The sequence below is a fragment of the Clostridium sp. LS genome (assembly GCF_002760435.1).
Classification (GTDB): domain Bacteria; phylum Bacillota; class Clostridia; order Clostridiales; family Clostridiaceae; genus Clostridium.
The window spans coordinates 1-115,343 of record NZ_AUUU01000020.1 but is presented as its reverse complement, the minus strand read 5'-3'; the positions used below and the strand labels follow the sequence as shown (position 1 = coordinate 115,343).

The 115,343-nt window shown below is 29.2% G+C and carries 83 protein-coding genes and 1 riboswitch (1 of these 84 running past the window's edge); of the genes, 12 read left to right on the top strand and 71 right to left on the bottom strand.

Going from position 1 to position 115,343, the window contains the following annotated elements; translation table 11 throughout:
- The 37 genes from COL3_RS05515 to COL3_RS05340 form a co-directional block, all read right to left on the bottom strand.
- Positions 1–530 carry the start of an Ig-like domain-containing protein gene (locus COL3_RS05515; protein ID WP_008429107.1) on the bottom strand. The gene continues 2,371 nt to the left of window position 1, outside the view, so the window shows 530 of its 2,901 coding nt (coding positions 1–530); the start codon lies at positions 528–530; its stop codon lies beyond the left edge, outside the window.
- A 255-nt stretch (positions 531–785) separates the two neighbouring features.
- Positions 786–2,882 (bottom strand): N-acetylmuramoyl-L-alanine amidase family protein, encoded by a 2,097-nt coding sequence (locus COL3_RS05510; protein ID WP_008429109.1) that lies wholly within the window; start codon positions 2,880–2,882, stop codon positions 786–788.
- Positions 2,883–2,998: 116 nt separating this feature from the next.
- Positions 2,999–5,044 carry an HD domain-containing phosphohydrolase gene (locus tag COL3_RS05505; protein ID WP_008429111.1) on the bottom strand — a complete coding sequence of 682 codons (2,046 nt, stop codon included), beginning with the start codon at positions 5,042–5,044 and terminating at the stop codon, positions 2,999–3,001.
- A 220-nt stretch (positions 5,045–5,264) separates the two neighbouring features.
- On the bottom strand, positions 5,265–6,572 hold the full coding sequence (locus COL3_RS05500) for a methyl-accepting chemotaxis protein (RefSeq protein WP_008429113.1): 1,308 nt from the start codon (positions 6,570–6,572) through the stop codon (positions 5,265–5,267).
- A gap of 180 nt (positions 6,573–6,752) precedes the next feature.
- A complete protein-coding gene (locus COL3_RS05495; RefSeq protein WP_008429115.1) occupies positions 6,753–8,981 on the bottom strand; it encodes a cadherin-like beta sandwich domain-containing protein in 2,229 nt (742 codons plus the stop codon).
- A gap of 400 nt (positions 8,982–9,381) precedes the next feature.
- Positions 9,382–10,806 carry a cadherin-like beta sandwich domain-containing protein gene (locus tag COL3_RS05490; protein WP_008429117.1) on the bottom strand — a complete coding sequence of 475 codons (1,425 nt, stop codon included), beginning with the start codon at positions 10,804–10,806 and terminating at the stop codon, positions 9,382–9,384.
- Between the two features lie 492 nt (positions 10,807–11,298).
- Complete coding sequence (locus COL3_RS05485; protein ID WP_008429119.1) at positions 11,299–12,981, bottom strand: cell wall-binding protein; 1,683 nt, start codon at positions 12,979–12,981, stop codon at positions 11,299–11,301.
- 703 nt (positions 12,982–13,684) lie between these two features.
- Positions 13,685–13,987, bottom strand: a complete 303-nt coding sequence (locus COL3_RS05480; protein WP_278286627.1) for an HI0074 family nucleotidyltransferase substrate-binding subunit — start codon at positions 13,985–13,987, stop codon at positions 13,685–13,687.
- Positions 13,988–14,123: 136 nt separating this feature from the next.
- Entirely contained in the window at positions 14,124–15,863 is a 1,740-nt protein-coding gene (locus tag COL3_RS29510; protein WP_008429123.1) for a cell wall-binding protein, read from the bottom strand.
- Between the two features lie 351 nt (positions 15,864–16,214).
- Complete coding sequence (locus COL3_RS05470) at positions 16,215–16,790, bottom strand: Uma2 family endonuclease (protein WP_008429125.1); 576 nt, start codon at positions 16,788–16,790, stop codon at positions 16,215–16,217.
- A gap of 176 nt (positions 16,791–16,966) precedes the next feature.
- Entirely contained in the window at positions 16,967–17,560 is a 594-nt protein-coding gene (gene cysC / locus COL3_RS05465; protein WP_008429127.1) for an adenylyl-sulfate kinase, read from the bottom strand.
- A 70-nt stretch (positions 17,561–17,630) separates the two neighbouring features.
- The gene (locus COL3_RS05460) at positions 17,631–18,740 is read right to left on the bottom strand and encodes a glycosyltransferase family 1 protein (protein WP_008429129.1); all 1,110 of its coding nucleotides are present in this window, start codon (positions 18,738–18,740) and stop codon (positions 17,631–17,633) included.
- Positions 18,737–19,915: a glycosyltransferase gene (locus COL3_RS05455; protein ID WP_008429131.1), complete on the bottom strand. Its 1,179-nt coding sequence runs from the start codon at positions 19,913–19,915 to the stop codon at positions 18,737–18,739. Before COL3_RS05455 ends, COL3_RS05460 begins: the two co-directional genes overlap by 4 nt.
- Before the next feature lie 123 nt (positions 19,916–20,038).
- The gene (locus COL3_RS05450) at positions 20,039–20,575 is read right to left on the bottom strand and encodes a Uma2 family endonuclease (RefSeq protein WP_008429134.1); all 537 of its coding nucleotides are present in this window, start codon (positions 20,573–20,575) and stop codon (positions 20,039–20,041) included.
- A gap of 139 nt (positions 20,576–20,714) precedes the next feature.
- Positions 20,715–21,878 (bottom strand): hypothetical protein, encoded by a 1,164-nt coding sequence (locus COL3_RS05445; protein ID WP_008429136.1) that lies wholly within the window; start codon positions 21,876–21,878, stop codon positions 20,715–20,717.
- Between the two features lie 10 nt (positions 21,879–21,888).
- A complete protein-coding gene (locus COL3_RS05440) occupies positions 21,889–22,470 on the bottom strand; it encodes a hypothetical protein (protein WP_008429137.1) in 582 nt (193 codons plus the stop codon).
- A gap of 29 nt (positions 22,471–22,499) precedes the next feature.
- Positions 22,500–23,642: a glycosyltransferase family 1 protein gene (locus tag COL3_RS05435; RefSeq protein ID WP_008429138.1), complete on the bottom strand. Its 1,143-nt coding sequence runs from the start codon at positions 23,640–23,642 to the stop codon at positions 22,500–22,502.
- A 226-nt stretch (positions 23,643–23,868) separates the two neighbouring features.
- Complete coding sequence (locus tag COL3_RS29505; protein WP_278286626.1) at positions 23,869–23,994, bottom strand: hypothetical protein; 126 nt, start codon at positions 23,992–23,994, stop codon at positions 23,869–23,871.
- A 398-nt stretch (positions 23,995–24,392) separates the two neighbouring features.
- Positions 24,393–26,126: a Wzt carbohydrate-binding domain-containing protein gene (locus COL3_RS05430; protein ID WP_008429139.1), complete on the bottom strand. Its 1,734-nt coding sequence runs from the start codon at positions 26,124–26,126 to the stop codon at positions 24,393–24,395.
- Positions 26,127–26,848: 722 nt separating this feature from the next.
- Positions 26,849–27,451: a hypothetical protein gene (locus tag COL3_RS05425; RefSeq protein WP_008429140.1), complete on the bottom strand. Its 603-nt coding sequence runs from the start codon at positions 27,449–27,451 to the stop codon at positions 26,849–26,851.
- The gene (locus COL3_RS05420) at positions 27,451–28,155 is read right to left on the bottom strand and encodes a glycosyltransferase family 2 protein (protein WP_008429141.1); all 705 of its coding nucleotides are present in this window, start codon (positions 28,153–28,155) and stop codon (positions 27,451–27,453) included. The genes COL3_RS05425 and COL3_RS05420 overlap by 1 nt, the downstream gene beginning before the upstream one ends.
- Before the next feature lie 12 nt (positions 28,156–28,167).
- Entirely contained in the window at positions 28,168–28,548 is a 381-nt protein-coding gene (locus tag COL3_RS05415) for a GtrA family protein (RefSeq protein ID WP_008429142.1), read from the bottom strand.
- On the bottom strand, positions 28,532–29,257 hold the full coding sequence (locus COL3_RS05410; RefSeq protein WP_008429143.1) for an HAD-IA family hydrolase: 726 nt from the start codon (positions 29,255–29,257) through the stop codon (positions 28,532–28,534). Before COL3_RS05410 ends, COL3_RS05415 begins: the two co-directional genes overlap by 17 nt.
- The gene (locus tag COL3_RS05405) at positions 29,257–31,356 is read right to left on the bottom strand and encodes a uridine kinase (RefSeq protein WP_008429144.1); all 2,100 of its coding nucleotides are present in this window, start codon (positions 31,354–31,356) and stop codon (positions 29,257–29,259) included. Before COL3_RS05405 ends, COL3_RS05410 begins: the two co-directional genes overlap by 1 nt.
- 2 nt (positions 31,357–31,358) lie before the next feature.
- Positions 31,359–32,165, bottom strand: a complete 807-nt coding sequence (locus tag COL3_RS05400; RefSeq protein WP_008429146.1) for a dTDP-glucose pyrophosphorylase — start codon at positions 32,163–32,165, stop codon at positions 31,359–31,361.
- Positions 32,165–32,944, bottom strand: a complete 780-nt coding sequence (locus tag COL3_RS05395; protein ID WP_008429149.1) for a hypothetical protein — start codon at positions 32,942–32,944, stop codon at positions 32,165–32,167. The genes COL3_RS05400 and COL3_RS05395 overlap by 1 nt, the downstream gene beginning before the upstream one ends.
- Positions 32,945–32,956: 12 nt before the next feature.
- Positions 32,957–34,018, bottom strand: coding sequence for a class II aldolase/adducin family protein (locus COL3_RS05390; protein WP_008429151.1), 1,062 nt, complete (start codon positions 34,016–34,018; stop codon positions 32,957–32,959).
- A gap of 22 nt (positions 34,019–34,040) precedes the next feature.
- Complete coding sequence (locus COL3_RS05385) at positions 34,041–35,696, bottom strand: hypothetical protein (protein ID WP_008429154.1); 1,656 nt, start codon at positions 35,694–35,696, stop codon at positions 34,041–34,043.
- Between the two features lie 347 nt (positions 35,697–36,043).
- Positions 36,044–37,219 carry a glycosyltransferase family 4 protein gene (locus COL3_RS05380; RefSeq protein WP_008429156.1) on the bottom strand — a complete coding sequence of 392 codons (1,176 nt, stop codon included), beginning with the start codon at positions 37,217–37,219 and terminating at the stop codon, positions 36,044–36,046.
- A gap of 20 nt (positions 37,220–37,239) precedes the next feature.
- Positions 37,240–38,283: a glycosyltransferase family 4 protein gene (locus tag COL3_RS05375; protein WP_035284485.1), complete on the bottom strand. Its 1,044-nt coding sequence runs from the start codon at positions 38,281–38,283 to the stop codon at positions 37,240–37,242.
- Between the two features lie 2 nt (positions 38,284–38,285).
- Entirely contained in the window at positions 38,286–39,365 is a 1,080-nt protein-coding gene (locus COL3_RS05370) for a glycosyltransferase family 4 protein (RefSeq protein ID WP_008429159.1), read from the bottom strand.
- Position 39,366: 1 nt separating this feature from the next.
- Complete coding sequence (locus COL3_RS05365) at positions 39,367–40,920, bottom strand: methyltransferase domain-containing protein (protein ID WP_008429160.1); 1,554 nt, start codon at positions 40,918–40,920, stop codon at positions 39,367–39,369.
- Between the two features lie 16 nt (positions 40,921–40,936).
- The gene (locus COL3_RS05360) at positions 40,937–42,190 is read right to left on the bottom strand and encodes an ABC transporter ATP-binding protein (RefSeq protein ID WP_008429161.1); all 1,254 of its coding nucleotides are present in this window, start codon (positions 42,188–42,190) and stop codon (positions 40,937–40,939) included.
- Between the two features lies 1 nt (position 42,191).
- Positions 42,192–42,965: an ABC transporter permease gene (locus COL3_RS05355; protein ID WP_008429162.1), complete on the bottom strand. Its 774-nt coding sequence runs from the start codon at positions 42,963–42,965 to the stop codon at positions 42,192–42,194.
- A gap of 40 nt (positions 42,966–43,005) precedes the next feature.
- A complete protein-coding gene (locus tag COL3_RS05350; protein ID WP_008429163.1) occupies positions 43,006–43,932 on the bottom strand; it encodes a GDP-mannose 4,6-dehydratase in 927 nt (308 codons plus the stop codon).
- 22 nt (positions 43,933–43,954) lie between these two features.
- Positions 43,955–44,995: a GDP-mannose 4,6-dehydratase gene (gene gmd, locus COL3_RS05345; protein WP_008429164.1), complete on the bottom strand. Its 1,041-nt coding sequence runs from the start codon at positions 44,993–44,995 to the stop codon at positions 43,955–43,957.
- A 104-nt stretch (positions 44,996–45,099) separates the two neighbouring features.
- Positions 45,100–46,179: a mannose-1-phosphate guanylyltransferase gene (locus tag COL3_RS05340; RefSeq protein ID WP_008429165.1), complete on the bottom strand. Its 1,080-nt coding sequence runs from the start codon at positions 46,177–46,179 to the stop codon at positions 45,100–45,102.
- A 440-nt stretch (positions 46,180–46,619) separates the two neighbouring features.
- On the opposite strand from COL3_RS05340, the gene COL3_RS05335 reads away from it, so the two are divergent.
- Positions 46,620–48,038, top strand: coding sequence for an undecaprenyl-phosphate glucose phosphotransferase (locus tag COL3_RS05335; RefSeq protein WP_008429166.1), 1,419 nt, complete (start codon positions 46,620–46,622; stop codon positions 48,036–48,038).
- A 129-nt stretch (positions 48,039–48,167) separates the two neighbouring features.
- Positions 48,168–50,027: an O-antigen ligase family protein gene (locus COL3_RS05330; protein WP_099716576.1), complete on the top strand. Its 1,860-nt coding sequence runs from the start codon at positions 48,168–48,170 to the stop codon at positions 50,025–50,027.
- A 258-nt stretch (positions 50,028–50,285) separates the two neighbouring features.
- Here COL3_RS05330 and COL3_RS05325 read toward each other — a convergent pair whose 3' ends face one another.
- The 6 genes from COL3_RS05325 to COL3_RS05300 form a co-directional block, all read right to left on the bottom strand.
- Positions 50,286–51,830, bottom strand: coding sequence for a cadherin-like beta sandwich domain-containing protein (locus tag COL3_RS05325; RefSeq protein ID WP_008429169.1), 1,545 nt, complete (start codon positions 51,828–51,830; stop codon positions 50,286–50,288).
- A 41-nt stretch (positions 51,831–51,871) separates the two neighbouring features.
- Positions 51,872–53,179 (bottom strand): cadherin-like beta sandwich domain-containing protein, encoded by a 1,308-nt coding sequence (locus COL3_RS05320; RefSeq protein ID WP_008429171.1) that lies wholly within the window; start codon positions 53,177–53,179, stop codon positions 51,872–51,874.
- A gap of 274 nt (positions 53,180–53,453) precedes the next feature.
- On the bottom strand, positions 53,454–55,277 hold the full coding sequence (locus tag COL3_RS05315; RefSeq protein ID WP_008429173.1) for an N-acetylmuramoyl-L-alanine amidase family protein: 1,824 nt from the start codon (positions 55,275–55,277) through the stop codon (positions 53,454–53,456).
- 711 nt (positions 55,278–55,988) lie between these two features.
- Positions 55,989–57,410 (bottom strand): cadherin-like beta sandwich domain-containing protein, encoded by a 1,422-nt coding sequence (locus COL3_RS05310; RefSeq protein ID WP_008429174.1) that lies wholly within the window; start codon positions 57,408–57,410, stop codon positions 55,989–55,991.
- Positions 57,411–57,564: 154 nt separating this feature from the next.
- A complete protein-coding gene (locus tag COL3_RS05305; RefSeq protein WP_008429177.1) occupies positions 57,565–58,830 on the bottom strand; it encodes a cadherin-like beta sandwich domain-containing protein in 1,266 nt (421 codons plus the stop codon).
- Positions 58,831–58,977: 147 nt separating this feature from the next.
- Entirely contained in the window at positions 58,978–60,309 is a 1,332-nt protein-coding gene (locus COL3_RS05300) for a cadherin-like beta sandwich domain-containing protein (RefSeq protein ID WP_008429179.1), read from the bottom strand.
- A 759-nt stretch (positions 60,310–61,068) separates the two neighbouring features.
- Between COL3_RS05300 and COL3_RS05295 the strand changes: the two genes are divergently transcribed.
- From COL3_RS05295 to COL3_RS05280, 4 genes are read left to right on the top strand one after another with little or no spacing between them, the layout of a single operon-like run.
- On the top strand, positions 61,069–61,335 hold the full coding sequence (locus COL3_RS05295; RefSeq protein WP_008429181.1) for a hypothetical protein: 267 nt from the start codon (positions 61,069–61,071) through the stop codon (positions 61,333–61,335).
- A gap of 24 nt (positions 61,336–61,359) precedes the next feature.
- Positions 61,360–61,572: a hypothetical protein gene (locus tag COL3_RS05290; protein WP_008429183.1), complete on the top strand. Its 213-nt coding sequence runs from the start codon at positions 61,360–61,362 to the stop codon at positions 61,570–61,572.
- Positions 61,573–61,628: 56 nt separating this feature from the next.
- The gene (locus COL3_RS05285; RefSeq protein WP_008429185.1) at positions 61,629–61,859 is read left to right on the top strand and encodes a hypothetical protein; all 231 of its coding nucleotides are present in this window, start codon (positions 61,629–61,631) and stop codon (positions 61,857–61,859) included.
- Positions 61,860–61,882: 23 nt separating this feature from the next.
- On the top strand, positions 61,883–62,143 hold the full coding sequence (locus COL3_RS05280; protein ID WP_008429187.1) for a hypothetical protein: 261 nt from the start codon (positions 61,883–61,885) through the stop codon (positions 62,141–62,143).
- 459 nt (positions 62,144–62,602) lie between these two features.
- Here COL3_RS05280 and COL3_RS05275 read toward each other — a convergent pair whose 3' ends face one another.
- Together COL3_RS05275 and COL3_RS05270 are read right to left on the bottom strand one after the other, a co-directional pair.
- Positions 62,603–64,336, bottom strand: coding sequence for an MBL fold metallo-hydrolase (locus COL3_RS05275; RefSeq protein WP_008429189.1), 1,734 nt, complete (start codon positions 64,334–64,336; stop codon positions 62,603–62,605).
- Positions 64,337–64,527: 191 nt separating this feature from the next.
- The gene (locus tag COL3_RS05270) at positions 64,528–65,391 is read right to left on the bottom strand and encodes a YitT family protein (protein ID WP_008429191.1); all 864 of its coding nucleotides are present in this window, start codon (positions 65,389–65,391) and stop codon (positions 64,528–64,530) included.
- A gap of 507 nt (positions 65,392–65,898) precedes the next feature.
- Between COL3_RS05270 and COL3_RS05265 the strand changes: the two genes are divergently transcribed.
- Positions 65,899–67,890: a carbohydrate-binding protein gene (locus COL3_RS05265; RefSeq protein WP_008429193.1), complete on the top strand. Its 1,992-nt coding sequence runs from the start codon at positions 65,899–65,901 to the stop codon at positions 67,888–67,890.
- A gap of 101 nt (positions 67,891–67,991) precedes the next feature.
- On the opposite strand, the gene COL3_RS05260 is transcribed toward COL3_RS05265, so the two are convergent.
- The 12 genes from COL3_RS05260 to COL3_RS05205 all read right to left on the bottom strand — a co-directional run bounded on the left by COL3_RS05260 (position 67,992) and on the right by COL3_RS05205 (position 91,654).
- The gene (locus COL3_RS05260) at positions 67,992–69,398 is read right to left on the bottom strand and encodes a HAMP domain-containing sensor histidine kinase (RefSeq protein ID WP_008429195.1); all 1,407 of its coding nucleotides are present in this window, start codon (positions 69,396–69,398) and stop codon (positions 67,992–67,994) included.
- A complete protein-coding gene (locus tag COL3_RS05255; RefSeq protein ID WP_008429196.1) occupies positions 69,388–70,086 on the bottom strand; it encodes a response regulator transcription factor in 699 nt (232 codons plus the stop codon). Before COL3_RS05255 ends, COL3_RS05260 begins: the two co-directional genes overlap by 11 nt.
- A gap of 47 nt (positions 70,087–70,133) precedes the next feature.
- The gene (locus COL3_RS05250) at positions 70,134–71,450 is read right to left on the bottom strand and encodes a lanthionine synthetase C family protein (RefSeq protein ID WP_008429197.1); all 1,317 of its coding nucleotides are present in this window, start codon (positions 71,448–71,450) and stop codon (positions 70,134–70,136) included.
- A gap of 30 nt (positions 71,451–71,480) precedes the next feature.
- Positions 71,481–73,313, bottom strand: a complete 1,833-nt coding sequence (locus tag COL3_RS05245) for an ABC transporter ATP-binding protein (protein ID WP_008429198.1) — start codon at positions 73,311–73,313, stop codon at positions 71,481–71,483.
- 28 nt (positions 73,314–73,341) lie between these two features.
- Complete coding sequence (locus COL3_RS05240; RefSeq protein ID WP_008429199.1) at positions 73,342–76,458, bottom strand: lantibiotic dehydratase; 3,117 nt, start codon at positions 76,456–76,458, stop codon at positions 73,342–73,344.
- A 227-nt stretch (positions 76,459–76,685) separates the two neighbouring features.
- Positions 76,686–76,856: a gallidermin/nisin family lantibiotic gene (locus tag COL3_RS05235; RefSeq protein WP_008429200.1), complete on the bottom strand. Its 171-nt coding sequence runs from the start codon at positions 76,854–76,856 to the stop codon at positions 76,686–76,688.
- Positions 76,857–77,178: 322 nt separating this feature from the next.
- Positions 77,179–77,955, bottom strand: coding sequence for a lantibiotic immunity ABC transporter MutG family permease subunit (locus COL3_RS05230; protein ID WP_008429201.1), 777 nt, complete (start codon positions 77,953–77,955; stop codon positions 77,179–77,181).
- A 2-nt stretch (positions 77,956–77,957) separates the two neighbouring features.
- Positions 77,958–78,704, bottom strand: coding sequence for a lantibiotic immunity ABC transporter MutE/EpiE family permease subunit (locus COL3_RS05225; RefSeq protein WP_008429202.1), 747 nt, complete (start codon positions 78,702–78,704; stop codon positions 77,958–77,960).
- A 3-nt stretch (positions 78,705–78,707) separates the two neighbouring features.
- Positions 78,708–79,418: a lantibiotic protection ABC transporter ATP-binding protein gene (locus tag COL3_RS05220; RefSeq protein ID WP_008429204.1), complete on the bottom strand. Its 711-nt coding sequence runs from the start codon at positions 79,416–79,418 to the stop codon at positions 78,708–78,710.
- 82 nt (positions 79,419–79,500) lie between these two features.
- Positions 79,501–80,967 (bottom strand): S8 family serine peptidase, encoded by a 1,467-nt coding sequence (locus tag COL3_RS05215; RefSeq protein ID WP_008429206.1) that lies wholly within the window; start codon positions 80,965–80,967, stop codon positions 79,501–79,503.
- A gap of 197 nt (positions 80,968–81,164) precedes the next feature.
- Positions 81,165–90,281, bottom strand: a complete 9,117-nt coding sequence (locus tag COL3_RS05210) for a glucoamylase family protein (protein ID WP_008429208.1) — start codon at positions 90,279–90,281, stop codon at positions 81,165–81,167.
- An 86-nt stretch (positions 90,282–90,367) separates the two neighbouring features.
- Positions 90,368–91,654 carry a M18 family aminopeptidase gene (locus tag COL3_RS05205; RefSeq protein ID WP_008429209.1) on the bottom strand — a complete coding sequence of 429 codons (1,287 nt, stop codon included), beginning with the start codon at positions 91,652–91,654 and terminating at the stop codon, positions 90,368–90,370.
- Positions 91,655–91,961: 307 nt separating this feature from the next.
- On the opposite strand from COL3_RS05205, the gene COL3_RS05200 reads away from it, so the two are divergent.
- Entirely contained in the window at positions 91,962–92,630 is a 669-nt protein-coding gene (locus tag COL3_RS05200; RefSeq protein WP_008429211.1) for a transposase, read from the top strand.
- A gap of 667 nt (positions 92,631–93,297) precedes the next feature.
- On the opposite strand, the gene dapA is transcribed toward COL3_RS05200, so the two are convergent.
- From dapA to COL3_RS05145, 11 genes are all read right to left on the bottom strand, one after another.
- Positions 93,298–94,170, bottom strand: coding sequence for a 4-hydroxy-tetrahydrodipicolinate synthase (dapA, locus tag COL3_RS05195; protein ID WP_207655437.1), 873 nt, complete (start codon positions 94,168–94,170; stop codon positions 93,298–93,300).
- A 423-nt stretch (positions 94,171–94,593) separates the two neighbouring features.
- The gene (locus tag COL3_RS05190) at positions 94,594–95,316 is read right to left on the bottom strand and encodes an amino acid ABC transporter ATP-binding protein (protein WP_008429215.1); all 723 of its coding nucleotides are present in this window, start codon (positions 95,314–95,316) and stop codon (positions 94,594–94,596) included.
- The gene (locus COL3_RS05185; protein WP_035284513.1) at positions 95,303–95,947 is read right to left on the bottom strand and encodes an amino acid ABC transporter permease; all 645 of its coding nucleotides are present in this window, start codon (positions 95,945–95,947) and stop codon (positions 95,303–95,305) included. The genes COL3_RS05190 and COL3_RS05185 overlap by 14 nt, the downstream gene beginning before the upstream one ends.
- 350 nt (positions 95,948–96,297) lie before the next feature.
- Positions 96,298–97,116, bottom strand: coding sequence for an ABC transporter substrate-binding protein (locus COL3_RS05180; protein ID WP_008429219.1), 819 nt, complete (start codon positions 97,114–97,116; stop codon positions 96,298–96,300).
- A gap of 378 nt (positions 97,117–97,494) precedes the next feature.
- Positions 97,495–99,669, bottom strand: a complete 2,175-nt coding sequence (gene helD / locus COL3_RS05175; RefSeq protein WP_008429221.1) for an RNA polymerase recycling motor HelD — start codon at positions 99,667–99,669, stop codon at positions 97,495–97,497.
- Positions 99,670–99,865: 196 nt separating this feature from the next.
- Complete coding sequence (ftsH, locus tag COL3_RS05170) at positions 99,866–101,956, bottom strand: ATP-dependent zinc metalloprotease FtsH (RefSeq protein ID WP_008429224.1); 2,091 nt, start codon at positions 101,954–101,956, stop codon at positions 99,866–99,868.
- A gap of 59 nt (positions 101,957–102,015) precedes the next feature.
- Positions 102,016–102,237 carry a DUF3006 domain-containing protein gene (locus COL3_RS05165; protein WP_008429226.1) on the bottom strand — a complete coding sequence of 74 codons (222 nt, stop codon included), beginning with the start codon at positions 102,235–102,237 and terminating at the stop codon, positions 102,016–102,018.
- A gap of 48 nt (positions 102,238–102,285) precedes the next feature.
- A complete protein-coding gene (gene lepB, locus COL3_RS05160) occupies positions 102,286–102,942 on the bottom strand; it encodes a signal peptidase I (protein ID WP_008429227.1) in 657 nt (218 codons plus the stop codon).
- A 145-nt stretch (positions 102,943–103,087) separates the two neighbouring features.
- Positions 103,088–103,642, bottom strand: coding sequence for a signal peptidase I (gene lepB / locus COL3_RS05155; protein ID WP_008429230.1), 555 nt, complete (start codon positions 103,640–103,642; stop codon positions 103,088–103,090).
- Positions 103,643–103,998: 356 nt separating this feature from the next.
- On the bottom strand, positions 103,999–105,294 hold the full coding sequence (gene lysA, locus COL3_RS05150) for a diaminopimelate decarboxylase (protein WP_008429232.1): 1,296 nt from the start codon (positions 105,292–105,294) through the stop codon (positions 103,999–104,001).
- A 257-nt stretch (positions 105,295–105,551) separates the two neighbouring features.
- A riboswitch (Lysine riboswitch) is annotated at positions 105,552–105,720 on the bottom strand.
- Positions 105,721–105,893: 173 nt separating this feature from the next.
- A complete protein-coding gene (locus tag COL3_RS05145; RefSeq protein WP_008429234.1) occupies positions 105,894–106,568 on the bottom strand; it encodes a hypothetical protein in 675 nt (224 codons plus the stop codon).
- A gap of 875 nt (positions 106,569–107,443) precedes the next feature.
- Between COL3_RS05145 and COL3_RS05140 the strand changes: the two genes are divergently transcribed.
- Complete coding sequence (locus COL3_RS05140) at positions 107,444–108,421, top strand: DUF1700 domain-containing protein (RefSeq protein WP_008429235.1); 978 nt, start codon at positions 107,444–107,446, stop codon at positions 108,419–108,421.
- Positions 108,421–109,347, top strand: a complete 927-nt coding sequence (locus tag COL3_RS05135) for a DUF4097 family beta strand repeat-containing protein (RefSeq protein WP_008429238.1) — start codon at positions 108,421–108,423, stop codon at positions 109,345–109,347. The genes COL3_RS05140 and COL3_RS05135 overlap by 1 nt, the downstream gene beginning before the upstream one ends.
- A gap of 111 nt (positions 109,348–109,458) precedes the next feature.
- Here COL3_RS05135 and COL3_RS05130 read toward each other — a convergent pair whose 3' ends face one another.
- Entirely contained in the window at positions 109,459–110,721 is a 1,263-nt protein-coding gene (locus COL3_RS05130) for a methyl-accepting chemotaxis protein (RefSeq protein WP_008429239.1), read from the bottom strand.
- Between the two features lie 606 nt (positions 110,722–111,327).
- Here COL3_RS05130 and COL3_RS05125 point away from each other — a divergent pair.
- Positions 111,328–112,518 carry a pyridoxal phosphate-dependent aminotransferase gene (locus tag COL3_RS05125; protein ID WP_008429242.1) on the top strand — a complete coding sequence of 397 codons (1,191 nt, stop codon included), beginning with the start codon at positions 111,328–111,330 and terminating at the stop codon, positions 112,516–112,518.
- 138 nt (positions 112,519–112,656) lie between these two features.
- Here COL3_RS05125 and COL3_RS05120 read toward each other — a convergent pair whose 3' ends face one another.
- Complete coding sequence (locus COL3_RS05120) at positions 112,657–113,181, bottom strand: putative ABC transporter permease (RefSeq protein WP_008429244.1); 525 nt, start codon at positions 113,179–113,181, stop codon at positions 112,657–112,659.
- 179 nt (positions 113,182–113,360) lie between these two features.
- Here COL3_RS05120 and COL3_RS05115 point away from each other — a divergent pair, with 179 nt between their 5' ends.
- The gene (locus tag COL3_RS05115; protein WP_008429246.1) at positions 113,361–114,563 is read left to right on the top strand and encodes a serine-tRNA(Ala) deacylase AlaX; all 1,203 of its coding nucleotides are present in this window, start codon (positions 113,361–113,363) and stop codon (positions 114,561–114,563) included.
- A 108-nt stretch (positions 114,564–114,671) separates the two neighbouring features.
- Here the strand turns inward: COL3_RS05115 and COL3_RS05110 are convergent, their stop codons facing one another.
- Entirely contained in the window at positions 114,672–115,118 is a 447-nt protein-coding gene (locus COL3_RS05110) for a DUF5071 domain-containing protein (RefSeq protein ID WP_008429248.1), read from the bottom strand.
- Positions 115,119–115,343 lie beyond the last annotated feature (225 nt).

Here is a 115,343-nt window from a genome sequence, read left to right as displayed (position 1 = left end):
GTTACTTTATTATCCGTATTCTTTAAAACCTGAACACAATTTCCCGAGTTATCAAATTCTCTGTCTGGAGTTGGTACTTTAACACCTGCAACTTCTCCATCAGAAGCAATAGTATAAAATTCCCCATTGATAACTGTATTAGTAGTTTTCATAATTCCATTATCATCAAAAATATATACTTTTCCTGCTACATTTATTATCCCAGTTTGAATTGCACCGGTCGAATCTGAATAATACCAATTCTTATTATAATTAATCCAACCCGTTTTTAATGTCCCATTGCTTTGAATGAAATACCAAGAGTCTCCTGCCTTTATCCAGCCTTTCAACATCTTCCCGTTATCATCAAAATAATATAGTTGTCCATCAATTTTCTTCCAACCTGTAACCTTTTCATCATTTTGTGTGTAGTACCAATTACCTTGATAATCATTTACCCATTCAGCTGAAGCCCTAACAGGCGCAAGAGAGCATATTGTTGATAAAATAACTGCTCCTGCAATTATCTTACATATAAATTCCCGTTTCATTAAAACCTTCCCCCCTATTTTCATATTCCTTCTAAAATTTATCTTTTCATGAAAAGTAACTTATATTTCATTATGTCTATGTTCGTCTTATATCATAAAAACATGCATAATATCTCATATCTTATTATCGATATATTCTTACATAACTATATAGTTATAATACCATATTATGATTAACATAGCATATTAGGTAATAAATATAAAAATAAAGGTTATGTATCTATTTTTTCTACAATAACCTTTATTTATATTTAATTATTCACTTAAAGTTCCGTCGGAATTAAAAATGTATTTAGTTCCATCTATATATCTTGATCCAGTTACCATTACTCCATTAATATTAAAATAATATTTTTTCCCATCAATTGTAACCCATTCATTCTTTTTCATCTTACCTGTAGTTTCATCTAAGTAGCACCATCCATCCTGTGAATATGCCCATCCTGTTTTCATTGATCCATCATCATTTGTACAATACCAGCTTCCATCGGCTCTAAACCAGCCTGTTTGCATTTCCCCTGATGGATCTTTAAAATAATACCATTTATCACCTATTTGAAGCCAAGTATTAGCCGCCTGTCCACTATCTTTTAGATAGTACCACTTTCCATTAGACCACTTCCAACTTGAGGTTTCCATTGCACCGCTTTTACCAAAATAGTACCAATATTCATCGATTTTAAGCCAATCTCTAGTCATTTTACCATCAGCTTTTAAATAATATGATTTACCTCCATCATTGACCCATTCCATTTTCTTAACTGCTCCATCTTCACCAACAAAGTACCAGTCGTCTCCATCTTGAATCCATTGATTAAATAATTCATATCCTTTTTTCTTATCAAAGTAACACTTTTTGCCATCAACTATTTGCCAGCCAGTTTCCATTGCACCGTCAATTCTATTAAAATAATAAGTTTTTCCATTGATTGTTTGAACACCTTTTAAACTTACACCATCTTTATCATAATAATATCTATATCCGTCCTTCTTTCCCCAGCCCGGGTCATTGTTAAATCTATCAAAAACCTTATCCCAAGCATCGTTAACATCATCATTCTTATCCTTAAGTGAATCTGTTAAATCATTTAATGAATCGCTTAGATTATTCATTGAATCAGTTATTCCGGTCACTAGTCCTTTTATCCCGCTTTTATCTATGGCATCATCAACTATTCCGCCAACTTCAGCTTTTACATCCGGTACCATAAGATAAGTATCAACCTTTATCATACTATTAATTGCATCAGTAGTAGCACTTGGTAAATTAAGTCCAGAGATCTGTTCTGCTAATAAAGCCTTTTCAAATGGTCCCACTACAAGACTATATTGATAAACTTTATTAGTTGCAATTGAAGCATCACTTTTAGTTAAAGATAGCGATAAAATCGAAAATTTTGTTCCATCTACATCTAATGATTTACTTAAACTACCCTTTAAATTACTAACACTACTAAAATCAATAATGTTTAAATCTTTATTTATATAACTCGATGCACCTTTTTGAACCTTTAACATATTGTAGATCGGGTTATTAATTACATATGCTTTCCCATTTGATGAATCGATTATATTAATACTCATTCCATCACCAATTACTTCAGTGCCACTGCCCAAATCAAGTGTTTTTCCATAAGCATCAGTACCAGTAGTTGGACTAAAAGCTAAAGCTGGAACTGGAGCAAGTCCATTATAAGCTGCATTTCTTACCTTTGCATTATAGGTATCTACACAATAAGATCCGTTTCCAACAACAGAATTAACTATGGATCCAACTAATCCTTTAATTACAAAAGCTTGCGCCTTCACTTCCCCTGAAGAATTTTTTCCGGTGTATTGATATAAAGGAATATTTTCAAATCTGCTTTTAATAGCTCCCGGCAATGCATCCGTTAAATTTTTTTCTACTACAGGTCCAATTAAACTTTTTAGGGTTGCTTCTGGAATACTTCCACCTGTAGCAGCTGACACTTTTGCAACAACAGCACTCGTAATTGGCTCCTTAAGCTGTTCAAGAACTTGGGCTGAAATTTCATTAACTAATGTATCAGAAAGAGTGTACGATAAATTACCACATTCCAAATTAGAAATTGAATTTGCACCTTGAACTTTAAACATTGCTGCAACTCCATTTTCCAACTGTGGATTAATTACAGTACTCTCAGCCATAGCAATAAGCGTGTTTCCATCTGGAACCATGGATGATAAATCTACTCCTGCTAAAGCTATATTACTAGTTTGTGTATCATTCACTGCTGCTTCAACATATATATTATTTTTTCCAGGAATCAATGTACAAATACTCATCGTAACTATTATTAATGCCATTATTCTATTAATTTTCCTTATCATACTATCGCCTCCAAAATATCTATCTATATTATAACATTTTTGTACTCATCAGTTCAAATATATAAATTATCATTAGTGCATTAATAATAAAATATATGTTGTTATATTATAATTATTTAATAGATATTCTCTTCTTCTAGCAGATTAATAAATTCTTTCACAAGAAATGGATCAAATTGAGTTCCTGAGCATCTTTTAAGTTCTTCAATAATATATTCCTTATGGAAAGATTCCTTATAAATTCTTTTATGAGACATTACATCAAAGGAATCTACTATATTTATAATTCTTGATAATAACGGTATTTCTTCTCCCTTAAGCTTATTTGGGTAACCTGTTCCATCATATCGTTCATGATGAGCCAATATATTATTTGCAATGTGAGCTAATTCTGGTGTCGAAGTTGCAATTCTATACCCAATGTCAGAATGTGTTTTCATTATAGCCCATTCCTCATCTGTAAGCTTGGATGGTTTCATAAGAATATGCTCAGGTATCCCTATCTTTCCAATATCATGAAGTGAAGATAATAATTCTAACTCATCTAATTTTTCTTTTGGAAGTCCTATTCTCTTTCCTAATTTAACACTTAAATTTTTAATTCTTATAGTATGTTCTTCCGTCTCACTATCTTTTTCATGTAAAGTTCTCAAAAGTGAATTTATCGCAGCACTTCTGGCGCTTTTTTCCTGCATAAGTTTATTCCTATACATTCTCTTTTCCGCCAAACTCATAACAGATTCTGTCCCTAAATTATCCTCATAAGATCCTGCATACCCCCAAGCAATACTTATTTTAAAATGAAATTCTGCTTCGCTTTCACATTTTTCCTTTATCCTATCTATTAAATCATTCACATAAGCTCTTGTCTTATTTTTAGCCAATATTACAAATTCATCTCCACCCCATCTGGAAATCACATCATCAATATCGCAATTTTCATTAAGAATTTTGGCTACTAGGCAGAGCAATTTATCACCTTCTGCGTGTCCCAAGGCATCATTTGTAAGTTTTAATCCATTAAGATCTCCCATTAAAATGAAATAGCTGCTATCACTACTTTCATCTAGCTCCTTAAACATCTTTTCCATATATGCTCTATTTCTTAAACTTGTTAATTTATCTGAATAACTTAAAAATAATATTTCCTTATGAGCATGATTAAGCTCCGAAAGCATTTTATTAACTTCATTTCCTAACTTATGAATTTCATCTTTTCCAGATATATCAACAGATAATGAAGTATCTTTTGTAGCTCCAACTTTTTCAATAAACTTCGTTAATCTTAAAAGCCTTTTCAATATATATTTATTAACGATTATTATATCAAAAATAATAATTATAACTATCAAAGATACAAATTGAGTTATAAAATTACTTAAAAAATGACTAATATGTTCATTGCCATAGTCCATGTCAGTAATCTTAATTCCAATCGAATCATCACCATTAATATCCTTCACTAATTTATGTGCCTCAGAATCCTCCTTATTATATATTATATCCCCATCATCCATATAAATATAGGAAGCATCAAACTTTTCTTCACTAGGCTCCTCAAACTTTAAAGTTACCTTAGTAACCTGATCTATATAATTTAACAATTTATCATCAACTTCTCGAATCATTACTAAAAATCCATCACTTTCCATACTTTCACTGGATGGAGTTACAGATAATATTCCAGTAATATATACTTTTCCATTCCATGATAATAGACCAATATTTCCATTACTAGTTCTTTCAAAATTCTTACTATTTTTTAAAAGCTGATCTACTAGAGTTCCACTTATGCTTTTATGCTCATCATCACTTTCTTTTGAATAAATTATTTTTTTATTGTTATCTAAGAATGCAATCCCTACTAAGCCTAAGTTTTTTACTGAATTCCCTTCTAGATTTGAATCAATATATTCTTTGTTTTGATTCTTTATAAAATTATAAGTATCGTTCCATTGTCCCCAATCAACAAGCCTGCTTTTCATATCGTCTTTTTCATTATTAATTATATAATTTACTACTTCAAAACTTCTTTTTATTTCTTCCTCTCGATCTTTACTTATATACCCAAAGTATGAAAAATAAAAAATCAAAATAGTAGTCCCTATCATTAATAAAACACTTAAAATGACTATTAAAAATGTTTTATATTTTATACTCATAAACCCTCCCCCTTTTAAATGCTAAAACAATTTTATATTAAATTATCACAGCATTTTAAGCACATAATCATTGAATTGTATTTCTACTGGGTATTTTCTTTAGTTTAAATAGCCATCATACTATCTGTAAATTTACATACAAATTAGTTTGATGGCTATTAAAATATAATTTTTATGTAAAATTAATATTCCAAAAATCCTCTGCTTATTCTCAGCTATGTTATTGCAATTTAAATCTTTGTACTAATTCAGTTAACTTCATTGCTATTTGCGCCTGTTCAGCTGCTGCCTGCGATACTTGTACTATAGCCGTCGAACTTCCCTCTATTTCACTTTGTATTTTTTCACTACTTAATGATGACTTTTGAACATCCGCAGCCGTACTTTGAAGCGCTTGGTTTATTTGCTCAACTGTAGCTTCAACCTCTTGCGCCATAGAAACTAATTCTTCTGACATCGAACTTACAAAATCTCCATCATTGCTATATTTTTCTCCTATTTTAGCGTAAGCCTGTAGTTGGTTATCAACTTCAGTTGACATAAAATTAAGTATATCATTACTGTTTTGAGAAAGGTTTCTAACTGCATCTTGTATCTTAGTTATTGTACTTTGAATAGTTACAACTGTTTGAGAAGACTCCTCTGCTAGTTTTCTAACCTCTTCAGCTACAACAGCAAAACCTTTTCCAGATTCCCCAGCTCTTGCAGCTTCAATTGCTGCATTTAATGCTAACAGATTAGTTTGTTCTGCAATATCTGCTATAGCATCAGCCATAACCTTTACTTCTTCTACAACCTTTGCATCTTCAATTGCTTTTAATATATTCTTTTCTTTTTGTTCACGAACTTGTGTTGTACTTGCTATTGCAATTTGGCTGTCTTCTTTAACTTTTTCAGCTCTTCTCTTAATTTTTTCTGCATTTGTACTTCCATCTGCCGCCTTATTCGCTAAATTTTCCATACTTGAGTTAACTTCTTCAATCGAAGCTGCAATTTCCTCAGCTGTAGCACTTGTTTCAGTCATTGTAGAATTTATATCCTTTGATGAGTTATCAACTTCATCAAGTTTTGCAGAAACTTGTTCTATGTTTGCAGACAACTCTTGACTTAAAGCACTTATGTTGCAAGCTTCATTAAGAATGGTAGAGATTAATTCCTTGACATTTCTTTGAGCTGTATTTAGCTCCATTCCAATATTTCCAATTTCATCATTCTTAGTTACTTTTACATCTTCAGCAAAATCATATTTAGCTAATTTCTTAGCAAAATTCTTAAGTGTATTCAACCTTGATATTATATTTTTATGCATATATATTGCTGCAACTATAGCAATTATCAAACTTACAACGCATATAAATGATGTTGTAGCAATATCCCTGCCTATTTTATCAGCAGCAGCTAATCCATTTTTAATGTCATATAGCTGCTTAAAATTGATAACTCCTGATACAAGTGTTAGTACACACATAATAGCATATGAAAATATAAGTTTAGATTTTAGTGACACATTTTTCTTGCCATTATTCATTTCTCTTCCCCCTTAACAATTCTCCATGTAATACTAAATTATATATTATCACTATTTTTTTCTATATTCAACTAATAATAACAATATATTTCTAAGCTTAAATATTAGGTTAAAAATAGAAGTGATGATTTACACTAACCACCACTTCTATTTGTTTAAGGAAACTCGACTCACATTCGTTTAGGCATTATTTAAGTTTATCCATTGACCATCAAGGAACATCATTCCTGTTTTCATAGCTCCACTAGCGTCAAAATAGTAGTTCTTACCATTTATGTTTTGCCATCCTCTTACCATTTTTCCGGCATCATCTAAGTAGTACCAGACTTTTCCGCTATATAACCATCCATTTCTCATAGTACCATCATCATTTATATAATATTTATTCTTATCATAAGTAATCCAGCCCTTTTGCATTACACCATGGTCGTCCATGAAATACCATCTACCATTGTATAATGTCCAGCCAGTTATCATTTGTCCATATTGGTTGAAGAAATACCATTTTCCATCGTATGTTGCCCATACATTCGTTCTCATGGAACCATCACCTTGAAGATAATACCAGTAACCTTTATCATATATCCAACCTGTTTGCATAATTCCATTTTGGTTTAAGTAATACCAGTTACCACTTTCATTTATCCAACCAGTTTGCATGTATCCATTTATGTCTAAGAAATACCACTGATTATCATATTTAACCCATTGATTTTTCACTTGAATTCCTGTTGCATCATAGAATGTCCAGTTTCCTGCAACAAGTACCCATTGGTTAGTACCTTCTATATCTCCTCTAATTACACTTAACTTATATGTAGTAGTTGTTTTGCCATCTTCGGCTGTTACTTCTACTGTTATAAGATTAGCTCCTATATCAAGCTTAATATAATCAGATTGTCCATTTGTATATTCTTTTCCATTTATCTTGATTTTTGCTTTGTCATTTTGCGAAGTATATAATACCTTAACCTTCTCTACATTTCTTGCTTCTTTAACACTATAAACGTAAGTCTCTGGATCAAATTTTGGAGACATAGTTCCATCAGTTACAGAAAGACTAGCCAAATTAACGTTATCCTTTGAATATTTTCTAGTAATAGTTAACACATAGGTATTACTATTCCCTTTAGTATCTGTGACTACTACATTAATTACATTTACGCCTTCATCTAAACTAATATATGGTGATGTTGCGCCACTTGGTATTTTTTTGCTATTCACTGTAATTGTTGAATTTGCATCTTCAGCTATTGGAGTAACACCTATTGAGGTAACACTGTTTTCTACAGTTGCTGTATATTCATAGATACCTTTGTTAAATGTAGGAGAAAGTGTTCCTGAAGTTAAAGTTAGCCCTGTAAGATTAGCACTTCTAAATTGTGCAGTACGTGTTACCGCAACAGTATATGTACTCGTATCCCCATCTGTAGTCTTAACCTCAATATCTATATCATTTTCGCCTTCATCCAATTGTATATTAGGGCTCTTATTTCCACTTCTTACAGTAGCACCGTTAACTTTAACTGTAGATGCATTATCTACAGTTGTTGGAGTAAACGCGATTGTTGATTGAGTCGTTGGTACCGTAATTGCATAGTCATATGTATCTGAATTAAATGCAGGCGACAAGGTACCTGTAGATGGTACTAATGATTGTAATTTTGCCTGGCCTTTTTTAGTTATTATTAATTTATATTGCTTTGAGGTATTCAAATAGGTTCTAGTAATAATAATGTCATTTTCTCCACCTACTAAATTTACAGTATTGCTGCTTCCGCCGTTTACAGTAAAAGTCATAGGAGTATTATTTTTATCAATCATTTGAATTGTAGCAGTTTTTATAGATGAATCAATGTTTGGAAGTAAGTAATTTCCATTAGCATCTGTTTGGTTATAATCAAAATTAAATGAAGTCTGGTTATCAAAGGTAACCTTTAATGTTCCGAACTCAAGAGAAGAATCTGATTCAAAACTCATTATTATTGGATATACCGTGGTAATGCCAGTGCTATTATCTTTCATTGTAACTGTAAGAGTAAAGTTACTGTAATCACTTATTGATGTTATTTTCCAATCACTTCCACCAGTCGAGTTACCTACTTGAAGTATAGCCATATTTGATGAGCTACTTGTAACACCTGTAATAATATATCCCGTTTGTGCTTCTAGATAAAAAGATGTTCCTATTGGCAGATACTCACAAGTGTATTGTCCGCCAGAATTCTTATCTATAATTCTAGTTTTATTATCAGTTTTATCTCCTACGTATAGAGTTAATCCTGGTACTTGGTTGGTTGCATCTGCGCTGGCCTTTTTTATATTTCCGATCTGCGCAGTTGTGAAAAAAAGGCTAAAAATTAATAGATAAGAAACAATCCTTTTCAAATCAATCTTTTTTACTCTCATTAATATGTCCCCCCGTTTGTGCTTCTTAGATGCATAATAATTTGATTTATTTGATAATATCTTTCGACATTCTAACTAATATATATGATACCATTATTTTCGCATGCTTTCCAATATTCTTTAGTGAATACCTAATACTTACATGGATATTTCTCGAAGCAATTTTTACCACAAATGTGCATAATTGCTTAGAAAATGATATAAAGCTTATTTATATAATTTAAGGTGTGATTTGAAACTACATTCATATACACACCTTAATCTTTCTATTATAATATACAAATATTTTTGGAAATGTTGGTTCCTTTTTAACTATTATTCTAAATTTTTAACGAATATTCGACACATACCTCGACCAAGTTTAATTTATAAAAAATCATAGATTTAACTCTAGATTACCTTAACCAAAATCGACCGAACCATCGTTATTGAAATAATAAGTATATCCATCTATTGTTTTAGGACTTGTCTGCATTGTTCCATCTTCATTAAAATAATAAAAATACTTATCATCTACATTTAACCATCCTCGTCTCATATTGCCATAATAATTTATATAGTACCACTTACCATCATCGTACACCCATTCTCCAGATTTCATACTTCCATCTGGATTTAAATAATACCATTCACCATCATATTCAGCCCAGCCTGTTTGCATAGCCCCTGAAGAACCTAACAAATACCATTCCTTTCCATAGTATATCCAACCAGTCTCCATTGCTCCACTAGAATTTAGATAATACCATTGGTCTAAATTAACAATCCATCCAGTTGCCATACTTCCATCTCTTCTTAAGTAATACCAATTACCATTATCTTCAACCCAGCCTGTTTGCATTACTCCATTTGAATCTAAATAGTACCATTCATTTTCATAGAATACCCATCCTGTCTGCATTTCACCTTTAGTGCCTAAATAGTACCAATTATCATCATCTTCTATCCAACCAGTTTGCATATTTCCTCTATTGTTAAAGTGGAAGTAGGCTTTATACTTATCATCGTAAAACCACCTATTTTTCAAGCAATTTCCAAGAGCATCATTATATCTCCATCTTCCATTGACTATAATCCATTGATTAGGTTTTAATACCTGGTTAATGGAATCTGAAACATTAGGGGATACAGGAATACCTAGATATATATTTAAAGAATATTTTCCTGTTCTCCCAGTATCTTTATCTCCAACATCTATATTTAGAGTATATTTGCCTATTCCATCAAATTTTAATTTAATGGAATTTGTTGTACTTAGTTGCTGTCCATTAACAATAATTGAGTGGTTCTCATCAACCGGAATCGTGCCTAGTTCTACTATATTAGTTCCTTGATCGAGTTCTATGTTATAAGAATTAATGCTTGGCTCAAATCCGATAGTACTATCATTTATAAGAATGTCCTCTAGATAAACCGCATCTTTACCACCTCTATATACGTAAACAAAATATGTTGATTTACTGTTAGTTTTATCATCTTGGACTTCAATTTTTATTGTATTTTTCCCATTTTCTAACACTATGTCTTGTTTATAAGAATTATCTTTTGTTACTGTTTTTCCATTGACTGTCACTATATCTAAAGGATCATCAGGCTTGGCCTTAATAAACGCTTTATCAACGTCTTTATCAACGTCCACTATGTAAGAATACACATCTGCATAAAAGTCGATATCATCTCCTTCACTAAAATAGACGTTTTTTAATTGAGGCTTTTGATCAGCATAAGCTTTTATTGCAGTTGAATTTAAACAGTTAAGTTTTATAAATGCGAATATGCAAGTAATAAACACAACTACAATTCTTCTTTTAATAGTCTTATTCATATTTCGTCCCCTTTATTCCCACTTATCTTAATATAATAATGTTATCATTATAATACTTTACTGTAAACTTAGGTTTATTCCTAAAAATCTTAATTTTATATTAATTTTTTGTGAAAATGGTAACTACACACATGATTGACTGTACTCCGAACAAAAAAAAACTGTTACTGCAATTATTTAAAATCACAAGTAACAGTTCTTTCTTTTGTTTTAAGACTTAAAGTCTTAAACCTTTTGTCTTTAGTTATCTATATTTACTTCGTATATTAATAGTAATAGACAAGAAGTAAATTTTTATCTTTAGTGTGGTAGAGGGGTGAGTTCAAGAAAGAGCAAACAAACTCGACTCACAATTCACCACTCTAAACTACCCGAATCAAAGATGCCCACAGGGAAAGTTCATGTTTCCAAATATAAAATTTGGGCATTCACTTTTGGAGTCTTACTTGCTCACAGAGTAAGTTCGACTGACCAAATCATAGATTTGGAGTCTTACTTAATCCAAGCTCCTGAAGCTCCTAATTTATATCCATTAACAGTTGTATTAGCAAGCATTGCTCCTGATCCGTTTAAGAAGTACCAGTTACTTCCATCTTGAATCCAACCTGTAGCCATAGCTCCTGAAGATTTTAAGAAGTACCAAGTTCCATTGTCGTTAACCCAACCAGTTTTCATAGCTCCTGATCCATTTAAGTAGTACCAGTTACCACCATCTTGAATCCAGCCTGTAGCCATGATTCCATCAGCTTTGATGTAGTACCAAACTCCACCATCGTTAACCCATTGTCCTTTAGTTTGAGTTCCATCAGCAGCATAGAATGTCCAACCTGCATCAGTTTTAACCCACCCTTTGTTTACTACTGGAGTTGTAACTGGAGGAGTAGTAGTAGCTTGACTGTTATCTACTACTGCATAAGCATCTTGTCCTGCTTCCCAAGCGACTAAACTATCTGCATTATATACATCTAAAGAGTTGAATGATCTATCAACAGTATAAACAGCATTGAAATTGCTTCCATCGAATTTATAAATTGTTCCTTTGTTTAATGCCCATACGTTGCCGTCTACATCAATTGATACTGCATCACTTCCAGCTATATCTTGATCTTGTTTAACATCTTTTTCTGCTAAATAAACATCTAATTTAGTGTTTGTAGTATCTCCTGTTGCAACAACTTTATCTTTCTTTAATTTAATAGTATTTATAGTAACCTTGCTTCCATCATTTTTAATAGCATAAATAGTTCCATTTATAACTCTAAATGATGTATCAGTATCATGAATAGCTGTATTTGCTGCAGCTGCATCATCTGAATTATAAGAAGATGCCACTTCATATGAAGTTACGCTGTTTGGAAGATAAGCTTTATCTTTTGTTGTTCCTTGAGCTTTAGAAATCTTTTGAATATAAGTAGCTGTTGATTTTGCTCCACCAGTAATATTAACATCTACTAATCTATATAAGTAATCTTTATCTTGAGCAAGTTCAGTAACATGGCTAATAGTTACAACAACGTTGCTTCCTGTATTTGCTTTGTTAAATTCTTCAACTTTTATTGTCTTTGCTGCAGTTCCAGTTCCTGTAGTTACATACATATTTGCAGTATCATCAGTATCGATATATTTTCCTGCATCATTAACATATCCATTGAATGATGCTCCGCCACTTGTAGTTGTTGAGTATGAATACCAAACATCTCCAAATTGACTTCCATCAACTTGAGTCAATGATACACCTGTTACTCCACTATATCTATCAGTCTTAGCTAAAGTTGATTTTAATTTAGTTGAAACGATTGAATTATTGTCTGATGCATTATTATCTAAAACTTTTCCATTTGCTAAATCAACTAAGTATTCATCGCTTCCATCTTGAACTTTAGCATATTCGCTACCATATTTTTCTACAGTATCACCTGTGATGCTATCACCATTAGTGTTATTTACTTGCTTGTCTGCATCTCCAGCATTAAAGTATAGACCACTTTGATCATTATCAGTTTTATATCCTTCGAAGATATATTTTCCACCGTCAAACGCTATAGCATTTTCGATAGTTCCTTGTTTTGTTTCTAATGTTTTTGTTGCTGCACTAACACCAGTTGCAGGTATTAATGAAACTACTGCAGCCGCAGCTACTAATATTGATGTTGCTTTACTCATTCTTTTTATCATTTGTATATTCCTCCTAAAGTTTTATCTTTTGGTTTATTAGTAATTATTTAGTTTAGAAATAATATTTTGGTTTTTGAATATTAATTTGGTTTACGAATATTATTATAGCAACTTTATATAATATTGTCTACACTTTTTGTTGAATTTTTGTATTTAAATGGAGTTTTTTTTAATATTTTTTGAATCAAATATTTTTATTTATCTAAAAATATCCTTATCATGTCAATTTACATACTATATTGCTAAAAATAGGTTACATTTTTTACAAATATCGGAACAATAAAAGACACTTTCTTATAGTTATTACTCGAAAATAACAAGAACATTTTTACACAACCATTTAATATATTTTATTCAAAGTTATCTATTCCCCTTATTATATACAACACTTTCTTCAATTTTAGGTGCTATAATTTCTTTCCGTCAGATATTATTTTATTATCTTTACCTTAACAACAGCTTAATGATTCGACTAAATATTTAAAATATCGACATTTATTTTAAAATTATAAATCTCTTGTGATTTAATTCTTGCTGTCCTAATATATATACATACTTACTTTTCATTTTTGGTATCATATTTAAAATTAACACGAACTTTAATTTTATTACCTACATAAATATATAAAAAAAGAAGCGCTCTTTTAACTTATTACAAACATAAGAACGTTTCTAATTTATCTCAAAATATTTCTAAATTAAATTATAACAATTTTTCTAAATTTAATATCAATACACCTATTGCATCAATATATTCTTCTACTATTCTTTTTGCAACTTCATCAGTTAAACTCTCATTATACATATGTGACGTGGAATTTCTATCCTCTAGTAAACTAATCCAAACTTTGTCAGCACTTATTAAATTATTTACGTACGCTTTTTTAAAGATAGTTCTTAGAAAGGAATTTTCAAGAGTTACTCCTAGGTACTTCATAAATTCTTTCAGTGTCTTGTGCGTAAGTTCGTAGGTAAATTCAAATCTCTGAATAAGGCTGTCTCTAATTATATCCCATACTATATTTTAATAAAACAAAAAACCAGGATAAAACTGTTAATTTCATCCCAGTTAAAGTACTTCCTTTTAGAGTCTTATTTGCTCACAGAGTAAGTAAGACTATCCAAATCAAATATTTGGAGTCTTACTTAATCCAAGCTCCATTTGCTCCTAGTTTATAGCTGCCTACTGTTGTATTTGTAAGCATTTCACCTGATGCATTTAGATAATACCAAGTTCCGTTATCATTTAACCAGCCTGTATGCATAGCTCCCGAAACCTTATCCAAATAATACCACTTGTTATTAACTAATTTCCAACCTGTAGACATTATTGCATTATCATCTATATAGTACCAATTGCTGCCGGAAGATAACCAGCCTTTATATTTAGTTCCATCTGCATTATTGTAGCTCCAAGCACCATTTAAGTCTTGAACCCAACCTGCTTTTACTGTATTAGATGTTGGTGTTTGATTAGCATTATTATTTGTAGTAGTATTACCTGCATTAGTATTAGCATCCGTATCAGTTGAGTCAGCATCATCTGATGTTGCTGCCTTTTCTACTATTGAATATATTTCATCATTTGAACTCCAAACAACTAGATTATCCTTATCGTACACTGAAATATTAGTGTACTCCTTATCTACATTGTAAGCTTTTTCAAAATCTTTGTTATTATCGAATTTATAAATTGTATCATCCGATAATGCCCACAAATTCCCCTCACTATCAATATCAACTGAATTTTCTCCATCTTGAAGTTTTACCTTGTCATCACCTTTTACTTCAATATAATAATCTGAGCTTTTATATTTTAATCCAATAGTTTCAGCTTCAACTTCATCACTATTAATTTTATAATTAACTAATTTTCCATCTGCAATTGTAAATGAAGTATCCTCTTCATTCAATAAATCTATCTTTTTACCATCTGCATCTGCAAGTGCATAAGTAGCTACAGTTCTTGCATATTTTATTCCATCCACCTTTTTAGAAGCTTGATCTTTTGATATAACCTGAATAGCCTCAAAACTTACACTTGTTTTATCTGAAGATAAGGTATAAGCATCCGTAGCATCAGTTAAAGTTATTCCATTGACTTCTCTAATAGTTGCATCTGAAGCTGTAGATTTTAAAGTAATAGTTGCCAATCTATATATATTACTCGAATCTTGTCCAATAACTTTAGCATCTTTAACACTTCCTCTTACATCATCATCCGAGTCGCTTGTATTTTCAATTGTAGCTGTTTTACTGTTGCTTAATTTAACCTTTATTTTTCCCAAATTATAATCTGCATCAATGTATTTTCCACTTTTATCAGTATAAACGCTAAAGTTAGTCGCTCCACCGTTTGTGCTTTCATCAACTGACTTTATTTCGTACTCTGCTGAATACCAGCCTTCTGAAAACTTAGCTTTTGGAAGTTCAGTTATATCGTGAACATTCTTTGCATCACTATCATCATATCTTCCATCGTTGTCAGATTTAATCTTGCTTCGTAGTGCCACTGCAACATCATCTAAGTTTTTATTTCTTATTTCCTCGTCACTTACCTTACCGCTTGTTAGGTCAACATAATTATCTCCGCCATTTACCTCAACATACTTAGTTCCATAAGCTTCAGCCTTATCTTCAGAATTTACATCCTTTAACTCTGAATACTTTCCATTACTTAAATAATAAGCAGCATCATTCTTTTTACTTGGTTTTCCGCTTATGTAAAAATTTCCATCTTTATATGCTACAGCATTATATATTTCTCCATTTTCTGATTTTATTTTCTCAGTGCTTGCGGCACTTACCCCTACCGGCATTACTGAGACTGCTGCCGCAACAGCTACTAACAAAGATGTTATCTTATTTACTCTTTTGAACATATTTTTCCCTCCTGAATTCCCCTATTTTTCATCATTTATGAAATATGCTACATATTTAGTATTATAACATATCCTTACATAATTAAAGTATTAAACTACTCTTAAATCGTAATTTTCTACTGTAATTGCAATATGCATTATTAAATCTATATCCTCTCACATAATCCTTGCAAAAAAACAAATAAAAAAATGTATTCACTACAAAGTCTGAGCCCTTTGTTAAAAAGGCTCTGCTAAATTAACTGAAAGAAAAGTTACTCAATATGAAATAGCTTAAATAAAAAATATCTCTCCTTTGATTAAGAAAGCAGGTGAGCTAATCGGCTCATCTGCTTTCCTGCATTTTATTTATTACTCTTCATCTATTAATTCAACTTCTGATAAATCTATTTCTAAATCTTCAAATCTTACAGATTTGAATTTATCATTTAATGTGCAACTATGCTTTAACTCATATTTATTCTCTACTAATGAATAAATCCATATTTTTCTACTCATTGGTGATACAATCCAATATTCCGGCACTCCATATTCTTCATATAAATCTTTTTTTACAATAAGATCATCGTCTGAGTTTGATGGACTCAATACCTCTATAATTAACTGAGGAATACCTATATAACCTCTGTAAAAAACTTGGCTCTTGTCACAATAAACCGCAACATCAGGGGCTAATTCAGCTTTTTTTAATTTTATTAAATTATCAATTGAATTTTTATCAGCTTTAATAATTGATGGGTCCTCTTTAGTTAAAAATAAAGAAGCTTCTATTGAAACATTACACGATTTTTTAAAATAATTTCTTAGTTGTAAATATAATTCTCCTTGTATTTCTATATGATTATATCTAGGCCCTGTGGACATATATTTTATATTATCAATCCATTCCTCTTTCAGTAGAGATTGTTTAATTTCATCGAATTCCACAATTACGTCTCCTCGTTCATATCATTAAAAATATCTTTTAAATCGATTTTCAACTCTGGAAATACAGAGCTAACATAAATATCTCCATGATGATAAGTGCTTATTGAATAATATTCATCTTTTAAAGTACATTGAATTATCTGATGTGTCTGAATTCATTATTATTTAATCCAATTCTATTCAATATATCTCTCTATGTAACTTAAAATGGCATCAATACTCTTATCCACAGATAAAGTCTCTGTATCAACAACAATATCTGGATTCACTGGCTCTTCATAAGTAGCTGAAATTCCAGTGAAATTATCTATCTGTCCAGCTAAAGCTTTTTTATACATACCTTTTGGGTCTCTTTTAATGCAAGTCTCAACACTTGCTTTTACATATACTTCAACAAAAGAATCTGCTCCTATTTTATCTCTTGCTAATTTACGCATTGATTCTAATGGAGAAATAAATGATACAAGGGTAATAACTCCAGCATCCTTAAATAAATGAGCTACTTCTGTTATTCTTCTAATATTTTCAGTTCTATCTTCTTCAGAAAACCCCAAATCTGAGCATAGCCCATGTCTTATGTTATCTCCATCTAATCTATATACTAATTTACCTTTCTGCATCAATTCTTTTTCAAGTTCTACTGCAATAGTTGATTTACCCGAACCCGACATTCCCGTAAACCATATAACTAATCCGTTTTGATTAATAAGTTTGCACCTTTCTTCATATGTTACCTTTCCATCTTGCCACACTAGGTTCTCTTTTGTCATAATGTTTATCTCCTTACTTATATTATGCTACTAATAAAAATTTAAGTTTAATTCTTTAGTGATTTTTTTATCAATTATCTTTGATTATAGTTTCTAAAAACCTTATTAAATTCTCTGACAAATACTTAGAACTATATTTTTGTATAAGTTTTTCTCTGCTTTCATTATCTATTATTTTATAATCAAACATTTTATCGCACAGCATATTTACACTATGCTTATAATTGCCCGTAATATCAAAGTAATTTCCATTGTCACCTAATATTTCTCTAAATATTTCAATATTGCTTACTATAACAGGTTTTCCACACATTAGAGCTTCAACAGGTGGAATGCCAAACCCTTCAACATATGACGGAAATATTAATGCTGAACTGTTTTGAATTAAAGTATTTTTTGTATTAGCATCCACATACCCCAAATATTCTATTTTACCATTATGTTTATTGATTTTATCATCAATTAAACTTTCGATACTTTTGTCCCTAATGCTTCCAACAATTTTAAGAGTTTTATTTCCACTACTTTCAATATACTTTTCATAGGCATCTAGTAAAATTCTTATTCCTTTTCTTTCTTCTATATTGCCTATAAATAAAAAATAGTTATAATCCTTTGGATTAATTGCATTAAATTCTTCTTTGTCTATAATTACATAATTTAATAATGACTTTTTATTTTCTATAACTTTATATCTACCCTCACATTGTTTTTTTACAGTATCTGAAATATATATTATATTATCCACTTGCTTAATTGTTTTATATAAAAAATATCTAAAGTATAGTCTGTATTGCATAGAACAAAATTCAGGATTTAATATAGGTATTAAATCAAATATAGTTATTATAAATTTTACATTTTTAAACTTTCTCTTAAGATTAATTGGTATTATAAAATTAGGCTCCCAAAAAATATTTGGATTTTCCTTTTCTATAACATTTTCACTAAACTTAAAATATTTAAATACTTCAAAATTATTATTTACTTCTTTTCCATATTCAATAATCTTTAAACCTAAAGCTTTCAACTCTAAAATTTCGTTGCTTACCAACACATCTGTTATTCCGACTATCTCCATGTCACTGTAATTCATTAAACCTTTTATAAAGTTATAAATGTACATGCCTATACCGCTAGGCTTATTTGAAAGTTTTCTTATATCTATTACTATCTTCACTGTTCCTTCACCACTTTATCTATCCATGTATTCTCAAGAACTGATACATGCCTCTTCCAAGAGTATTTTTCCTTAATCAAATTATATCCCTCATTTACTATTGAATTAATACTAGCTTTATTATTTAATATAAATTCAAAATAGCTTATATATTTCTCTAAATTATCAGCAATTAATATATTTTTTTTATCTATTAAACCTGGCACACCTAAGGCCGCTTCTTTAGATATTATACATGGTACTTTACTTGCCATAGCTTCTAATACCTTGTTTTGAATTCCTGTTGCTGAAAAAATAGGATATATAGCCATGTCAGCCGCATTAAGATAAGGTTTCATAGAATCAACATAGCCTGTAAATTCAATTTGTTCGCTTTTATATTTTAATATATCCTTACTTGGATTACTACCAACTACAGAAAGTTTTATCTTAGGGTATATTAGTTTTATCTTAGGTAATAATTCTTCTATTAGAAATTTTACTGCCTGCACATTAGGATAATAAGACATATTTCCCTGGAAAACTATATTTATATTATCTTTCCCAATAGTTTCTTGTTTATTTTCATTATCCAAACTTGTTCCATTATAATTAATTACTATGCTTTCATCTTCTAAATAATCTTTATCTCTTTTAGCTACTATAAGTTTATATTTATAATTCTTCAAAATATCTTTTTCAAACTTTTTTAAAAGATGATATTCAATATACCATAATGGCTTAAGTATATTCTTAGCCTTTTTAGCTCTATTTAGCATATTTAAAGAATACGCATCAATTAAATCAATACTCTTTTTCTTAATATTATCATCAAAGAAGTATTTAGCCATTCTAAAGCTTTGAACATGTACTATATCTGGCCTAATTTCATTATAAATTTCTTTTACTTTTTTATTTACATTATATCTATAATAACAATTAGCTTGTATTGAACTAAAGTTAACAAAAGTTTTTAGCATCGCTATTAATTGCTTTATTTTGCTATCCTTAAAGAGGTAAATTTTCTTACAATATTTATTCATTTCATTTAATAATACATCACAATCTTCATTGTAAAATGAAACTAAAAATATGTCGTGTCTATCACTAAGCTCTTTTATTTGTTCATAAGCAATTATTTGATCACCTTTAGTTACAGGATAAGGCTGCCTTGCGGTTAAATATAAAATCTTCACTATTTTATTACCTCATATAAATAATCTATTTCATAATAAAATCATAATAACATAAGATAAAACAAAACCCAACAGAAAACTTATATTCTCTGTTGGGTACAACTTTATATAGAAATAATTATTTCAAAAAATATCTTCTAAACGAATTTTCAAATCTGGAAATACTGAACTAACATAAATATCTCCATGATGATAAGTGTTAATTGAATAATATTCATCTTTTAAGGTGCATTGAATTATATTACCGTTTTGTTCAACCATATTATATTCCAATACTCCATATTTTTGATATAACTCTAATTTAGTAATTCTATCATGACTTGCTGTACTTTTAGAAATTACTTCAAAAATTATTTTAGGTATAGAAGTATAACTTTCACCCTTCATAGAAGCTTCTTCGCATACAACAAATACATCTGGTTTATATTTATGATATTCATCAAAAATAACTTCTATTTGCTCTATTCTGACTTTACATTTACTTCCTTTTAGATAAAGTTTTAAATACGCAGCAACATTCCCCACTATTTCATTATGATAATCTGATGTGTCTGAATGCATTATTATATTACCGTTATCATATTCAATCTTACATTCATAAGAAGCTTGAATAATTTCAAATTCTTCTGGTGAAACATATTTACCTTTTTCAGTATTCATCAATCAACACATCCTCTCAATTACTATAATATTATTATATAATATTATCAATTCAATTAAAATAAAAACAGAAATGTATTTTTAGTAATATCTATATGATATATATACTAATTGCGAAACAGCCATTATATATTTGAAATTAACATACAAGGTTTGAAGCTCTAAACCATAAAATTAATAAAATTATTTCACTCATGCTAAGCCCAATAATTATTAACCTTGTTAAAAATTTTTTATTTAATGTAATAATTATATCTGAGAATGCCAGTAAATAAACAAATGATCCTATTATATAGCGAGGAAGTGATGCTAAACCTGTTGAAAGTGGAATAAGAATAAATATTGCCCCTAAAACAGCTTCGACATATCTTTTATGAATTATCAGACATATTACACAAACAACCACAAATATGACCCACATTAATAAATAGATAAATGCAGCCTTTCCCTTATTAGATAATACGTTAACTAAATTATTTATTGGATTGGATATTGTTTTCGCCCAAGCAATTTGAACATTTGAAAAAGCCATTGGATCTCCTACCAATTTCCACAAATACGCCATGTATGAGAACAATCCTAGTGGAATTAATGATATTCCTAAAATTAAATCTGAATTCTTAAATGTGTCAAAAAGAAACATTTTAATATTTTTATTATTTTTAAAATAATCATACACATACTGAACAGCAACTGCAAAAACTAACATTACCCCCATATTTCTAGTTGCACTTAAGAGTGCACCAAATATACCTACTAAAAGATAATCTCTCTTATGCAAAAAATATAAAGAAGTTATTAATAAAAATATATACAAGGATTCAGTATATAGAACTGAAAAATAAAAACTGTATACACCAAAGGACATTATAATAGCAAATAATACCCCCTCTTTCCTATTGCCTCTAGTTTCAAGTATATATAAATAACTCATTATTAATGCACCAGCAAAGAATATTGTTGATACAACAGTTCCTAAAATATTAATATTTATGGGAAGTATTAAATGAATTAATTTTATTATAATAGGATACAATGGGAAAAACGCCCAATTAGCCTGTCCATTTTGATTTATATTAAAATAAGTATTATACCCATTCTCTATAATACTTCTATACCATCCAGCATCCCAAATATTAAATGCATCTATGAATGATCCTCTTCCTTCAAAAAATATTCCACCACCAAATTTATACAACAAGTACATTGATAATCTAGATAATATAACTAGTGCTAAAATTATTATAATAATATTATATTTTTTTCCTTTATAATTATATGAGAATCTATTATTCGAATCCAAAGTGCACCCCCTACAATAAATTAATGCTTTCTATAAAAATTCCAGCTAATATCTTCTTATGATAATTGTTTGTATCATTAATATAATTACAATTATCTACTTTAAAATTCAGGCATAAAAATTTATCTTTAAGAAATTCCTTTGGTATTTTAAATTCATATTCTTGTTTATCCTGCAATGGCTTAAATGATAATAATTCTTTATCATTAATAAGTATATGCACCGTAGTATCTGGCATAGCCTTTCCTAAAACTAATTTTAACGTTTTATCACCACTTACTTCATCGTTTAAATTTAAGTATAACTTTGCATCGTCTTGCGTCCATGTTCCATCATCTTCAATTTTATTCCATCCATTACCCCTACATTTAACTAAATTATCCTTATGTTCTAAACTAAACATTAAATTAGTATTTAAAGAATAATCTAGCCCATTAATTCCTGGCCAATCCATAAGCTGTTTCTTTATATAATACATTTTATATTCTAATGGCACATTAATATTTATAGAATTAAACAATATAAAAAAATATGAAACAATAAGGCATATGGCTATTATGTATTTCAATAGGTTCATAATACATTTCTTCATAAATCTAAATTCCTCTTGTCAGTTTTATCTTATATTATCTCTTTATAAATATTATACACTTTTTGCGCTGAAGCTTCCCACGTAAATTTCTTTGCTTGTTCATGCCCTTTTTTCACTAAATCCTTTTTCAATTCTTCATTAATTAAAATTTCATTCATATACTTGGCAATAGACTTGATATCCTTTGGAGCAACTAAAATAGCTGCATCTCCTGCTACTTCCGGAAGCGAAGATACATTAGATGTTATAACTGGAACTGATGAAGCCATAGCTTCAAGCACTGGTATTCCAAACCCCTCATATAAAGATGGGAAAAGAAATAAACTTGCCATATTATAAATTAGTGGCTTATCATTTTCATCTACATAATCAGTAAAAATAACCTCATCCTTTAAATTTAACTTATCAACTAAATTAAATATACTTTCAAAAAGCCAGCCTTTTTTACCTGCTATTACTAATTTTACTTTTTCATTTGCTAAACCATCTTCTCTTTTAAATATTTCAAAAGCTTCAATTATTGACTCTATATTCTTCCTAGGCTCTAAAGTTCCCATATATAAAATATAATCCTTAGGTAAATTATACTTTTCTCTTATCTTAAGTTTTTCTTCTTCTGAATAAGATTTATTAAATCTATCATAGTCTACACCGCAATATACGACTTCTATTTTAGATTCATCTATATTTAAAAATTTCATGATATCTTTTTTACTACTCTCAGATATAGTAATAATCTTATCAGACCGCTCTACACTATACTGCATATCAGTTTTAAGTCTTTTTAGATTCCTCTTATCCATTGTTTCTGGATAAAGCTCATATGTCATATCATAAACTGTAGTAATAACCTTACCATCTATACTAGGTGGTACTATAAAATTGAAAAAATGATATATATCAGCTTTATCATTAAATAACCAATTATGTTTTATAGGTATATAATGCCACACTCTTCTATAAACTCCATAAGGAAATAAGGCGAATATATTAATCTCAAAATCTAATTCTTCTAAATCTATATCTATATTATTTCTATTAATAAAATTAAATATGTCTCCACATAAAGTTATATCCTTAAACTTTTGCAAATTTTTTGATATTTCATATGTATAAATTCCTATTCCTGATCTATTTTTTAGACATGGATGTAATTCTAGTGATACTTTCATTTTTTATCCCTTCGCATCATATAAATAATCTTCTTTAATAATGTAAATATAAAATTATCTACATTGCATAAATAACTAATATATTTATTTTAACAAATTTATATATTCTCTTCCATCTCTATCTAAAAAGATTTCCTGCAAAATTAAATGCATGTATATAAACTTGCATTAACATAAACTTCAATAAAATTGTTGTCATATTTTTTTCTATCAAACTCTCTCATTTCTATATTGGGTGGATAAAATGTTCCTCATTCTTACCAACTTCATAATTACCTGTTTCATGATTTGATCCATATCTTACGCCTTCACTACTTAAAGTATTTTTTAAGTTTCTGTTCTTAATTATCAACAGTATTGACTCCTTCTAACTTTCCCATCTGAAAGAGTCTTTTGGCTTTCTAGTGCTGCTTTATTTTGACCATATATCATATCAAGCTTTCATCATCCTTACATATTCCCACTATATATAATCATTTGGGGAATTTTGTAATTGGATACATATGTATTATATGTATTAGGACATGACCCCAAAATCCTTTCTTTTCAGCCACAGCAAAACTGCACTGTCCTTCCCTATAGACCAAAGCATAGCCAAATTTCTGAATTCACTATATAAGTTTCTCTTAAAATATATACACTGCTATTTTCTAGTTTACAAAGATAGTTCATTACTTTCTAAAAGTATTATAACCAAACTCTATAGTTAAGATATATTTTCTCCATAACTTATTTCAAAGCATAGTTTAATTATTTAACTTCAATAATTACATCTTCTGATAAACAAGGATTCAGCTCATCTAACCAAGCTATCCCTTCTTGAACTAGTGTAACCCTTAATCTATACTTACCTTCCCTTTCAGGACTTATAACTTTTAATTTATATTCTTTATGATTAAATGGCAATAATGATGGAGTTATAAGTGACCGTTCCCCATCAAAAACAGTAACGGTATCTCCATTTTCATTAAGCCAGTGATAAGATATATGTATCGGATTCTCTCCAGTACTATTAATAATTTTAGGCGTACAATTCATTAGATCAACGATACAAAAAAATACTGATTTTTCTTCCACTTCATTGGATATTTCTTTAATCTTAAGAGAAATTTTTTCAGCAATTTCCTTATCTGTCTTATCCATAATTTGTACCTTGCTTGATAATAAACTTGGTTCTAACTTAGCTATTCCTTCAAATACTGTTCCCTTAATTCCTTCTATTATAAATTCAGTTATATTATTATGACAATGATAGCATTCATCTATATGTAAATCTAATAATCTATGGAAATTATTTTCAAGTTCTGAACATAAAGAATAACATTTGTCTGAATGCAGTGTTGCATTTAATTTATATTTTCCTTCTGCTACATTCATATTCAAACTATATATAACACAATAGTTTTCATCTTTTTCAACAGATATTCTTTGATTTAACAATAAACTGTTTGTTCCATAAATTTTTTGCCCATATTCATCCTCAATTACAAATCCAACCATTATATTTTCTGCTTTAATAGATGATTTAAAAATAATTTCAATAAAGGCATCTCCACCAGACTCTATTACTAAACTTCCATTAATACTATTGTACACACGTGCACTTATAATCTTTATTTCACCAGATCCACAATTCATATTAGTTTGTGTTTTATTTTCACTACTAATAGCTTCATAACCTTTTTTTAAATTTTCTTTATCATTTATAATTGTATCTAAATTCAAAACATTCTTAGAATATGAGTTAAAACTTTCGTAATTTCTTTTTACAGCATCTTGTAATATTTGTCTTTTCTTATCATTAAAAAGCTTAAGTGCATATTCATACAACTGAGAGTCTAAATCATTAAGTTCTTTAATCAGTTCTAATGTATCTCCATCTATTTCAGCATAAGCTGGTTTTTTATTAGTTACATTAACTATAGGTATATTATTAACTAGTGGCAATTTACAATCATAGCATAGCAAATCAATTGAGTCGTTAAATTCTTCAAATATTCCTACAAAGTTTATTTTAGATAAATTTTCTTTAGCCATTTCTAATAATTCATTGTCTGTTAAAGAAGACTTTTGAAATCCTGTAAAACACAAAAGTTGCCTATTAAATACATCACCATATCTTTGTATATGTCGATAATGCTCAATATAGGATTTTAGATCAAGTTTCTTTGCATTTACAACAGATGTTTCTCTACTTTCACCCACATTATTTTTATAGTAAAAGTATTGTGAAAGAAATCTGTTAATTGGATTTCTAAGAAAAGTGATACTATATCTATCTTCGCTAAAATACTTTAAATACTCTAAATAATTGGTATGTCCTCCCAGAAATGGATACCTGTTCAATACTTCCATTTGTCTTGATCCCTTATTAATGCTTACAAATTGTTTAACATTTTCCTCTCCTAAAATATCATTATATATTTTAAAAAGTGATGTCCCTGCTGCTTTTGGTATATGAAGAAAAAAATATTTATCGTACATAAAAAACTCCTCTGCTCTATAATCTTATTTCACCTATAGAAAAATTGATTTATTCATTAATTTAAATAATAATAAATATACAAAGTCTCGCCGTTTAAGTTATATTATAAAATAAATTATAGCAAGATAGACTTATATACACTTGTTTCCAATCAAATTACAATTTAGCTTATATTATAAAATAATTATGTGAAATTTATGTGAAATTTAGTTTATACATCGAGAAATATACCACTTTTAATTACAATTTTGCTGATAACAATTTTAGATAAAAAAACAACCTCCCATATTACAATTGAAGGTTGTTATATTTTATGCAATAATTATCCACTTAAAAGTTTCTGATTTACTCAGCACAAAAAATTCAAAGCTATTTTTTATTGATTTACCTAATACTATCTATAAATACGGAAAAATCTATAATATACCATAATATAATTGTACATAATGCTCATAATCCCATAAAACTTCTTATTTAAACAACTTCCATATTCTTCAAACTCAGTGTTATAATCTTCATAACTTGTAATTTAAAATAAACTTTGTAATATCTCCAATTATTTATATATTGAATTTCTGAAAGGTATATAGTTCTGCCTATATATTTATTCTCGAATCTATATAATCCGATAATATTATTGTAGTATAACCGCATTATCTTATTAATTTAAACTGCCTGTTACAAAAATAATAATTATTATCATAATATAAATTGTTTATTATTAAAATAATAGTTTTTTCCACAATTCTATGTTATATGCCTTCGTGCAAATAGCATCAAATTCTATATTACTCTCTTTTATCTGCTCAGCATAATCATTTATTTTTTCTGGTTGCCCTTGCAATTCAGGTGAAACCAAGCAAAGTTTATATCCTAACTGTTTCATTTCATTATAAATTGTATTATTAATAGGCAATTTAGTAAAACAATCTACCCAAATCCAATCTACTTTGCCAGCCATAACTCTTACAGTATCCATGCCTTCAAATTCTGAATAACGAATTGCAATATTTCTTTCTCCATTTTCAGATAAAAGTTTTATCATTGGAAAAGTAGAATCTAAGAAAAAATAATCTTTTATATTATATTTTCTTAATAATTCTAAAATCTCATGTTCAATTCTCTCACTTTTTACATTTAAAATCATTTTTCCGTGTTTATATGATTTTAAATACTCTTCAAAGTTTTCTCCGTCCTTAAAAGGATCATGTTCCATATATATTCTTCCAGTTAAATCATCTCTTAAATCAATTTCTACACCATATTTAGTGGGTAAATTGATTAATTCTTCTTTTTTGTTTACTCTATGACTAATAAACTCCATTATTTAATTCCTCCTTTTTTTAATTTTATACTAAAGTCAATAGTTCTCTTTATAAATTTCCATTTTGAACTTAATCCAGTATTCCAACTAGATGCTCCATGTATTCTTTCTGGAAAAAGTACATCAAAACGAATTAATTTCAACTTTTGTGCTTGTGCTAAATACAAAGCATACAGATCCAAAGAAAAATCACTCGGAGGATTGTCCCAAGTTTCGAAAAATGTTTTAGAAAATATGTTAGGTTGTGCATTGATATCATAAAGCTTCTTTCCTAAATACACAGTCTCAAATAAACTCATCCCGCTAGTAAAAAACTGATCAAATAAAGGTCTATTTTTTCTATTTCCTTTAATAAAAACATTTTTATTTTCTTTTGATTCTTCAATTATATTTAATGCTTTAATAACATCTTTAGGATCTGTTTGCATATCTGCATGTGTCCATCCAATATACTCTCCATTGCAAGCCTTTAACCCTTGCAAAATTCCGTATCCATAACCTTTATTAACAGGTACTAAAATAGTTCTGGCAAAATTATATTGTGGTAATAATTCATCTAAAACCTGTTGTGATTGGTCTTTAGAACCATTGTTAACTAAAATCACTTCAATATCATCTCTTGCTATAATTTCATCAAATCTATTAAGGATAAGAGGAATATTCTTTTCCTCATTATAGCAAGGAATTACAATTGAAAGTTTCATTTTTACCCCCCCTTATTTTTTAAACACAAAAAATTTTTGACCTAAAAAGTTTAAGACTGTGCTAACTCCAGTCGCACATAAGAATGCAAATACTTGAATAGAAAACAAATATAATACTATATTATTTATCCATGCATTAATACCAGCAGTAATTGTATATAAAATTATATATCTAAAAATCTCAGATTTTGAAAAATTCTTACTTTCAAATGTCCACAATTTATTAATTATAAATCCTACTATGGATCCACATATAAATGATACGGCCTTAGATACTGCTGTATCTATTCCAAAAGAAAGTAAAACTCTATATACGATATAATCTACTAAAACTGCACTTCCACCACCAACTAAAAAACGAAGTAATTCCTTTACTTTAAATTGGTTCTTCATATATCCCCCTTAATTGTTTTTCAACTATATTAATTACTTCAGTTATGCTCTTAATATGTTCAAACTCAATATCTTTATTAATAATATAATTTTCCTTTTCAGCAAACCAAATAGGCGCACTTCCCATATTATATGCACCGATTATATCCTTTTTAAAACTATCACCTACATAAAAAGTTTCCTGAGGCTGTAACCCTAACTTATCAAGACATAATTTGAACATTATAGGATTAGGTTTTTCAAATCCTGCTTCTTCACTAGTTACTATGCAATCAATATATTTATCAATTCCAAGCTTTCTCAGCTTTCTATGTTGAATATGTGTAGTTAAATCTGTACATACGGCTATCTTTATTTTGTTTCTTTTTAAATATTCAAATAGCTCTATAACTCCACAATTAAGTTCCATTGTTTCGAGCATAGTATTCCAATATATATCATACATCTCAAGCGCATAAGCTATTGGATTTACACCTAAAGATTCGAGTGTTTTTTGAAAATATATTATTCTATTATGTTTAGCTGCACAGTCGTATGTCATAAATTTTTTTGTATTTTCCCTACCAAGTTCAAAGGCTGTATAAAAAGTATTTTTATCAATATTCAGCTGCTTGCATATATATTCACATACTTTATTTATAGCAATCTCATTTATATCTTTGTAATTATAAAGTGTATCATCTAAATCAAAAATAGCACCCTTAATCATTATAATTCTCCTTGCATCTTATGGCTAATTATAACTAATAGAACTAATTGTATAATTCCACTAATATTATTTTTGCAATTCAAGTTTTGAGTTGTAATTTCATCAATTTGAGTAATAATTCTATCAGCAATCTCATTAAATTCAATAATTTTTCCTTCCAACGAAGCTCCATCAAATATAACAGTTTGCTTTTTTAAATCTTCGCTATAATCATATTTTATATCTACTCCATATTGTGAAAGTTCTCCTATTATTGGTTCCAAATTAACAGCAGCACTCAATGTTAATTTTATACTCATAACTATATTGTAATTATCAATGCAACAATCTACTAACCCTTTATCAAAATATTCAATAATTAAATCTGCATATTCTTTTTGAGGATAAATATACTTGTATGCATCTGGCATTCTACTCTCTATTTGCTCTAGAATCTTTTCTTTAGTATATCCTCTATGTTTAGTATCTCGTTGAATCTTCCAATATCGCCTTAACGATTCATCCGCATCCATATAAATTTTTAAGTCCAATATCTTTCGCATTTGCGGTAAATATAGAGAATGTAAACCACATAATAAAATAAATTTTTTAGGACGTATTTTATTTGCACTTGAGAATTTTCCGGTATCATGATCATAATCTACACGTTTTACATAGTCACCTTTTCTCAATGTTTGAACATCTAAAGCCTGCCTATATAAATAATTAGCTTTTGGGTTTAGATGAGTATAATGTTTCCACATTTCTTCTCCTCTTTCCCATTTATGATCACCATCCCCCTCAATAAATAATAAGTTTTGATTTCCTAGACAATTCTTTACTAACTCAATTAAAGTACTTTTACCACTTCCACTATCACCTGCAATTCCAATTGTAAATGGGATATTTCTACGTTTATAGAATGAATTACTTGATACTCCAAGCTTATACATAATGTATATAGTAAAAATGAGAGTTCCTGTTAATAATGTAAACATAATATTTCCTAAAATTTCATTGTTTAACTTTAAAAAAGTTAAATTATTGTTTTGAAAATAAAGATCCACATTTTCTGTTTCATGGAAAAATATAAAATATACTAAATAAAATCCATTTAGCAGCATATAAATAATTAAGCTTTTGTATTTATTTTCATGAACACTTATAAAGAAAATGGTTATAAATGGTACAATCCATACATACCACGCTGGCATAGGAGGCACAAATGCTAAAAATACAGCAAACAATACTCCACAGAACGTAATCATTAATTCCCTATTAATATTGGTCATGTTGAATTCTTTTAAATAAATAAACATAACTGCAATAATAGGTATATATAATTTTATGTTTACAAATGTAATAAATACCTTAGTAAGTACTGTTTGATCATTATTAAACAATACACTTTGAATGAATCCATTACTCAAAAATGGTATTATAACTATCGATACAAATACTATAGTAAACATCAATAGTTTTAGAGCTTTCTTTAATCCATCTTTTTTATAAATATAAATGAATATTACAGGTAAAACAGCAATAATATGAAATTTTGTTAATAATGCACATCCCAAAAACAACACAAACAATTTATCATTAGTATTTCCTTTCTGAACTAAATAATAAATTGCCATAGTAAGCAATGTTGTAGGTATGATATCCAATTGTCCATGCATATAAATAGAATATATAATAATCGGTGATGCAAAATATAAAATTCCTATATATTTTCTTCTATGTGGATAAAGTTTCATGAGATAATAAAGCCCTAAAAAATCAAAAAATAGATTAGGTAGTTTAAATATAATATTCTTTAAAACTAATGGAGCAGATGATATCATATGTACTCCAAATCCTCCAATAGATTCAATCAGAAGCATAAATGGCGGATATGGAAAAGATGGTACTAATCTATTTACATAATAATATTCATAAGTATTTACATAGTTTCCATCTAAAATACTACTAATAAAATTATCTACAAATGGCATGAACATTTTATTTTGATAATCAGATGAAAATAGCCCCATTAGTATAATTTTAAGAATAGTAACTGAAATAATAAATATATGAAAATTATGTAATTCTATTTTTAATCTATTACTTTTTATAGTCATAATTATTCTCCTAAAAAGCTATTTCCGTTTAAAAAATCCATCCAATACTTTATAGTTGAAGTATACTCTTCATAATCCTTTGGGGTACCCCAACCAATATACCTATCAATCTCAAATACTCTTGCATCATATCCTAAATCTAAAATATGCTTGATAGTTTGATCAACATAAAACTCATTATTAACTCTATCATTGTCATCAATCATCTTTTTCGTTGCTTCTACAAACATACTTCCCTTCTTAAACCAAAATGTAGCAACAATAGCATGGTCATTCATAGGCGTATCTGAAATTGCCTTTTTAATAGACAATCCTGTTATTTTATTATTTTCATCAACCTTAACCCAGCCATAAGCATTAGGTTTTTCTAAAACTGCTTCATTATTTCTATATGTAAATACAATAACATCACATTCTTTTGATAACTGATTAAATTTATCATTATCCATAACCATTCCATTATCACAGCCAGCAATGAGCAACGATTCATCATTATTTATAATATCCCTAGCAAGCATACATGTACATGCTTGACCTTCTGTTAAATTTTCTACTGTAATAAAACTTGCCTTTGGATAATGCTTTAATATTTCCTTCTCAACACCATCTGTCTTATGAAAAGTTCTATCTATGTATGTTACATTAAGACCTTCCTCCAACACATTAGGTAAATCCATTGTTGCACATACAACCATAGGTAATTCTTTGCCTGTTCTTCTATCAATTGTTGGAATAGCTGGCTTATGTATTTTATATCCTTCATCAGCAAATCTTTGTCCTGCACCAGCCATTGGTATAATAATATTCATTATTTTTTCATCTCCCTTGCTACTTCAGTCCAAAATAAATATTCTTTCATATCTTCTGGTGTTCCCCATTGGCAGAACTTGTCCACAATAGTAGGAATCCATACTTTAAGCCCATCCTTAACCATAAAGTTATATGGTAAACTTGCATAGTACTCACCATTAATATCTTGATCACTTTCTACTAATTCCTTGCAATATTTTTTAAGTATTTTCCCAGTTTTAAAGAAATATGTGCCTGGTGAATGTTTTGCTTTTGTCTTATCTTTCTCAAAAGAATATTTTTCTTTAATTTCAATTAAATCATCATTTCCATCAGTTAAACAAGATGCATAATAATTTTTTTCTGGTAATAAATTAGGATGAAATCCTGTATAACAAGGCACACAACCATCACAGTTTCTATTTATAACATCCTCTTTAAATTTATTCCAATCCCATACCATGTAGAAATCACAATAATTAATGATACATGGTTCACTATCATCTATTTTTTCACTAGCACGTAAAACATCAAACACTGGACCTTTCTTAACCCAATCAGAAATCTCAAAGATTTCAGCAGTTGGTGCTATATTTAAAAGTCTATCTTTCATTGTTTTATCATTATCTAAATGTTCCTTACGACATACAAATAAAATATCTTTCTCACCTGGATACATACCTTCTATAATCCATTGTATTATAGGTTTACCTTGCACCTTAATAAATGGTTTTAAATCCTTGTATCCTGCAGCGACAAATCTTGAACCGTAACCTGTCATAGGTATTATAATTTTCATAGCTATCCCCTTCTATTTTAAATTTTGTCTATATTTTTCTGATTCCCAATTAAGCAAAAAGTTCTGTTCCTCTTCACATAATAAATCCATTTCAAACTCCTTATTTAAATATGCAACTTGCGCACTAAAGCTAAGAACACTCTCTATTTCTTTTGCTTTCTTAACACTTGCCGCATAAATATAAATATTACTTTCATAATAAATTACTACAGGCTTACCATAGCTACCAATATGATTTTTAATATCTTCTATATCAAAATCTTTCTTCAGTACAAGCGGCCTTTTTCCACAATACACCAGACAATCTGGACAAAACCAATGTTCCCACATTCTATCCTTAAAAATATTTAAACAATTTTGTATATTGCAATCATTACTTAAATACATTATATTATTATTGTCATTTAGATTTTCTTTTAATGCGTTATAAATTAATGTAGCATTACGATACTTATTCATATCAACAGATAAATATTCCCCGATTTTCAAGAGAACATTTTCGGTTTTGTTTATTACCTCTTCTGCATTTTTACCACTTACAATTAATCCATGATTTTTAAGAAAAATAACATCAAATATATTTTGTGATTCAATACAATTTTCTTTATATGTTTTGAAATATTCCTTAGCCAGCTTGATTCCTGGTGTAGCATAATCTACAATTAAAGCCTTTGGAAATAACTCTTTTAAAACCTTCATTCCATCCCTTCTTGATGTAAGAACATTAACTAACATAGGATGAGTGTGCAATGTAAATATATCTGTTATTGAATGCAAAAATGTTTCAATTGATGGTCTTGAACCTTCTATTAAAGAATCATTAAGTAACTGCTTTTCATACTTTTGGGTTACTTCATTTAAAGGAGTATTATTAAAAAAATTCACAATTACAGTATGATCTATTGTTGAATATCCAGTTTCTTCCGTAATATCTGCTAATTGAAACCCTGATGCTTTTATAAGCATCTTGTTCTTGTCTATTTTTACAGATGAATTTCCTCCACCTGCTTGAACTAAGTCTTCTCTCATCCCTGCATATTTTGACATTTGTATGAATTCATTTATATTATCCATTTTAATCACTCCTAGAACATTCTTATTCCACTTTTATATTAATATCTTTATATGCTCCTCCGGCATTGTAAAACCAAGCAACTCCTTCTTGAACCAATGAAATTCTTAAAATATAATCACCTTTTTTATTAGGATATTCTATATACATTTGACTCTCAAACTCTTCTCCTGGTTGAATATTCTTGGGTATCGCCGTTCTCAAACCATCTTGTAGAATTTTACTTTTATCATTTGCATCAAGCCAATGATATGATAAGTATACTGCATATCTTCCATCCTTTTGTGAATCCCTAGGCCATTGTTCATTGGAATTATTTTTTACTTTAACTGTATATACTTCATAGTCTTTTGTAAAAAATCCCTTCATAGGTATATTGGCATAAGGTCTTTCTTTATGGTTTATAATATCAATAGAGCTTGAAAAATCTTTTAACGGAGTCCCATTTTCTAAATTAGTTCCATTATTCATAAATTTTGAAGTAGGATATGAATGTATATTAAACTTAGTACCTAAATATATACTACTTATCGTTGTAATAAGTAAAAAAGCAATTATTATATTTTTATTCCATACTTTCATATTTTCATATTCAATCATCATAATTGGCAATAATGCAAATAATATAGATATTCCTTTTAGATATCCTGAGTAATGAGACATTACTGTAGGCCCAAATGAACCAATTAATATAACATAAGGACAAATACTCCAATATATCCTCTTTTCATACCCTTTTTTATATGTAATTATAGTCATTAGAATGATACTAACTGCATATATACACAAAGAAAACATTTCTATTACATTTCCATCTTGCGCAGCCTTAACAATATATTGAATAAATCCTGTCATATATACTTGAGTAATTCCATATGCCTGTTGTGCTGGTAAAATATGAAATCTCAACGTTACGTATCCATACCAAGCTAAAAAAAACACGCCAGGTATAGCAAATAAAGCTGAAAAAGATATCTTGTATTTTTTCTCCTTATCAATTTGTCCAAAGAAGCTTAATAAAAATATCATAAATGCAATTAATGTGTATCCTTCTCTTGTCAAACAAGCCAAAGTCATAAATATACAATATTTTAAGTACTTATTTTTTAGCACTGAAATAAATGCTACAATAAATAATGCATCCGCTGCTGCATCAACCAGTCCATGTCTAATAGTAATCTGAACACCAAGGCACAACGCCCACGGCAAAACATATAATATACTCTTTTGTTTTTCTTTAAAATATCTTGCTAATACATAAATAGCAATTCCATATAAAATTAAATTTGCAAATATATATGTAGGAATGTTTACGTTCTTTTGAAATGTTATAATTGATAATATTTTCGCTATTAATGGTAAACCAATTCGTTGCCATCGATATGAAGGACTATCTACATTCGCATCATATCCTTTTGTAGCTAAAATATCATTTGATATATAATAATGAAATTGTCCATCCCAACCTGCTCCTGACTTTTCACTAAAGTATGGCTCTATTCCCTGTTCTTTAGCAATATCCTCTGGAACTCCAAATACTTGAGACTCCATGAATAACCAATTTATATTCCCCTCCAAATTTTTTCCAGTATAATTTAGAATATTTATTATCGTAATTGCAATTAATATTAATGTGAAAATAAATATTTTAATATCTATTTTTTTTATAAGTTGCTTCATTATATTTCCCCCTTATATAACTCTAATATTAATTAATAAAATACATGCATATTTACTAAATTTATTTAAATATTATAATTATAATTCCATATTTATAATTATTATTGTAAATCAATTTTTAAATCATTTATTTTATTTAATTCATATTTTATAATTAATATTTTTCATAATCATTCCAATTTATATACAATATCAAATTGCACTTATAATAGATTCCTATTAAATTTTTCTATTACAAGAATAACTATGCCTTTGTAACATCCCTATTTAAAGTTATTTCTAATAAAATTCATGTAAAAAGCTTAACATTTTAAGTAAAATTTTATTTTAACAGTTTAGATATCTAACTACTTATCTCTCAAAATAAACTCATTTATAGTTTTACATGTTTTTAATAATTCATATTCTTTACCAATGTATTCATAAGCTTTTTCTTTAATCTCTTCAATATATTTGTTATCACTAACTAATTTAGCTAATAATTTTGCGAGTTCTTTATAATCTTCATCCGCCTCTATTTTTAGAGCGCATGAGTCAGGAATTTCCTTAAACCAAGCATCATTAGTAATAACACATGCTTTCTTCATTCCCATTGCATGAATTAAACTTATCGAAGTTTCTCCCATACTAGGATATCTCAAATTAAATACAACATTAACCCTTTTTAATATACTATTATATTTAGCTATATCAATAAACCCTGTTTTTATTATGAATTTATCTAAGTAACTATCAACATAATCTCCATCTCCAGACATTATGTAATATATTTTTTTATCATTTACTTCATTATAATGTTTTACAGCTTCACATATAATATGATTTTGCTTTGTTGGTGCTATATTCCCAAATGAACCTATAACAAAATCTTCATCGCTAATATTATATTTCTTCTTTAAGTAATCATTTGATTGATCTAATATGTTATCATTACTCATATTAACCATATTGATTTTTAAAACATTATTATACCCTCTATTTTCTAACATTTCTTTTGTATAATTTGAATGTACTATAATACCTTTTGCTCTATCAAGTATTTCCTTATTTAAAAATATCTTATCTGCTATAGTTTTACATTCTAAAATATTCTTAAATCCACCTTGTTTTAGTTGCTTCTTAACTATATGAATCCCTTTAGAACCTTCTAATTCATAAATCTTTGAGAATAATTGATCATTTTGTTGATAATATCCTGATGTTAAATAAAATAAACTATAATCGTGAAGTATTACATATCCTGAGTACTTAAGTATTAAATCGTACATATACATATGAAAATCAGGATTATTTCCTATATTATAAATAATGTGCTGATATTCATTATAATCTATCTTATCTTTCTCATATATCTTTATATCAAAATCTTTATATAGTTCTTTATTTTTTAATGTATAGTTATCAATTAATATAGTTATACTAAAATATTTCTTTAGGCCATAAATAAGTATTTCCGAGTAATCAGATATTCCACTCTTTTTAGGTAATAACGGACTAGCATATAAAAGTCTCGGTTTCTCCATTTAAAATCTCCTTTTCCTACTTATTCTAATAAATTTTTAATAACATAATCCCAATCTATATTTTTTTCTATTAATGTATCGTATCCTTTTTGACCCATTTCTTCTGATAAGTCTCTGTTTTCCATCCACTCATCTATTTTTTCAGCTAACTTCTCTGGATCTTCCTCAATAACATATCCATTGTGCCCATCTTTTACAAATTCTAATGGACCACCTGCATCTTTGTGTACAATAACAGGCTTTCTAGAAAAAAACGCTTCTAATGTAATATATCCATAATCCTCGTCATATGCTCCAAAATATACTCCAAGACACTCTGCGTAATAATTTATTTTTTCTTCTTCCGAAATAAATCCTAATAATTTAACTTTCTCTTGTAGCTTATATTTATTAATCAATTCTTTTAGATAACTTATTTCTTTTTCACTTCCTCCACCTGCTATATACATTTTAACATCTGTTTTAGTATATCTTGCAGCTTCTACTAAAACACGTTGTCTCTTTATCTCATCAATTCTACTAGGGTAGAAAATATAATCTCCTAAATTTCCGTAATATAATTTTTCGTAATTTTTTGGAGGATGATAAAGTGCAGGTCCGTTAATGTTATTATATTTTTTTAGCCTATTCGTAGTATTTTCGGAAATTGTAAAAACTCTCCTTGATTCACTTATATATTTATTATCATTTTCTATAATCATTTTCCTTAGTAATTCACCATTTTCAAATTCATGTAAATCACCAAATCTTGTATTCCATAAATCATATGCTTGCCTATGTTGATGCAATAACCATATAACTTTATGGTCATGTTTTATATAAAATGCTGGGAATTTAAGAGCAATGACTTTATCAATCTTCTCTCCATTTATTTCAGTTAAGTCTACCATTCTTCCCATAAGCATACAATTAAGCAGTGTTTCTGAATTATACCACTTAAATGGAATTGTTACTATATCTACCTCATATCCTCTTTTAATTAGCTCTTCTTTTAATAATTGAGCAAGTATTTCTGCACCACCTTTTATAAAAGGCACCTGTACTGTCGCTATCGCTATCTTCATACTCATTCACCTATATATTCTTTTAAATATTTTTTAAAAGCCTTTTCATTAATTTCAAAGTTAAATCGTTCTCTATAATTTACATACCCATTCGTAGTTACATAATCTTTATATTCTGTATTATCTTTTAGAATTTTAATTGCAGCTGCATACTCGCAAATATTATCACCTAAAAGAATTTGAGTATCTCCTAAAGTTTCCCCCAACGCTCCCATATTTTTAGCTACCACTGGTAAATTTAAGCTTTGTGCTTCTAAAACCGGAACACAAAAGCCTTCATGATTGCTTAAACATAAAAATGTATCACACCCCAAATAATAGGATACTAAAATATTGTCATTTACTTCGCCAATAAATTGTATATTATCTTCTAATCCATATAATCTTATTGCACTATTTATTTCTAATGTATATTTTTCTAATGCCTGATCAAACTTACCCAGTATATATAATTTAATATTTTTATCGTAGTTTTCCACATAATTTCTTACTACTTCTATCATCTCTAGATGTGCTTTATTAGGTACAACTCTACCAATGAAAAGAAGGTTAACATCCTCACTATAAATTAAGCTCTTCATTATATCCTCGTTAGGTTTAATATTCTTCCAATTTTCTATTTCATGAAATGGTGGAACAATACAAATATTCTTAGCTTCTTTCAAATCCTCTGCATTATATTTTGAATCACTCATCCACAAGTTATTAGGATAATCCCTTATAAACCTATCGGTTTGTTCTCTTCCCAATTTGCATTTTTCATAATATTCTTGATTATATAGTTCAAAAAAGCTTTCTGGAGTTATATTATGATACCTAAAAATAATCTTGCAATTAGCTCTTTTTAGAATTTCCTCTCCTTTTTTCCAATGACTACTGTGATGATAAATTATTAGGTTATCAGGTATATTAATTATTTTGTCTATCTTATCTTCTTCAACTTTATTCAAATTTTCATTAAATAAATAATCACAATATACGTATGACTCTCCATAATCTTTTAATATATAATACATCTTATTTATATCATTCCCAATCGCATCATGTTTGGTTATCGTTTGATGCATAAGAATTACATCCATCCTATTTGACCCCCCACACTGAATAATCTTGCTCCATACTAAACCTAAAAGCTATATGCCTCATTTCTCCAGTTACTTGTGATGCATCAATATAATTTAATGGATTAACTCTTATAATTTCCGTTTTTCCAAATCCCATTTCTTCCATTGAGAATTTTAACGTTTCAGGATGTACTGGATTTTTATGCGTTAAATCAATATAAAAGCTACAGCTTCCTACAAGCACATTTTCTGGATTAGGTGTTTCTAGTAATAAAATTCCTTCTTTTTTTAATACTCTATAACTTTGTTTTATTAATTGCATTTTTTCTTGGAAATCTAAGTGTTCTATAATCTGGAAACCACTAATGAAATCTATGCTATCATCTGGTTGAAGTTTTAAGTAATCAATTGCATTCCCATAAACTACATTCAAGCCCTTTTCCTTGCACTCCTCTATCATTGTGCTGTTTAAATCTACTCCTATTACATTGCTAAATCCATTAGCTATTAATTTATTTATCCATTCACCCCTGCCACAACCTAAATCCAATAATTTCACATTACCTTCTGAATTAAAATTTTGCTTTATTTTATCAATATAAATATTTAATCTTTTTGAAATCAGCTCCTCGCTTCCTCTAAATTTATCCTCAAATTTAACATAAAATTCATCTAAATCTATTATATCATTTGATTCTTCCTTTTGAGAAATATCCATTTTCTCAATTCGAGCGGCTGATTCAATTATATTTTTTTGTATTTTATCTATTTGTAAATCATTTTCTTTTTTGAATTCATACAAAATTTGTTTAAATTTTGCTTTAATTTTTTCATTTTCTTCAGTATATTTACTGTCTACCTCTTCTACTTTCAGAATCATATCATTTACTATATATTCTTGTTTCTTTAATAATTTCATTGCATCTACTATATTTGATTTATTTTCGTTAAGCAGAATAGAATTCACTCTTCTGAAATCTTCAACTTCTCTATTTTTCCTAGGTAACATTCCAATTGCTATAATAATATTTATTAAGTAACCTATATAAGGAATTTTAGCACACTTATATTGTATTTTTTCTAACACATAAGAACTTCTAAATTTTTTTATTCTAATATTTCTATTAATCTTAGTATACTCTTCACTTTCAATAAATCTTTTTATAATATCAATTTTTGTTAATTCATTCAACCTAAGCATATCTAGATTGTTTACTAATCCAGTTTCATCAGGTTCTCTATTTAATAATCTTCTATACAAAATCTCAATGAATTGAACATCATCATATTTAAGTAAATCACCTAGATCAATTGTTATATATCCTTTTTTCACTATGTGTTTAAATTTTACTAACCTTGGTCTAATTTTTTGATAAGTTAAATTTTCATATAGTTTTTTATCTATTTTCTTTCCTAATTTGAATATGTTACCATGCTGTACTACTGTATTTATTTCTTCATGATTACTTAAAAACTTTAAATTTCTTTTATATTCTTCTATGTCTATACTCTTATGTAATAACGCTTGATTTTTAATCTGTCCTATTATCTGATCTATATCAATATTACTCATTTAAACTCCTCCAAAACTAGTATACTCTAAATGAATGCTCTAATCTAAAAATTCCTGTGTCTTTAATGCTACTGTATATATTAAATTTCTTTGCTTTACGAATATAATCATATGGTGTACCATATTCATCGTGAAAAGCTATATCTAATATATATTCTCCTTCTAATAGTTGTATCTTTTCTATTATTATCTCTATTGTTCCCGAATCTTTCACTTCAATTTTTTGTGAATTATCAATGTATGTATTCGTTCCATAGCAGTTTACTCCATCCATTCTAAAGATTCCAATACCTACAACTGAATTTTTAATATTATTATTATTTCTTTTATATTTGATTCTTATCTCTACCTTATCTTCTGGCTTAAACTTATATTTTTCTGTATCTGTATTAGCGCAAACCATTTTTATATCTTTAATTTCAATATATCTGTTTCCAGTTCTATTATTGCTTTCTTGATCACTTATTTGCTCATTATCATTTATCTTCTCTTCTTCGTCCTTTTTATCACTATTCTCAACATTACCTAAATTGATAATTTCTTTATTCATTATCTTATCAAGATATAATGCAATTACATCATGTGGAGCAGCATCCATTCTTTTATCCCCTTCATGAATCCACACTGCTCTATCACAAAGCCTCTCTACTGAGCCCGTATCATGAGATACAATTACAATGGTTTTTCCTTCATTTTTTATTTCTTGCATTTTATTAAAACACTTTGCCTGAAAAGCTGCATCTCCAACCGCTAAAATTTCATCTATAAGAAGTATGTCTGCATCAACATTTATAGCTACAGAAAATGCCAATCTCATATACATACCAGAGGAGTATGTTCTTACGGGATTGTCTATAAAATCTCCCAGTTCAGAGAAATCTATTATTTTATCCAATCTTGCATCTATTTCTTTCCTTGTAAGTCCAAATATTGAAGCATTAGTATATATGTTTTCTCTACCCGTCATATCAGGATGAAATCCCGCTCCAAGTTCCAACAAACTGGAAACTTTACCTTTTATTTTTATACTTCCTCTATCTGGATATATTATCTTTGTCATCAGTTTTAAAAGAGTACTTTTTCCAGAACCGTTTTCTCCTAACAGCCCTACGACCTCTCCTTTTTTTATACTGAGGCTTACCCCTTTTAAAACTTCATGAACCTCATGCCTATTTCTATTTTTAAAAATCACTTTTTCTTTAAAAGTTGAACCTTTATCATAATAAATTTTAAAACCTTTATATACATTATCCACCTTTATTACTTCCATATTACAATTCCTCCGCAAAATTCCTTTGAAGTTTTTGGAATATTAAATACCCAGCTACTATAAATCCTACACTCCACGCTAATATCATTCCCATATGAGATAAATCTGGCATAGTCTGATAATATAATATACTTCTAAATGCTGCTATTATTGGTGTCATAGGATTTAGATTAAATAGTGTAAGAAATTGCTTCGGCACCATATCTATACTATAAAATATTGGTGTAACATACATCCATCCCATTGTAACTATCCCTAATATATGTTCCAAATCCCTAAAATATACATTTAAAGCTGATACTATAAATGCTAAACCAAGCGCAAATAAATATTCTAATATCATGATTACGGGTAAAAACAAAATATACTTACTTATGCCTATTCCACTAAATATTAATGCTATAAATACTACAATCATTGTAAAAATCATATTCAGAAACGCTCCATTTACAGCAGATATGGGAATTATTATCCTTGGGAAGTATATCTTTTTAATTAAATCCTTACTTCCAATTATCGACATAGAACTACTTATAATTGATGTTGAAAAAAATAACCATGGCACTAGAGCTACAAAAAGATACATATAATACTTTGGTATATCTGATTTTAAAATCATTGAAAATGCTATAGTATACACTATTAATTGAAATAATGGATTTGCAAATGTCCATAAAAAACCAAGCACAGATCCTTTATATCTAGTCCTCAAATCTTTCTTTACTAAATTTGATAGCATTTCTCTATAATTGTATAGTTCTTTTAATCCGTTCAAAATTTTCCTTCCTTTCATAAAGAAAAATGTAGCATAATTGCTACATATTTCTCCAATAGTCTAATGTATCTTTAAGGGTATTTTTTATGTCATATTGTGGAAACCAGTTTATATGTGATTTTATTTTTGAATTATCACATTGTATTATTGGTACATCTGATGGTCTTAGCTTATCTGGATCGATTTCCACTTTTATATCAGCAGTAGATAATGATAATAAAATATCTAATATATCTTGTATCTTATAAGCATTTCCTGAACCAATATTATATAATTCTCCAATTTCCCCGTTATTCATAAGCATAAAGTAACCTCTTACTATGTCTCGTACATCTGTAAAATCTCTATATGCTTCAAGATTTCCAACTCTTATTACAGACTCTGCCCCTTTTTCTATTTCTGCTACCTTACTAGCAAAGTCAGAAACCACAAAATTCTTACTTTGTTTAGGTCCTATATGGTTGAAAGCTCTTACCATAATTAAATTCATTTTATATGAGTTAATATAAAGCTTTGCTATTTGTTCTTGCGCCATTTTACTTATAGCATATGGACTTGTTGGATTTAATGGATGCTTTTCACTTATTGGGCATTCTTCTGGCTTTATTATCCCATATTCATCACTAGAACCAATTATAAGTACCTTAGTATTTATGTTGTTTTCTCTTACAGCATCTAATAAATTTATTGTTCCATTTATATTTACATCCATTGTAAGAGTTGGTTCCTTCCATGAAAAACCTACAGCACTCTGCCCTGCTAAGTGATATATTTGATCTGGATTTATACTTTTTATGGTTTCAATTACTTCTTCTTTATTAAGTAAATTCATTTTCGAAATAATTACATTTTCCATTGTAATATTATCATCTATTACAGTTCCATAAACAGTATATCCTTGTTCCATTAAATATTTTGATAAATAATTTCCTACAAATCCATTTACTCCGGTTATAAGAGCTTTCATCTTACCTTGCCCCTTATCTACATTATTTTAATTTAATTTCTTCTATTTTGATTTCTTCTTCTACTAGTTTCATATCATTTGCTACCATTCTTTCAACTAATTGACTGAATGATATTTCTCTTTCCCATCCTAGCTTGCTTTCTGCCTTTGCTGGATCTCCTATTAAAATATCTACTTCTGCTGGTCTAAAGAACTTAGGATTAATTTTTACCACCGTCTTTCCTGTAGCTTCATCAATTCCTATTTCCTCTACACCTTCACCTTGCCATTTTACTTTAATGTCAACATGAGCAAAAGCAGTTTCAACAAATTCTCTTACTGTTCTTGTTTCATTTGTAGCTATTACAAAATCATCTGCTTTATCTTGTTGAAGCATTAGCCACATTGCCTTTACGTAATCTTTTGAATGTCCCCAGTCACGCTTTGAATCCATATTTCCAAGTTCTAAGTGATCTTGAACTCCTTGTTTTATTCTTGCTACTGCATCTGTTATTTTTCTTGTAACAAATTCTTTTCCTCTTCTTTCTGATTCATGGTTAAAAAGAATTCCTGAACAAGCATACATATCATAACTTTCTCTATAATTCTTTGTTATCCAATGACCATAAAGCTTTGCTACTCCATATGGACTTCTTGGATAAAAAGGAGTTGTTTCCTTTTGAGGAATTTCTTGAACAAGTCCAAACATTTCACTTGTTGAAGCTTGATAAAATCTTGCTGATGGCTTTACTATTCTTATAGCCTCTAACATGTTTGTTACTCCTAATGCGTCTATATCAGCAGTAGCTATTGGTTGTTCCCATGAAGTCCCTACAAAAGATTGTGCAGCTAAATTATATACTTCGTCAGCCTTTGATACCTTCATTGCATTTATTAAAGATACTAAGTCAGTCATATCGCCATGTATAAAGTTAATTTTATCTTTAATATGTTCTACATTTCCATAATCTACAACACTTTTTCTTCTCATAAGTCCATATACTTCATATCCCTTTTCAAGTAAAAGTTCTGCTAAATAAGATCCATCTTGCCCATTTATTCCTGTTATTAAAGCTTTTTTCATTTTAATTTCTCCTTTTAATATCATAATTATTCGCTCTTTAAACTTACGTTTATTCTAAGTTCTTCTGTTATCAAACTATAAACTTTTTAAGCTTAGCCAATTTATTATAAATATTCATTTCTATTACATATTTTTAAATTTTCTATTACTTTTTTTACTTCTTGGGTATTATCTTTATTTGCAATAAGTAATGCATCTTCTGTATCTACAATTATTAAATCCTCTATACCAATTGTGGCAATAAGCTTGTCCTGTCCTTGGATTATAGATTTTTTAGAATTTATGGTTATAACATTACCTTTTATAACATTACCATCATCGTTTGTCCTATTAATTCTTTCAAGTGCGAGCCAGCTTCCTACATCATCCCATCCAAAGCTTCCTGGAATAGTATATATATTACCTGCTCTCTCCATAATTCCATAATCTATTGATTCAGATTGAAATTTTGAAAATTCTTCATTAAGTATATCTTCTTCCTGCTCTGTTCCTATAGTTTCATATATCTTTGCAAGCCCTTCATAAGTTTCAGGTAGTAGTTCTCTAAAATTATTTAATATTGTAGATGATTTCCATACGAACATCCCACTATTCCAGAGATATCTACCAGATGTTAAATATTCTTTTGCTGTTTCCAAATTTGGTTTCTCAACAAATCTCTTCACTCTATAAATATTATTTCTTTTTATATCATCTTCATCTCTTCCAAAGTTTATATATCCATAACCTGTTTCAGGATATGAAGGGGTTATTCCTATAGTAATAAGATTTCCATCTTCTTTTGCAACATCTATTGCTGCTTTTAAGGTATCAATATAAATTTCATTATATTTTATAAGATGGTCTGATGGAAGCACAAGCATTACTGCATCTTCATATTTTTTCTTAATATGCATTGCTGCAAGTCCTATACATGGTGCAGTATTTTTAGCCATAGGTTCCAATAATATGTTCTTTTCTGGAATACCCTCAATTTGACTTAATACCAAATCTTTATAATCTTTGTTTGTTACTATGTAAACATCATCTATATGGACTATACTCTTTAATCTTTCTACAGTTAGTTGAATCATAGTCTTTCCATCATCAGTTAAACTTAAAAATTGCTTAGGCAATGACTTTCTGCTTCTAGGCCAAAATCGTTCTCCTTTTCCGCCTGCCATTATAACCGCCGTTATGTTCACTTTTATACCTCCATTTGATTAATTATTAATTAAATTTCATCTATAATTCTCTCAATTTTATTGTAATTTTTTTAAATTTATTATCATTAGAATAATGATTTTTAGCATTTTACTATTCATCTAATTAAATCACCTTATTTTTTGATTTATCCTTATATATGATACTATATTACATATTTATTGTCAAAGTAACTCCTTGTTAAAATCACTACCATTCTGTTGGTTATAGTAGATTTTTACGGCCTTCTTATCTAATGATTTCAATATAGCTAAAATTCGTAACTGCGATTATTACTCTTTCCCAATTAATATATTACTAAATTATCCAGATTAATTTATTGAAACATTATGTATAAAATGCTATTATACACTTAGTTATGATAGCTAAATTAATATATTTTTTGAACAAACAATTTTTCAGCAAAAAGGATGGATATTTAATGATAAAAGAAAATCAAAATTTTCTAAATAAAATTAATGCATTCTCGGATATTATAATTCTATTTGTATCAATGACTTTAGCATATTTTATTCGTTTTTACATATTCTCCCCTGACACAGATTATATTAAATTAATAACATATATACAATTTTCAATTATAATAATTCCAATAAATCTTATTATATTTAATTTTTTTAACTTGTATCATTCTTTTAGAACAACAGCTTTTATAAAAGAATTTAGTTCAATAATAAAATCAAATACAATACTTACAGCCGTATTACTATCATTATTATTTGTCTTTAGATTAGTTGATATATCTAGATTTGTTATTGTTATTTTTTATTTTGTAAATATTACATTAATAATAACCAAAAGATTTATCTTAAGAAAAACTTTATCAAAATTCCGTTCTAAAGGATTGAATTTAAAGCACGTAATAATTGTTGGTGCTGGTGAAATTGCAAATGAGTATCTAAAAGTTATTAAAAGTAATACTGGATTTGGATATAATTACGCTGGATATGTAGCTAATAGTTCATGCTTTGAGGGAGAAAAACTTGGAACTTATGATACTTTATATGATGTTTTAAATAAATATAAACCTGATGAAGTCGTTTGTGCTCTTGACATACCTGATGCAAAATATCTAGAAAACATAGTTTCCGACTGCGAAAAAAGTGGCACAAAAATTTCTATAATTCCTTTTTGTTATAAGTATATCCCAAGTCAACCATATATCGATCAAATCGGAAGCATACCTCTTATTAATATAAGAAGAATACCCTTGGATAATTGGGGAAATGCCTTTCTGAAAAGAGTTTTAGATATTTTAGGTTCACTTACTTTAATAATATGTACAAGCCCAATCATGCTCATTACTGCCATAATCATTAAGCTTACCTCAAATGATTCTATAATTTTTAAACAAAAGCGTGTTGGCTTAAACAAAAATTTGTTTACAATGTATAAATTTAGATCCATGAAAGTTAATACTAATGAAGAAACAGGCTGGAGTACAAATAATGATCCTAGAAAAACTAAATTTGGCTCTTTTATTCGTAAATTTTCCATAGATGAGCTGCCACAATTTTTTAATGTATTAAAGGGTGATATGAGTTTGGTAGGACCTAGACCTGAGCTACCTCATTTTGTTGAAAATTTTAAAGACGAAATTCCACTTTATATGGTCAAGCATCAAGTAAAGCCCGGTATAACTGGACTAGCTCAAGTAAATGGCTACAGGGGAGATACTTCAATTAAAAAGAGAATTGAATTTGATATATATTATATTGAAAATTGGAATATATTGATGGATATAAGTATATTACTTAAAACTACCTTTAAAGGATTTAAAAACAATGAGAAGCTTATAATTAATGATACTAAATCTACACATAATGGAGTAGATTTGTAAAATAAATATGTGTTTGCCATTTTTACTATAATGTCTACAGTAATTTCATGTTAATTGCATTAGCTTGTGTAGAATGTTATAATTTAAATAATTTGTAGCGATAAAATACAAAAATAATTATATTAGGATGTGTGGAAGTTGGAAAACATTAAAACTTTTTTCAAGAAAAAAAACATTGATTTTTTCTTTCCTGTTGCATTTATACTCACTATAATACCTTTAATTGTTCGACTGAATGCTAATAATGTAGACGAAAATACATTAAATGTTTTTGGAAATGCTGCAAGAACTGATTTATTTTCTCAAAAAAAGGCTTTCTTTTTAATGATTTTTTGCATTATATTAATTGGTATTAGTATTATATTTTTCAAGAAAATATTTGAAAAAAAAGATAAAATCCTTAATTCAATTTTAATTGCAGGTATTATATTTTTAGCTTTTACATTACTTTCTGCAATATTTTCAAACTATAAACAAGTAGCGTTTTACGGCATATATGATAGGGCTGAAGGCCTTATTACAATTGCTTGTTACGTTATTTTGTTTATTTATTCAGTTTATACCTTTAAAACAACAAATGATTATAAATATGTACTTACTCCTATTTTCATCTTAGTTGGTATAAACTCATTTTTAGGTCTATTCCAATACGTTGGACAAGATTTAATAAAAAGTAAATTAGGAACTGCTATTGTTCTTCCAAGTGAATACCAAAATGGTTCTTCGCTAAATTTACTTTATGAAAAAGGTAAATTATATGGAACATTATTTCATTATGATTATGTCGGCAGCTTTGTTGCTATAGTTTTACCTATATTATTTTGTTTAACTTTACTTGAAGATGAAGATATCTTTCATAAATTAAGCCTAGGATTTTTTTCATTACTTTCTATATGGTTATTATTAGGAAGTACTTCCCGTGCGGGTATTATCGGTATTCTAGTTGCAGCTATTTTTGCTATTATTATATTCTGGAAATTAGTTTTAGAAAAGTGGAAAACTCTTTTAATATTTTTTGCATTTATACTTGTTATTGCAGTAGGTCTTAACTTTGCTACTAAAGGAGCTATTTTTGAAAAAATTCCTGGTTTAATAAGTGATACTCTTAGTGTATTTAAAGATACAAGTGATTTTGACTACAGGGATCATGTACCTGTTAGAGATGTAAAAAATACAGATAAAGATGTTGAAGTTGCATTACAGAATGATACTCTAAAAATCTCTTATGAAAATAATGACTATGTGTTTAGAGATTCAAACGATGAAATTATAGATTATGTAAAAGGTAATGTTAATGGCAATAAAGTTTCTACAACTACTAATGAAACTTTTAAAAACATTTCATTTAAATATGGTAAATTTTATGCTAATTCAACCAGAGATGATGGTATCCTTTTAAGAATTGATGATAAACCAATATTTATGTTTAATTTAAAAAGCGATAATAGTATTCATCTAATAAATTTAAATAGCAAAAAAGATATTGATGTAGCATTCCCTCCAACTTTTGGTTTTAAGGGCAAAGAAAAACTTGGATCAGCTAGAGGATATATTTGGTCAAGATCAATTCCTCTACTTAAAGATAACCTAATACTAGGTGGTGGTCCTGATACTTTTGTTTTCAGGTTTCCTCAAAATGATTTAATAGGTTTATATTATGCTTATGATAATCCTAATACTATTGTAGATAAGCCACATGATCTTTTCTTACAAATTGCATTAAATGATGGTATTGTTGCATTATTAGCATTCTTAGCTATTATGATTATTTATATTGTTGATAGTATTAAGCTTTATGCTTTAAAGAAAAACTTTAACAAATCACAAAAGCTTGGTGCTGCAACATGTCTGGGCGTGATCGGATATTTATTTGCCGGAATTATTAATGATTCTGTTGTAAGTGTTGCTCCAGTATTCTGGATAGTTTTAGGTGTTGGAGTTGCTCTTAATTATATAAATAGAACTCAAGCTAATACGAAGCGCAAATAATATCTTCAACTGCTATAATGTAGTTATCAATTAAATATAAAATATTATAAAGAAAAGTTCCTATAACTAATATAATCTATTTGTTATAGGAACTTTTCTTTATAATGTCATTATTTTAGAATATTGGTACTAAATAAAAATACAATAGAAGCTTATTCATTTAATAAGACTTAATTTTTAAACTCTTAACTTCTAGCCTAATTATTGACTCTTACACAAAAGAAGGAACTACTACTCATAATAGCTCCCCCTTTTGATTTAAACTAAAGCTCCATCAGAAGCCAATTTATATCCATCAACTGTTCCGCTTGAAACCATAGCTCCAGATTGATCTAAATAATACCACTTTCCAGTTATATCTTTAAACCAACCTGTTTTCATTTTTCCATCACTATCTAAGTAATACCAATTAGCGCCAAGTTGTTTCCAACCAGTTATCTTAGCACCACTTTGATCTAAATAATACCATACTCCGCTATTAAGCAACCATCCTGTAACCATATTACCATCTTTATCAAAATAATAAGTTTTCCCATAATTCTTATCATAGTACCAAGTATTTTTTAATGGATTTCCTGTTGAATCGTTATATTGCCATTTCCCATTTAAATTGAGCCATTGATTAGGTTTGCCAGTATTTGAATTTGTAGCTGTTGTACTAGTATTTTGAGTATTGTTAGCATTTGCTGTTGTACTAGTCCCTTCACTTGTTCCCCTATATACTGTTAGCGTATATGTTCTTTTTTCATAATTCTTATCATCTTGATCACAGTCTGTATTAACTCTTACTTCAATTACATTTTTCCCCTTTGTTAAAGATACTCTTTGTCTATTCTTAGAATCTGCTGTAGTACCATTAATTTTAACTATATCTGAACCAATTGCAGGTTCACCTTTAACTATGATGTCTTCTTTATCTTCCGGAACATCAACATTATACGAAGTTACTTTTTTATTGAAATTCGGAGTAAATTTAACATCTCCATCATCTAAAACTATGTCATCTAAATAAATCGGATCTTGATCATTATCAAACTTAACATTAGTATCTGCTGTATTATTAGTGTTTGTCGGATTTTTTCCCCTATATACGTTTAAGGTATATGTTTTGCTATTTGTATCATCTTGGTCATCTTCAACATCTATTGATATTGAATTTTCTCCCTTCGAAAGATTTACTTCTCTTCTAAATTTTTCAGAATCATCTACTTGTTCACCATCAATTCTAACTATATAATTATTATTTTCTGGGTCAGCTTCAACTCTTAACTGATCTACAGCTTCATCAACATTTAAGTCATAAGAATATGTTGTTTTTGAGAAATCTATATCACCATAATCTACCTTAATGCTATTTAAAAAGACAGAATCTGAGTCAGTAGACTGTTTTCCTCCTCTATCTATTTTTAGTGTATAATCTCTTTCTTTTTCACCATCTTCATTTTGAACAACTATATCAAAGGTATTTATACCTTTATTTAGATCTACTGTCTCCTCAAATTTTCTATCACTTACTTTTGTAGTATTGCTATCTCCATCAATTGTAACCTTATCATTTTTATCATTTGTTGTGACCCTTATTACTACACTTGTATCAGCATTAGGCACGTTAGTAGTGTAAGTCTTCTTTGAACTGTTTAAAGCTATATCATCTCCATCAGTAACACTTATGCCTCTTAAATAAATATCATCATCTGCATAAGCTTTTATATTAGTTATATTACTGTATTTCACTGGTTCCAATACAGAAAAAGCACTTATAGCAAGTACTATTGATACCACACGTTTTATACTCTTATTCATTATTTTTCCTTCTCCCTGCTTTATATAATTATTAATTACAGCTATTTAATCCAAGCTCCATTACTTCCTAATTTATAGCCATTAATGGTTGTATCATGAGCCATAGCTCCATTTGATTCATACAAATAATAATATTTTCCATCACTATCTTCAAACCAGCCTGTTTTCATTTTCCCATCATAATCTAAGTAATACCAGTTATAACCTAGTTGCTTCCAGCCTGTCTCCATGGCTCCATTAGAATTTAAAAAATACCAATTATTATTTAAATTCAACCATCCTGTAAACATATTACCATTACTATCAAAATAATAAGTTCTTCCATATGTACTATCATAGTACCATGTATTTTTTATTGGATTCCCAAATCCATCATTATATTTCCATTTATCGCCCACCTTAATCCATTTATTTAAAGCCTTGGTATTGATATCATTGTTTTCATTGTTGTTATTTGTACTTCCATTATTAGCTGTTTGAGTGCTGTTAGCATCTCCGCTGCTTGCTGTTTTTCCATTTGTATTAGTTGTAGCACTTACATTATTAGAGGCATTTGCAGTTGTTGCTCCTCTATTTATATTTAATGTATAAGTTCTTTTTTCTTCATATTCTTGTGAAAGGCTTATTTCAATTTTATTATCACCTGGATCTAAATTTACCATCTTTTTATAGCCATCATTTTCATCTACAGTTAAATTATTAATCTTAACTGTTGTTGCACCATCATCGGGCTCTGCTTTGATTGCTATTGATTTAACATCAGCTCCTACATTTACATCATAAGTAGATTTTTCTCTATCAAAATTTAAAGGAGTATCTCCATAATCTAATTCAATAGTTTTTAAGTATATATCACCTTGAGTATCATCGCTCATTTCTTTTTCTTCTTCACTTGTATATTTCTTTACAATAACTTTATATTCTTGTTTACAATTAGTTGGTTTATTTTCATCGTACACATCATAAAGTCTTATATAAAAAGTTGTTTTTCCAGAAAAAACTGATATTGGATCACCATCATTATATACTTTTGAACTATGATCTTTAAAAATCTTAACAGTTCCATCAAAGCCACTTGTATTAAAAACAACCTTGGATCTATCGGATGAAACTTTAGCATAATAGGTTTTCTTTAGTTCCTTACTATTATCTAGTTCCTTAGTATAATTATCATTTTCATAAAGATTTATATCACCGCCACCAGAAGGCTGCATTTCTAAATCAGTTAATTCATAACTAGATGCATAAGCTGTTATAGTTCCAAAATTTAATGGATTTAATGAATTAATTACAGAAAAAGTAGCTACAGTCGCCACAGTAAATATTACATGTGTGATTCGTTTATTCATGATTCTACCTCACTTTCTATATATTATTAATTTTACCACCTTACTTATTAATTTACAATGTGTAATTGACAATGCACAAATCGGTATAAAATTCCTATTAAATTTCTCTAATATTTATTTAAGCTTTTCAGATGTTTATCTTATAATTATAAGCTAATTTATCTATGAATTTGATGCAATGTCTATAAATGCACTATATTACATGAATTTTTACGTAATATTGCAAAAAAGGACGAGGCATAGCCTCGTCCTTTATAATTGTCAATCACTTAAATTATTTAATCCAAGCTCCTGATGCACCTAATACATATCCATCAACAGTTGTGTTAGCTAACATAGCTCCTGATGCATTTAAGTAGTACCAAGTTCCGTTATCATTTAACCAACCAGTTGCCATAGCTCCTGATGATTGTAAGTAGTACCAAGTACCATTGTCATTAACCCAACCAGTAGCCATAGCTCCTGATCCATTTAAGTAGTACCAAGTTCCACCAACTTGTTGCCATCCTGTAGCCATAACACCGTCAGCTTTTAAGAAGTACCAAGCTCCACCAACGTTTACCCAGTTATTAGCAACTTTAGCGCCAGTTGCATCATAGAAGTTCCAAGTTCCGTCTGCTTGCTTGTCCCAACCAACTTTAGCTGGAGTAGGGTTAACTATTGTAGAAGCATCATCTTGTGCTTGCTTAGTTCCTTCAGTAACAGTTGTGTAAGCGTCTCCGCCATTTTGCCAAGCAATTAAGCTGTTTTCATCATATACATCTAATGAATCAAATGATCTATCAGTAGTATAAACTGTCTTGAAATCTCCAAGTTTTGTTGATTCTAAGATTTCTCCATCTTTAATAGCCCATACGTTTCCGTTAACGTCTACTGCATAGCTCTTGAACCAAGAACTATCTCCTTCAACTTTTTGGTCTTTATCTCCATTTTTAATAGCTACATGACCATCAACTTTATTACTTGAACTTCCATTTACTTCAAGTTTTGTGCTAGTTTTTAAGTCTACTCTAGTAGTCTTAACTTTTTCGCTATTTTCTCTAAATGTAGTGTAAATTGATCCATCTACAATGTAAGTCAATGTGCCTGCTGCTCCAACTTCTGAATTAGTAACTAAACATCCGTAAGCATCTGAAACATCGCCATCCCCTAAGTATTTTCCTATTAGGTAAGACTCAGTAGTTTTTGGTAAGTAAGCGTCTTTTTCAGTATCTCCTTGAGCTTTAGAGATCTTTTGAACATAATATAAAGTTTCTGAATCTGTGATTCCATCTTTTGCTGCTGAAACTGCATCTACAAATTTAGCTCCAGTAACGTGAACTTTAACTACTCTATAAATATAGTCTTTATCTTGACCTAATGTTCTTACGTATTGGATGCTATCTAATGTCACCTGTGCAGAAGTTGTTGAACTTGCTTGGTAAGTATCTGAATCCCCAAGGTTTTCTAACTTAACCATCTTATATCCATTGTATACATAAATGTTAGCATTTTTAGAACAATCAATATAAGCTCCTGATTGGTTTGTGTATCCACTGTAGCTAACTGCGCCTGAAGTAGTATTATAAGTTGTATCTGTTACTGTAGCACCTGATTGTGTAGTTGCACTATATGCATACCATACATCACCAAATCTATTGTCTTGAATTGGATCAAAAGAATAGTTTCTAGCAGAACCTAAATTTTTTCCATATCTATCTGTTTTATCTAATTTGTTTTGTAATTTAGTTAACGCAGTAGATTGGTAATCAGATACAGTATCATCATCTGAGATTGTACCTTTGTTTAAATCTACTAAATATTCATTGCTTCCATCTAATGCTGCAACTTCGTTATTATCATATTTTCCATAAGTTGGATCAATTGTATCTGCAGAATCTAACTTCTTGTCCTTATCTCCTGCATTGTAATATAATCCAGTGTCATCACCTTCAGTTCTATATCCTTGGTAAAGATACTTTCCATCTTTAAATGCTACCGCATCTTCGATTGTACCATCTTTAGTTCCTAATTTTGTTGCAGCCATTGCTGGTACTACTGACATAATAGAAGCAGCTGCTACTAATAAAGCTGTAATTTTGTTTGCTCTTTTAAACATAATTTTTCTTTCCCTCCTAAATTTATGAATTCAGATAAATTATAGCACTATTGTACAAACATGTAAAGTTCATAGTACTTATAATGTATATTCTTATATAAATAACATCATTAACAATTAATTTTATATGTAATTTATTATAAAAATACATTAGTCATTCTATAATACCACATTCTATAACATTTGTACATAATATACTACCAATTTTCATAGTTTCTTTTTATTCCTAGTATTTCCTTAGCTGTCATTAAATAATACAAACTTAAATTTTATTTTTGGTACCTTTTTAAAAAATATTTTTATTTTTTAAAAATTAATTTACTTAATGCCCTGTATGATTTTTCATACATTATATAATACAGCATAGTAATTAATATTTTGGTACCTTTTTAAGATAATTTGGAAATTATTTATTATATGTTCCTTATATTCCTCCCATATCCTAAATTGTCATTATAATATACCGTAATAAAAATTAATTTTGGTACCTTTTTCTTATAAAAACAATTTTTCTTACTAACTCTTAGTACATTTTATATTTTATTGATATGCTTATATATATATGACCTTCTCATTAGACTATTTGACCTCAAAATACTTTAATTTATTTATATGAAAATATTTACTTTTCATATTAGCTTTATTTTTCTTTGTCTATAAAAAAATAAAGTTATTCAAAAATAATAATTTACTTTTGAATAACTTTATTTTTTAGTTTATCCAAGCTCCATCATTTCCAAGCTTATATCCATCAATTTGCGTATTCTTCGCCATGGTGCCGTTGACTTGTAAGTAATAATACTTTCCAGTTAAATCTCTAATCCATCCTGTTTGCATTATACCTTCCGAATCCAAATAATACCATTCCCCATTATCATTTATCCATCCACTTTTCCTTACTCCGCTGCTATCTAAATAATACCAATGTCCATTATTTAAAAGCCATCCTGCAGCCATAGATCCATCAGTTTGTAAATAATAGTTTTTATTTGTATTTTTATCATAAAACCATGTGTTTTTTAAGAAATTACCGCTGGAATCCACATACTTCCACTTATTATTTTCTAATACCCACTGATTAAATTTAACCGAGGTCTCTGTACTTGCAGATGTATTTGCAACTGCTCCTACATTTATATTTAATGTGTAGATTCTTTGTTTATCATTTACTTCATCTTGAAGTTTTACAATAATTTTATTTTTTCCTGGCTTTAAGGACACTGTATCTTTATAGTCATCCATATCTTCTACAATTTTGTTGTTTATTTTGACTTTATATTGGGTCTTTTCAGGCTCTGCTGTTAAATCTATTTGTGAAGTATCTTCACTAAGATTTAAATCGTATACAGTTTTATCTTTATCAATATTAACCCTTGTATTATCTACTTTAAAATAATCTAGATAAATATCATCCTGGTTTTCCTTATTTTCTAGCGGATCTTCCCTATTAATATATAAAATATATGTTCTATCCTTATCTTTATTATTGTTTTCTACTTTTATTAATATAGGATTTTTACCTTTATTTAAATTTACAGTCTGCTTATAGTCCTCTTCTTTATTTGCATTTGCTCCATCAATTGTGACACTAGACATATCTCCCCCTGGAACTGCACTTATTGTCATTCTATCAACGGATTCCCCAACATTAACATCATAGTCTGAAATTTCTTTTGAAAAATCAATACTTCCTGCACTTAAATTTATATTATTCAAATAAACTTCATCGTGTTCTGCTTCCCCTCTTAATATATTTAATGTATAAATTTTATAATCTTCGTCATTTGTAACTTTTATTCTAATTATATTATTACCTTTATCTAAACTTATTACCTTTTTATAATTATCATTTTCGTCTATATAATCATTATTAATAGAAACTGTTGCATTATCATCTTTAGGTTTCGCTGTAATTTTTATTTCATCTACATCTTTATCAACTTTTGCATCATAATAATAAGTATCTTGGTCAAAATCAATATCACTTTTATTTAAAGATAAGTCTTTTAGGTAAACACTCGTGGTTTCTGATGCATATGCTTTTGCAGTAAGGTTTGAAAAATTTTCTGATAAAGTATTAGGTAATGCGCTTATAAAAGTAACAGCTATTACAAATTTAATAACTCTTTTCATTTTCGTACCTCCATTTCATTTATATTCCTGAATATATGATAATTTTATCATATTTTCTTCATGATACAATTAAAATATTATATATTAAAATAATATTATTTATGCCGAAGAAAAAGAACGTTCAATTCCTTGAACGTCCTTTATTAATTTTATTTTAATTAATCCATGCTCCATCAGAACCTAATTTATATCCACCTATTGTAGTATTAGAAGCCATAGTACCATTACTATTTAAGTAATAATATTTTCCATTTGTTAGATCTCTCATCCATCCAGTTTGCATTCTTCCTTCTCCATCTAAATAATACCAAGCTCCATTAGCTAATTGCCATCCAGTTTTTTTAGCTCCATCATTTCCTAAGTAGTACCAGCTTCCATTAAAATTTATCCAACCTGTAGCCATATTTCCATTAGCATCTACATAATAATTTTGTACCCATGTATTTTTTAATGGATTTCCTGTAGAATCATTATATTGCCATTTTCCGTTGACTTGTACCCATTGATTAGGTTTAGCTGTTGATACAGTAGTTGCAGTATTTGGAGTTGAAGAGGCTGTAGTTGTAGCGCTTGTACTAGTTGAGTCTGTAGTTGAAGAAGTACCTCCTCTAGTTATCTTCAAAGTATAAACCCTATCATCGCTGCTATCATCTTGAATTTCTACTTTTATATCATTTTCCCCTTTATCTAAATCAACTGTTTTCTTATAGTTATCAGAATCATCTACACTAGAGCCATCAATTGTAACTGTATAATTATCATCTTCTGGCGTAGCCTTAATTGATACTGAATCCACATCGCTTGCAACACTATAGTTATATGTTGTCTGTGATTTTGATAAGGAAATACTTTCACCACTTATACTAAGTTTGCTTAAGTATATATCATCATAATTATTACTATTATCACTGCTGTCGCTGCTATCACTTGCAGTACACTTTACCTTAATTGTATATTCACTTACATAACTGTCATCATCATATGTTATACTTGAATCTGGCTCTTCACTATATACTCTTACAGTAAGAGTTGTTGTTGAATCTGCTGATAAGCTGATATCACTGCTTGTCTTTTTACCCTTTGCAGAACTAGAAGTTCCCTTAAATATTCTAACATATTTTGAGCTAGGTCCACTTGTGCTTATATCAATAGTGCTAGCTGAAGTTTTAGCATAGTATGTTTTGCCATCTTCTACACTATCACTATCTACTTTGTTATCACTAGCATAATCACTATCACTATAAAGCTTTATAGTGCTGCCGCTTGTAGTTTCTAATTTTAAACTATTAAGTGTATCAGTGTCATTACTTGCTGCATAAGCCTTAGTAGTTAATAAATTAACATTTGTTACAGGTGCTACCGCTGACATAGCACCTATTGCTAATGTTATAGCAATTAATTTTTTTAGATTCTTATTCATAATTTATTCCTCCATTTTTATAATCCTCATAGTATCCTCTTTAATATATTAATTTTACCACTCTAATCATAGTTGTCCATATTTATATCCTTAATTTTCCCTTAATTTGCAGTTGTAGCTGATTATCTTATTTATTTTTAGAGATTTTTAACTAACTAGTACCCCATTCGTATCAATTTGATATCCATTAATTACTGTATTTTTAATCATTTTTCCTGTTGAATCTAGGTAATACCACTTTCCATCTGAATTTTCAAGCCAGCCTGTCTTCATAGCGCCACTGTTGTCAAGGTAATACCAGTTTCCTGTTGAATCCTCTAACCACCCCATTTGCATTACTCCACTTTTATTTAGATAATACCAATTTTTATCTAAACATACCCAACCTGTTTGCATCTCTCCATTTGTGCTAAAATAGTACCAGCTATTATTGTTGTTAAGCCAGCCTGTAGCCATGATTCCATCTTCTTTTAAATAGTAACTCTTTCCAGTATTTTTATCGAACCACCATTGATTTTTTAAAGGTTCTCCAGTACCATCTATATACTTCCATTTTCCATCAATTCTCTGCCATGAGTTAAATGTGCCTACACTATTTGCAGCTGTAGTATTTTGACCACTAGAGGACTGGCTTGTACTTACTTGACTTGAAGAGTTAGTTGAAGTTGCTACACTTCCTCTATATACATTTAATGTATATGTCTTTTTTTCATCATCACTTTCAACATCTATTTTTATTGTATTATTTCCTTTATCTAGCTTTATAGTTTGTTCAAAGTTATTATCTTGATCTACAGAATAATCATTAATTGATACTGAGTAATCCGTATCTTCTGGAGTTGCCCTAACAAGTAATTCTTCAACATTATCATTAACATTTACATTATACGACATTTGATCCTTTGAAAAATCGATACTGCCATTACTCAAATAAATACTTGATAAATATGCATGCTGTGCAAATGCTTCCTCATCAGAAACAACAACTGGCTTTTTTACATGAAGAATATAAGTTGCTTCAGAATCAGTTACATCTCCATTTCCATAAGCCTCTTCATATGCTGCTTCACTTTTATAAGTTCTTAAATAAATATCTGCGTAAGTAGAATCAACTTTAATATACGCTCCAACATCTTGACCTTGTTCAGTTTTACTGCCTGAAGTAAATTGTTTAACAACATATCCATTTCCTTGTACACTGGCAGATATTTGAAGTCCATCAGCACCTGTAAGATCAACATAATAATCTTTGCTTTCTGTCAGCGAACTTTGATCGCTACCATAAGTATCACCAAATTGAATTTCACTTCCAGTACTTCTTGTTAAGGTTAATGAATTTAATTCCCCATTACTTGCACTATTATACGTTGCTGCATGGGCTCCAATACTTCCTAATATGAAATTATTTTCTGGTAAAAATCCTGAAATCGTTCCAATTACAAGAGTTGCCGCAATTATATATTTGATTTTTTTATGCATAATCTTCCTCCTAGAATATTATTTAAATTATATAACATTTTTTATTCTTATAAACTTCTAATGTTCCATATATGATTTATACAGATAGTCATAATTAACGATTATTATATAGTTATAATATCATAATTTAAATTAATTATAAATATATAACTATATTTCTATATAAATCTAATGATACTACATAGTTCTAAACTTTTTGTTATATAATTATTAATTTTTTATAAATCTTTATATTCTAGAAGATTTATACTATCAATGCACCACTATCATTTTATCCATAAGTTTTGCATAATACTCTTTATCATCATTTAATTTCACTGTATCTCCATTATATCCGCCACGCAAATCAGGTGTATCCCGATTTGAGAATTTAATTTTTAACGATTTTAGTTCTCCAGTACTTGGAGAATATGTAGATGCATAAGCTAATTTTGTTTCCAGAAAATACGCTCCTAATATAACAGGTGAAACTGTAGAAATAACATTAACAGCAAAGATTATTGTTATTATTTTTTTATGTTTTTATTCATAAAATCCCTTCCTACCTAATACAATATAACTCATCCAAAGATAGTTATATCATTACATAAAATAATTTTACCAGCGTTTTTATATGAAATCTAAATATTTCATGCATTAATAATGTTATTTTTTCAAATAATAAAATGTAACTAATCTTTTGCTTATTTTGTTATGTTGTAGCTTTAAAGAAATAGAACTACAGATTAATTTTAAAATTATTATTTTAGGAGTGATGCTATGAGTAAGGAAAACAGATACTCTAATCCAGCACCTGAAGATTACACTGTGGAAAATATCACCACTACAACAACTGAAAATCCAAATACCCATAAAGCAAATCAAAATAATCAGTTGCACTCAAAGATTTATTCGCGTCCATCTGAAGGTGTAGGGGAAGGGAAAAATAATTCAAATTCTTCTAAACCACATCCCGTAACTGGCTCTATAACTGAGAATAATGATGAAGCCTTTGAATTCAAAGAATATAATTCATATAGAAAATAATTCAAAAATTTAGGAGGGATTAATATGAGTAAAGAAAAAAATCCATATGGTCAAGCACAAAACCTTACCCCACAAGAACAAATCCCAGAAGTTCATTCATCAGAACCTGGTGCTTCTGATATCGAAAAATTAAAGAAACTTTATCTTCCAAGTTCAAAGGCTGACAACCGTCCAAGTGAAGAAAGCATTGAAAAAGCAAATGGTTTAAATTCTTCCAAGCCTGATACTTTAATGTAAGAACTATTCATATATAAATTTAAAATAAATATTGACTATAACTAGGAGTGATTATTATGAATGAAGAAAAGAAAACGTATATTCCTACTCCAACAGATGTTTCTGCTGAAAAATTATCTGAAGAAATTTCTAATAATGAAAATATAGGAAAGACTACTGATTCAGGTGAAAGGAATGCTAGGAGTAAAAATAATGCAAATATTTCTAGAACAAACTTAGATACAGAACTTATTGATGTAAACGCTGATGGTGATGATGATGAATCAAAATACAGTGATTTAATGTAAAAATTAAACTAGGAGTGATTATTATGAGTAAAGAAAAAGTACCTTTTACTTCTGATGTAGGAGATGATGATAACGATGCCTTTGTTAATCCTTATCTACCAAAGATGAGAACTAATTATCACCCAAGTGATGAAGACGTAGAAAGTGGAACTGGCGTAGATTTCCCAATAAACATGCCAAATCCAGCAGTAGACTCAATTGTTGTAAATAACATATCTAATGCAGAATTTGATTATACACAAGATATGCTTTCTCCTGATAATAATGATGTAGATGAAGATTAATTTAAAAATAAACAAAAAATTACTTAAACTTCTGAATAATTTTATCATTGCTGGATAGAATAATATCTGTACCCCATAATACTCAGGCACTAAAGTTTATCATTTTAATTTAGTGCTTATTTCCAAAAGAAACTCCCAATAAACGCAAGAGGTTTATTGGGAGTTTTTTTATTTCTTAAGTATGCAAATATACGTACAACATTTACTGGATTTAAGCGTATATACAAGGTAGAAATGAGATACATGTTTATGGAGCAGACATTTGAAAATGAGCTGTTAAAAGCACTTAAAGGAAGGTTGTTCCGATTTAGCTTGTCAAACTAAAGTTGGAGCAAGCTAAATTGGTGACAACCTTCCTTTTTAGTGCTTTCAGCGGCATTTTCATAGTTCTGCGGAATAAACATGTATCTCATTTCGGTTGTTATACGCTTAAATCCTGGTCACATGTTGTATATCATATTATTTTCCAAGGGTCCAGTTTTCTTGGGTTGCATATATTGAAACTCCATCTTTTTCACTTGTTTCGTAAATGCTTACTCCGTTTGAAATTAAATTATTATAAGCGCTCCCCTTTTCAATGTCTTCCTTAGCTCTGCTTATTACTCCTATAGCTGGTTTCAAATAGTTTATAAAATCTGAAGTTGACGATGTATCAAAACCATGATGAGGTACTTTTAATACATCAACTTTTCTTCCTTTTAATAAATCATTTTGCCAGAAATCTTTTTCTGAATTCCATTCCATATCAGCTGTAAATAGCTCTTGCAAATCTCCATAATTTAAGTATACGATGGCTGAGTTTTCATTGATTCCCCAATAATCTCCTGCAGCTTTTGAGCTTCCTATTGGTCCAAAGTTTTTATCTGACTCCACGAACTGTAGGATTTTATCTTTATCTATAAAGTCATCTTTCTTTGTATTCGTAAATTCCATATTACTTTCTTTCATGGCCTTTGCCGCATCATTGTAAACTTCATAATCTTTTTTCATCATTTGAACATCAGCAGCATTTTCTTTTGTAACTGTTATGTAAGAATACCAATCTTTCATTTTTGCATTATCAGGCATATAAACTTTTTTTACTTTAAAATTTTCCAAAATAGAGGCTAGTCCACCAATATGATCAGAATGTCCATGAGTAATTACAATATAATCAATTATTCCTTTTCCATCTTCCTCTTTAAGCTTCTGATTCTTTAGAAAATTAACTACTTGTCTGGAAGTTTCTGGAGTTCCAGTATCAATTAGTGCAGTTTCTCCATTTGGTAATTTAATGAATGCGCAATCAGCTCTTCCAACATTTAGATGTTTAATAAATAGATAATCTTTCATTTCAGCAGGACCTATGTATTTGCCACTTGAATCAAAATTTTCTGCTTCATTATCTATAATTGCATAACCAGTTGCGAGGCTGCTGTCTGCCTTAACATAATACTTATTGTTTTTTGTCTTTACCCATTGATCTGCAATCATTATCCCGCTTTCATCTGAATAATATAGTCTTCCTTCATTAAAATAAAATCCAGTTTGAAGAATTCCACTTGATCCAAAAAAGTACCAATTATTACCTATGTACTTTTTCCCAACAGACATTATCCCTTCATCATTTGAATAATATTTATATCCATTTTCTTTAAACCAGCCTGTCTGCATTATTCCATCTTTATCTAAATGGTACCAGTTATAATTAATATATTTCCAGCCAGTTTGCTTAACTCCAGCTTCATCAAAATAGTACCATAGCTTGTCAATTTGTTTCCATCCTGTAACCGCAGAATAATCTTTATCTAAATAATACTCATTTTCATTAGCTGCATTAGGATTTTCATCTTTTTCCTTAAACCAGCCTGTCTTTTTTAAGACACCATCTTTAGTTACATAATATAATTTTCCATGAACATTTTCCCACGCTGGAAGTTTTTCTACTAATGATACACCTGCAGCATTATTACCTAGCCCAGTATTTGACACTGTTTTTGGTAAATTAGTCCCCGAACTATTTGGTGAGGTTGCTACTCCACTCTTTGTATCCAAATTATTCGAACTAGAATTAGTTACATCTTTATTATTATCTTCTACTACTGTACTTTGATTTACTTTATCTTCTGCTTTTGCAATAGTTCCCATAAAAGATATACATAAAAATAGAATCATTGGAACTATTAAAAATACCTTTTTAAAATTATTTTGCATAACCTTGCTGCCTCCTTAATACTCATAAGGCACATTATACCCCATAATGAATTTTGTTTCAATTTTCCATCAATGTATATATTCCACTTCTCTACATTTAAATTGCCTATCATTAGTTTTAGATGGTTTTTCTACTTAGTTCAATATACACTAATGCAAATTCTATCTTTTTTATCAGGCATATGAAAAAATTAAATATTTAAAAATCCTTTTCCTCTGACTTCTGATATATCAATTATTGTTATAAATGCATTTGGGTCAATTCTATGCACAGCCGTCTTTAATTCAACCATTTGATGTGAACTTACAATACAATAAAGCATTTTCTTTTTGTCATGAGTGTACTCACCTTCTGCAAATAATGAGGTTATTCCGCGGTTAAGATCCTTTATTACATATTCAATAATTTCCTCTTCTTTTCTAGTTACAATAAGAAGAAGCTTCCTACTATTAAATCCCTTTAATACTTTATCAAGAACCATGCTTTGAATAAACAGTGAAATAATTGTATATAATGCTTGTTGAAGTCCAAAAATTATTGCTCCTAGCGTAACAATAACTAGATTAAGTGAAAATCCTAAAGCACCTATATTAAAATTTGAGTATTTTTTCCTTATTAACATAATAACAATATCAAGTCCACCTGTTGAACCATGTCTCAAAAATACTATTCCCAAACCAATACCTAATAGAACTCCTCCATATATACAAAAAATAAGTAAGTCATTTTCCATGTTAATTAGGTATACTAAAGGTTTTGTTATAATGAGTGAAACTGAAAAGCATAGCATTCCTATTGTTGTATATAAAGTAAAACATCTATCAAATTTTTTATAGCTTAATATAATTAATGGTATATTAATTATAAATACACCAACACCAGCTGGAATCCTAAGAGTATACTCCAAAATCAAAGCTATACCTGTAGCACCACCACTTAGGAGCTTTGCATGTACTAAAAATAGATTTACTCCCATAGATGCTATCATACAGCCTAAAAATATAAAAAATACATCAACTACATTTCCTTTATACTTATAATAATACGCTCCCATTTAAATACTCCTTACAGTTTGAATATAATTACAAAATATAATTGTATATTCAATCAGCCGTATTTTCAACAACACATCTTTTCTTTCTACAAATAGTCTTTGTGATTTTGCAAACAATTATTAATAATTTTATCTTTATATCAAAATTTAATTGGATTGATTATAAAATAATTATAATTCAGTAGTATTATTTATAAAAAAGAAATAAGGAACGAAACAATTGCTGTCAATGTAAACAGCCAATATAAACTAGCTAGGCTTAAAAATTAAGCCCATATCTACAAAATATTTCCTAAGACATTAGAAAAATTTTATATTTGTCTTGTACAATAACATTATAACTATTCAATAAAAAAACCTTAAGGTTATTTTATAAATCAAATGATTCATTAAAGAAAGGATGGTGAAATGTTATTTTTTAATTTTTAAATATACGTGTTCATCACGCATTTGTGCAACCGTTTGCGAAAAGTGAGCAAAAATTTATTTATTAGGAGTGATATCAAAATGAGAAAAAAATTATTATCCAGGTTAATTGCTTCAGGTTTATTCTTAAGCCTAAACTTCCTCCCCGCGCCTTTTATAGATTTTAGCACGGGAAGAATTTCAACAGCAGCTTATGCTGCAACCAGTACCGCTCTGCCATCCAATACTAAAGATGGAACCATTCTTCATGCCTTTGACTGGTCTTTTACAACTATAAAGAATGAGCTTCCAAACATAGCAGCAGCAGGATATAAATCAGTTCAGGTATCTCCTGTACAGGGAACAAAAAGTACAAGCAAAGATCCAAGTCAATGGTGGTTATTATATCAGCCAACAAATCAATCAGTTGGTAATGCCCAACTTGGAACCTACGATGACTTCAAGGCACTCTGCAGTGAAGCTGATAAATATGGTATTTCAATTGTTGTAGATGTAGTAATGAATCATATGGCTAATAACGGAAATCCAGATCAATTAGATTCCAGTGTAGATCCTAGCTTTCAAGATTCCAGCCTATATCATAATCAAGGACAATGCAGTAATTGGAACAATAGATATGATATAACACAAAAAGGCATAGGTATGCCGGACTTAAATACTCAAAGCTCTGCTGTTCAAAATAAAGCAATTACTTTCTTAAATCAATGTGTAGATGCGGGAGCTGATGGATTCCGTTTTGATGCAGCTAAGCATATTGAAACTAATATCGGCATCGATTCCAATCAGTCTTGGGCAGGAAATTACTGGACGAACGTTTTAGGTAATCTGCACAATAAATCAAATTTATTTATATATGGTGAAATCTTACAAGATGGATCAGTAGATAATATTGGAGCTTATGAATCATTTATGAATGTTACTGCAAGTAATTTTGGCGGCTCAGTGAGAAGTGCAGTAACTTCAACAAATTTAAGTTCACTTGGCACTACTTTAGGAGGAGTTGATTCAACTAAAGCAGTAGACTTTGTAGAGACTCATGATACTTATGAAGATGGAACAAGTAAATCTTTAACAGATACTCAAAGAAAACTTGGCTGGGCTATAGTTGCTGCTCGTGCAAATACTACACCATTATTCTTTGACAGACCTACTGGCAGTATAGGAGCTGAAGGTGATGGTCTTTGGAAAGATCCTGATATAGCAGCAATTAATAAATTCCATAATGCAATGATAGGACAAAGTGAATACTTGAGATGGACAAACAATAATACAACAATGTTAATAGATAGAGGAAGTATTGGTACTGTGATAATCAATGATGGAGGAAGCACATCTGTTAACTCTCCTACAAATTTAGCAAATGGTACTTATACTAATAAAGGTAGTGCAAATTGTACTTTAACTGTTTCAAATGGAACTATATCTGGAAACATTCCTGCTAATTCAGTAGTTGTTCTTTATGATGGATCAACACCTCCACCACCTGTTAATTATGCACCGCATTCAGGTTATAAAGTTGACTATGATAGCAGTACTCTAGTTCAAGGTAACAGTTTCACAATATACTACAACGGTTCTTTAGCAAATTCAAGCTCAATGAAATTACATTGGGGATATAATGGATTTACAAATCCAACAGATGTTACTATGACTAAACGTTCAGATGGATTCTGGGCAGCAACTATTACAATCCCTTCATCAGCTACAAAACTAGATTTTGATTTTACTAATGGCTCTAGTTGGGATAATAACTCCAGCAAAGATTGGCACTTACAAGTATGGTCATCATCAGTTCCAGTTCAAGTTAACCCTGCTCCAACAGCAGGTAAATCAACTACTGTATACTATAATGGAAGCTTAGCGGCTGGTTCCTCTTCAATAACTTTACATTGGGGATATAACGGATTCACAAATCCAGCAGATGTTACTATGACTAAACAATCTGATGGAAGATGGGCAGCAGCAATAAACCTTCCATCAGGAAGCTCTGATTTAAATATGGCATTCAAGAGTAATTCAGGGGCTTGGGATAGCAACAACTCAGCTAACTATAACTATTCTGTAGCTCAATAATTTTCATATAAACTTAATTTACTCCTCTAAAATTATGAATCACACATTAAGGTAATTATATAATCTACTTAATGTGTGATTCTTTTTTTAATATTATTCAATTAATCCATCAATTCTACTATAAAAAATTCGATTGTAGCGCCATTATATTCGTTATTATATGCTGAAATTTCTCCTTGATAGTTTTGAACAATTTTTTTAGCTATATATAATCCTAAACCAAAATGGTTTTTGTATGACTCACTTTGATAAAATGCTGAAAATAATTTGTGTGTATCTTTTTCTTTAAAGCCTGTTCCGGTATCTATGCACTTAAAATAAATTCTGCCTTCAGTATTCTCATCATATACAATCAGCTTTATCCTACCACTGTTTGTGAATCTAAGGCTATTATGCAGTATGTTATCTAATACACGATTTAGCATTGATTCATCCAACATATAATATTTTTTACTTAAGTTCACATCAAATTGAAATTCTATATTTTTCTTATTTGCTAAAGATAATAACTCCCTCTTTTTTTCTATGAGTAATTTATTTAAATCAACTTTTTGTATCCTAAATAAAAAATTCAAATTATCTACTTTATATATTAGAGATAGGTTATCTGTAAGCTTGACCATTTTATCGCAATTTCTTTTAATTGTTTCTATATAATCATCGATAGAAAAATTCTCTTCATCCTTTAATTCACTTATGAGTTCCAACTCTCCATTTATTACTGTTATTGGAGTTCTTATATCATGTGCTATCGATGATGTAATCATTTTTCTTTCATTTTCTAATTTAGATAAACCTTCAATTGTTTCTTTCAATGCATTTATCATCTTATTGAACGAATCTTGTATGGTTTTAAATTCTTTTCCTTGAAGTCCTTTAATTTCAAATAAATAATTTCCTTCTGATATTTCTCCTGCTGCATTAAGTAATATTTGAATGTTTTTTGATATAGATTTATATAACTTTTTTGTGAATAGAAATAAATACATGATAAAGAAAATAACTGGAGATGCAATTAAAGTAATATATATAGCTACAATATCTGGCCTTTCATGAATATTATTTGTTATGTATCCAAAGGGAGCTCTTAAGACATAAATATATCTTATGCAATTGTCTTGTACTAACGGTATACATCTATATACATAATTATCTTTAACTGTATTTATCTCCATAGATTTTAATACATCTATATTTTTATTTACTATATCAGCATCTCCAAATAAATGATTCCCATTAATATCTACAACTTCCCCTTGGATTTTATCCGAATATGAATTCAAATCTACCAAGCGCCCTTGAAGCACCGAATCTATATTTCTTATAATTCCATCTTCTATTTCATTTAAATATTTCTCATAGTAGTCCGCTGTTTTCATATAATTAGTAGATATAAATAAAAATACAACCAAAAGTGCATATGCAACTATCGTTGATATAAAAGTATACGAAAATATTTTTATAACCAATAAATAAAAATCGCTTTTAATGGTTTTGTTACTTAGCATCCGTAACCTCCCATTTATAACCAAAGCCGTAAACTGTCGTTATATATGAAGTATTAGGATCTGCTTCTTTAATTTTTCTTCTTATATTCTTTATACTTTCTGTAACAGTTTCTAAATAACTCTCTGAATCAATTCCCCATACTTTATTAAATATCTGCTCTTTAGAAAACATTATATTTTTGTTTAACATAAAGAATTCAATTATCTCATATTCTTTCTTTCTGAGCTTTAGTTTCGTTCCAGAGCAAAAGACTTCCTTAGTTAAAATGTCAATAATCATATTTTTAGAGCTCAAAATATAATTTTTGTTTTGTGAAATTCTTTCCTCTCTCCTTAAATGACATTCAATTCTTGCCATTAATTCCTTTAATCCAAATGGTTTTGTAATATAGTCATCCCCACCAACTGCAAGAGCACTAACCTTATCTTCCTCTAAATTTTTTGCACTTAAAAATATTATAGGACAATTAATCTTATCCCGAATTATACTACAAATCTCTATACCATCTACGTTATTCATCATTATATCAAGTATTATTAGGTCAAATTTATTTTCAAGGATAATTTTTAAAGCTTCAACACCATCTTCATATGTTTCAACATAATAATTATGTGCCTCGAGGTACCTTTTTATCATACTGCAAATATCATCATTATCATCTACTACTAATATTCTTTTTTGTTCCATAATACTTCACCTTATTTTTTATTTAGTCATTCCTAGTCCTGCGAATTTTAAACCTCTTGTAAGGAGAATGCACAGTCCCAGGGAGTCTTCTTCCCATTTTCAATTGCCAGCAATGTTAATATTATTCCTGTTACTCCATCAATAATGCCGATATAGTCAAGGTAGTCCATACCTTCTTCACTCTTCTCCATATTGTAAAATCCAAAGGGTGCCTTTTCATCATATAACTCTAATATTTTATCTGTTAAATCTATTGCCGCTTTTTTAAAATCTTGCTGTTTAGTCACCTCATAAAATCTATTAGAAATATAAGCTATTCCAGAAAAGCCATGGCAAAATGTTGGAGAGTAAATATCTCTAAGTCTATTTATTGCACCTTTCATTGCGTTAACTGCTTCATCTATATATTCCATGTTATTTAAATATTTTCCTGCTATAAGTACAGAATAAGCTGCTCCAGGAGTTCCATAACACCAGGCATCTCTGCTATTTGTACTATTAACCTTACCTTCTCTATATTCCTCTAGAGATATGTGTGACCCCCAGTAATTTTCCTTATCGTTACTTATATGAAACTTTATAAGAAAGTCTACTAATTTATTGATACTATCATCTTGATCTTCTAAATGAATACCACATTTTGTAGAATTACATAAAACAAGGAGCATGCCAGGTACCCCATGAGATAGGCCTATATTAAAGCAGCCTTCTGGCCAAAGCTTTTGATCCACCTTCGAAAATTGATTTTCAGCCGAAATATACCATCCTGGAAGCACTAATCCATTAATAGTTTTATCTTTACATAATTCAATTATATATCCGACAATCAATCTCAGAGCTTGTTTCATTTCTTCATTGTTAGGAAATAACATACAGTAATTAGCTATTCCACATACCCCTTCAATGACATCATAATCAGACATGTTGAGAGATTCCTTATTTCTTAATATTTCTATAAACCCCGGTATATTTTCTTCGATAAAAGAATTCATGCTGGAAATAAAATTTCCGTATCTGCTTCTATTGTTTGATAGACATACGGCAGAAAGCCCTATTCCAGAAACACCACTAAACATGGAAAGTGATGTAATCCCCTTTTCTTCTATATACTCTCCCATTCTCTTCATGTATTCATGTCCTATTACATCCCAGCCTTGTTCTGGGTACTGCTCATTCAATTCCCCATACAATACACAAAGTGCAGGTATTCCGTGACTTAAGCTTAATTCATTAAAAGGGTTTAAAAAGTTTCCCTCAAAGTTTATATAATTCTTCTCATTATTAACTATCTCTTTTACTTTTTCATAATCCGATAGCTTTTCTCCTATATCCCAAACTATATTCCTTACACTTCTATTTCTCATTTTTCTCCCCCATAAATGTAAATTGATTCGTTATATAACTGAATCGAGCTTTATTTTATTTTGTAAATCTTCTTGATGCTGTAAGCTTTCCATTTCATACATACGTCTATATACTTCATTGTTTAGTAATAATTCTTTATGTGTTCCAATTCCAATTATCTCTCCTGCATTCATTACAATTATTTTGTCAGCCAGCATAGCTGTAGATAGTCTATGAGAAATAAATATTCCAATCTTGTCCTTAGTCATCCTTATAAACATATCAATAACTTCTTTTTCAGCAATAGGGTCTAATGCTGAGCTTGGTTCATCCAGTATATATAAGGAAGCATCTCTAAAGAAGGTTCTAGCTATAGCAATTTTCTGCCATTGCCCACCTGAAAGCTGTACTCCATTTTGGAACCATAATCCAAGCTGTTCATCCATATTATTAATAAATTTAGCACTAGCTTTGTCCAGAGCTGTCCTCATATTATCATCATCATTGATATTATCAATATTTCCAAAGCCTACATTTTCTCTTACTGTTAGTTCGTATTTAGTGAAATCCTGAAATAAAATTGCAATACAGCTTCTAAGTGCACCCTCATCATAATCATTTATTGAATATCCATTATATAAAATACTATCATCCTCTAAATCATATAATTTTGATATAAGTTTTACTAATGTACTTTTCCCTGATCCATTAGGTCCAACTATGGCAATTCTCTCTCCTTTTGCAATTTCAAGATTTATATTATTTAACACTGTATTATAGGAATTAGGATATTTGAAGGTCAGATTTTTTATTTTTAAGCTTTTAATATTACTAATTTTCATTAATTTCTTATTTTCATCAATAAAGTTTTCTTCCTTAATATCTAAGAATTCAAACAACTGACTAATATATAAATTATTTTCATATAACGTATATATAGTATTAAGCACACCTTTACAATTACTCTGTATTAAATTTAATGCATTTATAAATCCAACAACATTTCCAATTAAAATTTCTCCAATGATTGCTGAATATACAATAATAAGAAGTATTACAGCAGTACATACTTGTTGTACAAACTCAAAGACAAAGGTAAAGACTGATCTTCTTTTAAATAGCTTAATATCCTGTTTAACAAATGCTTTATTAATACTTTTAAACTTATTTAAAATGTATTCTCCTATGCCATAGGATTTTATTTCTTTAAAAGTATTATCCCTGGTTAGCAAATACGATAGATACCATGACTTCCTTCTATCCGTAGCTCTTTCCCAACTAACGTTAAATTCTCTTTGACCTATTTTAAAGAAATATAATGAAAAAGTTAGCGGAATCAATACTAAAATAAGCAGTACCCAAGGTTTCCAATTTATTATTATAGTAACTGATGATACTAATGTGACAGTTGATGTAATTAAGCTTAATATTGATAAAAATACTTGATATGGTTTATATGAAGTTTCATTTTGCACCCTCTGTAATTTATCATAAATTTCAGAGTCCTCGAAATGTTTTAGTGATAATTTCGTACATTTTTTCATCACTTTATAGTTAAGCTTATAGTTGATTAAAGTTTGAAATTTATTTTGATAAAACTCCACAATAGATCCTATAATTTCACTGAACAAATTTGCAGCAATATAAAATCCAAATGCATATATAACTTTTTCAAAATCTTTTGTTGTAATCATATTTAGCAGATGCTGGGATCCAAACAAAGTTATTATAGGACACAAACCTATGATCAAACTAAATATGAGAATAGTATAAAAGCTCCTTTTATCTATTTCTTTTATCAAACTAATTGTCTTAGGTATTAATTTCAGTGCTTTTACTATATCTTTTAAAGAGACGTGATCATCATAATTTTCTACATTCAAATTTTAACCTCCTTAATTTAAGCTATTACTATGATTTAAAGTGCTTTAATGCGTATAAAGCATGAGATGCTAAAGCTCTAACCTTTTTTTCAAACTCTCTGTCAATACCAAACATTCTATTACAGTTTAAATGAATTATACTATCTAAAATTGATAAATCTGTTGATACTTCTTCATTTTCTCTTACTTTATTTCCGTAGTATTCAATTATTTTTCTTCGCTTGTTTAATATTTCTATTAATATATTTCCTTCTTCACTTTCCCTTAAGCCTTCCCAATCCTTATTACTGTTGCATAATTTCATATATTCAGTACGTTTTTGCTTAAAGTCTTCCCTATACTCAGATGAACTAACTTGTGAGCGTAAAAACTCTACTTGTTTAGCATATGGCAAGCCAAAGCTCTCCATATAGTGTACTACAGAAATCATTCCTATTATTTCATCGCAAAAATCAAAGCTTCCTTCTCTTTTTGCTCTTAATATATCCTCTGTTACAATGCTATCAAAGAAGAAGACTTTTTCGGCAATATTAATTAATTCTATACCTCCATAACGTTCAATTTCTCTATCATAAGAATCTATTGAGAAGTATGTCATTAAGCCTTTTTTTCTAATCATAGATAGCCATTCCCTTATCTTTGGATATATCATTAATAGTTTTTCTTGGCTTGAATTAAGTCTTAATCTTATATGCTGCTCTGGATCAACATACCTCATAAAAAAGTACTTACTTATAATTTCTTCCTCTACTAGTTCATTACAAAACTCCGAGATATAATAGGCTATTAAATCATCAACATTTGAGCTTATGCCATATAATTTAATATAAAGCCACTCATCAAAAGGATCTTTTACACGCTCTTTTGACAAACTGCTTATATCACTACTTAACATCCTAGCTGAAACTTTATCGCTTATAGTTTCCTGCTTAATTTTTGTCAGCGGAATTACTAGTTCACATATATAATCTTTATGGCTTTCCTTTACAATATTTACACCTTCCTCTTCATAAGAATTTAAGATTATCTCATTAAAGCTATTCTTACATTCGTGGTATAATATTTTAACGCATTGCTCATCATCGAGATTTAAAAGTATTCTATTATCTGCAAAAGTTATATATACATATTGTGGGACACCATATTTTATGCGGTAATCATTAAACTGATTTTTAAATTCATTAAATTCTGTCTTCTTATTAATTTTCATGTTAATTTTATTCATTTTCCAAGTCTCAGGCATTATTACGAAATTCTTATATTTAATTGCTGGTATATATGAAAAATCTTTGTATACATCGCTCCAAACAAATTTATACCAGAGTTTCTTCTCATCTAAGCTTATATCATTTAAAAACCTTATAGCATTAGGCGCAGTTTGAGGATTAAGCATATTATTTATTGTAAGTAATAGTTTTTTATTTAGAGTTTTACTTTTAGCATAAAATGTATTGTTTTCTAATCCAATATAAATGTCATTAAGCTTTATTCTATATAAATTATCTTTACTGCCGTTTGTAAATAGTGACATTTCATACTCACTGCTATGAATATTTCTAGTCACATTTGCATTCCTAACTTCACTAGGTAAATATGAGATTTCGCAAGTAACGTATTCCTCACTATCAATTAGCTCAATATTTCTTTCATCTAATTCTTCAAAAAATTTCTTAGGTTCGCTCATCATATGTGAAAACCTTCCAAAACTTTTCCCTGCACTAGTCGAACCTAAATTGGGACCAATATAATATTGAAACTCATCACTTAAGTTATCTTCAGATTTATTTTTTACAAGCAAATTAATTTCTAATGAATCTGGAATATTCTCGTAATCAATCTTTTGCAATTCTAAATTCTTTATTTCATCGTCTCTTATAGCTATATTTCTGCTATTGGTCTTAAGAGCCTGAAAATACTTTTCCATAAAGTAATCTCGTACATTATTATCTAATAATTCATTTACAGAAACATCTAAAGATCTATTATTTCTAGGTCTTTCATAATTCATTGGCGGACCTATACCTATATCATTATCTAACATTTCTAATAGTGATATTTCTCTATCTTGTCCATACTTTTCAATGAATTCTTGCTTATATTTTGATAAAAATGGTTCTGGATTTTCTATGGACATTGATAGGTCTAATAATATATTCATAAGATCATTTACATCTGATATTATTTTCTTATTAATTTTCTTATCTCTTAAATTTAACTTCATATCAACTTGCAAAATATTTTTCACATTTGCAACACTTTCCATTTTCTTATATAGCTCTAAATATGTTTCTTCTCCGGCACCTACTGGAGTTTCATTATATAGCTTAAGCTTTTCCTTAATTTCTGTTAATTCATCTACTAACGGTATTTCAATTTCAGCTTTCTTAACTTCATTAATAAGATAATCAAATTGATCTAATACTGTTAATGGGGGTCTTAAATTTGATATTAAAAATTCTCGTTCTATTAATTGTTTTAAAAAGTTATCGATTTTACTTTCGTCTTCAATAGAATACTCATCTATTAATATATACTTTAATTTGTTATATTCAATTCCATCCTTAGCTAAATCATATGTCCTCATGAATGGCTTAGTAGCTCTAATACTAATTTCACCAATTCTATTATTATCTTCTTTATCTGTAGAGTGTATTAATAATGCTCTTTCCCCTTTAATAAAGATGCTGTCATTTATCTTAAAAGTTAAATTTTTATAATGATTATCTTCTAACTCTTTTACAATCTTAATAATCCATTCCAAATCAGGCCTAGCGAATTTCTTGAAATTATCATTCTCATAACTTATAACTGTTTCTTCTGCGTATTTTCCAAAATCCACTCCTGAAAAAAGCCCAAAAGGTGTAGGTCTCATACTCATCCTAATCAGGTATTTATATATTGATTGAAGGAAATAATCAAATTTTTTGATTTCTTTTCCATCACAAAAATCTATTATTGTGCTATATAAACTCTTGCTAGATACTAATATAGCTTCTCTAAAAACTGAATTATTGCAGATTTCCAGCAATCTATCTTTAATTTTGTCTGATTCTCCGTCTTTTCTGAAAAACTCATAGTAATTATCTATTGAAAATATGGGTGTCCTGATCATAAAAGTATTTGTATTTCTATATAAATCTCTCATCTAAATTATCCCCTTATTTTAAATATGTTTAATATTGCATCCACTATATAAAAGTATTATCTATTATAATACATTATTTAACATATATTTCATATTTTATCACAACTTTATAACTAATTGCATATTATATTAAATTTTAATAAAAGTCTCCTAAAACATGGCTTGTATAATAAAAGGCAGTAAAAAATATATTAATTCTTTACTGCCCTCTTTGTGTTAAAAATTTATTAACACTTTATACAAGACTTACATGATACACAAGAGTTTTGTGTAATACACATTAACACGCCTGTGATACAACCAGGAGTACATAGAGACTTACTAGTTATAGCTGGTCCTACTTTTGTTGTGTCTGCCTTTACTTTTACGTCTAAATCAAAATCATCTAATTTTCCCATATTCTTCTCCCTCATCTCTCTCTTTTTATTCTAATAATTTATTTTAATATTAAACTCATTAAATAAGCATATTTCAAATTTCCGGAACATAAGATATATACTATATTTAGCTTGTCTAATAATAAAATCTAATTTACTTTACATATTTATATTAATACCAAATTATAATATTTTTATAATGTTTTTACCAAAAGTAAATTTAACACCAAACTTTTTAAAGTTTTTATCTTTTTACCCATATAATGTAATTTGTTATAAAAAATAAGATGCATCAAAACGACTCTTAAATCATTTTGATACACCTAATTTTAAAGATTATCAATTAATCATAACTTTTCTTTCCTTCCCATTTTTCAAACCAGATTATTCCCAAAATTGTTATTAAAATAAAGAATATGCTGATGCTTAAAATGCCCTTCTGAAGTTGAACATTAAAATATTCAACGGAATTAGTGTTTACTGGAATATAAGCTCCATTTATAAAGGTCCCTGGAAGTAATCCCAATCTAGCTGGATATGTCCAGGGAATAAACATCCATATGCTATCTCCAACTGGTGTTGCTCCCAAAATAGCAGCAATCAAAACTCCCATTGCTCCAATTCCGATAGATGCCCCCATACCAAACATAAAACTTATTAATAAATCTAAAGAACAAATGGCTACAGATGCAAGGCTCATAAATAAAGCTCCTTGCATAAATACTTTATAATCTATGCTTTCCATATGAATTATAAATTTTAATCCCCAAATCATCATAATTGTTGAAACTATAATATCTATAGTTATAATTAAGATTAACATAATTAATTTGCTAGTATATATTTTAATTCTTGATGTAGGTATGCTTAATAACCCATTAAAGTTCCCCGCATTTTCTTCTTGTTCACATATAAGTGCTGATATTAAAGCTATTCCAATAGGAAGAATAATAGCCATTGCATTGAAAAATGTATCATAATTTTGAATCTGAAATTTATTGTGCTTATTATACATTATCATACATATTGAGTAAACTATTGGTGTCATATATGCAATTAACCTTATAGGCGTACGCTTTATCTTCATCCAATCTACACATAGCATTTTAATCAATCTCATTACTAATGCACCTCACGCTTACTAAACCAAATTGATGTAATAAATGATACTGCTGCAAAAAATACTAAAGAAATAACTATACCTTTTACTATTGCATCTGGAGATAATAGTGGACTTCCCTCTGGTAATATTGTTCCATTTGGATGTACACCAATAATAGGACACATGAGTCTCAATCCAAAACTCCAAGGAATTAATATCCAAAAAGATTCAGTAGATGCTATGACCCCTGCTATAATTCCAACTATACTAGTTATAATTGAAATAGCAGTTCCGAATAACGATGATATAAATAAATGTATAGGAATTAATACTAAAGATACAATCCAGCAAACGATAGCTGCTTCAAATATATTTGTAATAGAAATATTACTATCTCTGACTAATATATTTGATAATATTACTACTGTGAATAGCTCTATTGTTGAAATAAAAGTATATGAAGCTATGACACTTATCTTGCTAAACCAAACTGCAGTTTTGCTAATGTTATATAAATATGAACTTTTATAATTACCTGCTTTTTTTTCTCTCATATGAGCTAAGGAACATAACAAAGCTGTCCCAAGAGGCATAAAAATTAATGGCCACCAATTGAAAACCATGCTTATATAATATTTTGATCCATCGGCAATGAAAAACATTATGCAAATTGCGTACATTGCAAAAAATAAGGGTGCTAAAACCATAAGTTTTCTTGAAAAGGTTCTTTTGCATTTTAAATTCTCAGCTTGAATTATATTAATCATTTTTTAGACTTCCTCCTTTGAATTACATTCTTTCACAACTTCCATAAATAGCTTCTCTAAGTCCTGATCTTTTTCAATTTTATCTTGATATCCTAACTTTCCGTCACTAATAATTCCAATATAGTCAGCGACTTGTTCCACTTCAGATAATATATGGCTTGATAAAATTACTGTTATCCCCCTCGTAGGAAAGCTCTTTATTAAATTACGCAATTCCTGAATTCCTATAGGATCTAATCCATTTGTAGGTTCGTCTAAGATTAATAATTTAGGATGATTCAAAAGTGCAATTGCAATTCCAAGCCTTTGTTTCATTCCAAGAGAAAATTGCGATGCCCTTTTTTTGTTGGTATTTTTTAAATCTACAATTTCTAAAACCTCGTCTATACGAGATTTAGGCAAGTTTAATAATTTAATATAAACTTCAAGATTTTCTTTAGCCGTAAGATTTCCATATAAAGCTGGAGTTTCAATAAGTGCTCCTATATCCTCAAGCTTTTTTCTACTCCACTTTTCTCCATTAAAGATTATTTGGCCTGATGTTGGATGTAAAAGACCTGTTATTAATTTTAGGGTAGTCGATTTACCTGCTCCATTCGGTCCAAGCAGTCCATAGATAACATTTTGTTTTACTTTTAATGAAATGTTATTTACTGCTATTTGTTCCCCAAAACGCTTAGTCAATTTATCTGTTTCTATAATATATTTTTCCATAAAATAAGCTCCTTGCTTCTTAATTTCAGTTTATTTTAGCAAGGAACTATAATATATTTATAATGTAGTAAATTATTTTTATTTATTTTTTAGTTTTTAAAGCATTATAGGCATTAACCAATCCTGAACCATAATATTCTTTTGATTCATTACCATCTAATTTTTCAGATGTTTTATAAATTAATTTGGCTACTTCTTTTGGCTTTAGATGACTATCTTTGCATAAAATAAGCCCTGCTACCGCTGAAACTTTTGGAGCCGCTATTGATGTCCCTTCCACAAACCAATAATCACCAACTGATGTGCTTAAGCACATATCAAAAATAGAACCAGTTTCAGATGAATCCCCTCCTGGTGCTGTTATATCTATAAAATTCTTACCATAATTCGAGTACTTTGCAATCTCATCAGTCTTTCCTGTAGCTGAAACATTTATAACACCATCTATACTACCTGGAACTTCATAAGTTAACCCTTCATATTTAAAGCCTTTGCTTCCATTTTGATCATTAAGATATTGGGTTAATTTTTTTGTATTTCCACAATCAATACCATCATTTCCCGCTGCTGTGACTACCGTAACATTATGTTTTATTGCATATTTAATTGCTCGTTTATACAGCTCATACTCTGCCATATCATCACCTAATTTATATTTAACACCAGTCTTTGGATCAGTCCAATAACACTTTCCTTTTAAATCGTATCCTGACATACTCAAATTAATTACTTTTGCTCCATCATCAGTGGCTTTAATTATCGCTGATGATGCTATGGTTGCATTTGTATTTCCTTCAGAATCAAAAATCCTATAACTCCTAAATCCGATATTAGGTGCTACTCCTTTGGTTCTCCCATTCGCAGCTATAATTCCCGCTACATATGTGCCATGGCCTAATCTATCCCCTATATCATCAGGATCTCCTGTTTCTGTTTCATCATTATTAAACCCCTTAGGAATGAGGTTCTCTCCCCCCATAAAATTTTCTTCTAAATCTGGGTGATCAGCTTTTACTCCTGAATCTACAATAGCTACAACCACATTATGATTTCCAGTACTTAAATCATAACTTTTTCCATCATTTGTTACTCTCTTTATGTCCCATTGGTATAAGTCATATAAATCACCACTGCCGCTTTCAGCATTATCGTCATTGTCAGTTTTACTTATAGATTTATTTAAACTCTTATTTAAATTTTTATTGTCTTTAAACTTTATTGTTTTTTCTTCTGGCGCTTTAATATTGTGGTTTGGCGCCAACGAATTTACTGTATTATAATTTTGAATTTCTGGTATTAAATCTGCTTTACATTGAACCTCCAGTCCTCCAACTTCTGAAAATGTATTTACTACCTTTCCTCCTGATTTACTTATAAAATCTTTAACCTGGGTATCAACCTTCTCGTCATTAAATAATACCACTAAATCGATGTTATCTCCGGAATCCTTTGTCGCAGCTTGTACACAAATTCCTGTAAGCATAGTGCTGGCAAATAAAATCGTAATTAAAATAGAATAAAATTTTTTTAAAAATAGCTTCTTTTTCATAATTCCCCTCTTTCCCTTATTCATTTGACACAATAATCATTATATAACATGAATACCATAATATTCTAATATTTTTATAATTTTTAATGGTAAATCGCTATCTTATTTTTAGGAAATATATAAAAAAACTACACATATAAGAAAAATAAATTCCTTATATGTGTAGTTTTAATTTATAAAAGTGTATAAGTTTAATTTTATTTAAAATGTACTAGAATATCTAATTTACCTGCGTTTCTTGGAATTAAATTACCTTTGATTGGTTCCCCATTAATAATAACTTCTACACTATTATTTGCATTACTCTGTTCCATATTTGTTGATATGTTTGGTGATGCTTGCATTTTGTTATTACCTTTATTACTTTGTTCCTTTAATCTTAAGACCTTTATAGTATAGTCTTCTTTTTCATTTGTGATCTTTATCTCAAATTCATTCCAATCATTTGGCACGCAAGGTTTTATACTATAACCCTTATTCTCAACTCTTTTAAGTCCCAAAATGTTTTCAACTCCAACTCTGTACATCCATCCTGAAGCTCCTGTATACCAACTCCAGCCGCCTCTTCCTGCATGAGGCTCTTTTATGTACACATCTGCTGCCATTACATAAGGTTCAACTTTATAGGTCATACACTCTAATTCAGTCTTTGAATGATTAATTGGATTTATCATATTATAGTACTTTAATGCTTTATCTCCAAGATTAAGCTTAGTTAAAGCTAAGATTACCCAAACTGCTGCATGTGTATACTGTCCTCCATTTTCTCTTACTCCTGGAACATATCCTTTTATATAACCTGGCTCTAGCTTTGAATTATCGAATGGTGGTGCAAGCAGTAGTATCATTCCCTTATCCTTTTTAACAAGGTTTCTATCAACTGCTTCCATTGCCTCAATTCCACGCTCTTTTTGTGCTGCGCCTGAGATTATTGCCCAGCTTTGAGCTAAAGAATCTATTTGGCATTCTGGATTTTCCCTTGATCCAAGAGGAGTACCATCGTCAAAATACGCTCTTCGATACCAGCCGCCATCCCAGGCATTTTTCTCTAAGTTTTCTCTTATAAATTCTTTTCTCTCTTCATAATGCTTTTTTGTTTCCATATCATTTTTCTTTTCAGCAATTTCAATGAAGCTATTTAGAATAGAATATAAGAACCATCCAAGCCATACACTTTCTCCTTTTCCTTCGTTTCCAACAGTACTCATTCCATCATTCCAATCTCCACTACCCATTAAAGGAATATTATGAATGCCAAATTTTAAGCCTCTCTCTATAGCTTTTAAGCAGTGTTCATATATAGTTCCCTCTTTCGAAGATTGGTTTACTATTGTATATCTTTCATCTTCACCTTCCCTAAGTGGCTCATCTTCAAGATAAGGAGCAGTTGCATCCAAGATGTCATAATCTCCTGTAGAACTAATGTATTCAGCTGTTACATAAGGCAGCCATAATAAGTCGTCACTAAATCTAGTTCTTATACCTGAATTAACAACTGGATGCCACCAATGCTGTACATCACCTTCTACATATTGTCTTGAAGCACTTCGTAAAATTTGAGCTTTTGGTATTTCAGTTTCTGCTACTCCGAGAGACATGGAATCTTGAAGCTGATCTCTAAACCCATAAGCTCCACCACTTTGATAAAATGCGCTTCTACTTAAATATCTACAGCTTAAGGTTTGATATAGAAGCCACCCATTTAATAAGTAATCTAAGGATTTATCTGGTGTCTTAACTTGTATATTTCCGAGGAAATGTCTCCAATATTGTTTTACCTTATCTAATTCATTTTGTACATTTCCAAAAAACTTATATTTGTCGATAATATTTTCAATATTTTTGACTTCATCCTGCCCAAATAAAATTACCAGTACTTTCTTTTCACCGGGTTTTATTTTAACTTTAGTACTAGCAGCTAAACAAGGATCATAAACTCCTCCACATTTATTACTTAGATTATCATGCTTTAAGGCTTCAGGGGCAGAAGTTTCCCCACCTATGCCTATAAATTCTTTGTTATCTCCAGTAAAGCTTATATTTTCTCCACCTAAAATAGTTAGATATGCATTTAATTTACCAAAATATTCACTATAGGGATTATGGGCTCCTATAAATTTATTAACATTAAGGGAATTTGTCCTTGAACTATGATTATTATTACCGCTTACTGCTAATTTGTCCTTTGGTATTTCTCCATTTATATACGTTGAAACATATCTTGAGCTTTCATATTCGTAAACCCCTAAAACAAGTTTAGCATAATAGTATAAAGAAATATCTCTGTCTTTATCACTTAAATTTTCTAAAGTTACTCTTTGAATTTTTACTCTTTCATTTTTTGGAGCAAAAATTTCAAGTTTTCCTTTTAAATCATAAGCTGTATGTTTAAACACAGAATATCCAAAGCTATGTTTAATTAAATATTCTCCGCCATCCCTAATTGGTTTTGGAGTTATTGAGAAGCAATCTTTGCTATTATTATCTTTAATATAAAGCGCCTCAGTAATAGGATCTTTGATATAATCATTACTCCAAGGAGTTATTTTATTTTCTCTTGAATTTCCACACCAAGTATACCCTGAGCCTACTTCTGATATATGGAATCCAAAGTCATCATTAGAAATAACATTTATCCAAGGTGCTGGAGTATTTCTATAATTAGATAATTTAATTATGTAGCTATTATCATTTTTATTAAAGCCGCCATATCCATTAAAGAAATCTAGATTATCTGCATTAAAGTCCTCATTTGATGTATGAATATTTTGAGATATATCTAAATCAGCATCAACTAAACTAGAAATTTCTGAATTATACACCAATTCCCTTTCTTTTTTACTATGGCTAGATTTCTTTTCTACATCACTATGGTTATCTTCACTTTCCGGCTCACTTAGATTTTTGATTATATCGTAATCATTTATTACTTCCTCATCATGATCGTATACTTCATAAGGTATATCCATAGCATCCACAGTTTCATCTTGGAATTTGTCTGCAAAACGTGCTTTATTCCTTAATGCTATACGTGAGTTTAATCCTTCTTCATTTAAATCCATATATGTATTTAAATTTTTCTCAGAATACACATATGAACTCAAGCTATTCTTGCTATCTACATATACTCTACAAATACCTATGAGCAGCTTAACAATCTCAATATTTATTGTTGCTTTGTTATGAACAAAAATTCCGCCTGGCTTATTTAAATAATTGTTCTCATTAGATGATCTTATTGCTTCTCTTATATTTTTTTGAAGAGGTTCATCATAAGAAATTTCTTCGTTATTATATATAACTAAATCTAACTTAACTCCTTTAAGTCTTAAGTAACTATGGAATTTTATCATAGTAAATACTAAATTTATATCTTCTTCTTTTTCGATTACTACCATAACAATTGGTAAATCTCCAGAAATTCCATAGGGCCACAGGTCTTTCTGATGTTTTGAAATATTCATAATATAATCTTCTCTGTTTCTTCTATTATTACTTAAGAAGAATACAGCACTAGCCGCACTTTGGAATACATTAGCTATAGCACTCTTTATTCCCAGATTCTTCAATTCAAGCTGTGTGCTTATGCTATAGTTTTTGAATATTTTTTCAAGTCTGCTATTATCGCTATTTTCTTTACATATTTCTAAAATCTTCTCTTTAGAATCTCCTATTCCTGTTAAAAAGTAAATTTCTCTTTTTGAATTCGGTTCTAATCTAACCCTTGTTCTTATACTCATTATAGGGTCTAAAACAGTTCCTACAGTATTGTCTAAGGCCTTATCACTGTCCATAGCCCTAGGTTTCTTTAAATCTCTATTCCTGCCAATAAAATTAATTCTTGAGGTTTCATAAGTAATATTACCTTCTAATTCTCCATTAACAACAGCTTTGTGGAATATATATGGAACTTTTGCATTCTTAACTCTGCCTCTTCTACTTCCTATTAAAATATCTTCTTTCTCATCATACTCAGTTTGAACAAATAGATTTGAGAAGGTTGGATGCACTACATCAGCGCTAAAAGCTGCTAATGTGACTTCCATATAACTTGTTATCTCAATACTTCTACCTTTATCACCTAAGTTTTTTAAAGTTAATTTTCTAACTTCAAAGTTTTCTTCAGATGAAATTGCAACTTCCATTTTAGTTTCAATATTTCCATCTTTTCTACTGAATTTAGCCTTATCCAAATTAAATTCAGCTTGATAATTTTCTCCTAAGCTTTTACATGGCTCAAAGGTTGAACTCCAGTAATCATTGGAATTTAAATTCTTTATGTAGAAGAACATTCCGCTATCATCACTTGTGGAGGCACCCTTCCATCTATAAAGCATTGTGTCACCTTTTTTAGAGTATCCACTTCCGTTTACTGTTATCATAGATGAATACTCACCATTAGATAATAATAAGAGCTGCGGATTATCCTGTCTAACATTTTCAAATATTCTTGGAATTAAAGTTTCACCTTCAAAATATCTGTTCTTTATAAAGAAATCTTCATTTCTTTCAAAGACTACATTTTGAGGAATTCTTTCTTTTAATAAAAGTTCTGTTGCTTTGATTTCTGGCAATTCATGAAATCTATTAATTAAAATATTATTCAGTAATACATTATCCAATGCCATAAGAGACATTCCTAAATGATGCACCATATAGGTCGCCACTTTGTTAACCTTTTGTGGATAACTTTTAGCTCCAGAAGCCTTATAATTAGCGTTATTTGTGTATAATTCTTCATTATCCTCAAAATTATCCACATTATCAACATCATTCACACTATATTTGTTAGCAAAATATCTTTTTTTATCCCTTACGTTATCCACGTCTTTTTTATAGTTATCCACATTATTGTCATACTTATCCACATTTTGTGTATAACCTTTCTCAGCTGTTGATAGGTTTTGTTCATTATCACCATTTTCAAGAAGCTCTGCTTTACTCTGAATTCCACTGCCAGGAAGAGTCATTACATACTTATCTCCAGCAGCTTTAGTATAATCTATAGCCTCAATAAATCCATATCTTCCTACTGTTCCTAATTCTTCAAGCCTCTTAAGATTTTTTATACCAGTATTTTTTGCGAAAGGCAATGTCATTAACGTTGAGTATGGGGATATTACGAGATCATTTTCAAGTCCTCTTTTAAGCCCAAGACCCGGTACTCCAAATGCTTTATATTGATAGTTTTCTGAAGTATCAAATTCATAAAATGCAGATTCTGATATTCCCCATGGAATCTTTTTTTGCTTTGCAAAACTTATTTGTGCCTTTATTACAGATTTATAAGTTTGACTTAGTAAAGTTCTAGGATAATTTCTCATTATTAATGAAGGCATAAAATATTCGAACATAGTTCCACTCCAAGAAACAAGAGAATGAGTTCTAAACGCATTTGTCATTGCTCTACCTAGTTTAAACCAATGAGAAGCTGGAACATCATTTTTAGCTATCGCAACAAAGGAAGCTATCCTTGATTCAGATGCAAACAAATCATAGTATGAATTTCCTAAAGACTTTTCTTCAACATTATATCCAATAGAAAATAACCCTCTAGTCTTATCATAAAGAAAATTAAAATCCATTTCCTCTGAGATTGTGTCTATATCCTTAACTATATTATCTATTTTATTTAAGTATTTATTAAAATTATCTATTTTTTGTCCTAAAGTACACTCAAAGTTATCCCCATTCCTTCTTTTATATTCTTCGCACTTGTGGATTAACTCTTTAAGACTTGGGACTCCTTCAAAAAATTCCTTACTGTACAGCTTTTCTAAACCCCCAAATAAAAAATCATAGTAATTAATCTTTTTCTTGATTTCGCTTACGAGTTTACCCACCCAATAATTTGTTTCTTCATTGTCTACTCTTATTTTACTATTATCATCCTCATTCGAATTACTTTCTTTAGACTTATTTAATTCGTTTTCTTGCAATGATTCAAATTTAAACAAGACTTCATTTAAAACTTTAAAATATTCACCAATACTTATATGGGAAGAAAACTTAGGCTTAATTGCTGGATTTTCATCTTCAATTATCTTATAAATATCATTTAAGGATATTACTTCTTTTGTCCTTATTACCTTATTACTTTTTAGTTCCTCCATAGCCTTCTTTAAAACCCATAAGTTTCCCAAAAGATTTCCACTGTCAACAGCTGATACATATCTTGGCCATAGGGGTTCTTTTGTCTTTGTATCATACCAATTTAAATAATGGCCATTTACTTTTTGTAATGTCTTCATGCTATTTAATATAAGCTCTATTCTATCAATAAACTCAGTCATTGTTATATATCCTAAGTCGTATGCAACAATATTTGAGGTAAGTCCCATACCTATATTAGTTGGAGATGTTCTATTCGCAACTCCTTTAAATGGTTTTTCTTGATAGTTATCTGGAGCTAAGTAATTATTCTCTTCATTAACAAAATCCTCATAATAAGCATATATTCTTCTTGAGATTTTCCTTAGGTATGTTATTTCTTCATTTTTCAAATTAAGCTTATTATTTTCTGGAAGTTTTATACTTATGCAATATGCCATATACGGGCTAGCTATCCAAAGGGCAGCAACTACAATATTATAAGTAATCACTCCAAAAGTACTATAGAAGGATAAATATAACATTAGCAACCCCATTATTGGTGCAATCCACATTCTCTTTAAATAAGCAATAAAATCATTACTAGAGTTTTTTTCCGCATCTTCTGCGCATTGCCACTCTAAAAGGTTTCTCTTAGAAATAATTACCCTGAATAAGCTGATTATTATAGCATCAAGCATTAAAAAAGCTTGATAAGGAATAAAGCTCACTATCAAAACTATCTGCTCAATATTTTTAAAGGTTCCCATTAATTTATTTTTAGGTGTCACAACAAAATCTGTAACTGTAAATACCAAAGAAACTATTAAAGCTAAAAATGACAAAAGAGCAATTTGACCTCTTCCATATAAAACAGTTAATGATAGAATAAGAGTTAGAAGTAAATTTGGCGCTAGAAGACTTCTCCTTAAGTTGTCAAATATCTTCCACTTATACAACAAACTTATTTTATTAGAAAATAACCAGCCTATTAACTGCCAATCTCCTCTAACCCATCTATGTAGTCTTTTGCAGCTAGATTCGTAAGATGCTGGATATCCATCAATAAATTCTACATCACTTAATAATGCACATCTTGCAATACCGCCTTCAAGAAGATCATGACTTAATATCTTATCATTTTCAATAGAATTATGTAAAACTTCATAAAATTCATCAATGCAAATTATCCCTTTACCGGTGAAAGATCCTTCCCCAAATAAATCCTGATAAGTATCAGAGTAAGCTACAGAATAACCATCAACCCCTTCTTCTCCCCCAAATATTCTTGAAAAGTAACTTGCATTCTTAGCTTCTAAACTTATACTTACCTTAGGCTGCATTATTCCATACCCTCTAAAAACCCTATTATTCTTAACATATGGAATATTAAGTACATGACTCATAGCACCTACAAGCTTAAAAACGCTTTCTCTTGGCATGAAGGTATCTTCATCCAATGTAATTAGATATTTTGCATCTTTAAGTACACTAATATCTGAGCTAAAAACATTATATGTATGCTCATTGCTATTTCTAATAAGAGCCATAAACTCCATTAGTTTTCCACGTTTTCTTTCCTTAGCCATGAATACATTTTGCTTCTTGTTATAAATTCTTTTTCTACTTAAGAAGAAAAATCTATCTTCATTATTAACAGTATCTTTAAAATCCTTAGAATACTTTTCATTTAACTTTCTAGCACACTCAATTCCACATTTTATTATTTCATTATCATTATCTTCGCGCTCACTTTGGCTGTCGTAAAAATCATTAAGTAAAGCAAAATATAGATTTTTATCTTTATTTCCGCAATAAGTTACTTCTAGTTTTGTCATAAGAGCTTTAATTTTTTCCTTAGAATTTACAATGGCAGGAATCACAACTATTGTCTTATATTTGTCAGGAAGTCCTTGACTAAAGTTCAATTTCGGAACTTGTTTAATATCAACAATTTTACTTACAGTATAATTAGTAAGAGAAATTATTATTTCATTAATAGGAATTAATATAATTAAAAATGATATTATGTATTGTGCCCTAGTATAACGGACCCCCAATAAGCTGCTTATAAATAAAATAAGGAAACCTAATAACAGTGTACCAAATATATTAAATGCTACATATGTATTCTCTGAAATCTTCGGTTTTATGTTTACACCATATTTTTTTAAATCATTTAATCCATTATCTATTAAGTAATATCCTATATGGCACTTATAATTTTCTTCTTTATTATTTTTGCTATTTTGCGAAAGTTCAAGAATCCTGTTCGCTAATACAATCTCATTAGTTCCAGCATTCCTAGATAGTTCCTCAAGCTTATGTCTATAGTAATCCTTAGTCTCAAAATCCATACTGTTATATATATTTCCAGGATCCTTTTTTAATATCTTTTCAACTATAGATGTATTTTCGAAAAACTTGCGCCAACTTATACCTTCAATTTTTCTAATTGAAGTTATATATTCGCCAATATTTCTTTCTAAAACTTCTTCTCTCAAATCGCTTTTAATACTATTATTATCTAAATTAGCTTTCCATCTTTGTTCTACTATATTTTGAATTCTTTCATATTCTACAGAATTATCACGCAAAACTCTAAAGAATTCTCGTAAAAATAGTTCGCTTACATTTCCACACTCAGTAATAATATCATTGATTTTATCATTGTTATTATTTAGAGCATCTATAACATCTTCAGCAATATTCTTTCCTTTAATTATCTCTTTTTGGATGCTAACAAGTTCATCTGTATATCTAGATAAATTTATTATAATTGCTATTTTAAGCATTAATGGAAAAGCCCACAATTCCCCCATGGTGAAAGCTGTTTCATTACCATTTGTATTTAAAACTTCTTGTTGAAGTCCATTTATATAAGAGGTTAGCTTATCACAATCAATTTCATTTCCATTGCTTATATAATTTTTTGCTATTGTAAAGATGCGTGGAATTTGTTCTGTATCTTCATTATTATTGCTCATTTCACCTACAGAAGATAGTCCTTTAAAATAATCTATAGGCATCTCAACCTTTATCGCTTTATACTCTCTTTCAATTAAATATATATTATCAAGAAGCCATTCAGATGCTCCAAGTACTTTATAACCATCTTTTGATAGTTTACTAAAATACTTGAAGTTTTCATGGATGCAAGAAAATCCTTCTGCAAGCTCTTTTAAAACATTCTTTCTCACTCCATAAGAATTATTTCTTTTCAAGTAAAAAACTCCCTTCTTTCACAATCTAAAAACAATTGCTCAATAGAGATATTTTTACCAAAAACTTAAAAACTATTCTTAATTATTTAATTAAAAAATTCTGTAAAAGCTTTAATAGTATATTCATTGTCCTTTACTGTTGCTAATTCTCTTATTGAGTGCATGCTAAGAAGTGGTGCACCCATATCTATCACTGGAATATTTAACTTAGATGCAGTAATTGGACCTATTGTTGTTCCCCCTCTTAAATCTGATCTATTTACAAATACTTGATATGGAACTTCTGCTTTTTCACATACACTTTTAAACACAGCGCTTGCATAGCTGTCTGTAGAGTAGCTGCCTCCTGCTGCGATTTTAAGTACTGGCCCCTTTCCAAGCATTGGCTTATTTGTCGGATCACATTTTTCTGTGTAATTAGGATGTATTGCATGAGCCAAATCAGCTGAAATCATTATTGAATTACTTAATGCTCTTTTAAAATCTTCTCTGTCTTTATTAACTCCTAAAAGTACTCTCTCTAAAATATTTTGTAAAATAGAAGAATTTGCTCCTTGGGATGTTAAACTTCCTATCTCTTCATTATCTAGCGCTACCAAAACTTTAGTAGCTCCAATCTTATTACTATTTATTAAAGCCTTTAATCCTGCGAATACCATCCAAAGATCATCTAATCTTCCACACGATATAAATTCATCACTAGCTCCAATTACCATACCTTCTGCGTATTCATATAAAAATAAATCAAAATCTAATATATCCTCTGGTTTTACAGATAAACTTTCTGAAATTAATTTAATTAGATATTCGCCCTTTTCAAGTTTATCTTCTATTATTGCAGCTAGTGGCAAAGTATCTTTCTGTTTATTGAATTTATACCCTTCATTTATATCTCTATTCATATGTATTGCTAAATTAGGAATAATCAAGACTGGTTTGTTAGCATCAAACAACCTGACTTCAGGTTTAAATATATCTCCACTCTTTAATATAACTCTGCCAGCTATACTCAAAGGTCTATCAAACCATGTGCTAAGTATTGGACCTCCATACACCTCAGTATTTAATTTTAGATAATGATCCTCTACGAGCATTTCAGGATTTGGTTTTATTCTAAATCCTGGTGAATCAGTATGGGCTCCAATTAACCTAAATCCATCCTTTTCTATATCTCCAGTTCCAATTTCAAATGCAATTAAAGCAGAATTATTTTTGATAATATAATATTTTCCGCCTTTCTTTAAATCCCATTTATCCTCTTCTTTAATTTCAAAATATCCCTCGCTATCTAGAATTTTTTTAACTTCATAAGTACTTTGGAAAGCACTTTTACTTTTATTTATAAAATCTAATAGTTCTTGTGTGTTATTCATGCCTTTACTACCTCTTTCTCTATAATTATCAAAATATATCTATACTATATTATACATTTTTATAATAAATACTATAAATATTTCTTTGGTTACTTTATAGCATCAAATGTGGAATAGTAAATTATTAGAAATGTATACTGTAAATTATACATATTGCAAATTATCATTGGCAATACTAAATAAGTTTAATAAAATCTTCTTATATGTATTAAAAGAATGTTGGCAGTTGATTACTAATTAAAAATTATGGATATTATTATAAATAAATATTGCAAATAAGAAATTAGAATTGCTAATGGAGGTTCTTTTGATAGAAGAAGATGTTTACTTAAAAAAGTTAGAATTGCATACAAATGAAGTTTTGAAGAAGAATATTTATAAGGATTTAAATATAAGATGCTGCCCAACCTGTGGCTCAGAAATTTATATTAAGTATGGCTCATATAAAGGCATACAAAGATATCAGTGTAAAAAATGTAATAAAACTTTTTCAAATACAACTAATTCATTATGGAGTTATTCAAAAAAAAATCCAAAATTATGGATAGAGTTTCTTGAATTAATGATTGAAAAAAAATCACTAAGATTTTGTGCTGAAAAACTAAACATAAATTTGGTAACAGCATTTTACTGGAGACATAAAGTGCTTCATGCACTTACATTAGACTCCACCCCAGACTTATTAAGAGGCATTATTTATATTAACAAAATAATAATAAAGGAAAACTTTAAAGGCTGCAGAAATATTGAAGTGAGTGCCAAAATAACTAGAAGAAAAAACATATGGATCTTGGCAGCGAAAGGACAAGAAGATTCTATGTTTGTACAGCCTATTTTCAAAGATTTTTGGGATTGGAAAATTTTTTATGAAAAAATTTATAGTAGAGTAGAAAAAAATTCTCATATAATTTCATATGGAGATAGATACCTATCTTTGGTTGCACAAAACATAACAAAAAGTCATCTGCCGAGATAGAAGATGATAATCGAATAAAATATTTTATATTAGGCTTTGAAAACTGGTTTGCAGTTTTTCGTGGAGTAGCTTCGAAATATTTGCAAAGGTATCTTAGCTTATTCATATTATTTAACTTAGACAAGGTTATCGATTATATAGATATTATGTACAATATTTTATTCTTCAGGAATAAATTTATGAAAACTACCAGAATAAGAAGTATTCGCGATTATATTTATTAAAAAACAACTGTTTACTTGATAGAAATTCTATTAACAAAATATATTGAATAAATAATTGGCCTTAATAAATCAAGATTTATGAAATATATACAATATTAACAACATTATTCTCATACACTTATTATACTTTTATTTAGATACAGGTGATATACATGTAACATAATATCTTAACCAAACTTATACTAGGTTTAAGGAACTTAGATAATGTTCATCTGTAAAAAAATTAGCATCGCAAAATTACATTTAAGTGGATTGTACAAATTAATTCATAAATTAAAATTGTTGCAGCTAAAGAATAAAAAAATATATATTTATGCAGAGCTACTATACTAAAAGTTTTATTCAAAATCCTATTGCTTAAAGCTTGAGATTTTGAATAAAACTTCTATCATCCTGCAGAAATATATATTTGATTTCAATAAATTCATTAATAAATTTTATATTTAAATAAGTCTATTTTTAGAAAGTTCAGCACGTAGTTTCTCCAAGTTCTTATCCTCCATAGGGAATAATGGCATTCTAAGCGGTCCAACATTATATCCCATAAGCCCCAATGCTGTTTTTACCGGAATTGGATTAACTTCTATAAATAATGTGTTAATAAGATCTAAATACTTTGTTTGAAGATCACAACTTTCCTTTACTTTACCTTCAAAATATAAACTGCAAATATCATGTGCTTCCTTAGGCATAATATTTGATAAAACTGATATAACACCTTTTCCGCCCAGAGATAAGATCGGAACTATTTGATCATCATTTCCAGAATAAATATTAAGTTCATCTTTGCATAGAGCTTTTATTTTCGCAATGGCTGAAAGATCCCCACTAGCTTCTTTAGTAGCAACTATACGTGGATGTTTAGCTAATTCAACGTATGTTTCAGGTGTTATATTAACGCCAGTTCTTGATGGTACATTATATAAAATAATAGGTATATTAACTCTATCTGCAATATAATTATAGTGTTTTATTAGACCACTTTGAGTAGTTTTGTTATAGTATGGTGTAACTAATAAAAGTGCATCAGCACCAACACTTTCCGCATATCTTGAAAGTTCCACTGCGTACGCAGTATCATTAGAACCTGTTCCCGCAATAACAGGTACTCTTTTATTAACATACTCAATTGTAAATCTAATAACCTCTTTATGCTCTTCATCAGTCATAGTAGAAGACTCACCTGTAGTTCCTGCTATTACAATAGCGTCACTTCCATTCTCTATATTAAAATCAATTAATTTTTTTAATTCAGAGAAGTTGATTCCATCTTCTGTGAAAGGTGTAACAATTGCAACTGCCGCACCAATAAATATAATATCCTTCATAAAATTGCCCCCTCGAATATTTTCTATCTAATTATAACACAGTAGAGTTATACTATAAACTTAGAATACAGCTAAAATATAAAATTTTTCTATACTGAGTTTAAAATATATATGCAACTGATAGTACTAATACTATAGATCTAAATTTAATTATTATCATTTTATGTATATTCCATACAGAAAGGAAGGGTACTCTTTTGTGCAGTGTTACATAGAGAATCTGACTGTAGGTATTTCTTCATTAGAAGTTGTTCCACTTTTTGCTTGTCCTGAGCTTGACTCAGGAGCATGCAGAAATGGGTGCAACTTCTAATGTTAGAAAACCTCAGTTAGATTCTCTTAGTAACCGAAACAACAGAGTACCCTTCCTTTCGGCTGGTTATACCTATAATTATAATTTTACATTTATATCTATAACACTTTAGATAAAAAGTCTATTGTACGTGGATTTTTAGGGTTTTTAAATACTTCTTCCGGTGTACCCGATTCTACTATTTTTCCACCATCCATAAATATTATTCTATCCCCAACTTCTCTTGCAAATCCCATTTCATGTGTTACTACCACCATGGTCATCCCTTCCTTTGCAAGATCTTTCATAACAGTCAAAACTTCACCAACCATTTCAGGATCTAATGCTGATGTTGGCTCATCAAACAGCATAACATCTGGCTGCATAGCTAATGCTCTGGCTATTGCAATTCTTTGCTTTTGTCCACCTGACAAAGAAGCTGGATATGCATCTATTTTATCTACAAGACCTACTTTTTCAAGTAACGATACTGCTATTTTCTTAGCTTCATCTTTTGACATTCCTTTTACTTTTATTGGAGCCAAGCATATATTTTCACATACAGTCTTATGAGGGAATAAGTTAAACTGTTGGAATACCATTCCCATCTTTTCTCTCATTTTATCTATATTTGTTGCTTTTGATGTTATATCTTTATCTTCAAAAGTTATTTGTCCAGAAGTAGGTGTCTCTAGTAAATTTAAGCATCTTAAAAATGTACTTTTTCCTGAACCTGATGGTCCAATTACAACCACAACTTCACCTTTGCTAATATGCTCGTCTATCCCTTTTAAAACTTCATTTTTGCCGAAACTTTTATGTAAATCCTTAACGTATATCACTTGCTTTCAGCCTCCTTTCAACATAACCTAAAATTCTTGTTAAAGTGAAAGTTAATACAAAGTAAATTACTGCTGCTACTACAATTGGTTCTAAACCTAAAGCTGTATTTCCTCTTACAATTCCTGCATTATACATAAGTTCTGCAACTCCGATAACAGAAACCATTGAAGATTCTTTTATTACCGAAACAAACTCATTTCCAAGGGCAGGTAAGATATTTTTAAATGCTTGAGGTATTACTACATGAAACATTGCTAATCTCTGATTCATTCCTAAGCTTCTAGCTGCCTCCATTTGTCCTCTATCTACTGCATCTATTCCTGCTCTTATTATTTCAGATATATATGCTGCTGAATTTAAAGATAGTGCTACTGCACCTACAGTCATGTCAGGCATGTCTATACCTATTAATTTAGGCAATCCTATGTAGATTATATAGATTTGAACTAGAAGTGGAGTACCTCTTACAAATTCTACATAAGCAGTTGCTATATAACTTATCGGCTTAAATTTTGAACGCCTTAAAAGTGTTAAAAAAAGACCTAAAACCGTCCCAAATAGTACCGCAAAAAATGCTAATACAATGGTTATCTCTGCACCCTTTAAATAATATTCAGAATACTTTTTCATAAATGAATAATTCTTAAATATAGATAATAAAAAATCCAATATCTTCCCTCCTAGTCCTACATTATTTTAATCTAATTTTATTAATAACGATTATACCAATTTTTAATTATACGTTATGAATCACTATTTATCAACTGTTGTTAATTTCCATTCACAAACTTTTATTGCGCTATGTCCACTCAAAAAAATAACAAGTTATTATGCTTAAGCATATTTTGCATTAAATTTAATATCTATGTCTTACAATACAATATGCCATTCCGTGTAAAACATAGCTTATTTTTAATGCAAAATATACATTACATTTTTAACTCGTTATTTTATGTCATATTTCTTAAGGTCAAGTTATATTATTCTACTAATTTATTTGCGTCCATTACAAATTGATCAATTTTCTTTTCATCTTGTAATCTTTTTATTGTCTTGTTAACTTCTGCTTGTAATTCTGGAGAATTCTTCTTCATAGCTATTGCAGAACCTCCATCTGGATCCTTAACTACTAGATCTTTTGCAATTGCAATACCTTCATTTTTTTGAACATTTATTTCAGCAACTGGTAATTCTGCTAAAACTGCATCTACTTTGTTATTCTTTAAGTCTAAAACTAAATCAGTAACTTTATCTAATGATTTTATGTTTGCTGCATCAAAATTATCTTTTGCTATACCTTCTTGAATTGAACCTTTTTGAACTCCGATTTTCTTACCTTTTAAATCATCCATTGACTTTATTGAAGTCTCTTCTCCAGATCTAAGTATAAATCTATGTGTTGCTGTATAATATATATCTGAGAAATCAGCATTTTGTTTTCTTTCATCTGTTGGAGTCATACCTGCAAATACCATATCTATTTTATCTGATTGAAGTGCAACAAGTAATCCATCAAAAGCCATATCTTTTATTTCAACTTGCACTCCTAAATCTTTAGCAAGTTCATTTGCAATATCAATGTCAAATCCAACTATTTTATCTTTTCCATCTACTTCTTTATGGAATTCATATGGTGGATAATCCGCGCTTGTTCCAATTACTAATTTTCCTTTTGCTTTAATTGCTTCTAATGAATTTTGCTTTTTAGCAGTACTACTACTTCCACATCCCACCATACTTATAGTGATAGCTGATATTGTTGCAAGTGCCAATATTTTTTTTACTATTCCACTTTTCATTTATCTATACCTCCCAAATTTTTCCTTCTAAAATTATCTGCTTTTACGTCAATAGCATAATTATACACACTATTTTATATATACTCAATAGAAATATGGCGTTTTTTTAAATATTTATGTATTAAAATTAAATATTCTACAATATTATTTTATATATTTATATGTTTTTTATGTACTATTTATAACTTTGATTATAGATAATATGAGTTAGTAAACCTATTCAATATAAGCTTTTATGATACTTTGTAATTAAAACAATAAAAAATGATTAGAATAAACAAATTCTAATCATTTTTGATAATATATTTATTGTTACTATTTTTTCATTATGCATAATTACATGATAAATTATTCACATTTATAAATTGTGCCTTATCATTAATTTAAGTATTTAATTATGGATAACCTATGCAATGCCCTAGTACACATTATATATTTAACTAAAGGCTGAATTTCCCCATTTTCTACTATTATCACGCCATCAAATTCTAATCCCTTTGCTAAATAAGCTGGTATGAGCACCCTTCCACCTTTGTATAAAACCTCTTCACTATCTAAGCTTTGTATACTAGTCTTTTCCTTAATTATATGAGCAAATTTATTTAATTCTTTCTTTCCTTTAAAGATAACTGCGATATTTTCATATCCTTCTTCTTCATAATCTTCAAGTATTGAACTTATTGTATCTACAAATTCCCCATCATTTGAAACCTCATCTTCAATAACAGGTTCACCCTTTCTAACTAATGGAACAATCCTTTCCTTTTGTATAAACTTATTACTATATTCCATTATTTCTTGAGTAGATCTATAGCTTTTATTTAATTCATATTTAGTAATTTCAACATTAAAATTCTTAAACACTTCATCTAGATGAAGCATTGCTGGTTCTTCATTATTTGTAATTAACCTTTGGTTTGAATCTCCCACTATAGTGTAGCTTCTGCAACCTGTAATTTCTTTTATTATCTCAAACTGTATGAAGCTATAATCTTGAGCCTCATCAATTACGATATGTTTTACATCATCATTAACCTTTAAGCCAGTTAATTTAATCATTAAATAAAGAATTCCTGCCAAATCCATATATCCCAGATTTTCTTCGTAGTTCACATAAACTCCGCTTTCTAAGTTATCTATATCTTCATTTTCTTTTTTATCTGAATATAAATTAGTAATTTTTTTATAAATATCTATTACTGGCTCGGTTTTTATCCATAAATCCAATTCGTTACGGGAATTTATAACTTCTCTTATTATTTCCCTAATTTTAATTTTTCTCAGATATTCTAAATGAGTTTTTTCTATTTCTACCTCTTCCTTGGATAGATTATTTATCTTTTCTTTAAATTCAGTATTTACTTTATAAAACTCTTCATCTCTTTTATCTTTAATCTTAGATGTTAATATTCTTTTTATTTTTTCACTTCTTCTAAATAAAGGCATATCTTTATAATAACTATCAAATAATTCTTTTATCTCTTCAACTGAAACAATTTCTTTATTGTTAAATTTAACTGATTGTATTTTAAAATATTCTTTGTTTAAAGTTTGAATATTTAAATCTAGTAAATTTACAAATTCTTTAGAGCTTTTGTATTTATATTCTTCTAGAGCAACTTCATTTCCATTCATCGCATCTTCAATATAACTTCCAAAGCTTTTAAAATTCTCGTATTTTAATCCAATTTGCTTTATTGCAAAATTCTCAAAAGTAGTTTGCTTTATATTACTTTCCCCTAAAGAAGGAAGTACTTGAGCTATATAGTCCATAAAAATATCATTTGGTCCGAATATCAATACTTTATCTCCAAATTGTTTTCTAAAATTATAGAGTAAGTAAGAAATTCTATGAAGTGCAATTGTTGTTTTTCCCGAACCTGCAACTCCATTTACAACAACTATTTTGTTTCTATCTTCTCTTATTATTTCATCCTGTTCTTTCTGGATAGTCATAACTATATCTTTTAACTTATCAGATGAATTTTCAGTTAAGACCATTTGAAGTATTTCATCCTTTACATCTATAGCTGAATCAAATACACCTTTTAGCTGACCTTTTTTAATTATAAGCTGTTTTCTTGACAAGATATCAACATCTATTTCTCCAGATGGTGGGTTATAGTTTGATTTCCCTAGAGTGCCCTTATAAAAAAGTGCTGCAATTGGTGCTCTCCAATCAACAATTAATGGCTCAAAACTTTCTTCTAAGGTTAATCCATATCTACCAACATAAATTTCTTCAGGAAGATCTTCATCTTCTTTAAATATAACTTTCCCAAAGTAAGGTATTTCTTTAAGCTTAGTAAATTCCATAAGTCTCTTATCGATCGTCCTATAAGCTTCTTCTTTAACATAATTTTCATGATCAAAATAATCTATAATTTGATCCTCGTCATCTTTATACTCTTCAACATATTTTTTTCTAGCATCAAGAATATAATTTGTAACATTTTTTCTCTTTTCTAAATATTTTAAAATTTCCTTATTTAATATATCCAAGATTTCCTTTAATTTATCTTCTTCTCTTAAAAACTCTAATTCTTTGCTCAAGATTAACCACGCCCCCTTAAGACAGTTTACAGTTAACAGTTTACGGTTAACAGTTGATTGATTGTATTGTTAATTATACATATTAATTGCAAAATGCACAATGTATGGCTAAAAACTTTAGTTTATATCCTCATTGCGCATTTTATAAAAAAATATTTAACTTTATATACTAAATATATTAATTGTACTTAGTATTTTAGAATTCATCGTAAGGATTGTTGTTTGTTTCATTAGATTCTTCTGTAATAGTATTATCAGTTTGCCCATAAGGTGTGCTTTTATTCTGAGACTCTGTCTCATCATTCTTTTCTGAAGACGAATATTTTTTTTCAGGCTTATCATCTATTACAACATCTAAAGCATGCTTTTTAGCTCTTCTTTCTGCCAATTCTTTTACTTTCTTTTCATTTTCAGATTTTTCTTTTTCCTTCTCTTCTTTCATTTCTGGATATTTTTCATATACTAAATCAAAGAATTCTTCTCCAAAAATCGTTTCTTTTTCTAAAAGCACTTCTGAAATCTTATCTAATAAATCTCTATTTTCTCTTAAGATTCTTCTAGCATTTTGATGGGCAGTTCTTATTATTTTTAGTGTTTCCTCATCTAAAATAGTTGAAGTTTCTTCACTGCAATTTCTAACTGCTCTACCATCTAAATATCTATTTTGTACTGATTCTAATGCCATCATATCAAATCTTTCACTCATACCATAAATAGAAACCATACTTCTAGCTTGTTGTGTAGCTCTTTCTATATCATTTGAAGCTCCTGTAGAAACCAAATCGAAGACTTCCTCTTCTGCTGACCTACCACCTAACATAACTGTTATTTGATTAATTAATTCTTCTCTAGATGTTAGGTACTTTTCTTCTTCTGGAAGTTGCATAGTATAACCTAAAGCTCCCATAGTTCTAGGAACTATTGTTATTTTATGTACAGGATCTGCACCTTTAAGCATAGCTGCAACAAGTGCATGCCCTACTTCATGGAAAGCAACAACCTCTCTTTCCTTAGGTGATAAAATTCTATCTTTCTTTTCTTTACCTGCAATTATAACTTCAACGGCTTCTCTTAAATCTTCTTGAAGCACAGTTTTTCTTCTTCTTCTTACAGCTCTCAAAGCACCTTCATTGATAATATTAGCAAGGTCAGCTCCTACAGCTCCTGGAGTACTTTTAGCTATTTCAGCTAAGTCTACATCAGGCCCTAAAATTACATTCTTTGCATGAACGTGAAGAATAGCTTCTCTTCCTTTAAAATCAGGCCTATCAACTATAACTCTTCTGTCAAATCTACCTGGTCTTAGAAGTGCCTTATCAAGAATTTCTGGTCTATTTGTAGCTCCAAGAATAACTATACCTTTAGATGAATCAAATCCATCCATTTCAGAAAGTAATTGATTTAAAGTTTGTTCTCTTTCATCGTTACTTTGCATTTGATTATCTCTACTTTTACCTATTGCATCAATTTCATCTATAAATATTATACATGGTGATTTTGCAACTGCATCCTTAAATAGCTCTCTAACTCTTGAAGCTCCAACACCAACAAACATTTCAACAAAACTTGAACCTGAAAGTGAGAAAAATGGTACTTTAGCTTCTCCTGCTACAGCCTTTGCAATAAGTGTTTTACCTGTTCCCGGAGGACCAACAAGTAATACACCCTTTGGTAATTTAGCACCAATTTCAGTATATTTACCTGGACCATTTAAGAAATCTATTACTTCTTTTAAGGATTCCTTAGCTTCTTCCTGCCCTGCCACATCATCAAAGGTTACTTTAATTTCACTTTCCATGTAAACTTTGGCGTTATTTTTACCGATGCCCATGACACCGCCTCCGCCGCCTCCCATTTTAGAGAACAAAAATCTCCACATAAAGAAAATGAGAACCATAGGAAGTATCCATGTAAGTAAGAAATTCATGATAGGCGTTTCTTTAGGATTTTTACCTGTAAAGTCAACACCTGCTGCATTTAACTTAGGTATAAGGGTTTCATCATTTATATTCACTGTATATAAAGTTTTTCCTTTATACTCAGCATTATCTTCACTCGGTGTTATTATTAAATTTTCACTAGTTATAACAACTTTTGAAATTTGTTTATCATCCAATAACTTTATAAAGTCATTATAATTAATTTCCTTAGTTGTTGCTGTATCTTTTGCATAATTGAATGCCATTAAAAATGCAAAAGCTATTAAAAAATAAGTAATTGCCATAGTAATGGAACTCTTATTTTTATCATTCTTTTTATTATTTTTACCACCATTATTGTTCTGCATCTAATCACCTTCCTTAATATTCTTTTAATCTTTTTATATTGTAATGTTTATCGATTAGATCATTCTTCCCACATATCTTTCACAATTTCATCAATCTCTCTTTTTCGGATTACTGTGAGATTTTCATCTATTTCAAAATGTTCATCCTTATTAATTAAAATATCTCCTTCTTTAAAATCACCTTGAATGCTGTCTAAAGATATTTTATCCATCTCTCCATTTTCCTTTTCGACAATAACATAACTATTCTCCACTCTATCTATTATATACTTTTCATGCATCTAACATCCTCTTTTCATAATGTAAATTAATTATAAGATTAGTATGCCTTATTTTAAACTGCCAAAATCTTTAAATGGATAATATTTAAATCTTGCTATCCCTTGTATATTAGAAGCATCTATATATGGATTTATCCACTTTCTAGCATCATTTGAACGTGCTCTATTGTCTCCTAAAAAGAAGAATTTATTTTTAGGTACATCAAAAACACTATTAGTTTTTTCATTATTTTTTACATAATCTTCTTTTATATCCTCCCCATTTATATTAACAATCCCATCGTGTATTACAATATGATCTCCTGGAAGCCCTATTGCCCTTTTAATTAATATTTCATCAAGTTCTTCAGAATAAAATACAATTATATCTCCTCTTTTAATTTTACTAGTATCATAGACTCTAGTCACCATTAGCTTATCGCCCACATTTAAAGTTGGCACCATTGATTCACTTGGAATATAAACATTATAAACTAAAAACTTGTTTATTAAAAATGCTATTCCTATCGCAGCTATAATAGGAATGATCCATTCTCTAAAAAAACCGCCTTTTGCTGTAAATAGCGCTAAAAATCCTTTATTTGATAAACTTTCTTTATTCTCAAAACTACTATCTCCTTCTGAATGATGAGCATTATCTATATTAGTAATATCATTCTTGTTACCTATATCTTTGGAATTTATTATATGATCATCTTCTCTCATTAACGTTCTCCCTTTTTTATAATTAATAGTTAATAATGAATGATTAATGATTGATGAGGAAATTACTTCGTAATTTCTTAAATTGTATACTAATGAAAATTTTCCAAGGAAAACTCTTCCTTGATTATTCGTCATTCATTATTCATCATTTAAGTACTTTAAAATGATTAAATGGATAATATATTATTCTAGCCTTTCCTTCAATATATGATTCATCAACATAAGGATTTTTCCAGTATCGAGAGTCATCAGAATTAGCTCTATTATCACCTAGAAAAAAGTATTTATGTGGAGGCACTTGATATGATCCATCCTTTACTTCATTATTTTTTACATAATCCTCATTAAGCTTTTCTCCATTTCTGAATACAGCTCCATCTTTAATGTCTATTTTATCCCCCGGGAGTCCTATTAACCTTTTTATTAATATTTCACCTTTAAATTCATCATTCTTAAATAGTACAATATCTCCTTCTTTTAAATCATTTGGATTATGAACTCTTGTTACAATCAATCTATCCTTTACTTCTAATGTTGGAATCATAGATCCACTAGTAATCCAAACCCCGTACCCGACAAAGTACCATATAAAAGCTACTATACAAGCAACAACGGCAATATCAATTACCCATTCCCATATTACTGATTTTTTCTTTAACTTTTGGGGCTCTAAAGCTTGATTCTCATTATTTTCTGCCATAGAATTTCCTCCATATCACATAATCAGAATAATTATATTTATTATAATATATTCAATATTCTATCTTATATAATTATTCGTATTCTTTACTTTCTTTTTTCATACTACATTAGTATACCATAATTTATTCTATAAAATATTTATAAGTTGTTAACTTTTAGACAATTTAAATGCCTTTATTATGAATTCAACATTTTACAGTATACTCAAAATATTTATATATAAACTTTTTATAGATTCTTTAGAACAAAAATATGCACTAATCCTAAAAATTAGTGCATATCCCTTTTATATAATCTTGGGAAAATAGCAGAAACTTGACTCATAACCTTCAATGAGTAATTAATTTACATATCTTACTCAATATCATTTTTTAATAAATCATCATAAGATTCTCTTCTACAAATTAATCTTGCTGCATTATCTTTAACCATAACCACTGCCGGTTTTGGTATCTTATTATAATTGCTCGACATAGAGTAACCATATGCCCCTGTTGTCATTATTGCCAGAATATCTCCACTCTTAACTACTGGAAGTTTAACATTTTCTAATAATATATCTCCAGATTCACAGCATTTTCCGGATATAGTTACCGTTTCTTCTGAAACATCTTCAATTCTATTCGCAACAATACATTCATATTCTGCATTATATAGAGCTGGTCTTATATTATCAGTCATTCCACCATCTACTGAAACATATTTTCTGACACTTGGAATTTCTTTTACTGAACCAACAGTATATAGAGTAATTCCTGCGTTAGCTACAATGCTCCTTCCTGGCTCTATTGTAAGGATCGGTCTTTCTTGGCCTGTTCTTGCACAAACTTCATCAACTTTATTAATTATTGTACTACAATATTCTTCTGTACTTTTAGGCTCGTCTTCCTTGGTATAGTATATACCAAACCCACCACCAAAATCTACTTCTTTTATTAAGTAACCAAGGTTTTCTTTAGTAGTTCTTACAAGTCCTAACATTATTTCTACTGCATCTTCATACGGCTCTAATTCAAAGATTTGCGATCCTATATGACAATGTATCCCTGCAATGTTTATATTTTCTAAACTAATAGCCTTTTTAATTGCATCCTCTATAACAGTTCCCACTGGTGCAAATCCAAATTTAGAATCTATTTGTCCTGTTTTGATATAATCGTGTGTATGGGCTTCAATTCCTGGTGTTATTCTCAAATAAATATTTTGTACCTTATTGTATTCCTTAGCTATGTCATTTAAGGCTTCCATTTCATAATAGTTATCTACTACAAAATTACCAACACCTAATCTAACACCTAACTCAATTTCATCTAGTGTCTTATTATTTCCATGGAACATAACTCTTTCAAGAGGGAAATTGGCTTTATATGCAGTATATAATTCTCCACCAGAAACAACATCTAAATGCATTTTTTCTTCAATTAATAGTTTGCACATTTGAATCGTCAAAAATGCTTTTCCTGCAAAGGCAACTCTATTATCATTTTCCTCACATTTAAAATATTTTCTATAATCTCTACAATATTCCCTTATTAATGTTTCATCGAATGCATATAATGGACTTCCGTATTCCTTAACTAAATCTTTAGCACTAACTCCTCCGATTGTTAATTGATTATCTTCTGCCTTCATTGTTCCAAACAATTTCATTTTTCTAACCCCCAAAATTTAAATCTTATTAACTTTACTATGAAGAATTTCTTTTCATATTTGGCTTTATTATGCTTGTCTTGCACTAAAAAACAAAAGTCACAGAGTATATCTGTGACGAGTGGTAAATTACATCAAATGCCTATGCTCAAAATTTTTACTAATTATCAATTTATTAAGAAAATATGCCCAAATAATGTCATCATTTATTTCTTTTTAAATTGCTAATTGTTAACATATAATTGCTAACTGAAAAATCACCTTGTAGCTCAACACTTTCGTGACAGTTATTCACATATTCTATGAATCCCCAGAAATAAACCACTGCATAATAATCTATTTCTTCGGCTATAATACCTTTTAGTATAAATCATCGTCTGCAAACTCCTTATACCTACTATTTATTACAGCACCTCTACCCCAGGCCAAATAATATTTTAATAATAAATCTTCTATTTATTACTTTATGTTATACTAATCTCATAATTACTCAAGAGACTATACTATCATATTATTAAACTGTTACAAATATGATACCATAAATTCAACTTAAATCAACATTTTTTTATTTCATAAGTAGTTAATGAAAAATTGTAACTTTATTCTTTTCTATATTCATCCATTAGATTACACATAATGCTAGCCGAAGATGGCGGTGTAAAGGTTATAGCATTTGCTCCTGCTTGAATTGTTTCACTAATTGATTCATCAGTTGGCCCACCAGTTGCTATTATCGGAAATTCAGGGTATCTGCTTCTAATATTCTTTACTATTTTAGCCGTCTTTTTTCCACCAGAAACATTTAATATAGTAGCGCCCGCCTCAATCCTTTTAGCAATATCTTCATCCTCGGAAATAACAGTTACTATGACAGGTATATCTATGGTTGCTCTAATTTTCCTGACGATTTCATTGCTTGTTGGCGCATTCACTACTACACCCATAGCTCCTTTAAACTCCGCATCCATAGCTAAATTTATAACCCTTTTTCCTTGTGTTATTCCTCCACCAACACCACAAAAAACCGGAACATCTGCTGCCATTACAAGAGCTTGTGTTATTACTGGCTGAGGTGTAAATGGATAAACAGCAATTATTGCATCTGCATTACTATTTCTTATTAATGCGACATCAGTGCTAAATAGTAAAGACTTTATTCTTTTACCGAAAATTTTGATTCCACCACAGTTTCTTATTACTGTAGGAACTTCAATTACATGATTTCTAAGAGTACCTTTTATTTGAGGAATAAACTTAACTTCTTTATTTCCCATAATCTTTCCCCTCCCCATTAACTATTTATCAATTCACTATATAAAAATTCTTTTCAATTGTGCACACTTTTACAACTTTTAGACTGTATATTTCTCTATGCAGCTTTGCTGTTGAACCCATACCATTGTATTTTTATTATACTCTTTTATACTATTCTTTAAAGTTAAATTTTATATTCTTATATTTATTCACATTATCCACAGTTTTTATCCACAAAATTGTGCATATTGTTTATAAGTATATATTATATATTCTTTTACTGTAAATTTTCCAGCAAAAATATCTTGCAAATTTCTATCATTCTGGCTAAATATCCTTATTATTCATGGATTCTAAATAAAAATTTGGTACATTCAATATAAAATTACCCTAATGATGCAGAACTTGGCATCAAAATACTTGTACAACTATTTACTTTAATTACTCAAATGCCTTGAAATGCTATAGTAGATAAAGAAGTTTTCATAATAATAACTTAAGCTTCAATTCACATGATTCACCTAAGTTATCCACAGATACCATATAGTTATTCACAAAGGCCAATCCTTGTATCTAACTAGCCTCATGATACTTTTATATAAAAAAATGTACACTTTGTCCACAACATTATACACAATGATGTTATTGTGTGTATATTTTATGCTTTCCTCAGTCCTTAATAATTTCTTAATAGTTTATTAACAATCATTAAACCTTACGCGCATGTATTGTAGTATATAAATTCCTATCATATACTTTTAATCAGAAAATAAATTTAAACAAATTTTTCTTACCCAAAATAACGCTATTTTCAATGCCATTCCATAAACTTGATTACAAATGTTTAGCAAATTTATTTGAAATTATTTTTGAATTATTAAGGAGGCTTGTTTTAATGACACAAAATGAATTTTTTAATATACTCATGGATGGTCTAAAAGATTTTCCAGAAATAAAATTGCAGGATATTATTTCTTACTACGAGCACAATTTTACCCTTGGATTAGCTGCTGGAAAAACGGAAGACGAAATCATAAATGAATTAGGAGAACCTAATTCTATAGTTGCTAAATGCAGAAATGAATATTTTAATATTTTTAGCGATTCAAAACTATCAACTGGCAATGCTGATGCTGCTAGTAGTAGCCATACTAACTTTAACGAAAGTCCAAATACTAATGTACATGAAGATCTAAGCGACACAAATAATACTATTAATGATACTTTCAACATTAATTCCAATGGGAATGATTTGAAGAATACCAATGAATTAAGTGAAGTAAATGAAGAAAATGCTAAACTAAACGACAATTTTTACGAGCTTCATAATTCTAATATAGCATCTGATAATAAAGAAAGCAATTCCCAAACTAATACCTGGAAAATATCAAATGAAAATCTTAGCACTAACAATCTTAATAGAAATAATTCAAATTACAATTCTAATAATAGTGGACAGAATTCAAGTACATTTTCAAATAATTTTACTAGAAAAAATTCTAACAATAGTTCTTCACAGATTAGCGTCAACACTATCTTGAGGATTTGCATAGTTGTTTTAACATTGATAATATTTTTCCCAGTTATAACAGGTATTATCGGCTTTTTCATTGGGCTTTTTGGTGTAGCACTAAGTATTTTTGTTGCTAGTATTGGTGTATTAATAGGAGGAACCTTTACCAGCGTTATTGGTCTCCCCAATGTACCTGCATTTGTTGCTAATTTTCCATATCCAGTAATAGTATTATTCTCATTAGGATCTATTTCATTATCAATACTTTTAATACTTCTATTTTATTATTTTTGCAAGTTTTTTATACGAGTATTCATAAAATTTTATAATTTACTAAAAAACAAAGGAGGTGCATTCTAATGCAAAAAAAGTTAATTTCCACTCATATGAAAATACTTATGCTTATATTATTGCTTTTATCTATTACTTTTTATGTTTCCGGATGCATTACCTTAGTTCAAAGCGGATATAAGCTTTCTGACTACGCTGATGAACTGCCATTAAATTTTAATTCTCTTAAATACGATTTAAATTTCAATGGATTTAACTTTGATTTTAACACCTCTTCTATATCAAAAGATTACACTGTCGGCGATAATATTAATGAAGTTGACTTTAATTTAAATTCTCAAGATGTTAATATAACTAACTATGATGGCGAAAGTTTAAAGGTTCAAATAAAAAGCCACAGTACCATATCTAGCGATTTATCTGAGTCTGAAAGCGGTAATAAATTAATTTTGAGTACTAGATACGACACTCCTGGCAATGCCACTATTTCAGTAAACATTCCAAACAAGCTCAAAGATAGAGGGATTTTAAAGATAATTACAAGCAGCGGCAGTATAAATGCCTCTAATATATCTGTTGATACTTTAAACCTTTCAACAGCTAGTGGTGATATAAATACTATTAATTCAAATTTAAATTATTTGAATTTAGGTAACTCTAGCGGAGATATTCACTTTAAAAATGTAACAGCTTCTACAGAAACTAAATTCAGTTCATCTTCTGGCGATATTATTGGAGATGGTACTTTGGGGACTGTAACTGGCAACACTACTTCCGGAGATATTGATTTACAATTAATAAACTCACTGAATAATGTAGCATTAAGCACTAAATCCGGCTCTGTAACCTTACTCCTTCCTAAAAATAAAGGGTATAAAATCAATTATGAAACAGTTTCTGGAAATTTAAATTCACCTAAGAATCAGCTTTCCTATGGTGATGAAAGTTCTCTCATCGATATTAATACAGTAAGTGGAGATCTAAATGTTAGGTAAGTCTTTTATATAAATTGTTAAATATATATAAAATAATCACCAAATTATGTAGATAAGGAGATACGTCAGTAATCCCATTCCATGATTTGGTGACTTTTTAATTGTGCCTTATTACAATTTGAACTTTGAAATAATACTACTTAACTCTTCAGCTTTAATTGCTTCCTTCGAAATTGTTTCTGCTACTTGCTTCATAGCTGACGATGTATCGCTTATTCCTTGTTGTATATTATGAGTGCTGCTCGAAACTGCTTCTGAATTTTTAGCTGTATTTGATATAGCTGCACTTACTTGTTCAATAGATGCATTTACATGCTCAGACATTTCAGCTATCTGATTAGACATCTCACTTATAAATTCTCCATCTTCATTATATTGCATTGCAATACTTCCGTATCCCTCTAAATCTGCTCTTACATTAGTTCTAATAAAACCAAGCATATCCTTACTATTTTCTGAAAGGTTGGTAAATGCTTTTTCAACTCTTTCTATTGTATTTTGAATTGTAACAACAGATGAAGATGACTCTTCTGCTAGTTTTCTTACCTCTTCTGCAACTACTGCAAAACCCTTACCTGACTCTCCTGCTCTTGCTGCTTCAATTGCTGCATTTAATGCTAGAAGATTTGTTTGTTCTGCAATACTTGCTATTGAATCTGCCATTACCTTTATTTCTTCAACTACTTTTGATTCTTCAATAGCTTTCTTTATGTATTCCTCTTTTTCTTGATATACGATTCTTGTATTTTCAATAGCCTTTTTACTGTCTTTTTCTACATTTACAGCTCTTTCTTTTATGTTGACTGAATTTTCACTTCCAGTTTCAGCTTTTGCTGCTAATTCTTCCATATTTGCGGTTACTTGTTGTATTGATGCGTAGATTTCTTCAACATTACTACTATTCTCTTGTGTGCTTGAATCAATTTTTTCAAATTCTATATTTACATTTTCTAAGCTTGCTGATAATTCTTGAACTGTAGCAGATGCTTCTTCACTTAATGAAGACACATTTTCAGCATTTTCTGCACAAAGTTTTATCATTTGTCTTAAATTATCCTGAGCCTTGTTCAAAGCTTGTCCTATATAAGCAAATTCATCTTTTCTAGTAATTGTAATATTGGTTGAAATATCAAATTTACTCATTCTCTCAGCTAATTGTCTTATCTTATGAAGTGGTGTTATTATATACCCTATTGTTGTAAAAATTAATGTTCCTCCTATTATAACAGCTATTCCTAAAGACATCATCATTAGTGTTGAACTTGTTTTTATTCCTACTCCAATTCCAATTCCCATTAATATCATTATAATATAAACTGAAAAAATTCTTGTTGCAGTGGAATGTAAAAAACTTATTTTTTTATTTTCCTCCATAATTTATGCTCCTTTTCTTAAATTTAATTTACGCAAAATGTTTTCCTTGTAATATGATTAATTATTCGAAAGACAATTTAATACAGTTCGTATGTAACAGATAACTAACTTAGCTATTAATTCGTAATTATTTAATACTTTGAAGTTAATTAAGAAAAGATTTAAAGAAATGTTGTTTGTGTTACTACAAATATTACTTATCTGACATAATATAAAAAAAATGTATTTGTATCTACAATAAAATATTACAAAATACATTTTTATCAGTATTCTTTACTAGAATATCATGTGCATTTTACTTTTTCAACCATATTAATAAAAATTTAAGTTTATATCCTTTTCATAAACTCTAGATAAATCAACCCTTTAACGATTCTACTATTCTTTATAATGTGATTTGTTAATTCTCACAATAAATTGATGAACTCGAAGATTATTTCACAGAAATCCAGTATCACATTATTATTAAATTGAATGGATATAATCCAAATTATTATGTATTAGACTTGGTTTATCAATAAAGTATGGTAAACTATATATATTAACAAAATATAAATGTAATTTATATTTAAAAAACTAATATTATGCGAATTGGGGGCTTAAGAAATGATATCAAATAAGATGAAATCCCTTGTTTCAAACAGTTCAACCATAAGAGCCATGTTTGAAGAAGGAAAAAGATTATCAGAAATTTATGGAGAAGAAAATGTTTTTGATTACAGTATTGGTAACCCGAATGTTGAACCTCCAGAAAAAGTTAAGGAAGTTATATTTGAAATTTTGAATGAGGAAACTCCAAATTTAGTGCATGGTTACATGAGTAATTCTGGATATGAAGATGTTAGAGATGCAATAAGTAATTTCCTAAATAAAAAATATGATTTATCCCTTTCAAGAAACAATATTGTTATGACATGCGGGGCAGCAGGCGGGTTAAATATAATTTTGAAATCCATTTTAAATCCCAATGATGAAGTTATTACCTTTTCTCCATACTTTGGTGAATACGGTAATTATGTTCAAAACTTCGATGGTAAACTCGTAATTTCTCCTACTAATACTGAAACTTTTGAACCAGATTTAGATGTATTAAGGGAAGTGATTACTGCTAAAACTAAGGCTTTAATAATAAATAACCCTAATAATCCAACTGGCGTTGTTTATTCCGAAAAAGTACTACAAGACTTAGCATTTTTACTTAATGAAAAACAAAAAGAATTCAATACTACTATATACTTAATATCTGATGAACCATACAGAGAAATAGTTTATGATAAAATTAACTTGCCTTGTCTCTTGAAGTATTATGATAATACCTTTATAGGTTATTCTTATAGCAAATCATTATCTTTGCCTGGGGAACGTATAGGATATGTAGTTGCAAACCCATCCCTCAGCAATCTTGATGAAATGATGTCTGCGCTTAATATAGCTAATAGAATTTTAGGTTTTGTAAATGCTCCATCATTATTTCAAAGAGTAATTGCAAAATCTTTAGATTCAGAAGTTGATGTAAGTATTTATGAAAGAAACCGTGATCTTTTATATAACCACCTAATATCACTTGGATTTACTTGTGTTAAGCCGCAAGGTGCTTTTTATCTATTCCCTAAATCACCAATCGAGGACGATAAAAAATTCTGTGAAGATGCAAAACAATTTAATTTATTACTCGTACCTGGATCAACTTTTGGCTGCCCTGGTCATGTAAGATTAGCTTATTGCATTTCATATGAAAAAATCAAAAATTCATTGCAGGCTTTCGATAAACTAGCTGCATTATACAACTTAAAGTAAAAAATAAAATTTATAGTTAAGCTTATACCATTTAAAACACAAAATAAAAGGGTATTCTGACTGCTCAGCTGCTGAAAAGGATAATTGTTGAACTTCTATGCAGTTCATAGCGAAAGAGTACCCTTAAATAATGAGCACCTACTTTACTGCTTTAAGCTTCTCATATTCCAATTTCTTCAATGTTAGATAAAAATCTACTGTAAATTCAATAGCACCGGCTATTGCTAACAAATTAAAAAGCACTTGATTTTGTATGTATACTCTGTGTAAAATAGATTGAAAAAAATAAATCCCCAAAAAACTAAGTAACATCCAATATAAAGAAAACCTTAAAGTGACATATCCATGAATATTATATTTAAAATTTGAATAATCCCAGTAAACTTTGTTAAATTCATGTTTAAGAATATATCCACTTATATACTCAACGGTTGTTGGAATTAAAAAACATAATATAATTAATGGAATCCCATCAATGTTCAGCACTTCATTGCATACAATTAGAAGAGTAAAGGCAATTCCATACATTGGCTTAAATGGTCCAAATAAAAAGCCTTCTTCTTGGAATTTCTTTGTAACAATATAACTATATGCTTCTTCTATTATCCAACCTATAAAAGAGTAAAATATTAAATTGAACACTACATATAATAATAATCTCATTTTTAATCACCTCATTCTACAAAATAATTAATGCTAGTATCTGTAGAAGATTAATCTTTTATCCACATTAAAGTTCTTTCTGATATAATAATATTATTAAGTTATTCTCAGACTCAGATTAAGTAAGTATTAATTACTGAGCCTTTGAAATAAGTATGTCTAAGGAGGCTAGTTTACATATGGAAAAAATTTATTATGATAACCAATACCTTAAGGAGTTTACTGCTGAAATTGTTGATATAAGAGAAATAGATAATAAGTTTCATGTTATATTAGATAAAACAGCATTTTTCCCAGGCGGTGGTGGTCAAAGCTGCGATCTTGGATTTTTAGATGATCAACAAATCATTGATGTTTATGAAAGAGATGATATTGTTCATCATGTTGTAGAGAAGAAACCAATTAAAATTCATAAGGTCAAATGTTCAATTAATTGGGATAGAAGACGTGATGGTATGCATCAACACTTAGGTCAACATGTTTTATCAGGTGCTTTCTTTAATCTTTTTAACGCCAACACATTTGCCATACATTTAGGTTCTGACATAAGTACAGTTGATATTTATGGAATTTTAACTGAAGAACAAGTAAGAGAAGCTGAAAAACTTGCAAATAAAATAATAGGTGATGCCTTAACTGTGGAATCGTTCATTCCAACTAAGGCTGAACTAAAAAAATTAACTCTTAGACGTGCTCTTCCAAATACTGAAGAGGATATTAGAGTTGTTAAAATTAGTGATTTTGATATAAATGCCTGCTGTGGTCTTCATCCTTCATCAACTCTTGATTTGAGACTAATAAAAATAAAGAGATTCCAAAAACATAAAGAAGGAACAAGAATAGAATTCTTAGCTGGTGATCGTGCTGTTTCAGATTCTTTTGAAAAAGATGAATTTCAAAACTCTATATGCAGATATTTAAATTGTAATGAAAATGAAGCTATAAATGGTATAAAAAATCTAAATGAAAATCTTCGCGAGGCCAATGAAACAAGTAAAAGCCTTAATATTTTATTAGCTAAATATCAAGTTAAAGAGATTCTTGAAAGCGCGGCCAACATAAATAACACTAAAGTCATAAAACAAATATTTGATGGTGAAAATTTAAAATACGTAAGTAATCTTACCTCTAAGTTAATTGAAAATGAAAAAACAATTGCTTTAATGGCTGTAAAATCTGATGAAAAAGCTAATCTTATCTTTGCCTGCTCTAAGGATGTTAAAGATGTGAAAATGAACGATTTATTAAAGGACGCTATAACTCTTATTGATGGTAAGGGGGGCGGAAGCCCATTCCAAGCCCAAGGTGCCGGTAAAAATAACGCAAACCTTGAAAGTGCGTTAGATTACGCATTTAACAAAATAGAACATTTGCTAAGATAATGAATTTTCTACTTTCAACTCTTCAGTTATAAAATTAGGTCAGTAAGTATCACTTCACTTGCTGACCATAACTTTTAAAGCATTATTCCCTATTTTATAAATCTTTTCTTATTTAGATTGTTCAAGAATCTTATATAATTCCTGATTTTTAAAATCAGATGCTTTAATAGACATTCTGCTTGTTGCTAACTCTTTTAATGCCATTATCCACATATCATCATTTTCTTCTACGGCTATTTGAACTGCTGTTTCTAAATATGGGAGCATTACATGTACCTCAACATTCTGTAAAGTTTCCATGGCAATCATTGCTCCCGGCCAATTTAAATCTTGTAGCCACTGAAGCAAACCAGGAATCGCCAGTTTATTTCTTGGAAATCCTATAGATTTCAGCACTCTTGCAGAATTTTCCCAATACTTTTTTTCCTGCGGCTGAACTAGCAATGTAACATACTCATCATCAATTTTCAATAATTGCTCAATAGCATCTTTTTGAGAATTAATTGGAGCATTGCAATCTAACTTATTAATAAGCATATTAATACCTTTTTTCATATAATTTCCTCCATTGTAGCCATAAGAGTTTATGAAGCCATTCTCATAAGTATCTATTTTTAAACCTGGTTTTGGTACTCCGAAGGCATCATATCTCTATTTAGCTTCCGTTTGGTCTGCTGTATTTACTAGACTTGTTACACTTCCCATTCCATCATAATGATAATATAATGGTGTGTATTTATCATCAGTTATTCCTAAAGTTTTTACAGCTATTCTATTTAA

Bases quoted from the DNA above. Each gene is read 5' to 3' on its own strand.
- COL3_RS05280 (WP_008429187.1), top strand. From the start codon at position 61,883: ATGAGTAAAGAAAAAGTACCTTTTACTTCTGATGTAGGAGATGATGAT.
- COL3_RS05130 (WP_008429239.1), bottom strand. From the start codon at position 110,721: ATGGAGGAAAATAAAAAAATAAGTTTTTTACATTCCACTGCAACAAGA.
- COL3_RS05490 (WP_008429117.1), bottom strand. From the start codon at position 10,806: ATGAATAAGACTATTAAAAGAAGAATTGTAGTTGTGTTTATTACTTGC.
- COL3_RS05215 (WP_008429206.1), bottom strand. From the start codon at position 80,967: ATGAAAAAGAAGCTATTTTTAAAAAAATTTTATTCTATTTTAATTACG.
- COL3_RS05305 (WP_008429177.1), bottom strand. From the start codon at position 58,830: ATGAATAAGAATCTAAAAAAATTAATTGCTATAACATTAGCAATAGGT.
- lepB (WP_008429230.1), bottom strand. From the start codon at position 103,642: ATGGCAGAAAATAATGAGAATCAAGCTTTAGAGCCCCAAAAGTTAAAG.
- ftsH (WP_008429224.1), bottom strand. From the start codon at position 101,956: ATGCAGAACAATAATGGTGGTAAAAATAATAAAAAGAATGATAAAAAT.
- cysC (WP_008429127.1), bottom strand. From the start codon at position 17,560: ATGACAAAAGAGAACCTAGTGTGGCAAGATGGAAAGGTAACATATGAA.
- COL3_RS05220 (WP_008429204.1), bottom strand. From the start codon at position 79,418: ATGGAAAAATATATTATAGAAACAGATAAATTGACTAAGCGTTTTGGG.
- COL3_RS05180 (WP_008429219.1), bottom strand. From the start codon at position 97,116: ATGAAAAGTGGAATAGTAAAAAAAATATTGGCACTTGCAACAATATCA.
- COL3_RS05265 (WP_008429193.1), top strand. From the start codon at position 65,899: ATGAGAAAAAAATTATTATCCAGGTTAATTGCTTCAGGTTTATTCTTA.
- COL3_RS05360 (WP_008429161.1), bottom strand. From the start codon at position 42,190: ATGGAAGTAATAAAGGTGGATAATGTATATAAAGGTTTTAAAATTTAT.
- COL3_RS05310 (WP_008429174.1), bottom strand. From the start codon at position 57,410: ATGAAAAGAGTTATTAAATTTGTAATAGCTGTTACTTTTATAAGCGCA.
- COL3_RS05415 (WP_008429142.1), bottom strand. From the start codon at position 28,548: ATGAAGAACCAATTTAAAGTAAAGGAATTACTTCGTTTTTTAGTTGGT.
- COL3_RS05420 (WP_008429141.1), bottom strand. From the start codon at position 28,155: ATGAAACTTTCAATTGTAATTCCTTGCTATAATGAGGAAAAGAATATT.
- COL3_RS05505 (WP_008429111.1), bottom strand. From the start codon at position 5,044: ATGAGTATAAAATATAAAACATTTTTAATAGTCATTTTAAGTGTTTTA.
- COL3_RS05315 (WP_008429173.1), bottom strand. From the start codon at position 55,277: ATGTTTAAAAGAGCAAACAAAATTACAGCTTTATTAGTAGCAGCTGCT.
- COL3_RS05110 (WP_008429248.1), bottom strand. From the start codon at position 115,118: ATGAAAAAAGGTATTAATATGCTTATTAATAAGTTAGATTGCAATGCT.
- COL3_RS05135 (WP_008429238.1), top strand. From the start codon at position 108,421: ATGCAAAAAAAGTTAATTTCCACTCATATGAAAATACTTATGCTTATA.
- COL3_RS05500 (WP_008429113.1), bottom strand. From the start codon at position 6,572: ATGAATAATGGCAAGAAAAATGTGTCACTAAAATCTAAACTTATATTT.
- COL3_RS05290 (WP_008429183.1), top strand. From the start codon at position 61,360: ATGAGTAAAGAAAAAAATCCATATGGTCAAGCACAAAACCTTACCCCA.
- COL3_RS05325 (WP_008429169.1), bottom strand. From the start codon at position 51,830: ATGAATAAGAGTATAAAACGTGTGGTATCAATAGTACTTGCTATAAGT.
- COL3_RS05440 (WP_008429137.1), bottom strand. From the start codon at position 22,470: ATGAAGAAATGTATTATGAACCTATTGAAATACATAATAGCCATATGC.
- COL3_RS05230 (WP_008429201.1), bottom strand. From the start codon at position 77,955: ATGAGATTGATTAAAATGCTATGTGTAGATTGGATGAAGATAAAGCGT.
- COL3_RS05320 (WP_008429171.1), bottom strand. From the start codon at position 53,179: ATGAATAAACGAATCACACATGTAATATTTACTGTGGCGACTGTAGCT.
- COL3_RS05120 (WP_008429244.1), bottom strand. From the start codon at position 113,181: ATGAGATTATTATTATATGTAGTGTTCAATTTAATATTTTACTCTTTT.
- COL3_RS05260 (WP_008429195.1), bottom strand. From the start codon at position 69,398: ATGCTAAGTAACAAAACCATTAAAAGCGATTTTTATTTATTGGTTATA.
- lepB (WP_008429227.1), bottom strand. From the start codon at position 102,942: ATGAGAGAAGATGATCATATAATAAATTCCAAAGATATAGGTAACAAG.
- COL3_RS05205 (WP_008429209.1), bottom strand. From the start codon at position 91,654: ATGAATAACACACAAGAACTATTAGATTTTATAAATAAAAGTAAAAGT.
- COL3_RS05395 (WP_008429149.1), bottom strand. From the start codon at position 32,944: ATGAAAATTATAATACCTATGACAGGTTACGGTTCAAGATTTGTCGCT.
- COL3_RS05225 (WP_008429202.1), bottom strand. From the start codon at position 78,704: ATGATTAATATAATTCAAGCTGAGAATTTAAAATGCAAAAGAACCTTT.
- COL3_RS05510 (WP_008429109.1), bottom strand. From the start codon at position 2,882: ATGATAAGGAAAATTAATAGAATAATGGCATTAATAATAGTTACGATG.
- COL3_RS05145 (WP_008429234.1), bottom strand. From the start codon at position 106,568: ATGGGAAATAAAGAAGTTAAGTTTATTCCTCAAATAAAAGGTACTCTT.
- COL3_RS05295 (WP_008429181.1), top strand. From the start codon at position 61,069: ATGAGTAAGGAAAACAGATACTCTAATCCAGCACCTGAAGATTACACT.
- COL3_RS05400 (WP_008429146.1), bottom strand. From the start codon at position 32,165: ATGAATATTATTATACCAATGGCTGGTGCAGGACAAAGATTTGCTGAT.
- COL3_RS05115 (WP_008429246.1), top strand. From the start codon at position 113,361: ATGGAAAAAATTTATTATGATAACCAATACCTTAAGGAGTTTACTGCT.
- COL3_RS05140 (WP_008429235.1), top strand. From the start codon at position 107,444: ATGACACAAAATGAATTTTTTAATATACTCATGGATGGTCTAAAAGAT.
- COL3_RS05435 (WP_008429138.1), bottom strand. From the start codon at position 23,642: ATGAAAGTATCACTAGAATTACATCCATGTCTAAAAAATAGATCAGGA.
- COL3_RS05385 (WP_008429154.1), bottom strand. From the start codon at position 35,696: ATGAAGCAACTTATAAAAAAAATAGATATTAAAATATTTATTTTCACA.
- COL3_RS05390 (WP_008429151.1), bottom strand. From the start codon at position 34,018: ATGGATAATATAAATGAATTCATACAAATGTCAAAATATGCAGGGATG.
- COL3_RS05300 (WP_008429179.1), bottom strand. From the start codon at position 60,309: ATGCATAAAAAAATCAAATATATAATTGCGGCAACTCTTGTAATTGGA.
- COL3_RS05240 (WP_008429199.1), bottom strand. From the start codon at position 76,458: ATGAGAGATTTATATAGAAATACAAATACTTTTATGATCAGGACACCC.
- COL3_RS05495 (WP_008429115.1), bottom strand. From the start codon at position 8,981: ATGAGAGTAAAAAAGATTGATTTGAAAAGGATTGTTTCTTATCTATTA.
- COL3_RS05485 (WP_008429119.1), bottom strand. From the start codon at position 12,981: ATGATAAAAAGAATGAGTAAAGCAACATCAATATTAGTAGCTGCGGCT.
- COL3_RS05375 (WP_035284485.1), bottom strand. From the start codon at position 38,283: ATGAAGATAGCGATAGCGACAGTACAGGTGCCTTTTATAAAAGGTGGT.
- COL3_RS05125 (WP_008429242.1), top strand. From the start codon at position 111,328: ATGATATCAAATAAGATGAAATCCCTTGTTTCAAACAGTTCAACCATA.
- COL3_RS05365 (WP_008429160.1), bottom strand. From the start codon at position 40,920: ATGAGTAATATTGATATAGATCAGATAATAGGACAGATTAAAAATCAA.
- COL3_RS05235 (WP_008429200.1), bottom strand. From the start codon at position 76,856: ATGGGAAAATTAGATGATTTTGATTTAGACGTAAAAGTAAAGGCAGAC.
- COL3_RS05165 (WP_008429226.1), bottom strand. From the start codon at position 102,237: ATGCATGAAAAGTATATAATAGATAGAGTGGAGAATAGTTATGTTATT.
- COL3_RS05450 (WP_008429134.1), bottom strand. From the start codon at position 20,575: ATGAATACTGAAAAAGGTAAATATGTTTCACCAGAAGAATTTGAAATT.
- COL3_RS05370 (WP_008429159.1), bottom strand. From the start codon at position 39,365: ATGGATGTAATTCTTATGCATCAAACGATAACCAAACATGATGCGATT.
- COL3_RS05270 (WP_008429191.1), bottom strand. From the start codon at position 65,391: ATGGGAGCGTATTATTATAAGTATAAAGGAAATGTAGTTGATGTATTT.
- COL3_RS05335 (WP_008429166.1), top strand. From the start codon at position 46,620: ATGATAAAAGAAAATCAAAATTTTCTAAATAAAATTAATGCATTCTCG.
- COL3_RS05285 (WP_008429185.1), top strand. From the start codon at position 61,629: ATGAATGAAGAAAAGAAAACGTATATTCCTACTCCAACAGATGTTTCT.
- COL3_RS05255 (WP_008429196.1), bottom strand. From the start codon at position 70,086: ATGGAACAAAAAAGAATATTAGTAGTAGATGATAATGATGATATTTGC.
- COL3_RS05185 (WP_035284513.1), bottom strand. From the start codon at position 95,947: ATGAAAAAGTATTCTGAATATTATTTAAAGGGTGCAGAGATAACCATT.
- COL3_RS05425 (WP_008429140.1), bottom strand. From the start codon at position 27,451: ATGGAGTTTATTAGTCATAGAGTAAACAAAAAAGAAGAATTAATCAAT.
- COL3_RS05275 (WP_008429189.1), bottom strand. From the start codon at position 64,336: ATGCAAAATAATTTTAAAAAGGTATTTTTAATAGTTCCAATGATTCTA.
- COL3_RS05430 (WP_008429139.1), bottom strand. From the start codon at position 26,126: ATGTACGATAAATATTTTTTTCTTCATATACCAAAAGCAGCAGGGACA.
- COL3_RS05380 (WP_008429156.1), bottom strand. From the start codon at position 37,219: ATGGAGAAACCGAGACTTTTATATGCTAGTCCGTTATTACCTAAAAAG.
- COL3_RS05350 (WP_008429163.1), bottom strand. From the start codon at position 43,932: ATGAAAGCTCTTATAACCGGAGTAAATGGATTTGTAGGAAATTATTTA.
- COL3_RS05410 (WP_008429143.1), bottom strand. From the start codon at position 29,257: ATGATTAAGGGTGCTATTTTTGATTTAGATGATACACTTTATAATTAC.
- COL3_RS05405 (WP_008429144.1), bottom strand. From the start codon at position 31,356: ATGACTATAAAAAGTAATAGATTAAAAATAGAATTACATAATTTTCAT.
- COL3_RS05250 (WP_008429197.1), bottom strand. From the start codon at position 71,450: ATGAGAAATAGAAGTGTAAGGAATATAGTTTGGGATATAGGAGAAAAG.
- gmd (WP_008429164.1), bottom strand. From the start codon at position 44,995: ATGAAAAAAGCTTTAATAACAGGAATAAATGGGCAAGATGGATCTTAT.
- COL3_RS29510 (WP_008429123.1), bottom strand. From the start codon at position 15,863: ATGTTCAAAAGAGTAAATAAGATAACATCTTTGTTAGTAGCTGTTGCG.
- lysA (WP_008429232.1), bottom strand. From the start codon at position 105,294: ATGAAATTGTTTGGAACAATGAAGGCAGAAGATAATCAATTAACAATC.